Annotated in this window: 102 protein-coding genes and 3 pseudogenes (1 of these 105 running past the window's edge); 55 read left to right on the top strand and 50 right to left on the bottom strand. The window is 62.3% G+C overall.

Annotated features, from left to right (window positions below; translation table 11 throughout):
• Positions 1-66, bottom strand: partial view of a molybdenum cofactor guanylyltransferase MobA gene (gene mobA, locus AC0Z2B_RS18995; RefSeq protein ID WP_476298690.1) — the 5' portion only. 519 nt of this gene lie to the left of the window's left edge; only the first 66 of its 585 coding nucleotides appear in the window; it begins with the start codon at positions 64-66; the stop codon falls past the left edge of the window.
• A gap of 76 nt (positions 67-142) precedes the next feature.
• On the opposite strand from mobA, the gene moaB reads away from it, so the two are divergent.
• The 3 genes from moaB (at position 143) to AC0Z2B_RS18980 (ending at position 2,960) form a co-directional block, all read left to right on the top strand.
• On the top strand, positions 143-682 hold the full coding sequence (gene moaB / locus AC0Z2B_RS18990; RefSeq protein ID WP_027978453.1) for a molybdenum cofactor biosynthesis protein B: 540 nt from the start codon (positions 143-145) through the stop codon (positions 680-682).
• Positions 683-704: 22 nt separating this feature from the next.
• On the top strand, positions 705-1,892 hold the full coding sequence (locus AC0Z2B_RS18985) for a molybdopterin molybdotransferase MoeA (protein WP_476298710.1): 1,188 nt from the start codon (positions 705-707) through the stop codon (positions 1,890-1,892).
• A 141-nt stretch (positions 1,893-2,033) separates the two neighbouring features.
• Entirely contained in the window at positions 2,034-2,960 is a 927-nt protein-coding gene (locus AC0Z2B_RS18980; protein WP_476298688.1) for a glycosyltransferase family 2 protein, read from the top strand.
• A gap of 65 nt (positions 2,961-3,025) precedes the next feature.
• On the opposite strand, the gene AC0Z2B_RS18975 is transcribed toward AC0Z2B_RS18980, so the two are convergent.
• From AC0Z2B_RS18975 to AC0Z2B_RS18925, 11 genes are all read right to left on the bottom strand, one after another.
• Positions 3,026-4,435, bottom strand: coding sequence for a lipid II flippase MurJ (locus AC0Z2B_RS18975; protein ID WP_416423402.1), 1,410 nt, complete (start codon positions 4,433-4,435; stop codon positions 3,026-3,028).
• A gap of 8 nt (positions 4,436-4,443) precedes the next feature.
• Positions 4,444-5,265 carry an acyltransferase gene (locus tag AC0Z2B_RS18970; RefSeq protein ID WP_416423403.1) on the bottom strand — a complete coding sequence of 274 codons (822 nt, stop codon included), beginning with the start codon at positions 5,263-5,265 and terminating at the stop codon, positions 4,444-4,446.
• Complete coding sequence (locus AC0Z2B_RS18965) at positions 5,262-6,659, bottom strand: O-antigen ligase family protein (protein WP_476298686.1); 1,398 nt, start codon at positions 6,657-6,659, stop codon at positions 5,262-5,264. The genes AC0Z2B_RS18970 and AC0Z2B_RS18965 overlap by 4 nt, the downstream gene beginning before the upstream one ends.
• Entirely contained in the window at positions 6,659-7,759 is a 1,101-nt protein-coding gene (locus AC0Z2B_RS18960) for a glycosyltransferase family 4 protein (RefSeq protein WP_476298684.1), read from the bottom strand. The genes AC0Z2B_RS18965 and AC0Z2B_RS18960 overlap by 1 nt, the downstream gene beginning before the upstream one ends.
• Complete coding sequence (locus AC0Z2B_RS18955; protein WP_476298682.1) at positions 7,750-8,967, bottom strand: glycosyltransferase family 4 protein; 1,218 nt, start codon at positions 8,965-8,967, stop codon at positions 7,750-7,752. Before AC0Z2B_RS18955 ends, AC0Z2B_RS18960 begins: the two co-directional genes overlap by 10 nt.
• Before the next feature lie 13 nt (positions 8,968-8,980).
• The gene (locus AC0Z2B_RS18950; RefSeq protein WP_416423407.1) at positions 8,981-10,300 is read right to left on the bottom strand and encodes a beta-xylosidase; all 1,320 of its coding nucleotides are present in this window, start codon (positions 10,298-10,300) and stop codon (positions 8,981-8,983) included.
• 2 nt (positions 10,301-10,302) lie between these two features.
• Positions 10,303-11,481, bottom strand: coding sequence for a glycosyltransferase (locus tag AC0Z2B_RS18945; RefSeq protein WP_476298680.1), 1,179 nt, complete (start codon positions 11,479-11,481; stop codon positions 10,303-10,305).
• Complete coding sequence (locus AC0Z2B_RS18940) at positions 11,481-13,469, bottom strand: GumC family protein (RefSeq protein WP_476298678.1); 1,989 nt, start codon at positions 13,467-13,469, stop codon at positions 11,481-11,483. The genes AC0Z2B_RS18945 and AC0Z2B_RS18940 overlap by 1 nt, the downstream gene beginning before the upstream one ends.
• A 24-nt stretch (positions 13,470-13,493) precedes the next feature.
• Positions 13,494-14,270 (bottom strand): polysaccharide biosynthesis/export family protein, encoded by a 777-nt coding sequence (locus AC0Z2B_RS18935; RefSeq protein ID WP_476298676.1) that lies wholly within the window; start codon positions 14,268-14,270, stop codon positions 13,494-13,496.
• A gap of 75 nt (positions 14,271-14,345) precedes the next feature.
• On the bottom strand, positions 14,346-15,800 hold the full coding sequence (locus tag AC0Z2B_RS18930) for a mannose-1-phosphate guanylyltransferase/mannose-6-phosphate isomerase (RefSeq protein WP_476298674.1): 1,455 nt from the start codon (positions 15,798-15,800) through the stop codon (positions 14,346-14,348).
• A 1-nt stretch (position 15,801) separates the two neighbouring features.
• The gene (locus tag AC0Z2B_RS18925; RefSeq protein WP_416423412.1) at positions 15,802-17,238 is read right to left on the bottom strand and encodes an undecaprenyl-phosphate glucose phosphotransferase; all 1,437 of its coding nucleotides are present in this window, start codon (positions 17,236-17,238) and stop codon (positions 15,802-15,804) included.
• Between the two features lie 237 nt (positions 17,239-17,475).
• On the opposite strand from AC0Z2B_RS18925, the gene AC0Z2B_RS18920 reads away from it, so the two are divergent.
• Entirely contained in the window at positions 17,476-17,634 is a 159-nt protein-coding gene (locus AC0Z2B_RS18920; RefSeq protein ID WP_476298672.1) for a hypothetical protein, read from the top strand.
• On the top strand, positions 17,610-18,512 hold the full coding sequence (gene yegS / locus AC0Z2B_RS18915; protein ID WP_476298670.1) for a lipid kinase YegS: 903 nt from the start codon (positions 17,610-17,612) through the stop codon (positions 18,510-18,512). Before AC0Z2B_RS18920 ends, yegS begins: the two co-directional genes overlap by 25 nt.
• An 85-nt stretch (positions 18,513-18,597) precedes the next feature.
• On the opposite strand, the gene AC0Z2B_RS18910 is transcribed toward yegS, so the two are convergent.
• The 3 genes from AC0Z2B_RS18910 to AC0Z2B_RS18900 form a co-directional block, all read right to left on the bottom strand.
• Complete coding sequence (locus AC0Z2B_RS18910) at positions 18,598-19,257, bottom strand: response regulator (RefSeq protein WP_416423415.1); 660 nt, start codon at positions 19,255-19,257, stop codon at positions 18,598-18,600.
• A complete protein-coding gene (locus tag AC0Z2B_RS18905) occupies positions 19,254-20,144 on the bottom strand; it encodes a sensor histidine kinase (RefSeq protein WP_476298668.1) in 891 nt (296 codons plus the stop codon). Before AC0Z2B_RS18905 ends, AC0Z2B_RS18910 begins: the two co-directional genes overlap by 4 nt.
• Before the next feature lie 581 nt (positions 20,145-20,725).
• The gene (locus AC0Z2B_RS18900; RefSeq protein WP_476298666.1) at positions 20,726-21,190 is read right to left on the bottom strand and encodes a hypothetical protein; all 465 of its coding nucleotides are present in this window, start codon (positions 21,188-21,190) and stop codon (positions 20,726-20,728) included.
• Positions 21,191-21,710: 520 nt separating this feature from the next.
• Here AC0Z2B_RS18900 and AC0Z2B_RS18895 point away from each other — a divergent pair.
• On the top strand, positions 21,711-22,637 hold the full coding sequence (locus tag AC0Z2B_RS18895; protein ID WP_473006030.1) for a chemotaxis protein CheW: 927 nt from the start codon (positions 21,711-21,713) through the stop codon (positions 22,635-22,637).
• A gap of 96 nt (positions 22,638-22,733) precedes the next feature.
• A complete protein-coding gene (locus AC0Z2B_RS18890) occupies positions 22,734-23,537 on the top strand; it encodes an MOSC domain-containing protein (RefSeq protein WP_476298664.1) in 804 nt (267 codons plus the stop codon).
• A 64-nt stretch (positions 23,538-23,601) separates the two neighbouring features.
• On the opposite strand, the gene AC0Z2B_RS18885 is transcribed toward AC0Z2B_RS18890, so the two are convergent.
• A complete protein-coding gene (locus AC0Z2B_RS18885; RefSeq protein ID WP_476298662.1) occupies positions 23,602-25,530 on the bottom strand; it encodes a transglycosylase SLT domain-containing protein in 1,929 nt (642 codons plus the stop codon).
• A 201-nt stretch (positions 25,531-25,731) separates the two neighbouring features.
• Between AC0Z2B_RS18885 and AC0Z2B_RS18880 the strand changes: the two genes are divergently transcribed.
• Positions 25,732-27,654, top strand: coding sequence for an ATP-binding cassette domain-containing protein (locus AC0Z2B_RS18880; protein ID WP_476298660.1), 1,923 nt, complete (start codon positions 25,732-25,734; stop codon positions 27,652-27,654).
• Positions 27,655-27,730: 76 nt separating this feature from the next.
• Here AC0Z2B_RS18880 and AC0Z2B_RS18875 read toward each other — a convergent pair whose 3' ends face one another.
• The gene (locus AC0Z2B_RS18875) at positions 27,731-28,171 is read right to left on the bottom strand and encodes a universal stress protein (protein ID WP_416423421.1); all 441 of its coding nucleotides are present in this window, start codon (positions 28,169-28,171) and stop codon (positions 27,731-27,733) included.
• A 111-nt stretch (positions 28,172-28,282) separates the two neighbouring features.
• On the opposite strand from AC0Z2B_RS18875, the gene AC0Z2B_RS18870 reads away from it, so the two are divergent.
• Complete coding sequence (locus AC0Z2B_RS18870; RefSeq protein ID WP_475505984.1) at positions 28,283-28,720, top strand: hypothetical protein; 438 nt, start codon at positions 28,283-28,285, stop codon at positions 28,718-28,720.
• Positions 28,721-28,908: 188 nt separating this feature from the next.
• On the opposite strand, the gene AC0Z2B_RS18865 is transcribed toward AC0Z2B_RS18870, so the two are convergent.
• A complete protein-coding gene (locus AC0Z2B_RS18865) occupies positions 28,909-29,295 on the bottom strand; it encodes a hypothetical protein (protein ID WP_476298658.1) in 387 nt (128 codons plus the stop codon).
• 17 nt (positions 29,296-29,312) lie between these two features.
• Between AC0Z2B_RS18865 and fadB the strand changes: the two genes are divergently transcribed.
• The 6 genes from fadB to AC0Z2B_RS18835 all read left to right on the top strand — a co-directional run bounded on the left by fadB (position 29,313) and on the right by AC0Z2B_RS18835 (position 36,662).
• Positions 29,313-31,460 (top strand): fatty acid oxidation complex subunit alpha FadB, encoded by a 2,148-nt coding sequence (fadB, locus tag AC0Z2B_RS18860; RefSeq protein ID WP_476298656.1) that lies wholly within the window; start codon positions 29,313-29,315, stop codon positions 31,458-31,460.
• Between the two features lie 30 nt (positions 31,461-31,490).
• Complete coding sequence (gene fadA / locus AC0Z2B_RS18855; RefSeq protein ID WP_416423424.1) at positions 31,491-32,666, top strand: acetyl-CoA C-acyltransferase FadA; 1,176 nt, start codon at positions 31,491-31,493, stop codon at positions 32,664-32,666.
• A gap of 77 nt (positions 32,667-32,743) precedes the next feature.
• Positions 32,744-32,995 (top strand): DUF1653 domain-containing protein, encoded by a 252-nt coding sequence (locus tag AC0Z2B_RS18850; RefSeq protein WP_416423425.1) that lies wholly within the window; start codon positions 32,744-32,746, stop codon positions 32,993-32,995.
• Positions 32,996-33,092: 97 nt separating this feature from the next.
• On the top strand, positions 33,093-35,723 hold the full coding sequence (topA, locus tag AC0Z2B_RS18845) for a type I DNA topoisomerase (RefSeq protein ID WP_476298654.1): 2,631 nt from the start codon (positions 33,093-33,095) through the stop codon (positions 35,721-35,723).
• Between the two features lie 130 nt (positions 35,724-35,853).
• Complete coding sequence (locus AC0Z2B_RS18840) at positions 35,854-36,378, top strand: DUF6586 family protein (protein WP_416423427.1); 525 nt, start codon at positions 35,854-35,856, stop codon at positions 36,376-36,378.
• 50 nt (positions 36,379-36,428) lie between these two features.
• A complete protein-coding gene (locus tag AC0Z2B_RS18835) occupies positions 36,429-36,662 on the top strand; it encodes a hypothetical protein (RefSeq protein ID WP_416423428.1) in 234 nt (77 codons plus the stop codon).
• A gap of 107 nt (positions 36,663-36,769) precedes the next feature.
• On the opposite strand, the gene sulA is transcribed toward AC0Z2B_RS18835, so the two are convergent.
• Both sulA and lexA read right to left on the bottom strand, forming a co-directional pair.
• Entirely contained in the window at positions 36,770-37,246 is a 477-nt protein-coding gene (sulA, locus tag AC0Z2B_RS18830) for an SOS-induced cell division inhibitor SulA (RefSeq protein WP_416423429.1), read from the bottom strand.
• Positions 37,247-37,256: 10 nt separating this feature from the next.
• A complete protein-coding gene (gene lexA / locus AC0Z2B_RS18825) occupies positions 37,257-37,865 on the bottom strand; it encodes a transcriptional repressor LexA (RefSeq protein ID WP_027978423.1) in 609 nt (202 codons plus the stop codon).
• 265 nt (positions 37,866-38,130) lie between these two features.
• Here lexA and AC0Z2B_RS18820 point away from each other — a divergent pair, with 265 nt between their 5' ends.
• The 3 genes from AC0Z2B_RS18820 to AC0Z2B_RS18810 all read left to right on the top strand — a co-directional run bounded on the left by AC0Z2B_RS18820 (position 38,131) and on the right by AC0Z2B_RS18810 (position 40,782).
• Positions 38,131-38,838, top strand: coding sequence for a TetR/AcrR family transcriptional regulator (locus tag AC0Z2B_RS18820; protein WP_476298652.1), 708 nt, complete (start codon positions 38,131-38,133; stop codon positions 38,836-38,838).
• Between the two features lie 171 nt (positions 38,839-39,009).
• Positions 39,010-40,020 (top strand): beta-N-acetylhexosaminidase, encoded by a 1,011-nt coding sequence (gene nagZ, locus AC0Z2B_RS18815; RefSeq protein ID WP_476298650.1) that lies wholly within the window; start codon positions 39,010-39,012, stop codon positions 40,018-40,020.
• Between the two features lie 9 nt (positions 40,021-40,029).
• Entirely contained in the window at positions 40,030-40,782 is a 753-nt protein-coding gene (locus AC0Z2B_RS18810) for an S-methyl-5'-thioinosine phosphorylase (protein ID WP_476298648.1), read from the top strand.
• Between the two features lie 247 nt (positions 40,783-41,029).
• On the opposite strand, the gene AC0Z2B_RS18805 is transcribed toward AC0Z2B_RS18810, so the two are convergent.
• Both AC0Z2B_RS18805 and mfd read right to left on the bottom strand, forming a co-directional pair.
• Positions 41,030-43,327 (bottom strand): SNF2-related protein, encoded by a 2,298-nt coding sequence (locus AC0Z2B_RS18805; protein WP_473006038.1) that lies wholly within the window; start codon positions 43,325-43,327, stop codon positions 41,030-41,032.
• A 38-nt stretch (positions 43,328-43,365) separates the two neighbouring features.
• Positions 43,366-46,815, bottom strand: a complete 3,450-nt coding sequence (gene mfd / locus AC0Z2B_RS18800; RefSeq protein WP_416423434.1) for a transcription-repair coupling factor — start codon at positions 46,813-46,815, stop codon at positions 43,366-43,368.
• Between the two features lie 188 nt (positions 46,816-47,003).
• Between mfd and AC0Z2B_RS18795 the strand changes: the two genes are divergently transcribed.
• Positions 47,004-48,467 carry a glyceraldehyde-3-phosphate dehydrogenase gene (locus AC0Z2B_RS18795; protein WP_476298646.1) on the top strand — a complete coding sequence of 488 codons (1,464 nt, stop codon included), beginning with the start codon at positions 47,004-47,006 and terminating at the stop codon, positions 48,465-48,467.
• Between the two features lie 795 nt (positions 48,468-49,262).
• On the opposite strand, the gene tcuC is transcribed toward AC0Z2B_RS18795, so the two are convergent.
• A complete protein-coding gene (gene tcuC, locus AC0Z2B_RS18790) occupies positions 49,263-50,552 on the bottom strand; it encodes a tricarballylate/proton symporter TcuC (protein WP_476298645.1) in 1,290 nt (429 codons plus the stop codon).
• 159 nt (positions 50,553-50,711) lie between these two features.
• Positions 50,712-51,335, bottom strand: coding sequence for a chalcone isomerase family protein (locus AC0Z2B_RS18785; RefSeq protein ID WP_476298643.1), 624 nt, complete (start codon positions 51,333-51,335; stop codon positions 50,712-50,714).
• A gap of 90 nt (positions 51,336-51,425) precedes the next feature.
• Between AC0Z2B_RS18785 and AC0Z2B_RS18780 the strand changes: the two genes are divergently transcribed.
• Positions 51,426-52,352: an FAD:protein FMN transferase gene (locus AC0Z2B_RS18780; protein ID WP_476298641.1), complete on the top strand. Its 927-nt coding sequence runs from the start codon at positions 51,426-51,428 to the stop codon at positions 52,350-52,352.
• A 153-nt stretch (positions 52,353-52,505) separates the two neighbouring features.
• Positions 52,506-53,900 carry a Si-specific NAD(P)(+) transhydrogenase gene (gene sthA, locus AC0Z2B_RS18775; RefSeq protein WP_416423439.1) on the top strand — a complete coding sequence of 465 codons (1,395 nt, stop codon included), beginning with the start codon at positions 52,506-52,508 and terminating at the stop codon, positions 53,898-53,900.
• A 42-nt stretch (positions 53,901-53,942) separates the two neighbouring features.
• Here the strand turns inward: sthA and AC0Z2B_RS18770 are convergent, their stop codons facing one another.
• Together AC0Z2B_RS18770 and AC0Z2B_RS18765 are read right to left on the bottom strand one after the other, a co-directional pair.
• Positions 53,943-54,665, bottom strand: a complete 723-nt coding sequence (locus AC0Z2B_RS18770; protein WP_416423440.1) for a glycerophosphodiester phosphodiesterase — start codon at positions 54,663-54,665, stop codon at positions 53,943-53,945.
• 44 nt (positions 54,666-54,709) lie between these two features.
• Positions 54,710-55,297 carry a PilZ domain-containing protein gene (locus AC0Z2B_RS18765; protein ID WP_416423441.1) on the bottom strand — a complete coding sequence of 196 codons (588 nt, stop codon included), beginning with the start codon at positions 55,295-55,297 and terminating at the stop codon, positions 54,710-54,712.
• A 94-nt stretch (positions 55,298-55,391) separates the two neighbouring features.
• Here AC0Z2B_RS18765 and AC0Z2B_RS18760 point away from each other — a divergent pair, with 94 nt between their 5' ends.
• The 4 genes from AC0Z2B_RS18760 (at position 55,392) to queF (ending at position 59,672) form a co-directional block, all read left to right on the top strand.
• Positions 55,392-56,639: a lipoprotein-releasing ABC transporter permease subunit gene (locus tag AC0Z2B_RS18760; RefSeq protein WP_416423442.1), complete on the top strand. Its 1,248-nt coding sequence runs from the start codon at positions 55,392-55,394 to the stop codon at positions 56,637-56,639.
• A 7-nt stretch (positions 56,640-56,646) separates the two neighbouring features.
• Positions 56,647-57,330: a lipoprotein-releasing ABC transporter ATP-binding protein LolD gene (gene lolD, locus AC0Z2B_RS18755; RefSeq protein WP_416423443.1), complete on the top strand. Its 684-nt coding sequence runs from the start codon at positions 56,647-56,649 to the stop codon at positions 57,328-57,330.
• Positions 57,331-57,390: 60 nt separating this feature from the next.
• Positions 57,391-58,635: a lipoprotein-releasing ABC transporter permease subunit gene (locus tag AC0Z2B_RS18750; protein WP_473006044.1), complete on the top strand. Its 1,245-nt coding sequence runs from the start codon at positions 57,391-57,393 to the stop codon at positions 58,633-58,635.
• Between the two features lie 206 nt (positions 58,636-58,841).
• The gene (gene queF, locus AC0Z2B_RS18745) at positions 58,842-59,672 is read left to right on the top strand and encodes an NADPH-dependent 7-cyano-7-deazaguanine reductase QueF (RefSeq protein ID WP_476298638.1); all 831 of its coding nucleotides are present in this window, start codon (positions 58,842-58,844) and stop codon (positions 59,670-59,672) included.
• 108 nt (positions 59,673-59,780) lie between these two features.
• On the opposite strand, the gene AC0Z2B_RS18740 is transcribed toward queF, so the two are convergent.
• Together AC0Z2B_RS18740 and AC0Z2B_RS18735 are read right to left on the bottom strand one after the other, a co-directional pair.
• Positions 59,781-60,044: a DUF4404 family protein gene (locus AC0Z2B_RS18740; RefSeq protein ID WP_416423446.1), complete on the bottom strand. Its 264-nt coding sequence runs from the start codon at positions 60,042-60,044 to the stop codon at positions 59,781-59,783.
• Positions 60,045-60,166: 122 nt separating this feature from the next.
• On the bottom strand, positions 60,167-60,754 hold the full coding sequence (locus AC0Z2B_RS18735) for a phosphonoacetaldehyde phosphonohydrolase-related protein (protein ID WP_476298636.1): 588 nt from the start codon (positions 60,752-60,754) through the stop codon (positions 60,167-60,169).
• A gap of 193 nt (positions 60,755-60,947) precedes the next feature.
• Here AC0Z2B_RS18735 and AC0Z2B_RS18730 point away from each other — a divergent pair, with 193 nt between their 5' ends.
• Positions 60,948-61,649: an MlaA family lipoprotein gene (locus AC0Z2B_RS18730; RefSeq protein WP_416423448.1), complete on the top strand. Its 702-nt coding sequence runs from the start codon at positions 60,948-60,950 to the stop codon at positions 61,647-61,649.
• A 50-nt stretch (positions 61,650-61,699) separates the two neighbouring features.
• Here AC0Z2B_RS18730 and AC0Z2B_RS18725 read toward each other — a convergent pair whose 3' ends face one another.
• Positions 61,700-61,999, bottom strand: coding sequence for a PilZ domain-containing protein (locus tag AC0Z2B_RS18725; RefSeq protein ID WP_476298634.1), 300 nt, complete (start codon positions 61,997-61,999; stop codon positions 61,700-61,702).
• Between the two features lie 269 nt (positions 62,000-62,268).
• Here AC0Z2B_RS18725 and rssB point away from each other — a divergent pair, with 269 nt between their 5' ends.
• The gene (gene rssB, locus AC0Z2B_RS18720; protein ID WP_416423450.1) at positions 62,269-63,453 is read left to right on the top strand and encodes a two-component system response regulator RssB; all 1,185 of its coding nucleotides are present in this window, start codon (positions 62,269-62,271) and stop codon (positions 63,451-63,453) included.
• Positions 63,450-63,932, top strand: a complete 483-nt coding sequence (gene rssC / locus AC0Z2B_RS18715) for an anti-sigma factor antagonist RssC (protein ID WP_416423451.1) — start codon at positions 63,450-63,452, stop codon at positions 63,930-63,932. Before rssB ends, rssC begins: the two co-directional genes overlap by 4 nt.
• Positions 63,933-64,056: 124 nt before the next feature.
• Here rssC and tal read toward each other — a convergent pair whose 3' ends face one another.
• Positions 64,057-64,983 (bottom strand): transaldolase, encoded by a 927-nt coding sequence (tal, locus tag AC0Z2B_RS18710; RefSeq protein WP_416423452.1) that lies wholly within the window; start codon positions 64,981-64,983, stop codon positions 64,057-64,059.
• A 195-nt stretch (positions 64,984-65,178) separates the two neighbouring features.
• Entirely contained in the window at positions 65,179-66,189 is a 1,011-nt protein-coding gene (gene dusA, locus AC0Z2B_RS18705) for a tRNA dihydrouridine(20/20a) synthase DusA (RefSeq protein ID WP_476298632.1), read from the bottom strand.
• 102 nt (positions 66,190-66,291) lie between these two features.
• On the opposite strand from dusA, the pseudogene AC0Z2B_RS18700 reads away from it, so the two are divergent.
• Positions 66,292-67,443: pseudogene (locus AC0Z2B_RS18700) on the top strand (tyrosine-type recombinase/integrase).
• On the opposite strand, the gene AC0Z2B_RS18695 reads toward AC0Z2B_RS18700, so the two are convergent.
• Entirely contained in the window at positions 67,412-67,693 is a 282-nt protein-coding gene (locus tag AC0Z2B_RS18695) for a pyocin activator PrtN family protein (RefSeq protein ID WP_476298630.1), read from the bottom strand. The pseudogene AC0Z2B_RS18700 and the gene AC0Z2B_RS18695 overlap by 32 nt on opposite strands.
• A 629-nt stretch (positions 67,694-68,322) precedes the next feature.
• Between AC0Z2B_RS18695 and AC0Z2B_RS18690 the strand changes: the two are divergent.
• Positions 68,323-68,577: pseudogene (locus AC0Z2B_RS18690) on the top strand (DUF3841 domain-containing protein); the annotation flags it as partial.
• A gap of 804 nt (positions 68,578-69,381) precedes the next feature.
• On the opposite strand, the gene AC0Z2B_RS18685 reads toward AC0Z2B_RS18690, so the two are convergent.
• From AC0Z2B_RS18685 to AC0Z2B_RS18640, 10 genes are all read right to left on the bottom strand, one after another.
• Entirely contained in the window at positions 69,382-70,653 is a 1,272-nt protein-coding gene (locus tag AC0Z2B_RS18685) for an MFS transporter (RefSeq protein ID WP_476298628.1), read from the bottom strand.
• A complete protein-coding gene (locus AC0Z2B_RS18680; RefSeq protein WP_476298626.1) occupies positions 70,643-73,093 on the bottom strand; it encodes a lantibiotic dehydratase in 2,451 nt (816 codons plus the stop codon). Before AC0Z2B_RS18680 ends, AC0Z2B_RS18685 begins: the two co-directional genes overlap by 11 nt.
• A gap of 3 nt (positions 73,094-73,096) precedes the next feature.
• On the bottom strand, positions 73,097-73,903 hold the full coding sequence (locus AC0Z2B_RS18675; RefSeq protein WP_476298624.1) for a hypothetical protein: 807 nt from the start codon (positions 73,901-73,903) through the stop codon (positions 73,097-73,099).
• Positions 73,893-74,807 (bottom strand): MbnB/TglH/ChrH family RiPP precursor modification enzyme, encoded by a 915-nt coding sequence (locus AC0Z2B_RS18670; RefSeq protein WP_476298622.1) that lies wholly within the window; start codon positions 74,805-74,807, stop codon positions 73,893-73,895. The genes AC0Z2B_RS18675 and AC0Z2B_RS18670 overlap by 11 nt, the downstream gene beginning before the upstream one ends.
• A gap of 67 nt (positions 74,808-74,874) precedes the next feature.
• Positions 74,875-75,030 (bottom strand): 3-thiaglutamate biosynthesis pearlin carrier peptide TglA, encoded by a 156-nt coding sequence (gene tglA, locus AC0Z2B_RS18665; protein WP_476298620.1) that lies wholly within the window; start codon positions 75,028-75,030, stop codon positions 74,875-74,877.
• A 10-nt stretch (positions 75,031-75,040) separates the two neighbouring features.
• Positions 75,041-76,186 carry a M50 family metallopeptidase gene (locus AC0Z2B_RS18660; RefSeq protein WP_476298618.1) on the bottom strand — a complete coding sequence of 382 codons (1,146 nt, stop codon included), beginning with the start codon at positions 76,184-76,186 and terminating at the stop codon, positions 75,041-75,043.
• Complete coding sequence (locus AC0Z2B_RS18655; RefSeq protein WP_476298616.1) at positions 76,183-77,100, bottom strand: class I SAM-dependent methyltransferase; 918 nt, start codon at positions 77,098-77,100, stop codon at positions 76,183-76,185. The genes AC0Z2B_RS18660 and AC0Z2B_RS18655 overlap by 4 nt, the downstream gene beginning before the upstream one ends.
• A 13-nt stretch (positions 77,101-77,113) precedes the next feature.
• A complete protein-coding gene (locus AC0Z2B_RS18650) occupies positions 77,114-77,860 on the bottom strand; it encodes a methyltransferase domain-containing protein (protein WP_476298615.1) in 747 nt (248 codons plus the stop codon).
• A gap of 152 nt (positions 77,861-78,012) precedes the next feature.
• Positions 78,013-79,224 carry an MFS transporter gene (locus AC0Z2B_RS18645; RefSeq protein ID WP_476298613.1) on the bottom strand — a complete coding sequence of 404 codons (1,212 nt, stop codon included), beginning with the start codon at positions 79,222-79,224 and terminating at the stop codon, positions 78,013-78,015.
• Between the two features lie 33 nt (positions 79,225-79,257).
• Complete coding sequence (locus AC0Z2B_RS18640) at positions 79,258-80,676, bottom strand: pyridoxal phosphate-dependent decarboxylase family protein (RefSeq protein WP_476298612.1); 1,419 nt, start codon at positions 80,674-80,676, stop codon at positions 79,258-79,260.
• Here AC0Z2B_RS18640 and AC0Z2B_RS18635 point away from each other — a divergent pair.
• The 18 genes and pseudogenes from AC0Z2B_RS18635 to AC0Z2B_RS18550 all read left to right on the top strand — a co-directional run.
• Entirely contained in the window at positions 80,675-80,848 is a 174-nt protein-coding gene (locus AC0Z2B_RS18635; RefSeq protein WP_476298610.1) for a hypothetical protein, read from the top strand. The genes AC0Z2B_RS18640 and AC0Z2B_RS18635 overlap by 2 nt on opposite strands.
• A gap of 502 nt (positions 80,849-81,350) precedes the next feature.
• Positions 81,351-82,874 carry a methionine--tRNA ligase gene (locus AC0Z2B_RS18630; RefSeq protein ID WP_476298609.1) on the top strand — a complete coding sequence of 508 codons (1,524 nt, stop codon included), beginning with the start codon at positions 81,351-81,353 and terminating at the stop codon, positions 82,872-82,874.
• Positions 82,871-83,359 (top strand): hypothetical protein, encoded by a 489-nt coding sequence (locus tag AC0Z2B_RS18625; protein WP_476298607.1) that lies wholly within the window; start codon positions 82,871-82,873, stop codon positions 83,357-83,359. Before AC0Z2B_RS18630 ends, AC0Z2B_RS18625 begins: the two co-directional genes overlap by 4 nt.
• A gap of 2 nt (positions 83,360-83,361) precedes the next feature.
• Complete coding sequence (locus AC0Z2B_RS18620; RefSeq protein ID WP_476298605.1) at positions 83,362-83,829, top strand: N-acetyltransferase family protein; 468 nt, start codon at positions 83,362-83,364, stop codon at positions 83,827-83,829.
• Positions 83,830-84,074: 245 nt separating this feature from the next.
• Positions 84,075-85,712 (top strand): amino acid adenylation domain-containing protein, encoded by a 1,638-nt coding sequence (locus tag AC0Z2B_RS18615; protein WP_476298604.1) that lies wholly within the window; start codon positions 84,075-84,077, stop codon positions 85,710-85,712.
• Positions 85,713-85,944: 232 nt separating this feature from the next.
• Complete coding sequence (locus AC0Z2B_RS18610) at positions 85,945-86,322, top strand: cupin domain-containing protein (protein ID WP_476298602.1); 378 nt, start codon at positions 85,945-85,947, stop codon at positions 86,320-86,322.
• Positions 86,323-86,350: 28 nt separating this feature from the next.
• On the top strand, positions 86,351-87,412 hold the full coding sequence (locus AC0Z2B_RS18605) for an NAD(P)/FAD-dependent oxidoreductase (protein ID WP_476298600.1): 1,062 nt from the start codon (positions 86,351-86,353) through the stop codon (positions 87,410-87,412).
• A complete protein-coding gene (locus AC0Z2B_RS18600; RefSeq protein ID WP_476298598.1) occupies positions 87,409-88,326 on the top strand; it encodes a type 1 periplasmic-binding domain-containing protein in 918 nt (305 codons plus the stop codon). The genes AC0Z2B_RS18605 and AC0Z2B_RS18600 overlap by 4 nt, the downstream gene beginning before the upstream one ends.
• Complete coding sequence (locus AC0Z2B_RS18595) at positions 88,323-89,237, top strand: alpha/beta hydrolase fold domain-containing protein (protein WP_476298596.1); 915 nt, start codon at positions 88,323-88,325, stop codon at positions 89,235-89,237. The genes AC0Z2B_RS18600 and AC0Z2B_RS18595 overlap by 4 nt, the downstream gene beginning before the upstream one ends.
• A complete protein-coding gene (locus tag AC0Z2B_RS18590; RefSeq protein WP_476298595.1) occupies positions 89,230-89,613 on the top strand; it encodes a nuclear transport factor 2 family protein in 384 nt (127 codons plus the stop codon). Before AC0Z2B_RS18595 ends, AC0Z2B_RS18590 begins: the two co-directional genes overlap by 8 nt.
• 33 nt (positions 89,614-89,646) lie before the next feature.
• Positions 89,647-91,041, top strand: a complete 1,395-nt coding sequence (locus tag AC0Z2B_RS18585; protein WP_476298594.1) for a SidA/IucD/PvdA family monooxygenase — start codon at positions 89,647-89,649, stop codon at positions 91,039-91,041.
• On the top strand, positions 91,038-92,360 hold the full coding sequence (ectB, locus tag AC0Z2B_RS18580; protein ID WP_476298592.1) for a diaminobutyrate--2-oxoglutarate transaminase: 1,323 nt from the start codon (positions 91,038-91,040) through the stop codon (positions 92,358-92,360). Before AC0Z2B_RS18585 ends, ectB begins: the two co-directional genes overlap by 4 nt.
• 172 nt (positions 92,361-92,532) lie before the next feature.
• Entirely contained in the window at positions 92,533-94,185 is a 1,653-nt protein-coding gene (locus AC0Z2B_RS18575) for an AMP-binding protein (RefSeq protein ID WP_476298590.1), read from the top strand.
• Complete coding sequence (locus AC0Z2B_RS18570; RefSeq protein WP_476298588.1) at positions 94,176-94,889, top strand: rhodanese-like domain-containing protein; 714 nt, start codon at positions 94,176-94,178, stop codon at positions 94,887-94,889. The genes AC0Z2B_RS18575 and AC0Z2B_RS18570 overlap by 10 nt, the downstream gene beginning before the upstream one ends.
• Positions 94,890-94,916: 27 nt before the next feature.
• Positions 94,917-96,236, top strand: coding sequence for an NAD(P)/FAD-dependent oxidoreductase (locus tag AC0Z2B_RS18565; protein ID WP_476298586.1), 1,320 nt, complete (start codon positions 94,917-94,919; stop codon positions 96,234-96,236).
• A gap of 12 nt (positions 96,237-96,248) precedes the next feature.
• A complete protein-coding gene (locus AC0Z2B_RS18560) occupies positions 96,249-97,250 on the top strand; it encodes a DMT family transporter (protein ID WP_476298585.1) in 1,002 nt (333 codons plus the stop codon).
• Between the two features lie 326 nt (positions 97,251-97,576).
• The gene (locus AC0Z2B_RS18555) at positions 97,577-98,212 is read left to right on the top strand and encodes a hypothetical protein (RefSeq protein WP_476298584.1); all 636 of its coding nucleotides are present in this window, start codon (positions 97,577-97,579) and stop codon (positions 98,210-98,212) included.
• A 194-nt stretch (positions 98,213-98,406) separates the two neighbouring features.
• Positions 98,407-98,613 (top strand): annotated as a pseudogene (locus AC0Z2B_RS18550) (ATP-binding protein); the annotation flags it as partial.
• 37 nt (positions 98,614-98,650) lie between these two features.
• Here the strand turns inward: AC0Z2B_RS18550 and AC0Z2B_RS18545 are convergent.
• From AC0Z2B_RS18545 to AC0Z2B_RS18520, 6 genes are all read right to left on the bottom strand, one after another.
• Positions 98,651-99,412 carry a PFL_4669 family integrating conjugative element protein gene (locus AC0Z2B_RS18545; RefSeq protein WP_476298582.1) on the bottom strand — a complete coding sequence of 254 codons (762 nt, stop codon included), beginning with the start codon at positions 99,410-99,412 and terminating at the stop codon, positions 98,651-98,653.
• A gap of 174 nt (positions 99,413-99,586) precedes the next feature.
• The gene (locus tag AC0Z2B_RS18540) at positions 99,587-99,898 is read right to left on the bottom strand and encodes a type II toxin-antitoxin system RelE/ParE family toxin (RefSeq protein WP_476298580.1); all 312 of its coding nucleotides are present in this window, start codon (positions 99,896-99,898) and stop codon (positions 99,587-99,589) included.
• Positions 99,888-100,130, bottom strand: a complete 243-nt coding sequence (locus AC0Z2B_RS18535) for a CopG family ribbon-helix-helix protein (protein ID WP_476298578.1) — start codon at positions 100,128-100,130, stop codon at positions 99,888-99,890. The genes AC0Z2B_RS18540 and AC0Z2B_RS18535 overlap by 11 nt, the downstream gene beginning before the upstream one ends.
• 195 nt (positions 100,131-100,325) lie before the next feature.
• A complete protein-coding gene (locus AC0Z2B_RS18530; RefSeq protein ID WP_476298576.1) occupies positions 100,326-100,754 on the bottom strand; it encodes a hypothetical protein in 429 nt (142 codons plus the stop codon).
• Complete coding sequence (locus AC0Z2B_RS18525; protein WP_476298708.1) at positions 100,751-101,614, bottom strand: endonuclease/exonuclease/phosphatase family protein; 864 nt, start codon at positions 101,612-101,614, stop codon at positions 100,751-100,753. Before AC0Z2B_RS18525 ends, AC0Z2B_RS18530 begins: the two co-directional genes overlap by 4 nt.
• Before the next feature lie 150 nt (positions 101,615-101,764).
• Positions 101,765-102,187 carry an NUDIX hydrolase gene (locus tag AC0Z2B_RS18520; protein WP_476298575.1) on the bottom strand — a complete coding sequence of 141 codons (423 nt, stop codon included), beginning with the start codon at positions 102,185-102,187 and terminating at the stop codon, positions 101,765-101,767.
• Between the two features lie 104 nt (positions 102,188-102,291).
• Here AC0Z2B_RS18520 and AC0Z2B_RS18515 point away from each other — a divergent pair, with 104 nt between their 5' ends.
• The 5 genes from AC0Z2B_RS18515 (at position 102,292) to AC0Z2B_RS18495 (ending at position 107,074) form a co-directional block, all read left to right on the top strand.
• A complete protein-coding gene (locus AC0Z2B_RS18515; RefSeq protein ID WP_476298573.1) occupies positions 102,292-103,197 on the top strand; it encodes a LysR family transcriptional regulator in 906 nt (301 codons plus the stop codon).
• Positions 103,198-103,282: 85 nt separating this feature from the next.
• Entirely contained in the window at positions 103,283-104,257 is a 975-nt protein-coding gene (locus tag AC0Z2B_RS18510; protein WP_476298571.1) for a hydroxyacid dehydrogenase, read from the top strand.
• 14 nt (positions 104,258-104,271) lie between these two features.
• Positions 104,272-104,961 carry an RraA family protein gene (locus tag AC0Z2B_RS18505; protein ID WP_473006058.1) on the top strand — a complete coding sequence of 230 codons (690 nt, stop codon included), beginning with the start codon at positions 104,272-104,274 and terminating at the stop codon, positions 104,959-104,961.
• Positions 104,962-105,043: 82 nt separating this feature from the next.
• Positions 105,044-106,333: a CitMHS family transporter gene (locus AC0Z2B_RS18500; protein WP_476298570.1), complete on the top strand. Its 1,290-nt coding sequence runs from the start codon at positions 105,044-105,046 to the stop codon at positions 106,331-106,333.
• 18 nt (positions 106,334-106,351) lie between these two features.
• Positions 106,352-107,074: a TerC family protein gene (locus AC0Z2B_RS18495; RefSeq protein ID WP_476298568.1), complete on the top strand. Its 723-nt coding sequence runs from the start codon at positions 106,352-106,354 to the stop codon at positions 107,072-107,074.
• A gap of 29 nt (positions 107,075-107,103) precedes the next feature.
• Here AC0Z2B_RS18495 and AC0Z2B_RS18490 read toward each other — a convergent pair whose 3' ends face one another.
• On the bottom strand, positions 107,104-108,522 hold the full coding sequence (locus AC0Z2B_RS18490) for a YncE family protein (protein WP_476298566.1): 1,419 nt from the start codon (positions 108,520-108,522) through the stop codon (positions 107,104-107,106).
• Positions 108,523-108,637: 115 nt separating this feature from the next.
• Positions 108,638-110,896: a TonB-dependent siderophore receptor gene (locus AC0Z2B_RS18485; RefSeq protein ID WP_476298564.1), complete on the bottom strand. Its 2,259-nt coding sequence runs from the start codon at positions 110,894-110,896 to the stop codon at positions 108,638-108,640.
• 186 nt (positions 110,897-111,082) lie between these two features.
• Here AC0Z2B_RS18485 and AC0Z2B_RS18480 point away from each other — a divergent pair, with 186 nt between their 5' ends.
• Together AC0Z2B_RS18480 and AC0Z2B_RS18475 are read left to right on the top strand one after the other, a co-directional pair.
• Positions 111,083-111,796 carry a response regulator transcription factor gene (locus AC0Z2B_RS18480; RefSeq protein ID WP_476298562.1) on the top strand — a complete coding sequence of 238 codons (714 nt, stop codon included), beginning with the start codon at positions 111,083-111,085 and terminating at the stop codon, positions 111,794-111,796.
• A complete protein-coding gene (locus AC0Z2B_RS18475) occupies positions 111,793-113,136 on the top strand; it encodes a HAMP domain-containing sensor histidine kinase (RefSeq protein WP_476298560.1) in 1,344 nt (447 codons plus the stop codon). The genes AC0Z2B_RS18480 and AC0Z2B_RS18475 overlap by 4 nt, the downstream gene beginning before the upstream one ends.
• Positions 113,137-113,390: the final 254 nt, after the last annotated feature.

The raw sequence follows: 113,390 nt of genomic DNA, 5'->3' as shown, positions 1-113,390 counted from the left end.
CATGCGCTGGCCACGGCCACCGGCCAGCAACAGGACGGAACAGGCGGGCAGGGCAGTGTCGGGCATCGCAGGTCTCGGTCTTCAGATGAGGGCTGCTGTGATATAACACTGCCTATTCCTACACACAACCGGACGAGCCCTGATGAAAGCCAAGGCTGATGTACCTTTTGTGCCGCTCAATATTGCGGTGCTGACTGTCAGTGACACCCGTACCCTGGAAACCGACACCTCCGGGCAAATGTTCGTCGACCGCCTGACCGCCGCCGGCCACCTGCTGGCCGAGCGCGTGCTGCTCAAGGACGACCTGTACAAGATTCGCGCGAAAGTCGCCCACTGGATCGCCGAGGACGTGGTGCAGGTGGTGCTGATCACCGGCGGCACCGGCTTCACCGGCCGCGACAGCACCCCCGAGGCCGTGGCCTGCCTGCTGGACAAGCAGGTGGACGGTTTTGGCGAGCTGTTCCGCCAGATCAGCGTGCCGGACATCGGCACCTCCACCGTGCAGTCGCGCGCCCTGGCGGGCCTGGCCAACGGCACCCTGGTGTGCTGCCTGCCGGGCTCCACCAACGCCGTGCGCACCGGTTGGGACGGTATCCTCGCCGAGCAGCTGGACGTGCGCCACCGCCCGTGCAACTTCGTTCCTCACCTCAAGCAGGCCGAGCCCTGCCAGTCCCGTGGCTGAGCTGGGCGCGGCCAAGCCGCTGATGCCGCTGGAGCAGGCGCTGGAGCGCCTGCTGGCCATGGCTGACCAGGCGCCCTTGCGCGAGACCGAGCGCGTGGCCCTGGCCGACGCCGATGGCCGGGTGCTGGCCACCGAGCTGGTGTCGACCCTGGACATGCCGCCCTGGTCCAACAGCGCCATGGACGGCTACGCCCTGCGCCTGGCCGACTGGAGCGGCGAGCCGCTGCCGGTGAGCCAGCGCATCCAGGCCGGGCAGATGCCCACGCCGCTGGCGGCGGGCACCTGCGCGCGCATCTTCACCGGCGCGCCCGTGCCGGCAGGTGCCGACTGCGTGGAAATGCAGGAAAACGCCGAGGTGCTGGACGACGGCCGCGTGCGCTTCACCGAAGCGCTCAGCGTGAACCAGAACATCCGTCCCCAAGGCCAGGAAACCCGTGTCGGCGAGCAGGTACTGCCCGCCGGCACGCGCCTGGGCCCGATCGAACTGGGCCTGGCGGCGTCCCTGGGCCACGCCCAGCTGGACGTGGTGCGCCGCGTGCGCGTGGCGGTGCTGTCCACCGGCGATGAGCTGGTCGACCCCGGCCAACCGCTGGCGCCGGGGCAGATCTACAACAGCAACCGGCGCCTGCTGGTGAGTTGGTTGCAGCGCCTGGGCTGCGAGGTGATCGACGCCGGCATCCTGCCCGACGACCTGGCCCGCACCCGCGCGCGCCTGGCCGAGCTGGGCCAGGCCGAGCTGATCCTGTCCACCGGCGGTGTGTCGGTGGGCGAGGCGGATTTCCTCGGCGTGGCGTTGCGCGAAGAGGGTGAGCTGGCGCTGTGGAAGCTGGCGATCAAGCCCGGCAAGCCGCTGACCTTCGGGCATTTCCGTGGCGTGCCGGTGATTGGCCTGCCGGGCAACCCGGCCTCCACCCTGGTGACCTTCGCGCTGCTGGCGCGGCCGTACCTGTTGCGGCGCATGGGCGTGGCCGACGTCGCGCCGCTGGCGTTCGACGTGCCGGTGGGCTTTACCTGGGCCAAGCCGGGCAACCGCCGCGAGTACCTGCGCGGGCGCCTGGAGAACGGCCGCGCGGTCATCTACCCCAACCAGAGCTCCGGGGTGCTGCGCAGCGCCGCCTGGGCCGAGGGCCTGGTGGAGGTGTTGGAAGGCCGCACCCTGGCCGAAGGCGACCGCGTGCGCTTCATTCCCCTGAGCGAAGTGCTGGCCTGAATTTATTGTTACCGGCCTCGGCCCCGTGTGCGCTAATCTTCAACACGCTGTACCGCACATCGGGTGCCGTTGTCGGCAGGCTTGGCCTGCACCGCCAATGGCCGCAACAAATGGACTTGGCAATCACGTGGGGATATGGCCATGACGACTTTGAAAGTAGCGTGCGTGGTCCCAACCTACAATGGTCACAGGGATCTGCAACGTCTGTTGGACTCGCTGGGCAGCCAGACGATTGATTTCGATACCCTGATCGTCGATTCCTCCTCCAGCGACGGCACCACCGAGCTTGGGCGCGAGTGCGCCGATCATTTCCTGCTGATTCCCAGCCGCGAATTCAACCACGGCGGCACGCGCCAGCGCATGGTCGAGGAGTTTCCCGGCTATGACGTGTACGTGTTCATGACCCAGGATGCCTACCTCGAAGACCCCCAGGCACTGGCACGCATCGTCGCGCCCTTTGCCGATGACAGCGTGGGCGCGGTGTGCGGGCGGCAGCTGGCGCACAAGGACGCCAACCTGTTGTCGGCCCACGCGCGGGCGTTCAACTACCCGGCCACCTCGCAGCTCAAGAGCATGGCCGACGTCGACCGCCTGGGCATCAAGACCTGCTTCATGTCCAACTCGTTCGCCGCCTACCGCCGCAAGGCGCTGATGCAGGTGGGCGGCTTTCCGTTGCACGTCATTCTTTCCGAAGACATGTACGTGGCCGCGCGCATGCTGGTGGCCGGTTGGAAAACCGCCTATGCCGGGGACGCCTGCTGCCGGCATTCGCACAACTACACCCTGGCCGAGGAGTTCCGCCGCTACTTCGACATCGGCGTGTTCCAGGCCCGCGAGCCCTGGATTCGCGAGCAGTTCGGCGGGGCAGGGGGCGAGGGCTTGCGCTACGTGAAGTCAGAGCTCAAGTACCTGGGAGTGCGCCGGTGCTGGCTGTGGCCAGGCTCGTTCCTGCGCAACGGTTTGAAGCTGCTGGCGTACAAGTTCAGCCAGCAGGAAGCGCGCTTGCCGGTGAAGTGGAAGAAACGCCTGGGGATGCACAAGCGGTATTGGGACAGCCCTTACGCCTGAGCGAGCGCCGTTGGCACGGCGCGACCCGGCCTGCGGCCGGTGCTACCGGGCGCGCCGTGGGTGCTTCAGGCGCGCGCCCAGGGCCGCAGCCACATCCCCAGCCCCACCAGCAGCACCAGCCCGCACACGCAGCTCACGCCCAGTTGCACCCACATGCCCGGCAACGGGTGCACCAGCAGCGCCGCCAGCAGCATCGCCACCGCGCCCAGCAGCCAATGGCTGCGCCACGGCAATTGCCCCAGCAAGGCCTGGCGGCGCATCAGCAGCATCCCGGTCAGCAGCACGCCGCACAGCGCCGCCATGGCAATGCCGATCAGGCCGAAGGCCCACGGCAGCACGCCCAGCAGCACGGCGTTGAGCAGGCTGCCGAGCAGTTCGCAATTGAGCGGCATGCGCGTGTCGCCCGCCGCGTAGGCATAGCGCGCCAGCAGGGCGTTCCAGGCGCCGAACATCAGCGGTGCGCAGAACCAGGCCAGCAGTTCGGGCAGCGGGCTGCCAGCCGACTGGTTGGGCAGCAGCAGTGCCACCAGCGCCGCCGAGGCGCCGATCAGGCCGGTCACCGCCGGCACGGTCAGCAGGGTGGCGCTGCTCAGGCCCTTGCGCAGCAGGGTCAGGCGTTGCTCGCCGGCGCTGCCGCTCATCAGGCCCAGCAGTACCTGGTTGAGGCTCATCAGGGCAATCAGCGGCAGGTTGATCAGCTTGCGCGCCAGGTTGATCCAGGTCACCGAACCCTCGCCCAGCAGCGACGCCACCATGCGCTCCAACAGGGCCAGGCCCTGGCTGGCGAGGTTGCTGCTCAGCAGCGGGCCGATGCGTTGCAGCAGCTCCTTCACCGCCCCTGGCGCCTGTTCACGCTGCCACGGCCGCCAGCCGTTGCGCAGCAGCGACGGCGTGAGCACTGCCGGCATCAGCCAACTGCCCAGCACGCAGGCGCAGGCCATGCCGGTGGTGGTGGCGTCGTGGCGCAGGATGGCCAGGTACAGCACCGGCGGCAGGTTGAACAGCAGCGACCCCAGGCCGGCCAGCACGAAGCGCGAGCGCGCCTGCAGCGGCACGCAGAACAGCGCATGCAGCAGGAACCCCGGCGCGCACCAGGCCAGCCAGTGCAGGGAACCCGCGGCGCGGGCATAGCCGTCGCTGTCCAGGCCCGGGCCGATGGCGCGCACCAGCAGCGGCGCGGCCAGGCTCAGCAGCAGCGCCAGCAGCAGGCCCAGCAATAGAATGCGTGGCACCAGCGCGCCCAGCCAGGCGCGCTGGCCGTCACTGTCGCGCTGCTGGAACAGCGGCAGCGCAGCGGCGCTCAGCAGCCCGGCCGCCAGCGCCATGCGCAGGGCTTCGGGCAGGAACAGCGAAACCAGGAAGGCGTCACTCTGCCCGCCCGCGCCCCAGGACGCCACCAGCAGCCATTCGCGGGCAAAGCCCGCGGCCAGGCCGGTCAGCGTCGCCAGGGTCAGCCACAGCGTCGATCCGAACATGGCAGGCCTCAGTGGAACAGGGTGAACAGGCCTTTGCCGCCCACCTTGTAGTTGAGGTTGCGGCAGCGCTCGCCCTTCACCTCGGCGTTGGGCCCGCCAACGATGGCGTACGGCGGCACCGGCTTGCTGACCACGGTGTTGCCACCGACGATGGCGCCTTCGCCGACGTGCGCGCCGAACGACAGCAGCGCGCGGGTGGCGATCCAGGCGTAGTCCTCGATGTACACCGGCCCGCCCACGGCCCAGAACTCGGGCGCCTGGGTGTCATGGCCGCCGGCGATGATCAGCACGTGGGAGGCGATGGTCACGTGGTCGCCGATGATCAGCCCGCCGCGGGCGTCGAGCTGGCAGTGCCAGCCCACGGTGGTGTCATCGCCGATGCGCAGGCTGTCGACGCCCAGCACCTCGGTGTTGCGCCACACCGAGGAACCCTTGCCGATCTTCGCCCCGCCCAGGCGCAGCCAGGCCAGGCGCAGGGTGTGGCTGGGGATCTTGCAGATGAGGATGTTGTAGGCCTGCTCCCAGGCCCGCAGCCAGCGGTCGCGCAGGGTCGCCCAGTTCTTGCCGTACAAGGGTATCAGCGCGCCTTTCAGCTCGCGGCCCAGCAAGGCGTAGAAGCGTCGCGCCAGGGGGTGTTCGATGCGCGGTTCGATGTTCACGTAGCTGATGAAGGTGAGGATGTTGCCCTTGAGTGGTTGTTCGAAGATCACTTCGTTGGCCAGCATCCATTCGTAGGCGCTTTCCAGTTCTTCCAGGCTCACACCCATCTTGATGGCGTATTCGGGCAGTGCCTGCCGCAGATTATGGGAATGAAGCAGACGATGTCTCATAGGCGGTTTCCAACAGGGACTGAAGTAGTGGCAGGTGCGGCGCGCAGCCGCTGGGCCTCGTGCAGGTTGAGACCCAACAACAGCCAGAACAGTGCGACCAGCACCATGGTGAAACTGAAATAGTGGTCGAACAGGCCGCTGACCAGCGCCGCCAGCAGGCCCACCAGGGTGCCCAGCCAGATGGCGTTGTCATGGGTCAGCACCAGGGTCTTGGTGGTGGGGCCGCTGGCGCGCCACCAGCTGCGCACCACCACCAGGAACATCACCAGGCCGATGACCCCCACCTTGTAGATGTAGTTGAGGTACAGGTTGGAGATACCCCACAGGGTGGTGCCCGGCACCGGCGGGTCGACCTTGAAGCCGATGCCCAGCGGGTACATGGCCATGGCGCGGGGGAAGTTCGAGTATTCGTCGAAGCGCACCGAGGTACTGGCGTCATTGCTGGAGAACAGGTCCAGCACGCGGTCCTGCAACGGCGGGTAGAACATCAGCAGCAGTGCCGCACCCACCAGGCCCACCATCAAGGCGCGGCCGGTATAGGGCAGGCGCTTGCGCGCCAGCCACATCAGCACCAGCACCAGGCTCACCAGGGCGCCCCGCGAACCGGTCAGCAGCAGGCCGAACATGCCCAGCAGGGTCACCGCAATGCCCAGGGCGCGCGGCCAGCCCTTGCGGGTCAGGCCGAAGCAGGCGGCCAGCGGCACCAGCAGGGCCATGGCGCCACCGGTGATGTTGGGGTGGGTCCAGCCCGAGGCCATGCGGCTGCTGAGGCCGGCCAGGCCTTCGCTCAGCTGGTCGATGGAACCATAGCCCAGCTTGCCGAGAATGTCGGTGAGGGTGGCCGGGGTGCTGTCCTTGAGGTACACCGGGATCGCCAGCAGCAACAGGAACAGGGTGCCCAGCAGCAGGCCGATGACCAGTTGCTCACGCTTTTCCCGGGTGTCCAGCAGCCGCGGCACCAGGAACAGCGTCGACAGGTTGAACAGCCAGCGCACCCAGTTCACCGGGCCGTTGCCGGCGGCATCGATGACGATCTGGCCGACCACGAACGGCAGGGCAGTGAACAGCATGAACGCCACCACCATGCGCTCGGTGTGCAGCAGCTTCGGCGCCCGGTGCATCTGGCCGAACAGGTGCTGGGCCATGACGCTGGCCCACACCAGCATGATCAGTGCTTCCGACACCGTGGTGCGAATGCCGACGTTGACCGTGGTATAGGGCAGGAAGGTGGCGATCACGGCAAACAGCAGCAGGCCCCACAGGGGCTTGCGGATAACGGTGACGATGGCGGCGATGCCAATCATCACCGCCAGCACCTTGGGCGCGGGCAACAGCCAGGCCAGCACGCCGAAGGTAATGCTGGTGATCAGCGCGAGCGGAAAGGCCAGTGGCATCAGCGCAGCTCCCCGAGCAATTCATCGAAGCGTTGGCGGTAGGCCCGCTCGCCGTAGCCGTCGGCCCAGGCCTTGAGCGGGGCGCTGTCGACCGGATGGTCCAGGGCCAGTTCCTTCATCAGTTCCACCAGCGCGCCGGTGTCGGTGGGCGAGAAACGCGGGCTGTCGGGCGGGGTGATCTCATCCAGCGCCGAGCCGTTGGCCACGGCCACGGGCGTGCCCTGGGCCAGCGCCTCGATCACCGGCAGGCCGAAGCCTTCGGCGTAGGACGGTTGCCACAGCCGCGACGCGCCAGCGTACAGGGCGTGCAGTTGGGCGTCGCTGATGCCGCTGACAAAGTGCATGCCGTGCAAATGTTGCTGGGCCACCGGCAGGTGCTCGCGGGCGCCTACCAGCACCAGCTCGGGCACCTCGGGGTTCTGCTGGCGCGCCTGCTGCCAGGCGGCCACGAACCAGGGAATGTTCTTGCGCGGCTCGCGCGTGCCCACCACCAGCCAATAGCGCGGCGGCAGCTGCAGGTCGCTGATGTCGGCCAGGGCGTCGGTGTAGGGCAGCACCAGGTTGGGCAGCACGCGGGTCTTGTCGCGGGCCTGGGGGAACAGCTTTGCCACCTCGTCGGCGGTGTACTGCGACGGCACCCAGATGCGGTCGGCGACCTTCACCGACCAGCCGATCGACAGCTTGTCGGTGTAGCCATAGACCCGCGCCTTGAGCTGCGAGCCGTGGGCGTTGGTCAGGGTCAGCTGGAACAGGTCGTGCAACTGCAGGATGTACTTCATGCCCTCGGGCTTGCGCGCCAACGGCAGGCCCATGTTGAAGTTGGCAATGTAGGTGTCCACCCCGGCTTCGCGCAGGGAGCCGGGCAGGAAGCCAGCCTCGAACTTGAGCCGCAGCGGCAACCGGTGCACCCCGGCCAGCGGGGCGCCCCAGCGCGGGCAGTGGGCCTTGCGACGGATGACGTGGTTCTCGGGGGCTACGCTGAACAACTGCAACTGCACGTCCGGGTTGGCCCGCAGCGCCTGCTCCAGGGCCAGGGTCTGGCGGCCGATGCCGCTGTTGGGGTAACTGGTGGCCGGGCGATAATCCAGTCCTATGCGCATACGCTGGTGTCTTCCATAGGTTGCAAAAGCCGTGAATAGACGTCTTCAAGCTGGGCCGCGGCGACGGCCCAGTCGTGATGGCCGCGCACGTAGCGGCGCGCAGCTTCTGAGAGTTGTTGCAGGCGGGCCGGGTCGCGCACGGCGTCGGCCAGCAGCTGGGCCAGGCCTTCGGCGGTTTCGCTGCCCAGGTAGTCCTGGCCATTGCTGACCGCCAGGCCCGACACGCCCTGGCCGGTGGTCACCACCGGCAGGCCGGCGGCCATGGCCTCCAGCACCTTGAGCTTGGAGCCGCCGCCTTGGCGCAGGGGCGCGAAGAACACTGCGGTCTGCTCCTGCAGCGCGCGCAGGTCGGGCACGAAGCCCTGGAACTCCACCCGCGGGTCGGGCCAGCGCTGGCGCCACTGGGCGGGCAGGGCGAAGCCGCACACCGACAGGCGCACCTCGGGGTTCAGCGCCCACACCTTGGGCATGATTTCATCCAGCGCCCACTCCACCGCGTCCAGGTTGGGGCTGTATTCGTAGTTGCCGATGAACAGCAGGCGCTGGCTGTCGAACGCCGGGCGTACCGTGGCGTAATGCGGGCAGTCCACGCCGTTGACCACCACCGACGCCTGGCGCTGGAACAGCACCTGCATCTGCCGGGCATCCGCCTCGGTCACCGCCACCAGCTGCGCGGCCTGGCTGAACACGCGTTTCTCCCAGCGGCGGTAGCGCCACTGGTCGTAGGCGGTGAACGGCTTCATCCAGCCGGGCAGGCGGTCGTAGCTGGCCGCGCCCAGGGCCGACTCGATGTTGTGCTCGGTGAGCAGGAACGGCTGGCCGTGGCGTTGCAGCGCCCGTTCGTAGGGCTGGAAGCTGTAGCTGTGCTCGATCTGCACCACGTCCCACGGGGTGGCCAGCAACTGGTCGAAATAGCGTTCCAGCTCCGGCGCCAGGCCGTTGATGCTGGCCAGCATCGGGTAGGGCGCCGCCAGCACTCCCAGCAGGGTCTTGAGGCTGCGCAGGGGCCGGCGCGGCAACACGATCAACTGCTCCAGGAACGGCTCCAGAGCGTTGCGCGTGGCCTGGTCGACCTCGGTCTTGGATTGCACCAGCAGCGTGATGCGGTGCCCCCGCGCCGCCAGGCTGCGCAACAGGTGGTACTGACGGGTCTTGCCGCCGCTGGTGGTAGGCCAGGGCAAATACGGCAGTGTCCATAAAATGCGCATTCAATCGTCCTTGTTACCAGACCAGCATTTGCAGGCTGGTCTTGAGCGGAACACTGATGCCCTGGGCGTTGGCCAGGGTGGTGCTGGTGCCCTGCAGCGGGTCGAACAGCGTCGCCGAGGTCACCGAAGGCAGGCTGACCGAGGTGCCCGAGGCGCTCCAGAACAGCCATAGATGAGTGCCGTCGGCGCGGGTCCAGGCCACGTTGAACAGGTCCCCCGGGCCGTTGGTGTAGGCGGGTGGGTCCGCCGGTTCCAGGCGCGCGCCGGTCACCCCCAGGAAATTCTTCAGGGCGGTGTACACCGGCTTGGGGTTGCCGTTCAGGTCAACCAGGCCGTAGTACTGGTCGCGGGCCGAGGCGCGCGCGTCCAGGTCATTGAGATTGAACAGGAAGATGCGCTGGTAGTCCATGGCGCTCATCAAGGCCAGGCGGCGCAGGGTGTAGTCGGCCTGGCCGTCGACGCCGATCACCGCCTGCATTTCCACCGGGCCTGCGTAGCTGGACCAGCCCCACTCGGTGGCCCACACCTGGGTCACGCCCTTGGCGTGCAGGGCGCTGTTGATGTAGTTGCCGCGCTGGATGAAGTCCTTGGCGGTGGTGTCGTCGCCCTCGGGGTATTCGGAGTAGGGGTGGTAGGCGGCGACGATGTTGCTGGTGGGCAGGCCCTGGGTCAGCAGGTCGGCCAGCATCAGGCCGTCGGTGCTGCGCATCTGGCTGTAGTAGGCCATGCCGGCGGTGGCCACCGGCTTGTCGGGGATGGCCTTGCGAATGGCGGTGGCGGTGCTGAACAGCAGGTTGCCGTAGGCGGTGGGGTCTTCCTTGGGCAACCAGACGATATTGGGCTCGTTCCACACCTGCCAGGTGTTCACCTGCGGGTAGCGCTTGGCGAGCATGGTCATGCGGTCGGCGAAGATGCTGTAGTCGGTGGGCGGGTACTGGTCGGTGCTGGCGGCGCCGCTGGGGGCACTGCTGTCGAACGTTGCCGAGCCCACCATGTAGGCGAGGATGTTGTACTTGTGCTGGGCCATGGCAGTCATGGCACCGTCCAAAGCGGTGAGGTCGAAGTTGCCCTGGGTGGGCTCGATGATCGGCCAATGGATGGTCAGGCGCACCCAGGTCAGGCCCAGGGCGTCGAGGGCGGCCATCTGCTTCTGGTAGACCGAGGGGTCAAAATATTCGAACTGGGCGTTGACGCCCAGGAAGTCACTCCATGTGACCGCTCGCGGACCCTTGAGGCTGATGTCAGCCTCGGCCTTGTCGCTCCAGGGCAGGGTGCTGAACGCCACGGCGGCGCACAGCAGGACGGGTATCCATACGATTGGCTTCTTCCACATGATCAGCGGCCTCCACAGGCGTCCTCGAACATTTGCACAAAACGCCCGGCCGTGAGTGGCCAGGTACGTTGGCTGCCGATCAGACTGGCGTGCTCGGCCCAGCGAATGGCCAGCTCGGGAGCAGCGCACAGGTGACTCAATTCTGCGGCCAGGGCCGGTACATTGCCCTGGGGGAAGATGACGCCGTTGTCGTGGGCCACTTCCTCGGCGAACGAGCGGGCGTCGGAGGTGATTGCCCCGCGCCCGCACGCGACCGCCCAGGACAGCGCGCCACTGGTGCCGCGCAGGTTGCCCAGCAGCTTGAGCTTGCTGGACTCGCGGTAGGGCAGCACCATCACGTGATGGGCCTGGATCACCGCCGGGATATCCGCGGCGGGCAGGTCCAGGCCCCACTCGATGTTGTCGTTGAGTTGCAGCTGGCTGATGCGCTGGCGCAGCTGGTCCAGGTAGCTGCCCGACGGCCCGAAGGCCATTTCCGGTTCGCTGCCACCGGCCAGGGTCAGGCGGATGCGCTCGCGCAGCGCCGGTTGCTGGCTGAACGTCAGGGCCAGGGCGTCGAGCAGGTCCTCGATGCCCTTGCCACGGTAAATGAAGCCGAAGTACAGCAGGCGCAGGGGCTCCAGCGGTGGCAGCGGCGCCGGTGGAATGACCAGGTTGCCGTGGGGGATAACCACCATCTGTTCGCTGGCAAGGCCCATGCGTTGTTTCAGGCACTGGCTGCCCGACTGGGTCAGGGTCACCAGGCGCGTGAGGCTGCGCGCCAGCAGGCGTTCCTCGCGCAGGCACAAGGGGTCGGCCAGCACCGTGGCCACCTGCGGCAACGGGTTGGGCATGCCCGCCACCATCGACAGCGGCCAGGGCAGCTGTTCGCGGCGCCACACCAGGCGTTCGGGGTCGTGCACGGTGGCGGTCAGCGGCAGGCGCGGGAAGCGCTGGCGCAGGGTACGCAGGCCGTTGAACTCGGCCAGGCGGCCACCACCGATCTCGGCGTGCACCAGGTCGATGCCCTTCCAGTCAAATGCCTGCAGCGCCTCCTGGGTGCGCTGCACGTCGTTGCCCAGGCCCGCCAGCGGCGTGCTGACGGTCACGCCCCGTTGCTCCAGGGCGTGCTTGAGGTGCCCGGCGTAGTCGGCGATGCCGTTCTGTTCCGGTGGCAGGGGAGCCAGCAGGGCAATATGCATCAGGCATGGCTCCGGATGCGGGTCATGAAGTTCAGCACCTTGGCCGGGATCTCGAAGCGGCGGCGGTTGATGATGATGCCGTCCACGTGCTTGAACGCGGTGGTGAGGATCGACACGGCGTTCTCCAGCACCGGCACGGTGGTCTTCTCGGCTTCCACGATCAGCGCGATCAGGTCGGCTTCACGCAGCGTCACGAAGGCTTCCTGGTTGGAGAAGAACCCGGCGGCGTCCAGCAGCACGATTTCGCCCGGTTGCGCGCTGGCCTCGCCGTTGACACGGACCTTGTGGCCGCGGTCTTCCAGCAGCTTGCGCAGGTGCTCGATGACGAAGCTCACGCCTTCGCCCTTGCGCGCCGAGGTCAGGCCAATGCTCAGGCCGCTGAGCGCCACCTGCTTGAGCGGCAGCACGCCGTACAGGCGGTACATGCTGGCGGTGAAGGCGCTGATGCGCTGGGCGTCCTGGCCGCTGATGTCCTGCAGGCTGGTCCACACCTTGATGCCGAAGCGTTCCTCGATCTTGTCGCCGTCGTGGATGCGCTGGTCCAGCAGGTAGAAGAAGTACAGCGCCAGCAGGCCCACGGCCAGGCTGATCGGGATGGCGAACAGCAGCATCAGCAGGCTTTTCGGGAACACGCGGCTAGGGTTGAGGGTGGCCTGCTCGATCACCGCGATGTTGCTGATCTGGCTGGCGTCCAGCTCACGGTCGATGCGGGCTTTTTCCAGGCTGTCGCTGTACAGCGCGAAGCTCTTCTCGGCGGCGTCCAGTTCAAGTTGCAACTGCGACAGCTCCGGCTCCAGGCCCACGGCCTGGGTGCGGTCGGCTTCCAGCTTGGCCAGTTGGGTCTCCTGCTGGGCGGCCTGGGATTTCAGGCGGCTGAGGCTGGCGGCCTGGTCGGCGTAGCTGTTCTGCAGGCGGGTGTAGATGGGGTTGGGTGCCATGTTCTGCGAGCGCTGCACGGTGGCGTTCTCGCCGTTCATCAGCGCTTGCAGGTTGGCGATGGCAGTGTTGATCGCACGGACCGGCGGGGCGTCGTCCTTGAAGGTGCGCAGCAGTTCCTGTTTCTCGATCTGCTTGGTGTTGATGCGCTGGCTCAGGTCTTCGCGGTCGGGGTTGCGGGCGATCTCGCGGGCAATGCTGATTTCCTTGGGAATGCCGTTCATCTGTTGCTTCAGCACATCCAGCCCCGCTTGGGTGGAGGCAATGGAGCGCAGGGTGTTCAGGCGTTCGCCCTTGAGGTCGTTGAGGTTGCGCGACACATCGTTCAGGCGCTCGGTGATGCTCACCGCGCCCAGTTTGTCGAGCAGGGTCTGGATGCGTTTCTTGGTGTCCAGGATGCGCTGCTGGGTAGCCTTGCTCTCGCCTTCATAGAAGGAATAGAGGCTCTTGCGGCCCAGGGTGCGGGTGCGTTCTTCCTGGTACTTGTCGAGCCAGTTCTTCACCACGGTCTGCGCCACTTGCGGGTCGCTCCAGGTGAAGCTGACCTCCATCACCGAGGAACCGGTGGCGTGGGTCACGGTGAAGTTCTTCTCCAGCTGGGTCGCCAGGCGCTCCACGGGGGTCTGCTTCTCTACCAGGCCCAGGGCCTGGAGGAACCCGCGGCCGATGTCGGCCAGGCTTTGCACCGCGCCTTTCACGGCGTACTTGATGCTGGCTACCACGCCTTCCTGGTGCGGCTGGCGCGCCTGGTCATCCAGGTACTGCTCGGCCACCAGGCGGGTGATCGGGCGGCCGGTGAGCATGCGCTCCTCGTCGGCCACCGGGTCGCGCTGCAGCGGGATCACGGCGGTCTGGCGGTCGCTCATCTCGATGGGCAGGGTGCTGTCGCGGCCAGGTTTGACCAGCAGCAGCGCGGTGGATTCATAGCGGTTGGGAAGCAGGAAGGCACCCAGCAGGATGACCACGAAGGTCACTGCCACGGTGATTTTCACTTCCCGCTTGAAGATAAAGAACAGCCGCAGCAAATCGCGGAAGGAACGGATATTGATCATGTCTGTTGTCCTTGGCGATTAGCTTCAGTTGGAGGAGTTGTAGTTGCGCAGGTCATACGTCACGCCAAGGCCGATGGACTTGGTGAACGGGATGAGCTGGTTCAAATACAGGTCCACCCACTCGATGCCGTTGCCCACGTGGGACTTGGGCACGAACACCACGTCGCCGCGCTGCAGCCATACGGGCGGGCGATCGTTGTTGGCATACAGGGAACTGGCGTAGTCGAAGAAGTACGTCTTGTACTTGCCGTCGGGCTCCTGGCGCATCAGCGCGACGTTGCCGCTGTCGGCCACCGACAGCACACCACCGGCGCCGACGATGGCCTGGTCGAGGGTGGTGGCGACGTTCACCGACAGGTTGGCCGGGTTGCGCACCGCGCCCCCGACGAACACCGTATTGCCCGGCGCAGCGTTGATGTTGATGGTCAGCGAGGTCTCGCGGTAGATGTTCTCCAGCTTGACCTCCAGCACCTTGGTCAGCTCTTCGGTGGACAGGCCGACGGCCTTGACCTGGCCCACGTAGGGGTAGGCGAAGGTGCCGTCGTTCTGCACGGTGAACAGCGTCAGTTCATAGATGGTGTTGGCGGTGAACGCCGAAATCGACGGCGCCTCGCCAGTGTTGCGCACAATCCTCAAGGTGTCGCCCGGGCGGATGCGCTGGGGTGGCAGGGGTTTGCCGGCCAGTGCGTCGCCGGCCTGGTGAGCTGCTTTCAGCACGTCGTTACTGGGCAATGAAACCTTAGCCTGATTGCTGCATGCGGCGAGCATGACAACGCTTAATATGAGCAACACTTTTTTCATTGGTCAGTCTTCCTGTGGTGCATGAAATACAGCTCCCTGGCGAATCCGGGTCGGTGCAGCGTTAGAGGTCAAGGGTCAGGCTTTGGGTGCTTCCGGCACGCGGCCGTAGATGTCGGTGAAGCGCACGATGTCGTCCTCGCCCAGGTACTCGCCGCTTTGTACTTCAATCATCACCAGGTCGATGACCCCGGGGTTGACCAGGCGGTGGGTGTGGCCAGGCTTGATAAACGTCGATTCGTTGGTGTCGAGCAGGAACTCGCGCTCGCCATTGGTCACGCGGGCCATGCCACTGACCACGATCCAGTGCTCGCTACGGTGGTGGTGCATCTGCAGTGACAGCGAGGCGTTGGGGCGCACCACGATGCGCTTGATCTTGAAGCGCTTGCCTTCCTCCAGCACCGTGTAGGTGCCCCACGGGCGGGTGACGGTGCGGTGCAGGCGGTAGGCGTCGTGACCCTGGCGCTTGAGCTCCTGGGCGATGAACTTGACCTCCTGGCTGCGCGCGGCGTCGGCAATCAGCAGGGCGTCGGGGGTGTCGATGACAATCAGGTTGTCCAGGCCCACGCCGCCCACCAGGCGCTTGGGCGAGTCGATGTAGCAGTTGTGCACGTCGTGCAGCACGGTCTCGCCGTTGCACTGGTTGCCGTTGGTGTCGGCCGGGCTCAATTCGCGCACCGCTTCCCACGAGCCGATGTCGCTCCAGCCCAGGTTGCAGGGGATGACCGCGACCTTCTGCGAGCGCTCCATGATGGCGTAGTCCACGGAAATGTCCGGGGCGTTGGCGAAGGCGCCGCTGTCCAGTTCCACCTGCAGTTCGCGGTTGCCGTCCTTGCGGTGGCTGGCGGCCAGGCAGGTGTTGACCGCCTCCAGCACGTCCGGGGCGTGGGCCTGGAACTCGCGCAGAATGGCGTCGACGCGCATGCAGAACATGCCGGCGTTCCACAGGTGCAGGCCGCCCTTGAGGTATTCCTGGGCGGTGGCGGCGTTGGGTTTCTCGACGAAGCGCGCCACCTGGAAGCCACCTTCGGTCAAGGCCTGGCCTTTCTCGATGTAGCCGAAGCCGGTTTCGGCGCGGGTGGGGATGATGCCGAAGGTCACCAGCCAGCCTTGGTCGGCCAGGCTGCGCGCGGCCTCCACGGCCTGGGTGAACGCCGCTACGTCGGTGATCAATTGGTCTGCGGGCAGCACCAGCAGCTGCGCGTCCTCGCCGTACAGGCGCGCGGTGTGCAGGGCCGCCGCGGCAATGGCCGGGGCAGTATTGCGACCGAACGGTTCAAGAATGAAATCCAGCCCTGCGCCACCCTTGTTCAGCAGGCGGTAGTCGTCCACGGTGCGGAAGAACACCTCGCGGTTGGTCACCGTCAGCAGGCGGTCGACGCCGGGCAGGCCGGCGGCGCGCAGGAAGGTTTTCTGCAGCAGGCTCTCGCCATCCGGCAGGCGCATGAAGGGCTTGGGCATCGCTTCGCGGGATACCGGCCACAGGCGGGTGCCAGCACCGCCGGCGATAATGCAGGGAATGAGCGTGCCCATTTCAATAAACCTCGCGCGTCAGGAGCACTGCCGGGACAGTGCGGAAGAGGATGTAAAGGTCGAACCACACGGACCAGTTCTCGATGTACTCGAGGTCGAACTCCACGCGTTTCTCGATCTTTTCCAGGGTGTCGGTCTCGCCCCGGTAGCCGTTGATCTGCGCAAGGCCGGTGATGCCCGGCTTGACCCGATGGCGGGAGGTGTATTCCTTCACCGCCTCTTCGAAAAGGATGCCGGCGGCCTTGGTGGCCGTGGCGTGGGGACGCGGGCCGACCATCGACATGCTGCCGCCGAACACGTTGAACAGCTGGGGCAGCTCATCCAGGCTGGTCTTGCGGATAAAACGGCCTACCCGGGTAATGCGCGAGTCACCCCGCACGGTCTGCTTCTCGGCGTTGGCATCGGCCTGGTGCTGGTGCATGGAGCGGAACTTGTACACCTCGATCAGGCGGTTGTTGTAGCCGTAGCGCTTTTGCTTGAACAGCACCGGGCCTGGGGAGTCGAGCTTGATGGCCAGCGCCACCAGCAGCATGATCGGCGACAGCGCCACCAGCGCCAGGCTGGAGATGAGCATGTCTTCCAGGCGCTTGAAGAACGGCGACCAGCCGCGCAGCGGCACTTCGGAGGCGTTGAACATTGGCAGGTTGGCGACTTCGGTGATGCGGTTGTGCGAGTGGCGGAAGGCGACCATGTCCGGCACCAGCAGCACGTTCACCGGCAGCCGGCGCAGTTCGCGAATGATGTAGTCCATGCGGTTTTCCGCCGACCAGGGGATGGCCACCAGCACCTGGGTGACCTTCTCGTCGCGGATCAGTTGCTCCAGCTCCTGGCTGTTGCCCAGCAGGGGCAGGTTGACCAGGGTCTTGGGCAGGCGGGCGATGCGGTCGTCGATGAAGCCCACCACGCCGGAGCGGATGTCCTGGTGCTGCAGCAGGTACTCGGCCAGGCGCTGGCCGTTTTCGGTGGCGCCCAGGATCACCGCGTTCTGCAGGAACACCCCGCGCACCATCAGTTGCTGGAACAGGGTGAGGATGATCATCCGTTCAATGCCGAACAGGATGAAGGTGCCGATGAACCAGATTGCCAGCTGCAGGTTGCTGATGAAATCGAACAGCGACAGCGCCCGGTGCATGAACAGCAGCAGGCAGAACGCCGACGCCCAGGCGTAGAAGGTGGTCTGGAAGCGCAGGCGGTTGCTGAAGATCGATTCGGCGTACACCCCCAGCGCCTGGAAGATCAGCACGCTGAGAAAACCGAAGAACACCAGCACGGCCAGGTCGTCCTTCACGGCGCCGGGCTTGATGTTCGAATCGATCATCAAGATCAGCAAGCCAGGGGCGATGGCGGTAAGCCCGTGGACCAGGCGGATAGCGAACAGGAAATACTCGACCATACTGGGCCGAGTCATCAGCAGACTGTCCACGGGTTGCAAGCGCATAAATCCCTTCCCTCCAGACCATTGGTGATCCAAGGCCGACAACAAGAATTGCGGCAGTTCCATTGTGTACGTTGGGTGTTACCGTTTGTTGCTGACTCCATCCCTGGTGGCAATTTTTTGTCGTTTTATTATTGGCGGGGGTTTTTGCGTCAGTTTTCCGTTACAAATATTAATTTACGATTGAATGGCCCTGGAAGGCAATCTTTCCGATGGCACTTTGAAACCTGAGTAAAGTCCATGAAACACCGCCTTGCGAATGAAAAACGCGCAAAGCGCCAAAAAAATATGCAACCGCCGATGATCTGTATGGCTTTTTTTGACGGTGGTGTGGTCGAAACGCTTCAGTGGGCGGTTCTAGACGGGGAAACGGCATGGCAGCGCGCAAGGCATTTTTGATTCTGCACGGCAAGCAGGCCCTCAACGAGGATGTACGGCGCGCCGTTGAAGCCCAGCGGGCGGCGGGTGTGGAGCTGGCGGTGCGGCTGACCTGGGAGGCAGGGGATGCCCAGCGCCTGGTGGCGGAAGCGCTGGCGGCCGGTTACCCGCACATCATCGCCGGGGGCGGCGACGGTACCCTGCGTGATATCGCCGAGGCCATCGCCCTGGCGGGTACTGACGCCAGCCTGGTGCTGATGCCGCTGGGCACCGCCAACGATTTTGCCCGGGCCGCCGGCGTGCCGATGGACTGCGCCGGGGCCCTGGCGCTGCTGGATGCACCGGCCAGGCCGGTGGACCTGGGCGAGGTGGGCGGGCAGTTGTTCCTGAACATGGCCACCGGAGGGTTCGGCAGCCAGGTGACGGCCAACACCTCCGACGACCTGAAAAAAGTGCTGGGCGGTGCGGCCTACCTGTTCACCGGCTTGTCGCGCTTCGCCGAGCTGCGCCCGGCCTACGGCTGCCTGCGCGGGCCAGACTTCGAGTGGGAAGGGCAGTTGCTGGCGCTGGGCATCGGCAATGGCCGGCAGGCGGGTGGTGGCCACGTGCTGTGCCCCGAGGCGGTGGCGGATGACGGGCTGCTGGACATCAGCATCCTGCCGGCGCCCACCGAAGTGTTCAGCACCTTGAAAGACCTGCTGGCGGGCGGCCTGGGGGTGGACAACCTGTTCGTCCGGGTGCGCCTGCCGTGGGTGGAGATCCACAGTGCCGAGGGCCTGGACATCAACCTCGACGGCGAGCCGTTGACGGGTGACAGCCTGCGTTTCAGCGCCCGGCCGGGTGCCCTGAAGGTGCACCTGCCGGCGAATTCACCGCTGTTGTCGCGCGGGGGGGCGTGACGCGGCCTGCGGCCGCTGCTACACCACTCCCTGCGTAGCAGCTGCCGCAGGCTGCGTCAGGATTTCCGCAATGCCGGCGCAATCATCAATCGTCGAGGCTGATGATGCGCTCACGCACGGCGAACAGCACCAGGCCGGCCACGTCGAAGATCTGCAGGCGCTTCATGATCTGCGAGCGGTGGGTTTCCACGGTCTTCACGCTCAGCCCCAGGCCGGTGGCGATCTCGCGGGTGGACTTGCCGCGCACGATCAGCCGCAGGATCTCCAGCTGGCGTGGGGTGAGGTTGTGGTTGTCGGCCTGTTCCGGGCGGCTGCTCTGGGCGCGGATCAGCGCCTGGTTGATCACCGTATGGGCGATGGCCGGGCTCAGGTAACGCTCGTTGCTGCGCAGGGCGTCCAGCGCCTGGCCCAGCTCGACGGCCGTGGTGTCCTTGAGCAGGTAGCCATGGGCGCCCATCTCCAGCGCCTGCATGATCATTTCCGGGTCGGTGTGCATGGACAGGATCAGCACCTTGCTGCGGGCCCGGGTGGCCTGCAGCCGGCCAAGGGCTTCCAGCCCGCCGGTGTCACGCATGGACAGGTCGAGCAGGACGATGTCCGGGTCCAGGCGCCGCACCATGTCCACCAGCTGCGCACCATCGCTGGCCTCGCCCACCACCGCGTAACCGGGAATATCCGACACCAGGGCGCGCACGCCCGCCCTGATCAGGGAATGATCGTCCACCAGCAATAATTTGCAGATCATAGGCCTTTGCCGAGTTTGGCTCGTTGCAGGGCGCGCGGCGCCCAGGGGAAGAGTGCTTCAAGTTGGGTGCCCTGGCCGGGCTGGCTATTGACCTTCAGCCAACCGCCAATCAGCGTGGCGCGCTCCTGCATGCCCGACATGCCCCGCAGGCCATGGCTGGCCGGGTCGCTGACGGGGGTGAAGCCCACGCCGTCATCGCTCACATACAGGTGCAGGCCTTCGGGGGTGCGTTGCAGGCGCACCAGCAGGTTGGTCGCCCGGGCATGGCGCAGCAGGTTGGTCACCGCTTCCTGGGTAATGCGGAAGGCCGCCACCGCCATCTCTTCGGGGATGCCGGTCATGGCCTGGTGGCATTCCAGGGTCCAGTTCACCTGGGTGTTCTCCAGGGTGCGCAGCAGGTGTGCGCGCAGGCTGGCTTCCAGGCCCAGGCTGGTGAGCTGGCGCGGGTTGAGGATGGCGGACACGTCGCGGACCTTGGTCAGGGTCTCGTCGATGGTCTCGCGCAGCGTCGCGAAGCCTTCTTCCAGGTCGTTGGGCAGGCGTCGTTGCAGCCAGTCCGATTGCATCTTGGCTGCTGTCAGCAACTGGCCGATGTCATCGTGCAGTTCCCGGCTCAGGCGGTGGCGTTCGTTTTCCTGCACCTGCAACAGGTGGTCGGCCAGTTCCTGGGGCTTGAAGGCGATGGACTTCTGCGCGTTGCGATGCTGCAGCCAGACGCTGAGCATGGCGGCGATGTTGATGGCCAGCAGCCCCGCGGGAACAGTGCCTTGAGTGGCGAATATCCAGGCGTTGCCCACCAGCGAGCCCAGGCACAGCAATACGGTCAACCAGCGCATGTGTTGCACGCCCATTGGCCACGATGTGTATTTTCTGAAACTGGCGTACATAGAAAACGGAGCCGAGAAAAAGTCGCTGCTGAGAACCGGTTAAGGCGTTGTTGAAAGCCGTTTCCAAGGCTCCATGCTCTAGATGTAGCGCCGTGGGCGAAAGATGCAAATGAATAGAACATATCGCCCGATTCCCCATGACACCTTGCAAGTGTCAGGTGGTCAGGGCATCCGGTCCGTGGGGGAAATTGGTCTGCCATGGTATCACTTCATCAACAGTTGGTCGCCTGTTCAGCAATATATGCCTGAACGGTCAGGTTTATTTTCGGCGTTAACGGTTATCTCGCGGGCGCAATCACATTGCCATCATTGAGGGCGGCTGGAGTACGGTTGTCATCACATTGCAACTCAGGCCCCTGATCAACTTCAGTCAACGGACAAAAACGCACAATCATGGGGCAAGAACGCACTCCTGGTAACTTCGAGTGTAATGCCAAAGTTACAGAAAGCCGGGGGTAGTTGTACCTAGGGGAATAGCTGAGGGTGGCCTAGGAGAATGACTGGTCATTTCATGAACGCACAGTTATACCGCGCCCTGGCGCGGTGTATGGAAATGGCAACAAAGTGGATGCAGTCGGGGGTCACATGACCCGTCGGTCCAATTGCCCGTTGGCCTTGCCAGCGGTGGGAGGAACAGGGGCGAGGCCCGAATCGATGGTGACCGCCAAGGCCTCCACCAACGCAACCTGTTCATCACAATCCAGGCTCAACTGGCCGGTGCGCGGGTCGATCAGCTCCAGTTGCCAGGCCAGCAGGGTGAGGCATTCGTTGAGCGCCTTGAGTGTGGCCCCCTCCAAACGATTGCGCGGTTTTGCCAGGTGCAGCAGTTGGCGCAGCTGCTGGCAAAATGCTGCCACTTGCTCAAGTGACAGGCCCTGGGCCCGTAAACCAAGGCTTTCCAGGGTGTACAGCAGGCAGTCGGCGGCGTCCTGATCGTTGCGGATCAGTTCGAGGTGGCTGATGCATTCCTGCAATTTGTTCAGCATGGCCTGGGCCTCGACGAGGAAGTCAGGCAGGGCACATGACCATTGGGTGTCATTGAGCATGTTGATCTCCACAACTCCGTGCGGACGCGTCCATTGCGTGCGGTCCGTGCGTTGGTTCCATCTGGCCACTCAAGCTTAGCTGCATCCGCGCACGGATGGCTGGCATTTGCGCTGTCATTTTCAATGTGTCCTGCGAGCCACAAGCCAGACACATTGTCTTGGCGGGAAAAGATGAAATCAGGCCCTTGCTGCCGCTCCGAAGGCTGCGATCGGGGGATAAAAAGCGAGCGAACAAAAGCCTGACTCCGTTCATGCATTGAGAATGGCGTCACATTAATGGCTATTGGATATTGCGAATATCAGGTTTCGCCCGATTGCCTATAGGGGAATCCCTGATAAGAAGGGAGGGTTCTTAGCAGTTTTGTATCTAAATGTTCAGCTGCGGCAATGCGATCAGTTAAGCATGATGTTAATGTGACATCAATGCTCGCCAGCGTGTATTTCGTCGGGCTTCAAGATCGGCTGCGCGCTGCCGATAACCCTAATCAGTTCACCTTAGCATCGTCCCCAGGAGTCATCGATGGCCGGCATTCTCGACACAGTAGACCAACGTACCCAGCTTGTGGGTGAGAACCGCCTTGAAATTCTGATGTTTCGCCTGGCGGGCCGGCAATTGTTCGCCATCAACGTGTTCAAGGTGCAGGAAGTGCTGCAACTGCCCAAGCTGACGCTGATGCCCCAGCGCCATGCGTTCGTGTGCGGCGTGGTCAACCTGCGCGGGCAAACCCTGCCGGTCATCGACCTGTCCCAGGCCATCGGCATGCGCCCGCTGCAGCCGGGCCCCAATAGCACCATCATCGTCACCGAGTACAACCGCTCGGTGCAGGCGTTCCTGGTGGGCGGTGTGGACCGCATCGTCAACATGAACTGGGAAGCCATCCTGCCGCCGCCTACCAGCGCTGGCCGCCAGCACTACCTCACCGCCATCAGCAAGGTCGATGACCAGCTGGTGGAAATCATCGATGTGGAAAAAGTGCTGGCCGAGATCGTGCCCTACAGCGCCAAGGTGTCCCGCGAGAAGCTTGAAGACCCCGTGCTGGCCCGTGCCCGGGGCAGGGAAGTGCTGCTGGTGGACGACTCCACCGTGGCGCTGGCGCAGCTGCGCGATACCCTGTCCCAGCTGGGGGTGAAGATGCACGTGGCCAGCGATGGCCTCAAGGCGCTGAAGATGCTCAAGGCCTGGGCGGATGCCGGCGAGAACCTCACGGACAAGCTGCTGATGGTGTTCACCGACGCCGAAATGCCCGAGATGGACGGCTACCGCCTGACCACCGAGATTCGCAACGACCCGCGGCTGCGCGGCTTGTACGTAGTGCTGCACACCTCGCTATCGGGCAGCTTCAACGAATCCATGGTCAAGAAGGTCGGCTGCGACAACTTCCTGTCCAAGTTCCAGCCAGACAAGTTGGTGGACGTGGTGCGCCAACGCCTGATGCTGGATAACTGAAGCCCCCCGTAGCAGCTGCCGCAGGCGGCGTCCGGGGCGCCGCCCAGGTAGGTATTGCGATAAACTGCCGGTCTAAATTGACCGCAGGAAGCCGCCATGCACCTCAGCGCCCTCTACCGCTACCCCCTCAAATCCGCCATCGGCGAACCCCTGCAAGCGTCCGCCCTGGACAGCCTGGGCCTGGCCGGTGACCGCCGCTGGATGCTGGTGGACGAAGCCAGCGGGCGCTTCCTGACCCAGCGCGCCGAGGCGCACATGAGCCAGCTGGGCGCCGCCCACCAGGGCGATGCCGGGCTGCAGCTGTCGGCACCGGGCCTTGCGCCGCTGTTCGTGCCTATCCCTGGCGCCGACGCGCCGTTGCGCGGCGTGACCATCTGGCGGGACACCCTGCGCGTGCCTGATGCGGGCGATGAGGCAGCCCAGTGGGTCTCTTCTTTTATAGGCAAGCCGACGCGCCTGGTGCAGGTGCCGGTCGAGCGTGCGCGCAGCACCCAGGCCGGCTACGGCCTGGACAGCGACCGCGTGGGCTTCGCCGATGGTTTCCCGTTGCTGCTGATTGGCCAGGCGTCGCTGGATGACCTGTCGAGCCGCGTGGGCCGTGAACTGGAGATGCTGCGGTTCCGCCCCAACCTGGTGGTCACCGGCAGCGAAGCGTTCGCCGAGGATGGCTGGAAGCGCATTCGCATTGGCGAGGTGGAGTTCCGGGTGGTGAAGCCGTGCTCGCGCTGCATCCTCACCACCATTGACCCCGCGACCGGAGTACGCAGTGACGATCGCGAGCCATTGGCGACGCTCAAGACCTATCGCCAGGTGGATGGCGACGTAATGTTCGGGCAGAACCTGGTCAACGACGGGGTAGGGCAACTGCAGGTCGGCATGCCCGTCACCATCCTCGAATAACCCGTAGCAGCGGCCAAAGGCCGCGTCCGGGCGCAGGACGCGGCCTTTGGCCGCTGCTACGGGGTTATTGGTCGTCGAAGAAGCGTTCGTTCCAGTCGGCGATCGGCTGCGGGATGTTCAGCTTCTGGCCGTAGATCACCGCGTAGGACAGCACGTTCTGCACGTACTGGCGGGTCTCGTCGAACGGGATCGACTCCACCCACACGTCGAAGCTCAGGTGGTTGGCGCCGCGCAGCCACTGTTTCACGCGGCCGGGGCCGGCGTTGTAGGCGGCGGAGGCGAGCACGCGGTTGCCGTTGAACTGCGCGTGCACCTGGCTCAGGTAGGCGGCGCCCAGCTGGATGTTCTTGTCCGGGTCGATGGCCTGCTGCGGCGAGGCCAGGGGGATGCTGAACTTGCGCGCGGTTTCCTTGGCGGTGCCGGGCATCAGCTGCATCAGGCCCATGGCGCCCACGCCTGAACGAGCGTCGTCCATGAACGCGCTTTCCTGGCGGGTGATGGCGAACGCCCAGCTGGCATGGATGCCGCGGTTGTTGGCTTCGCGCACCAGGGCCTCGCGGTGGGCCATGGGGAAGCGGATGTCCAGGTCATCCCAGTACTGCGCCTGGGCAATGGTGCGGATGGCCGGGAAGTACCAGTGCATGTCGTAGGCCAGCTTGGCCTGGGCGACCATTTCGTCGCGGCTGAACAGGTTGCTCACGTAGTACCACTCGCGGCGTGCGTCCACCACCTGGCCACGGTCCAGCAGCTCCATGGCGCGACGGATGCCCGGGGTGTTGCGCACCTTGTTCATCAGCGCCTGGCTGATCACCAGTGGGCGGTTGGCCAGGGAGTAGGGCGCCTGGGTGCGGTCGGCGGCGAGGAAGCCGTAGAAATCACGCTCCTTGGACACGTTGCGGTACAGCAGCGGCACCTGCGGGTTCTGCGGTTGCGCCAGCTCCAGGCTGCGCGCCTGCCAGTATTTCCAGCGGCTGGTGGCCGCCAGGTCCTGGGGCAGGCGGCGGGTCAGGTCGTAGGCGTCCTGCCAGCGGCCCAGGCGCAGCAGCAGGCGCAGGCGCCACTCGGTGACGGTGTTGTCGCGCAGCTCGGGGTCGTACTGGGTCATCAGGTCGAGGGCGCGCGGGTCGTAGTTGCGCGCCAGGGTCAGGCCGATTTCCCGGGCGATGGCCACCTTTTCGTCACGAGAAAAGTGCATGCTGCTGGCGTAGCCGTCGAGCATCTGCATGGCCCGGTCCGGGTCCTGCTTGGCCAGGCGCCGCAGGCCCAGGCCGACCACGTCGGACATGGCCTCGGTGGCCGGCTGGAAACGCGACGGGTCGGTGAGCAGCTCGGGGTTCTGCGCCACGCTGATCAGCAGGCGGCCCTGGTTGCCCAGGGTCGGCAGGGTGGCGACCAGGGCGTTGGCCAGGGCGTAGTTGCGGGTGTGGGCGGCCAGTTTCAGGCGCTGCCAGCGCTTGTCTTCGGTCAGTTGGCCGTCGGCCGCCCACAGGCCGAACAGCGCGGCGCAGGCGTCGGGCTGGGTCTTGCCGGTCAGCCACAGCTTCTGCGCGCTGGCGTAGCCCTCGGCCTTCTGGTTGTGGCCCAGCTGGTACTGGCCGTTGAGGCAGTCAAGCTCGGTGAAGTTGAGCTTGGCGTCATAATATTTGGCAAAGGTGTCCCAGTCGCCGCGTTCCGCCAGCCAGCGCAACCAGCGCAGCTTCATCCAGTTGGCCTGGGGCAGGTCGCCGTGGGCGGCGAGGAATTTCTCGATCTCGTCGTTGCTGGCGGTCTTCAGGCGGGCGGTGAGCTCGTCATAGGCCAGGTACGGCTCCAGCGGGTAGTCGCTGAGCATCGGCGCGTAACGGTAGTAGGGGCCGCTGTCGCCCTTGGCCAGGGCGCGCTTGGCCTCGTCGTAATACTGGCGCTGGGTGGTCAGGTCCACTGCGTGGGCGCAGGAGACGGCGGTGGCAGAGAGCAGCAGGCAGGACAAGAGGCTAGACAGGCGACCGCGCATGAGACATCCGTGCAGATAAGGCATGACAAGTGCGGCGTTGCCTGCACTGATTTCCCATTAGCTTAGCCGGTTGCGGGTGGCCGATGAAAGCATTGTGCTTGTAACAACAGATGAATTCAGACCGTCCGGCCCATATGGCGGCATTTACTGTGCTGGGCGCTCAAGTCAGGTAGAATGCGCGCCCGGTTTTTGGAGAAACACATGACCCTGCTCAAATTAAGCGATGTGTCCCTCGCTTTCGGCGCGATGCCGTTGTTGGACAAAGTGTCCTGGCAGATCGCCCGTGGAGAGCGGGTCTGCATCATCGGTCGCAACGGCACTGGCAAGTCCAGCATGTTGCGCCTGGTCAAGGGCGATCAGAAGCCTGACGAAGGCGAGGTCTGGCGTGCGCCGGGCCTGAAGATCGGCGAGCTGCCGCAGGAACTGCCGGTGGCCGACGATCGCACCGTGTTCGACGTGGTTGCCGAAGGCCTCGATGGTGTGGGCGCGTTGCTGGCCGAATATCACCACCTGAGCCAGAACATCGTCACCGATGAAGACCTGACCAAGCTCATGCACGTCCAGTCGGACCTCGAGGCCCGCGACGGCTGGCGCCTGCAGCAATTGGTGGACAGCACCCTGAGCCGCCTGCAACTGCCGGCCGACAAGACCCTGGCGCAGCTGTCCGGTGGCTGGCGCCGCCGCGTGCTGCTGGCCCAGGCGCTGGTGTCCGAGCCCGACCTGCTGCTGCTCGACGAGCCTACCAACCACCTGGACATCGGTGCGATTGCCTGGCTGGAAGAGGCCCTGAGCGGTTTCGGCGGCGCCGTGCTGTTCATCACGCACGACCGTTCCTTCCTGCAGAACCTGGCCACGCGCATCCTGGAACTGGACCGCGGCGGCCTGATCGACTGGAACGGCGACTACGCCAGCTTCCTGGTGCACAAGGAAGCCATGCTGGCGGCCGAAGAGACTGCCAACGCGCTGTTCGATAAGCGCCTGGCCCAGGAAGAAGTGTGGATTCGCCAGGGCATCAAGGCCCGTCGTACCCGCAACGAAGGCCGCGTGCGCGCCCTGAAAGAGCTGCGCGTGGAGCGCAGCGAGCGTCGCGAGCGCCAGGGCAAGGCCAACATCCAGCTTGATACCGCAGAGAAATCCGGCAAGCAGGTGATGGTGGTCGAGAACGTCAGCTTTGCCCACCCGGGCGGCCCGTTCCTGGTCAAGGACTTCTCCATGGTGCTGCAGCGCCAGGACCGCATTGGCCTGCTGGGCGCCAACGGCACCGGCAAGACCACGCTGCTCAAGCTGATGCTGGGCGACCTGGAAGCCACCAGCGGCACCGTGGCGGCCGGTACGCGCCTGGAAGTGGCCTACTTCGACCAGCTGCGCCACCAGCTGAACCTGGAAAAGACCGTGATCGACAACCTGGCCGAAGGCCGGGACTTCATCGAGATCGACGGCCAGAACCGTCACGTGCTCAGCTACCTGGGCGACTTCCTGTTCAGCCCGCAGCGTGCCCGCACGCCGGTCAAGGCGCTGTCGGGTGGCGAGCGTGCGCGCCTGCTGCTGGCCAAGCTGTTCAGCAAGCCGGCCAACCTGCTGGTGCTCGACGAACCGACCAACGACCTCGACGTGGAAACCCTGGAACTGCTGGAAGAAGTGCTGTCCAGCTTCAAGGGCACCGTGCTGATGGTCAGCCACGACCGGGCCTTCCTCGACAACGTGGTGACCAGCACCCTGGTCTTCGAAGGCGAGGGCAAGGTGCGCGAGTACGTGGGCGGCTACCAGGACTGGATTCGCCAGGGTGGTTCGCCGAAGCTGCTGGGCGTCACCGAGAACAAGTCGGGCAAGGCCGAGCTCAACAGCGCCGTGGTGACTGCTCCGGCAGCCGTCGTGGCACCGGCAGCGGAAGCTGCTGCCCCTGCGAAGAAGAAACTCAGCTACAAGCTGCAGCGCGAGCTGGAAGCCTTGCCCGGTGAGATCGACGCCCAGGAGCAGAAGATTGCCGCGCTGGAAGCGACCATGGCGGATGCGGGTTTCTACCAGAAGCCGGCGGCCGAGACGGCCAAGGTGATCGCCGAGCTGGAACAGGCCCAGGCCAAGCTGGACGAGATGGTCGAGCGCTGGGCTGAGCTCGACGCCTGATCCGTGTTGCTCCATCGCGGCCAAGGCCGGCTCCTACAGGTAGGAGCCGGCCTTGGCCGCGATGGGGGCGCCGCGATTACTCAGGTTTCTTCAGGCGTACCGCCAGCACATCACACGGCGCGCCATGCAGCACGTCATTGGACGTGGAGCCCAGCAACAGCGCCAGGCCGTGGCGGGCATGGCTGCCCACCACCACCAGGTCGCAACCCTTTTCCTTGGCCAGGCCATGGATTTCCTGCTTGGGCTGGCCATAGGTCAGGTGGCAGTTCTCTTTCGTCAGTTCCGGGTACTTGGTGATCAGGCGCTCCAGGCGCTCCTTGGCCTGGTCGAACTGCTGCTGTTGCAGCTGCGACAGGTCCATGGGCACGTCGCCGCCGAAGGCCATGGCCATGGGTTCGACGATGTGCACCAGGGACAGCTTGGCGTCCTGGCTGGAAGACAGCTCGCGGGCCCGGTGGATCACCGGATCGCACTCTTCGGTCAGGTCGACGGCGACCAGAATATGTTGGTAGGGCATGGGAAGCTCTCCTGACGTGGCGATAGGCTAAGTATGGCCGGTTTCAAGTCGGTCTGTTTGCGCGTGTCCTAACCAACTCATTTCTAAAAGTTTTACAGGGTGCACAGTCATATGACGGTATGGATAGTGGTGTCAATCCTTGCGCTGGTTTTAAGCCCCCTGGTGTGGCTGCGTCCCTCGCGCAAGCAGAGCGGCCAGATGGCCCTGCGCATGGAAGCGCGCCGCCTGGGCCTGGCCATGCAGCTGATGCCCCAGGAATGGCCGCACTGGCTGCCCCAGCAGCCGCCAAGCCCCTGCGCGCAGTACTGCCGGCCGCGGCGGTCGGCCACGGCCGCGCGCTTCTGCTACTGGCAGACCGAGCCGGGGACCTGGCTCAACCAATGGCGCGAACCTTGTGAAGACCCGATCTTACTCGCCCAGTTCGCCACGTTGCCGGGTAATGTCTACAAGGTTGACGCAGGTCAACAGCTGATCGCCCTGTACTGGGGCGAGCGCGGGGAGGCGAGTGTGCTGGTGGCAATCGACCAGGTGCTCAAGGCGCTGGCATGACCCGTAGCAGCTGCCGAAGGCTGCGTCCGGGGGCATGCGGACGCGGCCGGCGGCCGCTGCTACAGGATGGAGGCAATAAAAAGCCCGATAATGTGCGTCGGGCTGGGGTTGGCCAGGCAGGCCGGTAAGACATTTTCTGCATGTGTGGTCGACAGTGTAGTCGCGAAGCGATCTTACGCCGGCCTCTTTCAAAATTCCTTTCTTTTTATTTCCCCGCGACGTTTGGTTTGCCCCAGGCCCCGGTGTATCTGGCTGTCATGGGCATGTGCCATGCTGTTGCTGAATGTTGCGTCATCAGTCCCGGCGCGGCGTGCGCTGTTATGACGCACGCGTGACCGCAAAGTCGCGTTTTTGCCGCCTTCCAGCGCATTTGACAATTGCCGGTTTTTCCCTGAATGTGTGCATACCCAAATCAAACGGGCGTATGAATTGAGCGTTTGTCTTGTAGGAACGCTCTTATCCAGAATCCCGAATATCGCGCTGACGGGTGTGTCTGGCAGCGAGGGAGCGGCAACCGGCGTCAAGGCGCCTGCCGGCCTCGCACCAGCGTTTGGCGTGTACAGTTCAGCTTCCATATCGTGGAGATCAGTTGATGATTTACGAAGGTAAAGCCATCACGGTTAAGGCTCTTGAAAGTGGCATCGTCGAATTGAAGTTCGACCTCAAGGGTGAGTCCGTCAACAAATTCAACCGTCTGACCCTGGGCGAATTGCGCCAGGCGGTGGACACCATCAAGGCCGACGCCAGCATCAAGGGCGTGATTGTCAGCAGTGGCAAGGACGTCTTCATCGTCGGCGCGGACATCACCGAATTTGTCGACAACTTCAAGCTGCCCGAGGCCGAACTGGTCGCTGGTAACCTGGAAGCCAACCGCATTTTCAGCGACTTCGAAGACCTGGGCGTGCCCACCGTGGCCGCCATCAACGGCATCGCCCTGGGCGGCGGCCTGGAAATGTGCCTGGCCGCGGACTTCCGCGTCATGTCCGCCACCGCCAAGATCGGCCTGCCGGAAGTGAAGCTGGGCATCTACCCAGGCTTCGGCGGCACCGTGCGCCTGCCGCGCATCATCGGTGCCGACAACGCCATCGAGTGGATTGCCTCGGGCAAGGAAAACCGTGCCGATGACGCCCTGAAAGCCGGCGCCGTCGATGCCGTGGTGGCGCCCGAGCAGCTGCATGCTGCCGCCCTGGACCTGGTCAAGCGCGCCATCAGCGGCGAGTTCGACCACAAGGCCCGTCGCCAGCCCAAGCTGGACAAGCTCAAGCTCAACGCCATCGAGCAGATGATGGCCTTCGAGACCGCCAAGGGCTTCGTCGCCGGCCAGGCCGGCCCGAACTACCCGGCCCCGGTCGAAGCCATCAAGACCATCCAGAAAGCCGCCAACTTCGGTCGCGAGAAGGCCCTGGAAATCGAAGCCGCCGGTTTCGTGAAAATGGCCAAGACCCCGGCTGCGCAAAGCCTGGTGGGCCTGTTCCTGAATGACCAGGAGCTGAAGCGCAAGGCCAAGGCCTACGACGAACTGGCCCACGACGTGAAGCAGGCCGCCGTGCTCGGCGCCGGCATCATGGGCGGTGGCATTGCCTACCAGTCCGCCGTCAAGGGCACCCCGATCCTGATGAAGGACATCAACGAGAAGGGCATCGAGCAAGGCCTGGCCGAAGCCTCGAAGCTGCTGGGCAAGCGCGTCGAGAAAGGCCGCCTGACCGCCGCGCAGATGGCCGAGTCGCTCAACGCCATTCGCCCGACCCTGTCGTACGGTGATTTCGGCCACGTCGACATCGTCGTCGAAGCCGTGGTCGAGAACCCCAAGGTCAAGCAGGCCGTGCTGGCCGAAGTCGAAGCCCAGGTCAAGGAGGACACCATCCTGGCGTCCAACACCTCGACCATTTCCATCAGCCTGCTGGCCAAAGCCCTCAAGCGTCCGGAAAACTTCGTCGGCATGCACTTCTTCAACCCGGTGCACATGATGCCGCTGGTGGAAGTCATCCGTGGCGAGAAGTCCAGCGAAGTGGCCGTCGCCACCACCGTGGCCTACGCCAAGAAGATGGGCAAGAACCCGATCGTGGTCAACGACTGCCCGGGCTTCCTGGTCAACCGCGTGCTGTTCCCGTACTTCGGCGGCTTCGCCAAGCTGGTCAGCGCCGGCATCGACTTCGTGCGCGTCGACAAGATCATGGAGAAATTCGGCTGGCCAATGGGCCCGGCCTACCTGATGGACGTGGTCGGCATCGACACCGGCCACCACGGCCGCGACGTGATGGCCGAAGGCTTCCCGGACCGCATGAAGGATGACCGCCGTTCGGCCATCGACGTGCTGTACGAGGCCAACCGCCTGGGCCAGAAGAACGGCAAGGGCTTCTACGCCTACGAGACCGACAAGAAGGGCAAGCCGAAGAAAGTCGCTGACGCCTCGGTGCTCGAAGTGCTCAAGCCGATCGTCTACGAGCAGCGCGAGCTGACCGACGACGACATCCTCAACTGGATGATGATCCCGCTGTGCCTGGAAACCGTGCGTTGCCTGGAAGACGGCATCGTCGAAACCGCGGCCGAGGCCGACATGGGCCTGGTCTACGGCATCGGTTTCCCTCCGTTCCGTGGCGGCGCGCTGCGCTACATCGATTCGCTGGGCGTGGCCAACTTCGTCGCCCTGGCAGACCAGTACGCCGACCTGGGCCCGCTGTACCACCCCACCGCGAAGCTGCGTGAGATGGCCAAGAACGGCCAGAGCTTCTTCGGTTAAGCGCCCAACGACTAGAGCGAGAACGTATTTATGAGCTTGAATCCGAGAGATGTGGTGATCGTCGACTTCGGTCGCACGCCAATGGGCCGCTCCAAGGGTGGCATGCACCGCAACACCCGCGCCGAAGACATGTCGGCGCACCTGATCAGCAAACTGCTGGAACGCAACGTCAAGGTCGACCCGAGTGAAGTCGAGGACGTGATCTGGGGCTGTGTGAACCAGACCCTGGAGCAGGGCTGGAACATCGCGCGCATGGCGTCGCTGATGACCCAGATCCCGCACACCGCGGCCGGCCAGACCGTCAGCCGCCTGTGTGGCTCGTCCATGAGCGCGCTGCACACCGCCGCCCAGGCGATCATGACCGGCAACGGCGACGTGTTCGTCGTCGGTGGCGTGGAGCACATGGGCCACGTGAGCATGATGCACGGCGTCGACCCCAACCCGCACATGTCCCTGTACGCCGCCAAGGCCTCGGGCATGATGGGCCTGACTGCGGAAATGCTCGGCAAGATGCACGGCATCACCCGCGAAGCCCAGGACGCCTTCGGCCTGCGCTCCCACCAGCTGGCCCACAAGGCCACCGTGGAAGGCAAGTTCAAGGACGAGATCATCCCGATGCAAGGGTATGACGAGAACGGCTTCCTGAAGATGTTCGACTACGACGAGACCATTCGTCCGGACACCACCCTGGAGAGCCTGGCCGCGCTGCGTCCTGCGTTCAACCCCAAAGGTGGCACCGTGACGGCGGGCACTTCGTCGCAAATTACCGACGGCGCCTCTTGCATGATCGTCATGTCGGCCCAACGTGCCCAAGACCTGGGCATTCAGCCGATGGCGGTGATCCGCTCCATGGCCGTTGCCGGCGTCGACCCTGCAATCATGGGCTACGGCCCGGTGCCGGCGACTCAGAAAGCGCTGAAACGCGCAGGCCTTTCGATCAACGATATCGACTTCTTCGAGCTCAACGAAGCCTTCGCCGCACAGGCCCTGCCGGTGCTGAAGGATCTGAAAGTGCTCGACAAGATGAACGAGAAGGTTAACCTGCACGGCGGCGCCATCGCCCTGGGTCACCCATTCGGTTGCTCTGGTGCACGTATTTCGGGCACCCTGTTGAATGTCATGAAGCAGAACAACGGCACCTTCGGGGTGTCCACCATGTGTGTAGGTCTGGGTCAGGGCATCACCACCGTCTTCGAACGCGTCTAAGCGCTCGCGAGTCGGCGAACCGGGGCCAGGTGCCCCGGTTTTTGTTTTTCAGGATATTTTGTTCAAGCGAGGCAAACATGCAGCTACAGCCAGGGCTCTATCGTCACTACAAAGGGCCTCACTACCGCGTATTCGGTGTTGCGCGCCATTCCGAAAGCGAGGAAGAGGTGGTCTGCTACCAGGCGCTGTACGGCGAATTTGGCCTGTGGGTACGGCCGCTGAGCATGTTCCTGGAGTCGGTCGAAGTTGACGGCGAGCGCGTACCGCGCTTTGCTTTGGTCGAGGCCGAACCGAGCCTGTTCGAGCAGCCCGGCGACGAGATCGCTTGATCATCCGCGCTTGACCTCGTTTCGTCGCCACTATATATAGCGGTGCCTCGAAGGCACCAATCGCTTTCATTTCTAGTATTCAGGAATTTTCCGATCCATGGGCAAATCGCTGGTCATTGTGGAATCCCCGGCTAAGGCCAAGACCATCAACAAGTATCTGGGCAACCAATACGTGGTGAAGTCGAGTATCGGCCATATCCGAGACCTGCCCACCAGCGGTTCGGCTAGCGCCACGAAAGAACCGGTGAAGCGTGGCAAGGCCGCGGCCGCCGAGGCGCCTGCCTTGTCGCCCAAGGAAAAGGCGCGCAAGCAGCTGGTGGCGCGCATGGGCGTCGACCCCGAGCACGGCTGGAAAGCCCACTACGAGATCCTTCCCGGCAAGGAGAAGGTGATCGAGGAGCTGCGCCGTCTCGCCAAGGATGCCGACACCATCTATCTCGCAACCGACTTGGACCGCGAGGGGGAAGCCATTGCCTGGCACCTGCGCGAAGCCATCGGTGGTGATGACACCCGCTACAAGCGCGTGGTGTTCAACGAAATTACCAAGAAGGCCATCCAGGAGGCCTTCTCCACGCCGGGCGAGCTGGACATCGACCGCGTCAACGCCCAACAGGCTCGCCGTTTCCTCGACCGCGTGGTGGGCTACATGGTCTCGCCGCTGCTGTGGTCGAAGATCGCCCGTGGCCTATCGGCTGGCCGCGTGCAGTCGGTGGCCGTGAAGCTGGTAGTGGAGCGCGAGCGCGAAATTCGTGCGTTCATCCCTGAAGAATACTGGGAGATCCACGCCGACCTGGGCACCGCCAAGAACGCCAAGGTGCGTTTCGAAGTGGCGCGCGAGAACGGCGAGGCCTTCAAGCCGCTGAACGAAGCCACGGCCATGGCCGCCCTGGCCAAGCTCAAGGCGTCCACCTACAGCATCGTCAAGCGTGAAGACAAGCCGACCAGCAGCAAGCCGTCGGCGCCGTTCATCACCTCGACCCTGCAGCAGGCTGCCAGCAACCGCCTGGGCTTCGGCGTGAAGAAGACCATGATGATGGCCCAGCGTCTGTACGAAGCCGGCTACATCACCTACATGCGTACCGACTCCACCAACCTGTCGGCCGATGCGGTGGAAATGGCGCGCAGCTACATCGAGAGCGAATTCGGCAAGCAGTACCTGCCGGCCGCGCCCATGGTGTACAGCAGCAAGGAAGGCGCCCAGGAGGCGCACGAAGCGATTCGTCCGTCCGACGTCAACACCCACCCCACCAAGCTGGCGGGCATGGAGCGTGACGCCGAGCGCCTGTACGAGCTGATCTGGCGCCAGTTCCTGGCCTGCCAGATGCCGCCTGCGCAGTACCTGTCCACCACCGTCACCGTGGCCGCCGGCGAGTTCGAGCTGCGTGCCAAGGGCCGTATCCTCAAGTTCGACGGTTACACCCGCGTGATGCCGCAGATGGCCAAGCCGGGCGACGACGACGTGCTGCCGGAAATGGACCAGGGCGAAACCCTGAAGCTGATCGAGCTGGACCCGACCCAGCACTTCACCAAGCCGCCGGCGCGCTACTCCGAAGCCAGCCTGGTGAAAGAGATGGAAAAACGCGGTATCGGTCGCCCGTCGACCTACGCCGCCATCATCTCCACCATCCAGGACCGCGGCTACGTGGCGCTGCATAACCGCCGCTTCTACTCCGAGAAGATGGGCGACATCGTCACCGAGCGTCTGTCGGAGAGCTTCTCCAACCTGATGGACTACGGCTTCACCGCCGGCATGGAAGAGAACCTCGACGACGTGGCCCAGGGCGAGCGCGACTGGAAGAACGTGCTGGACGAGTTCTACGGCGACTTCAAGAACAAGCTTGAAGTGGCAGGTTCCGCCGACAGCGGCATGCGTGCCAACCAGCCGACGCCGACCGACATCACCTGCCGCGAGTGCGGCCGGCACATGATGATCCGTACCGCGTCCACCGGCGTGTTCCTGGGTTGCTCGGGCTACAGCCTGCCGCCGAAAGAACGTTGCAAGGCCACCATCAACCTGGTGCCGGGCGACGAGATCGCCGCCGACGACGAGGGTGAATCCGAGTCGCTGGTGCTGCGTGGCAAGCACCGCTGCCCGATCTGCGCCACCGCCATGGATGCCTACCTGCTGGATGAGAAGCGCAAGCTGCACATCTGCGGTAACAACCCGGACTGCGTGGGCTACGAGATCGAGGAAGGCAACTACCGCATCAAGGGCTACGAAGGCCCGAGCCTGGAATGCGACAAGTGCGGCAGCGAGATGCAGCTCAAGACCGGCCGTTTCGGCAAGTTCTTCGGTTGCACCAACCCCGAGTGCAAGAACACCCGCAAGCTGCTGAAGAGCGGCGAGGCGGCGCCGCCGAAGATGGACGCGGTGAAGATGCCGGAACTCAAGTGCGAGAAGGTCAACGACACCTACGTGCTGCGTGACGGCGCCTCGGGCCTGTTCCTGGCGGCCAGCCAGTTCCCGAAAAACCGCGAGACCCGTGCCCCGCTGGTCATCGAGATCATCCCGCACAAGGACGAGATTGATCCCAAGTACCACTTCCTCTGCGAAGCGCCGAAGAAGGACCCCGATGGCCGCCCATCGGTGATCCGCTACAGCCGCAAGACCAAGGAGCAGTACGTGCAGACCGAAGTGGACGGCAAGCCGACTGGCTGGCGCGCGTTCTACGAAGGCGACAGCTGGAAGGTGGAAGACAAGCGGGCGAAAGAGAAAGAGCCGGCTTGATTCAGCCCTGAGAAAAAACCGCGCCCCGGCGCGGTTTTTTTATGGCCCGATATTTATCTTGCGACGGCGGGCGTCCATCGCTGAAACTGTTCGTCTGCCCGAACCCCGTCGTTACTGGAGGGTGCCCGCCATGGCCCACGAACTCTACACCCGCACCAATCAGAAAATTTACTTCGCCGGCCTCTCCCTGGAAGCCATGGGCAAGGCCGAGCAGGGCCAGGCCATGAACGCCCTGGCGCGCATCCAGGCCGAGCGCGAGTCGTCGCTGTTTCACCTGTACGGCGCCTTGCTGGGCCTGTGCCATGAAATTGCCGGTTTCTACCGCTTGCCCCAGGCCGCTACGCCGCGCGCCGAAGAGCTGCTGACCCCGCAGATCCTGGCGCAGATCGCCATCCCGGAAATGGCCGAGCTGGTCGAGCTGGCCCAGGCCCCAGGCAGCTGGGTGTACGAGTTGCTGGCCGCCCACGCGGCGCTGCATCGCCCGCCCCAGGCGCCGAAGGTAGCCAAGGGTGATGTCACCCAGCCACTGATCGTGGCGGTCAACCTGGATGCGCCTGAGGAGCCTGAGGAACTGACCCGCGAGGTGTTGGAGGGCTGGCGCCAGCAGCTCAAGAGTCTGGCCATTCGTTACCGCGATGGCCTCAGTGAGTGCTGATTGCGTCAGCGGCTGCTACAATAGCGCCCTCACGTGGAGAACCCCCCTTTATGCCAACGTCCTTTCTTGAAATTGTCGAGCTGCCCGACGGCCGAATTGAACTGCGCCGCGCCGAGGATGAAGGCTCGCTCGTGACCTTGGACTTCTCGGAAGACGCCAAGGCTTTCCTGCAAGGACAGCATGTTGAAGTCGCCAAGGCCATGCTCAGCGTGGGCGTGCAGATGGCGGGCAAGATGGTGGAAGGCGAGCTGGAGAAAGAAGAAGGCCCGCGCGTCCTGCATTGATTTTCGCGCGCGCCTTCGTTCTCGCGTAGGAGCCGACCTTGGTCGCGATGCGGGCACTGCGGTAAACCTGCAGACCGCAATCGCGAGCAAGCTCAGCTCCTACAGTTTTACCCCATGCGAATATTCAGGCTCTGGGCGTCGCCCAGGCGTGCGGCGGCAATCAACTGCTGGCGCGCGCTGCTGGCCAGCGGGTGCAGCCAGCTCACCACCGTGTGGCTGCGGCCCAGGCGCAGCGCCTCGCAGGTCAGCTGCAGGGCGCTCTGGTTGCCGCCGGTTTGCAGGATCAGGATGCGTTCGCGGTTCAGGCCGGCGTCGCGCAGCCAGGCCTGGGTCAGGCTGGCGGGCGGGGCGATCAGGGTCAGCCAGCGGGCGTCCTGGTCCTCGCTGAGCTCGCGCAGCATCGGGGCCAGCAGGTTCAGGCAGTTCCCGGCAGCGCCACGCAATGACACTTCACTGAAGACCTCGGGCTGCGGCGCCGTCCAGGGCACTTCGGTGGCGTGGGTGAACAGCGGCGCCACGGGTTGAGCCATGAAGGCCTCGAACAGGGACAGTTGGGCCGGTTGCATCGAGTGTGGGAACTGCATGGAGCCTCCTTTATCGGCGTATGACGCCGACGCTCAAGCCTTCGATGACCAGGTCCTGATCCTTGAGGTTGACTTCGATGGGTGCGAACTCGGGGTTTTCCGCCAGCAGCCAGACCTTGCTGCCTTCGCGCTTGAAGCGCTTGACGGTGACTTCGTCGCCGATGCGCGCCACCACGATCTGGCCGTTGCGGGCCTCGCGGCAGGTGTGCACGGCCAGCAGGTCGCCGTCGAAGATGCCGACGTCCTTCATGCTCATGCCGTGCACACGCAGCAGGTAGTCGGCGCGGGGGTGGAAGAAGGTGGGGTTGATGTTGCAGGATTCCTCGATGTGCTGCTGGGCCAGTATCGGCGCACCGGCAGCGACCCGGCCAATGATGGGCAGGGTGGATTCGTCGGCCTTGGCCTCGAAACCGGGAATGCGGATGCCGCGGGACGCGCCCGGGGTCATTTCGATGGCCCCCTTGCGCGCCAGCGCCTTCAGGTGTTCTTCAGCGGCGTTCGGCGACTTGAAACCCAGTTCCTGGGCGATTTCCGCACGGGTGGGCGGGAAGCCGTTGTCGTCGAGGCAGCGCTTGATGAAAGCCAGGATCTCGGCTTGGCGTGGCGTCAGTTTCAGCATGTCGATCGCTCTGTCTTTTTATACAGTGACTGGGATTATATACAGTATACAGGGCTTGGCAATCCTGCCGTGCCCACCGCTCGTCCCTCGAGGCCGCCATGCCGCCTGGCGGTTGCTTCGGGGCGAAACCCCGGCAATGGGGGCGAAACCCCCACTGGCTGTGGTTAAATACGTGACCGACCAGACACAAAACGCCTGCCCGGACTTGACAGGGGAGGGGTATGAAACGTATGTTTCAAACAAGTGTTTGTCAGGTGGAATTAGCATGGCCCAGTCGGAAACCGTTGAACGCATACTCGACGCTGCCGAGCAGTTGTTCGCGGAAAAAGGTTTTGCCGAAACCTCGTTGCGGCTGATCACCAGCAAGGCCGGGGTCAACCTGGCGGCGGTGAATTATCATTTCGGCTCCAAGAAAGCCCTGATCCAGGCGGTGTTCTCGCGCTTCCTGGGGCCTTTCTGCGTCAGCCTCGAGCGTGAGCTGGACCGCCGCCAAGCGCGCCCCGAGCACAAGGCCAACCTGGAGGAGCTGCTGGAAATCCTGGTGGAGCAGGCCATGGTGGTGCAGCCGCGCAGCGGCGACGACCTGTCGATCTTCATGCGCCTGCTGGGCCTGGCGTTCAGCCAGAGCCAGGGCCACCTGCGCCGGTACCTGGAAGACATGTACGGCAAGGTGTTCCGCCGCTACATGCTGCTGGTCAACGAAGCCGCGCCGCGTATCCCGCCGCTGGAGCTGTTCTGGCGCGTGCACTTCATGCTTGGTGCCGCGGCGTTCAGCATGTCCGGCATCAAGGCCCTGCGCGCCATCGCCGAGACCAATTTCGGCCTCGATACCTCCATCGAGCAGGTGATGCGCCTGATGGTGCCGTTCCTGGCCGCCGGCATGCGCGCCGACAGCGGCGTCACCGACGAAGCCATGGCCACCGCGCAGCTGCGCCCGCGCAGCAAGTCCACGCCGGCCCTGGCCAAGGCCTGAAACAATTGACGGTGGGCGTGGCCGGCAGCTTCCGCTAAGCTAGCCGCCCATGCCTATTCTGAACCTGCGGCGTCGTCCAGGCGCCGTGTTTTCCCCCTTGCTGATCGACCCCTGCGCGGCCCCAGGCTGTGTGGGGCGGCACGCATGCACCCGCGAATCAAGGACTACCCCATGACTTCCCGCCTCCAAGGCTCGTTGATGGTCGATATCGCCGGCACCTGGCTGACCGCCGAAGACCGGCACCTGCTGCGCCAGCCCGAAGTGGCCGGCCTGATCATCTTCGCCCGCAACATCGAGCACGCCCGCCAGGTGCGCGAGCTGACCGCGTCCATTCGCGCCATCCGCCCGGACCTGATTCTCGCCGTGGACCAGGAAGGCGGCCGCGTGCAGCGCCTGCGCCAGGGCTTCGTGCGCCTGCCGGCCATGCGTGCGCTGGCCGACAACCCCAATGCCGAGTACCTGGCCGAGCAGTGCGGCTGGATCATGGCCACCGAGGTGCTGGCCGTGGGCCTGGACCTGAGCTTCGCCCCGGTGCTGGACCTGGACCACCAGCGCAGCGCCGTGGTCGGCAGCCGCGCCTTCGAGGGCAACCCCGAGCGCGCCACCGCCCTGGCCGGTGCCTTTATCAAGGGCATGAACGCCGCCGGCATGGCCGCGTGCGGCAAGCACTTCCCCGGCCATGGCTGGGCCGAGGCCGACTCCCACGTGGCCATTCCCACCGATGAGCGCAGCCTGGAGCAGATCCGTGCGCTGGACCTGGTGCCGTTCGCGCGCCTGAGCCAGCAGCTGGCGGCGGTGATGCCGGCCCACGTCATCTATCCGCAGGTCGACAACCAGCCGGCCGGTTTCTCGCGCCGCTGGCTGCAGGACATCCTGCGCGGCGAGCTCAAGTTCGACGGCGTGATCTTCAGCGACGACCTGTCCATGGCCGGCGCCCACGTGGTCGGCGACGCCGCCAGTCGCATCGAGGCAGCCTTGAGCGCCGGTTGCGACATGGGCCTGGTGTGCAACGACCGCGCCGCTGCCGAACTGGCCCTCAGCGCTGCCCAGCGCCTGCAGGTGCAGCCGTCGCCGCGCATCGCCGGCATGCGTGGCCAGGCGTTCAGCAACGTCGAATACCGCCAGGATCCACGCTGGCTCACCGCCGTCGGAGCGCTGCGCGACGCCCAACTGATCGACTGAGGGTAATGCATGACTGTCTACGCGATTATCGGCGGCACCGGCCTGACCCAGCTCGACGGGCTGACCATCACCCGCAGCCTGGCCCTGGACACGCCTTACGGGGCGCCCTCGGCGGATATCCTCCAGGGCGAGTACGCCGGCCACGAGGTGCTGTTCCTGGCGCGCCACGGCCACCCGCACCGGGTGCCGCCGCACAAGGTCAACTACCGCGCCAATATCTGGGCGCTGAAGCAGGCCGGCGCCCAGGCGATCCTGGCAGTCAACGCGGTGGGTGGCATTCACCCGGCCATGGGCACTGGGCACCTGTGCGTGCCGCACCAGTTGGTGGACTACACCAGTGGGCGCGAGCACACTTTTTTCGCCGATGACCTGGAGCAGGTCACCCACATCGACTTCAGCTACCCCTACACCGAAGCGCTGCGCACCCAGCTGATCGCCGCGTTGGCGGCGCAGGGGCTGGCTTACAGCGATTTCGGCGTGTACGCCTGCACCCAGGGCCCGCGCCTGGAAACCGCGGCGGAGGTCGTGCGGCTGGAGCGCGATGGCTGCGACATCGTCGGCATGACCGGCATGCCGGAAGCGGCCCTGGCCCGCGAGCTGGACCTGGATTACGCCTGTCTGGCGCTGGTGGTGAACCCGGCGGCGGGCAAGTCGACGGCAGTGATCACCATGGCCGAGATCGAACAGGCGCTGCACGACGGCATGGGCAAGGTAAAAGCCACCCTGGCCCACGTCCTGGCAACCCCGGCCACCCGCCCGTAACGCGGGTGCGCGGCGCCCCCGGACGCGGCCTTGCGGCCCCGACGCAATCTTCCCGGGAATACGCGGCGCATCCGGACGCGGCCTTGCGGCCGCTGCTACGGGGGCGGCGTAGCAGCTGCCGCAGGCTGCGTCCGGCCCCGACGCAATCTTCCCGGGAATACGCGGCGCATCCGGACGCGGCCTTGCGGCCGCTGCTACGGGGGGGGGGGCGTCCGGGCGCGACGCGATTTTCCAGAAAATATGTGGGTTATTTCGGTTTGCGTGGCTTGCGGCCGGGCAGGGGTTCGAACAGGGCGTCGATGTCTTCGGGTGCCAGCTTCCAGTCGCCGGTCTCGCGGCCTTCGAGGATGCCGGCGGCCAGCGCCGATTTCTCCGATTGCAGGTGCTGGATCTTCTCCTCCACCGTGCCGCGGGTGATCAGCTTGTAGACGAACACTGGCTTCTCTTGGCCGATGCGGTACGCGCGGTCGGTGGCCTGGTGCTCGGCGGCCGGGTTCCACCACGGGTCGTAATGGATCACCGTGTCGGCCGCGGTCAGGTTCAGGCCCACGCCACCGGCCTTCAGGCTGATGAGGAAGATCTGCACCTTGCCTTTCTGGAAGTCCTGCACCGGGATGCGGCGGTTCTTGGTGGAGCCGGTCAGCAGCGCGTACTCGATGCCGCGGTGCTGCAGTTCCTGCTCGATCAGCCCCAGCATCGAGGTGAACTGCGAGAACAGCAAGATGCGCCGGTTCTCCAGCAGCAGTTCCTCGAGCATTTCCATCAGGCTGGCCAGCTTGCCGGAGCTGTGGCCGGGGCGCGGCGGCGTGACGCTGTTGACCAGGCGCAGGTCGCAGCACACCTGGCGCAGCTTGAGCAGCGCCTCGAGGATGATGATCTGGCTGCGTGCCACGCCCTTGCGGTTGATTTCCTCGCGCACCTTGCGGTCCATGGCCAGGCGCACGGTCTCGTACACGTCGCGCTGGGCCTCGTTGAGCTCCACCCAGTGGGTGATCTCGGTCTTGGCCGGCAGCTCGGTGGCCACCTGCTCCTTGGTGCGGCGCAGCAGGAACGGCTTGATGCGCGCGTTGAGGTGCTGCAGGCGTTCCTGGTCGCCGTGTTTCTCGATCGGCACGCGGTAGTCGCGGTTGAACGCCTTGGCGTCGCCCAGCCAGCCCGGCAGCAGGAAGTGGAACAGCGACCACAGCTCGCCCAGGTGGTTTTCCAGCGGCGTGCCGCTCAGGCACAGGCGCTGGCGCGCGCGCAGCTGGCGTGCGGCCTGGGCGGCCTTGCTGCCCGGGGTCTTGATGTACTGCGCCTCGTCGAGGATCAGCACGTGCAGCGGCACCTTGCTCAGCACCTCCAGGTCCTTGGGCAGCAGGGCGTAGGTGGTCAGCAGCACGTCGTAGTCGAACAGGTGGTCGAAATGCTTCTTGCGCCCGGCGCCGTGCAACGCGGCCACGCGCAGGGTAGGGGCGAAGCGCTGGGCCTCGTCCTGCCAGTTGGGGATCAGGCTGGTGGGCATCACCACCATGGCCGGCCGGTCCAGGCGCCCGGCGTTTTTCTCGCTCAGCAGGTGCGCCAGGGTCTGCAGGGTCTTGCCCAGGCCCATGTCGTCGGCCAGGATGCCGCCCACTTCCAGCTCGCGCAGGGCCTGCATCCAGCTCAGCCCTTCATGCTGGTAGGGGCGTAGCGTGGCCTTGAGGTCGGCGGGCGGCACGGCGGGTTGGGTGCGAATGTCACGCAGGCGTTCGGCAAAGCCGCGCAGGCGCTCGCCGCCTTCCCAGCTCAGCGGCAGCTCCTTGAGCGCGTTGAGCCGCGTGGCGTCGGGCGTGGACAGGCGCAGGCGGGTCTCGCCCGGCTCGCGCAGGTAGAAGTCGCCCAGGGTCGCCAGCACCGGCTTCAGGCGGCCATAGGGCAGGGCTACCTGGATCAGCTTGGCCTTGTTGCCCTGCGGGCTGTGCACCGGCACCAGGATCTGCTCGTCGTCGCGGCGCCGTGCCAGTTGCGCCGGGTTCAGCAGTTCGGGGTGGGTGCGCAGCAGGTTGATCAGGATCGGCAGCAGGCTCAGGCGTTCGCCGTTGACCACGATGCCCAGCTCCAGGTCGAACCAGTCGCGGTCGCCGGCCTCGTCGATCACCGCGTACCAGTCGTCCACCGGGGTCAGGTCGAAGGCGAAGTCGTCCGAATATTCAATTTCCCAGCCCTGGTCGCGTAGCACCGGCAGGTCGTTGAGCACGAAGCGCAGCCAGGCACTGTCGCTGGGCAGCTCGAAGATATCGCCGGCGCTTTCGGGCAGCGCCTTGCTTTGCCGGGTGGCGATGCGAAAGCCCAGGTTCTGCAGGGTCTCGCGCAGCAGTTTTTCGCTCAGGGGTTGGCGCGCAACGCTTGGTTCGTGAGGCAGGCGGTTGCTGGACACATAGTGCCCGGCGTAGCCGAACGCCAGCGCGGCGCGGTGCTGGATATGCCGCTGCATGCGGCCGTTGCGCGGTTCGAAGGCGCTGAACTCGACACTCCCCAGCCACAAGCGTGGCCGGGGTTCGAGGGTGGTCAGGTGTTCGGACATTTAGCTGGCAGACACCTTGTTCAAAACGACAATCATGTTCATGCGGACTTCGGCGTCAGGCGCTCGAACAGCGCCTCCAGGGTGTTGAAGCGTTCATCGGCGCGCTCCATGGGCACCATGAACTTGAACAGCGTGGCGCCTTCGAACTTGTAGCGGTTGGGCTGGCCCTGGATCAGCTTGATCAGCACCAGCGGGTCCACCGGTGTCTCGGCCGCGAACTCGATGCGGCCGCCTTGCGGGCCGGCGTCGACCTTCTTGATACCCAGGGTTTCCGCCTGCAGCTTGAGCAGGGTAAGGCGCACCAGGTTCTTGGTCGGCTCGGGCAGCAGGCCGAAGCGGTCGATCATCTCCACCTGCAGGTCCTTGAGGCCGTCCTCGTCCACCGCCGAGGCGATGCGCTTGTACAGGATCAGGCGCGCGTGCACGTCGGGCAGGTAGTCCTCGGGGATCAGCGCCGGCAGGCGCAGGTTGATCTCCGGGCCGCCGCCCAAGGGCTGGTCGAGGTTGGGCTGCTCGCCCTTGCGGATGGCCTTCACCGCGCGTTCGAGCATTTCCATGTACAGGGTGAAGCCCACGGCCTGGATCTGGCCGCTCTGGCCTTCGCCCAGCAGCTCGCCGGCGCCGCGGATTTCCAGGTCGTTGGTGGCCAGCACGAAGCCGGCGCCCAGGTCCTGGGTGTTGGCGATGGCCTCCAGGCGCTTCTCGGCGTCCGGGGTGATCTGTTGCCGGGGTGGCGTCAGCAGGTAGGCGTAGGCCTGGTGGTGGCTACGGCCCACGCGGCCACGCAGCTGGTGCAGCTGGGCCAGGCCGAACTTGTCGGCGCGCTCGATGATGATGGTGTTGGCGCTGGGCACGTCGATGCCGGTCTCGATGATGGTCGAGGCAATCAACACGTTGAAGCGCTTGTGGTAGAAGTCGCTCATCACCTGTTCGAGTTCGCGCTCGCGCATCTGCCCGTGGCCGATGCCGATGCGTGCCTCGGGCACCAGTTCGGCGAGGTCGGCGGCGCACTTTTCGATGGTCTTCACGTCGTTGTGCAAGTAGTACACCTGGCCGCCACGCAGCAGCTCACGCAGCAGCGCCTCTTTCACGGTGCTCTTGTTCTGCTCCATGACGAAGGTGCGCACCGACAGCCGCCGCGCGGGCGGGGTGGCGATGATCGACAGGTCGCGCATGCCCGACACCGCCATGTTCAGCGTGCGCGGGATGGGCGTGGCGGTCAGGGTGAGGATGTCCACTTCGCTGCGCAGGGCTTTGAGCTGCTCTTTCTGGCGCACGCCGAAACGGTGTTCCTCGTCGATGATCACCAGGCCCAGGTTCTTGATCTTGACGTCGTCCTGCAGCAGCTTGTGGGTGCCGATGACGATGTCGATCTTGCCTTCGGCCAGCTCTGCCACGGCGGCGCTGACTTCCTTGGCGGACTTGAAGCGGCTCATCACCTCGACGCGCACCGGCCAGTCGGCGAAGCGGTCGCGGAAGCTGTTGTAGTGCTGCTGGGCGAGCAGGGTGGTGGGCACCAGGATGGCCACCTGGCGGCCGCCGTGCACGGCGATGAACGCCGCGCGCATGGCCACCTCGGTCTTGCCGAAGCCGACGTCGCCGCACACCAGGCGGTCCATGGGCTTGGGCGCGAGCATGTCCTCGCGCACCGCCTCGATGGCCGACTGCTGGTCGGGAGTTTCCTCGAAGGGGAAGCCGGCGCTGAAGGTGGCGTAGTCCAGCGATGGGTCGGCGAAGGCGTAGCCCTTGCGTGCCGCCCGGCGGGCGTAGATGTCGAGCAGCTCGGCGGCCACGTCGCGCACCTGCTCGGCGGCCTTGCGCTTGGCCTTCTGCCAGGTTTCCGAGCCCAGCCGGTGCAGCGGCGCCAGGGCGTCATCGCTGCCGGTGTAGCGGGCAATCAGGTGCAGGTTGGCCACCGGCACGTAGAGCTTGGCGTTCTCGGCGTATTCCAGGGTGAGGAATTCGGCCATCTGGTTTTCGATTTCCAGGGTTGCCAGGCCCAGGTAGCGGCCGACGCCGTGGTCGATGTGCACCACCGGCGCGCCTTCGCGCAGCTCGGCGAGGTTCTTGATGACCGCGTCGTTGTTGCCGTCGGTGCGTTTTTCGCGGCGGCGGCGCTGCATCACGCGCTGGCCGAACAGCGGGCTCTCGGCGACCAGCGCCAGGGCCGGGTCGTCCAGCACCAGGCCTTCGTCCAGCGGCGCGATGGTGATGGCCAGGCGGTCCTTGCCGCCGGCGAAATCGGCCCAGCCGTCGACGGTTTTCGGTTTCAGCTTGAGGCGGTCCAGCAGCTCCAGCAGCACTTCGCGGCGGCCTGCCGATTCGGCGGTGAACAGCACGCGGCCGGGGAACTGGTCGAGGAAGTTCGACAGCGCCGCCAACGGCTGGTTGGCCTTGGCCTCGATGGCAAGGTTGGGCAGCACCTGCGCCGGGAAGCGGTCGCGGCCCACGCCAGGCTCGATGTCGGCCTGGCTGACGACTACGCGCGGCCAGCCCTTGAGGCGGGCGAAGCAGTCTTCCACCGGCAGGAACAGCTCGGCCGGCGGCAGCAGCGGCCGCTGCTTGTCGATCTTGCGTTCCTCGTAGCGGTTGCGCACGTCGTTCCAGAAGTTCTCCGCGGCCTGCTCGATGCCCGGCAGCGAGAACACCTGGGTGTCCTGGGGCAGGTAGTCGAACAGCGTCGAGGTGTCTTCGAAGAACAGCGGCAGGTAGTACTCGATGCCGGCCGGGGTGATGCCGCTGCTCAGGTCCTGGAAGATCGGCGTGCGCCGGAAGTCGACGTCGAAGCGCTCGCGGAAGCGCGCCTTGAAGCGCGTCACGGCTTCCTTCTGCAGCGGGAACTCGCGGGCCGGTAGCAGGCGCACCGAGTCCACCTTGTCGATGGAACGCTGGGTTTCCGGGTCGAAGGTGCGCAGGGTCTCGATCTCGTCATCGAACAGGTCGATGCGGTAGGGCAGCTTGCTGCCCATGGGGAACAGGTCGATCAGCGCGCCGCGCACGGTGAACTCGCCGTGCTCGTACACCGTGTCCACGTAGCGGTAGCCGCTGGCCTCCAGGCGCGTGCGCATCTGCTCCACGTCCAGCTTCTGGCCGACGTCCAGCACCAGGCTGCTGCCGAGCAGGAATTGCGTGGGCGCCAGCCGATGTAGGGCAGTGGTCACCGGCACTACCAAAACCCCGTGGTCGAGCTCCGGCAGGCGGTACAGGCTGGCAATTCGCTGGGAAATGATGTCCTGGTGCGGCGAGAACAGGTCGTACGGCAGGGTTTCCCAGTCAGGGAAATGCAGCACGGGCAGGCCGGGGGCGAAGAAGCGCAGCTCCTGCTCCAGCCGGTCGGCGCTCTGGCTGTCGGCCGTCAGCAGCAGGGTAAAGCGCTTGGCGGCGCTGGCGGCTTCGGCAATGGCCAGGCTCAGGGCGGCCCCTGGCAGGTTGCCCCAGGTGTGTTTCCCCGCGGTGGAGGACAGTAGCGGTAGACGCAGGACAGGCACGGGCGGTCAGGCTCCAGGCGTTGCGACAAAGACAACGATTGTACCGACCCTTGGCCGGGCTGTCAGTTTCGACCGCTCGAAAACGAAACCTTCGCCGCAAAGCCCGGTCTATGAGCCTGTGTCGACAGGCGCTCATTGCTCCGGCGTGCGCGCGAAGTCATAATGTAGCCCCTTTTTTCTGTCCCTACATGTGGAAGGTTCCCGTGACTCAGAAGCCCGACCAGTGTCTTGGTGAATGGATCGATCGTGAAGCGCTCGCCGAGGCGATGATTCCGCTGATCGGTCAGCTCTACCGCAATAACAACGTGGTGAGCTCGATCTATGGCCGCAGCCTGATCAACCGTTCCGTCATTCAGATCCTCAAGGCCCACCGCTTTGCGCGTCACCGCCAGGCCGGCGAAGTTGAATTGTCTGTCCACGAGACATTCCCCCTGCTCAAGGCCATGAGCGAGCTGAAACTGGGCGCCGCCTCGGTGGACCTGGGCCGCCTGGCCAACAAGTTCAAGGAACAGGGCAACGGCCGTACTGCCGAGCAGTTCGTTCGTGAAGAAATGGCCGACATCGTCGGTCAGCAGAACGCTTCCCCACGCAAGGGCAAGGACGTCGTGCTGTACGGCTTCGGTCGCATCGGCCGCCTGCTGGCACGCATCCTGATCGAGAAGACCGGTGGCGGCGACGGCCTGCGCCTGCGGGCCATCGTGGTGCGCAAGGGCGCCGAGAACGACCTGGTCAAGCGCGCCAGCCTGCTGCGTCGCGACTCGGTACACGGCCCGTTCGACGGCACCATCACCATCGACGAAGCCAACAGCACCATCACCGCCAACGGCAACCTGATCCAGGTTATCTACGCGAAGAACCCGGCCGAAGTCGACTACACCCAGTACGGCATCAGCGACGCGCTGCTGGTGGACAACACCGGCGTATGGCGTGACGCCGACGGCCTGGGCCAGCACCTGGCCTGCCCGGGTATCGACCGCGTGGTGCTGACCGCACCGGGCAAGGGCAAGCTGAAGAACATCGTCCACGGCATCAACCATGGCGAAATCACCGCTGACGACAAGATCGTTTCCGCGGCGTCCTGCACCACCAACGCCATCGTGCCGGTGCTCAAGGCCGTCAACGACAAGTTCGGCATCGTCAACGGCCACGTCGAGACCGTTCACTCGTACACCAACGACCAGAACCTGATCGACAACTTCCACAAGGGTTCGCGCCGTGGCCGCAGCGCCGCGCTGAACATGGTAATCACCGAGACCGGCGCCGCCACCGCTGCTGCCAAGGCCCTGCCTGAGCTGGCCGGCAAGCTGACCGGCAACGCCATTCGCGTGCCAACGCCGAACGTCTCGATGGCCATCCTGAACCTGAACCTGGAAAAGGCCACCACTCGCGAAGAGATCAACGAGTACCTGCGCCAGATGGCCATGCACTCGGACCTGCACAAGCAGATCGACTTCGTGAACTCCCAGGAAGTGGTGTCCACCGACTTCGTCGGTTCGCGCCACGCCGGTGTGGTGGATGCCGAGGCGACCATCGCCAACGACAACCGCGTTGTGCTGTACGTCTGGTACGACAACGAGTTTGGCTACAGCTGCCAGGTAGTGCGGGTGATGGAAGACATGGCGGGTGTGAATCCGCCAGCGTTTCCACGCTAAGCGCTAGCGTGAAATGAAAAAGCCCCGGCAGTGATGCCGGGGTTTTTTTATTTTCGAAACACCGCGAACCGCTCTTGATCTTGATCCCGTGCGGCCGTTGATCTTGATTGTGTGCCCCGTAAAGCGCCAGGGCCGACTGGAGGCGTTGACCGAGCGGTCCACGGCGTAGCCGGGGAAGACGGAACCGGAGGCGCTTCTATTCCGGGCCGTCGGCCGCTTGGGCGACGCCGGAAGGAGGGGACCCGCAGCGAAGCGGAGGGACCAAGCAGGGGCAAGCCTTTTTTGGTTACTTTTTGAGGCGTTTGTCAAAAAGTGACTCGGCGTAAGGCCGAAAAGGTGATTGTGCATCACCCTGAATGCTGGATACGCATAGGGCTTTCGAATCCCGCTTCGGGGATTTCAAACATATCCATTTTCGCGGGGATGCCACCGACCGTTTCGCCCTTACGGCGACTCACTTTTTGGCAGTCGCCCCAAAAAGTAAGCAAAAAGGGCTTGCCCCTGCTTGGGCCCTACGCTTCGCTACGGGTCCCCTCCTTCCGGCGCCGCTCAACGGGCAGACGGCACCCGCTATAGAAGCCTGCGGGTTACCGTCTCTTCGGCCTGCGGCCTGCGGCCTCGGCCCTTCGGGCAGCCCGTTGATCGACGCCTCCAGTCGGCCCTGGCGCTTAACGGGGCCAAGATCAAAAGCCAGATCAAGATCAAGATCACAAGCCAGATCAAGATCAAAAGCCAAATCACAAGCAGATCAACAGCAGATCAACAGCAGATCAGCGGCGGATCCTATGGCTGTATTTACGCCCCCGCAGCCTCGGCTGTCCGCAGTGCATGCTTGTTCCCATGGAACAGCACCAACGTCGCCACCAACCCCAACACCGCCGCACCACTCAACCAGATCCCCGGCGCCGCCTTGTTGTCCAGCACATGGATCAAGTAGGTGCAGGCCGCTGGGGTGAAGCCGCCGAAGGTGGCGGTGGCCAGGCTGTAGGCCAGCGAGAACCCGGTGGTCCGCACCTCTACTGGCATGATCTCGGTCAGCGCCACCACCATGGCGCCGTTGTAGCTGCCGTACAGGAACGACAACCACAGCTCTACCATCAGCAGGCGCTCAAAACTGGGCGCCTGCACCATCCAGTTCAGCGCCGGGTAGGCCGTGAGGATCGCCAGGATGGTCGCCGCCAGCAGCAGCGGCTTGCGGCCGATGCGGTCGGACACCGCGCCCATCACCGGCAGCCAGAAGAAATTCGACAGGCCGATCAGCACGGTGACCAGCAGGGCGTCGAAGTCGGACAGGTGCAGCTCGGCCTTGCCGAAAGTGGGGGTGTAGGCGGTAATCAGGTAGAACGACACGGTGGTCATCACCACCAGCGCCATGCCGGCCAGCACCAGGCCGAAGTTCTGGCCGATGGAGCGCACGACTTCCTTCAGGCTGGGGCGGTGTTTGCGGGCCTGGAACTCCGGGGTTTCCTCCAGCGAGCGACGGATCATGAAGATGGCCGGCACAATCATGCAGCCCACCAGGAATGGCACCCGCCAGCCCCAGTCGCCCATCTGCTCGGGGCTCAGCCAGTGGTTCAGGGCCACGCCCAGCAGGCCGGCGAACACCACGGCTGCCTGCTGGCTGGCGGACTGCCAACTGACGAAGAAGCCCTTGCGGCCGGGCGTGGCGATTTCCGCCAGGTACACCGACACGCCGCCCAGTTCCACGCCGGCGGAGAAGCCTTGCAGCAAGCGGCCCAGCAGCACCAGCAGCGGCGCCGCCACGCCCAGGGTGGCGTAGCCGGGGACGCAGGCGATCAGCACGGTGCCCATGGCCATCATTGCCAGGGTAACGATCAGCCCTTGGCGGCGGCCATGGCGGTCGATGTAGGCGCCGAGGAATATCGCCCCCAGCGGGCGCATCAGGAAGCCGGCACCGAACGTCGCCAACGACAGCATCAGCGAGGCGAAGGCGCTGTCGGAGGGGAAGAAGGTCTTGGCGATGGCGGTGGCGTAAAAGCCATACACCATGAAGTCGAACATCTCGAGGAAGTTGCCGCTGACAACGCGAAAAATCGCCTTGCCCTTGCCTGTGGTCGAGGCCATGGAAGTGCACTCACTGCAAATTGTTGTAGTTGGTGGCCGCAGCGCACGGCCTTTCGCAGGCCTTGGGGCCGTTTTGCGAAAAATAATTTGTAACAATATGTATAAGTGTAGGACTTGGCAACGATTCTGCCTGAAAGGTGTAACGTTTCAGCCGATCGTTCAAGACGCCCGAGGCTGCAAAAGTGCCTCGCGCAAGTTGTCAGAAAGGCCCCTGGGGGCCAGCCAGATGTTCAGGTATAAACGTGCCAAGTCCTTGTCTTTGCTGATAAAAATGACCTGGCCGTTGCGCTCCAGGGTGAGCCCCGATGCGCTGTTGTAGGTGAGGGCATAACGGTCACCGGCATGGATGTCGATAAAACTCTGGTGCAGGCGGTCGATTTCCGGGCGGGCCGCCCGCAGCTGGTTGGGGCTGGCCTGGCGTTGCAGGGTCTGATTGGCGGCTTTGATCACGTCGTCGCGGCCGATGTCGTGGAAGTAGAACAGCTCCAGGCGCTGGTCGCGCAGGCTGTCCACGGCCTGCTGCGGGCTGACGTCGGCTTCGGTATAGAAAGCGGCGGCGTAGACGTCGACGAATAGGTAATTGAGCAGCGCCTGGTTTTTGCGCTGCAATGTCGGCGACTGTCCCCATTGCGTGGCGAAATTCGCCTCGTTGAGACGGTCGGCGCTGTTGCCCCAGGCCAGGGCGCAGAAGAAGAGCAGAAGCAACAGCGGCTTGTGGCGCATAATGGCGTCTTCCTCGAATGTCTGCCTCAAGGTTAAGTCAAAATTCGCCTGTCCACGCACCTTGCCCGTCCTTTTCTCCTGCTCAACCTGCTGACGGCCCTGGCGGGTTGCAGCGCTGGCGACCCGGTGGAGTCCTTCAGCGGGCCCACCATGGGCAGTCGCTACACCATTCAATACGTGCCCACCGCCCAGACGCCACGGCCCGGCCAGGTGCAGGCGGAGGTGGAGCGCATCCTCGGCGACCTTGACCAGCAGCTGTCGCTGTACCGCGACGACTCCGAGCTGGTGCGCTTCAACGCCTTGCCGGCCGACAGCTGCCGGGTGATGCCGCCGGCGGTGCTGGAACTGGTGCAGTACGGCCAGTCGCTGTCCAGTGCCAGCGATGGCGCCTATGACCAGACCGTGGGGCCGCTGATGAACCTCTGGGGCTTCGGTCCGCACAGCCGCCTGCAACAGGTGCCGCGCCCGGCCGTGCTGGCCCTGACCCGCCAGCGCGTGGGCTACCGTCACCTGAGTATCAGCGGCAACCAGTTGTGCAAGGACGCCGCCGTGCAGGTCGACCTCAACAGCGTCGCCGCCGGCTACGCGGTGGAGCGTATCGGCGCGCGGCTGCAGGCCCTGGGCATCGGCAGCTACCTGGCCGAGGCCACGGGCGAGCTGAAAGCGGCGGGGCGCAAGCCCGATGGCAGCGCCTGGCAGGCCAGCGTGCCCACCCCGCGCGCCGACGACCAGCAGGCCAGCCAGGTGCTGGGCGTCGACGGTTACGGAGTGTCCACTTCGGCCGAGCACCGCCACTACTTCGTGCAGGAGCACCGGCGTTATTCGCACCTGCTCGACGCGCGCACCGGCGCGCCCATCAGCCACGCCCTGGCCTCGGTCACGGTGATTCATCCTTCGGCGTTGTCGGCCGATGGCCTGTCGACCCTGTTGATGATTCTGGGGCCGGAGCAGGGCTGGGACTACGCCAGTGGCCACGACATCGCCGCGCTGTTCGTGCGCCGCGATGGCGAGGTGCTGTCCAGCCGGCCGACGCCTGCATTCGAACGGATGGCGGCAGCAGGAAAAGTTGATCATTGACGTGCAGGTGATAGCCTTTGACGCGACCAAGGGTTAATGTTCGCGGCGATTCCGCTTCTATAGACTGCATCCCCGAGTTTTCGATGCCGCGCTGGCGGCATGTTGAGCCGGAGGTACCAGAGTGGTGCCTCGGCCTGTTCTGAAGGAGTACGCATGGCTGTCTACAACTATGATGTAGTGGTGCTGGGTTCCGGGCCCGCGGGTGAAGGCGCGGCAATGAACGCCGCCAAGGCGGGGCGCAAGGTGGCGATGGTCGACAGCCGCCGCCAGGTCGGCGGCAACTGCACCCACTTGGGCACCATCCCGTCCAAGGCCCTGCGTCACTCGGTCAAGCAGATCATCCAGTTCAACACCAACCCCATGTTCCGGGCCATTGGCGAGCCGCGCTGGTTCTCGTTCCCGGACGTGCTGAAAAGCGCCGAGCAGGTCATCGCCAAGCAGGTCGCCTCGCGCACCACCTACTATTCGCGCAACCGCGTCGACGTGTTCTTCGGCACCGGCAGCTTCTCCGACGAGCAGACCGTGGAAGTGATCTGTGCCAATGGCGCCCAGGAAAAACTGGTGGCCAAGCAGATCATCATCGCCACCGGCTCGCGCCCGTATCGCCCGGCCGACATCGACTTCCACCACTCGCGCATCTACGACAGCGACACCATCCTGAGCCTCACCCACACCCCGCGCAAACTGATCATCTACGGCGCCGGGGTCATCGGCTGCGAATACGCGTCGATCTTCAGCGGCCTGGGCGTGCTGGTGGAGCTGGTGGACAACCGCGAGCAGCTGCTGAGCTTCCTGGACTCGGAAATTTCCCAGGGCCTGAGCTACCACTTCAGCAACAACAACGTCATGGTCCGCCATAACGAAGAGTACGAGCGCGTCGAAGGCCTGGACAACGGCGTGGTGCTGCACCTCAAGTCCGGCAAGAAAATCAAGGCCGACGCCTTGCTGTGGTGCAACGGCCGTACCGGCAACACCGACAAGCTGGGCCTGGAGAACATCGGCATCAAGGTCAACGGCCGTGGCCAGATCACCGTCGACGAAGCCTACCGCACCAGCGTGCCGACCATTTATGGCGCCGGCGACGTGATCGGCTGGCCGAGCCTGGCCAGTGCCGCCTATGACCAGGGCCGTTCGGCCGCCGGCAGCGTGGTGGACAACGGCAGCTGGCGCTACGTCAACGACGTGCCGACCGGCATCTACACCATTCCCGAGATCAGCTCCATCGGCAAGACCGAGGCCGAGCTGACCCAGGCCAAGGTGCCGTACGAGGTGGGCAAGGCGTTCTTCAAGGGCATGGCCCGCGCGCAGATCTCCGGCGAGCCGGTGGGCATGCTGAAGATCCTGTTCCACCGCGAGTCGCTGGAGATCCTCGGCGTGCATTGCTTCGGCGACCAGGCGTCGGAGATCGTGCACATCGGCCAGGCCATCATGAACCAGCCGGGCGAACTCAATACCCTGAAGTATTTCGTCAACACCACCTTCAACTACCCGACCATGGCCGAAGCCTATCGGGTAGCGGCCTATGACGGCCTGAACCGGCTTTTTTGAGCGGCTCCGGCCGGTGGCCTGAGCCGGCCGGGGATACCGATTTCAGCGATTCCCGAGCGTGGCGGTGGCCAAACCGGGAAAGTCTGTAATCAGGCTGTCAACGCCGAAGTCGGCGAGCCGGCGCATCAGTGCCGGCTCGTTGACCGTCCACACCGACACATGCAACCCCTGGCGCTGGGCCTTGATCAGTCGCTCGGGGGTGCAGTGGGTCCAGTTCAGCGCCAATAGATTGCAGCCGTAGTTCTGGGCCACCTTCAGCGGGTCCAGCCAGGCGTATTCGGCCACCAGGCCACGGGCCAGGTCCGGGGTCAGCTCGGCAGCGGCGCGCAGCACTTCCCGGGAGCTCGAGGTGATGGTCACCTTGTCCAGCATCCCGTATTCCTGGGCCAGTTCGCGAATCGCCAGCACCGTGGTGGCGGCGCGGGTGCGCGAGGCACTCTTGACCTCCAGCTGCCAGTGTTCGAAATCGCAGGCCTTGAACAGGTCTTCCAAGCGCGGGATGGGGCAGGGCTGCACCCAGCCCGGGCCGCCCTTGCGCGCGTCGTAGGTCACCAGCTCCGCAGCGTCGTGCTCCACCACCTTGCCGCGGCGGTCGGTGGTGCGCTTCAGGGTCGGGTCGTGGATGACCATCAACTCGCCGTCGCGAGACAGGTGCAGGTCCAGTTCGCAACGGCGCACGCCGTGCTTGAGGCATTCCTGGAAACTGGTGAGGGTGTTTTCCGGTGCTTCGCCTTTGGCGCCGCGGTGGCCATAAATAAGGGTCACGTCTGTTCCTTCAAAAAATGCAGAAGTCGGAGGAGGGCTGAAACTCAGGCACCCGGGGAATCGTTTTGTTCACGTTCGCGGCGCCGTTCGGCCGCTTGTTTTTGCAGGATGTAACGGGCCAGCAGCTGGCGCTGGGCGTCACTGATGTCATCGAACTCGGTGCCAATCTCGAACTGGCCGTCAGGCTTGGCGTCGCAGTGGGTGACCTTGGCACGCAGCAGCAGGCCCAGGGCCTGGGGCATCAGCGCCATTTTCACCGACACGCGGCTGCCCGGGGCAATGGCCTCGGCCTGGCGAAATTCCACGCCACCCTCGGACAACACCACCGGCCGTGGCTCGCCGATGTGCCCCAGGATGGTCTGCGCCACCACCTGGCTGAGCAGGTCGATGCGCTTGTTCTGGGCCTTGAGGAAATTGCCCAGGGTGCGGTCGCTGTCGCTGAGCTGGCGCAGCAGGTGCTGGGACTCGAATTCGCTGAGGTGCAGTTCGCTGAGCAGGTTGAACAGCGGTGAAGCATCTTGCAACAAGTCCGTGCCAGCGGCGTCGGCAGCTGAAAGTGGTTGAATTTCCAGTGCGATCCTATCGTCGATACGGTAGTATTCGCGGCGATCTTCTTCATCTAATGTCGACATGGCGAACCCATGGTAGCGGCGGTGGTCTGAGTGTAAAGCTGCTCGTCAAGCCCCGCCACAAGGACGTTCCTCTTTCATTCGAACAAGCCCCGACATGTTCAGACCTCTCTTCGTTTTCATCGGCGCGCGTTACACCCGCGCCAAGCGTCGCAATCATTTTGTGTCATTCATTTCCCTGACCTCGATGATCGGACTCGCCCTTGGCGTGATCGTGATGATCGTGGTGCTCTCGGTGATGAACGGCTTCGATCATGAAATGCGCACCCGCGTGCTCGGCATGGTGCCCCACGCGACCATCGAGTCCAGCAAGCCCATCGATGACTGGCAGGCCCTTGCCAGTAAAGTAAAGCAGAATCCCGCGGTGCTGGAGGTAGCCCCCTACACCCAGATGCAGGGCCTTATGACGAATGACGGCAAGGTCCAGAAGATGCTGCTCAACGGCGTCGACCCGGCGGAGGAACGCAAGGTCACCATCCTTGACCAGTTCATCAAGCAGGGCAGCCTCGACGACCTGAAGGCCGGCGAATTCGGCATCATGCTGGGCGACAACGCGGCCAACAAGCTGGGCGTGAAGGTGGGCGACAAGGTCACGTTCGTCACCCCGGAAGTCAGCATCACCCCGGCGGGCATGTTCCCGCGCATGAAGCGCTTCACTGTCACCGGCACCTTCCACGTGGGCGCCGGCGAGATCGACGGCTACCTGGGCCTGACCAACCTCGACGACCTGGCGCGCCTGCACCGCTGGCAGCCGGGCCAGGTGCAGGGCGTGCGGCTGAAGTTCGCCGACCTGTTCCAGGCGCCGCGCATTTCCTGGCAGATTGCCCAGGGCCTGGGCGACGAGTACTACGCCCGCGACTGGACGCGCACCCACGGCAACTTGTACCAGGCCATCGGCATGGAGAAATCCATGATCGGCCTGCTGCTGTTGCTGATCGTTGCGGTGGCGGCGTTCAACATCATCTCCACCCTGGTGATGGTGGTGAACGACAAGCGCGGCGACATTGCCATCCTGCGCACCCTGGGCTCCACGCCCGGTCAGATCATGCGTATCTTCATGGTGCAGGGCACCGTCATCGGCGTCGTCGGCACCCTGATCGGTGCCGGGCTGGGCATGCTCGCGGCCGTCAACGTCAGCGGCGCCATCGCGCTGCTGGAAAAGGTCATCGGGCACAAGTTCCTCAACCCCGACGTCTATTTCATCGATTACCTGCCGTCGCAACTGATGGCCAATGACGTGTTCATGGTCTGCGGTGCGGCACTGGTCCTGAGTTTCCTCGCGACCCTGTACCCGGCGTGGCGCGCGGCGCGCACCCAGCCGGCAGAGGCGCTACGTTATGAGTGAGTTGGGCATGAGTGATAAAGCAGTGCTGAGTTGCCGCAACCTGGGCAAATCCTACGAGGAAGGCCCGGAGTCGGTGGTGGTGTTGTCGAACCTGCAGCTGGAGCTGTTCGCCGGCGAGCGCGTGGCCATCGTCGGCCAGTCGGGCTCGGGCAAGAGCACCCTGCTGAACATGCTTGGCGGCCTCGACACGCCCAGCACCGGCAGCGTCTGGCTGGCCGGCGAGCAGCTGTCGGCGCTGAACGAGAAGGCCCGCGGCCTGCTGCGCAACCGCGCGCTGGGCTTCGTCTACCAGTTCCACCACCTGCTGCCCGAGTTCACCGCACTGGAGAACGTGTGCATGCCCCTGCTGATCGGCAAGACGCCGATCCCCGAGGCCAAGCAACGTGCCACGGCGCTGCTGGAGCGCGTAGGCCTGGGCCATCGGTTGTCGCACAAGCCGGCCGAGCTGTCGGGCGGCGAGCGCCAGCGCGTGGCCATCGCCCGTGCGCTGGTGAACAAGCCGGGGCTGGTGATGCTCGACGAACCCACCGGCAACCTCGACCAGCACACCGCCCAGGGCATCCAGGACCTGATGCTGGAGTTGAGCGTATCGCTGCGCACCGCCTTCCTGGTGGTGACCCACGACCTCAACCTGGCCCGGCAGATGGACCGCGTGCTGCGCCTGGAAGAGGGCCGTCTGGTTCCGATCTAAGCCCTTGCGCCCGGGTTCGCCCGGGCGTTGCTCCAACCCTTTTTCCAGGTGCCTTGACGTATGTTCAGACCCTTATCCATCTTCGTCGGCGCGCGCTACACCCGGGCCAAGCGCCGCAACCATTTCATCTCGTTCATCTCCATGACCTCGATGATCGGCCTGGCCCTCGGCGTGCTGGCGATGATCGTGGTGCTGTCGGTGATGAACGGTTTCCAGAAGGAAATGAGTTCGCGCATCCTCGGCATGGTGCCCCACGCCACGGTCCTGGGCGCCAAGCCCCTGGACGACTGGCAGCCGGTGGCCGCCGCCGCGTTGAAGAACCCCGAGGTGCTGGCCGCGGTGCCGTTCACCGACATGGACGGCATGCTGTCCTACAAGGGCTACATGCAGCCGATCCAGGTCAGCGGTGTCGACCCGGCCCAGGAAGGCAAGGTCTCGATCGTTGCCGACCACATCACCAAGGGTGCGCTGCAGGACCTCAAGCCGGGCGAGTTCGGCGTGGTCATCGGCGACATCACCGCGCGCCGCTTCGGCCTCAACGTGGGTGACAAGATCACCCTGATCGTGCCGGAGCTCAGCGGCGAACCGGGTGGCATCACCCCACGCCTGCAGCGCCTGAACGTGGTGGGCGTGTTCAAGGTGGGCGCCGAGCTGGATGGCTCCATGGCCCTGATCCACATGGCCGACGCCGCGCAGATCCAGCACTGGCAGCCCAACCAGGTGCAGAGCGTGCGGCTCAAGCTCAAGGACCTGTACATGGCGCCCCAGGTGTCCAAGGCCATCGCCGCCAGCCTGGGTGAGGGCTACAAGGCCGACGACTGGACCCACACCCAGGGCAGCCTGTTCAGCGCCATGAAGATGGAAAAGACCATGATCGGCCTGTTGCTGCTGATGATCGTCGCGGTCGCCGCGTTCAATATCATCGCCACGCTGATCATGGTGGTGAACGACAAGGGCGCCGATATCGCCATCCTGCGCACCATCGGCGCCACGCCGCGGCAGATCATGGGGATCTTCATGGTCCAGGGCACGGTGATCGGCGTGGTTGGCACCCTGATCGGCGGCGTGCTGGGCGTCATCGCCGCCATCAACGTCAGCGCCGTGGTGGGCTGGCTGGAGCGCACCACCGGCCAGCACATCTTCACCTCGGACGTGTACTTCATCAGCAACCTGCCGTCGGACCTGCAGGCGGGCGACGTGATCATGATCTGCAGTGCCGGCCTGATCCTCAGCTTCCTGGCCACCGTGTACCCGGCCTGGCGCGCCGCGCAGATCGAACCGGCCTACGCGTTGCGTTACGAGTGACCCCCTGACGCGGCCTGCGGCCGCTGCTACGACTGGCCCCCCTGACGCGGCCTGTGGCCGCTGCTACGACTGGCCCCCTGACGCGGCCTGCGGCCGCTGCTACGGAGGGCCCTGTAGCAGCGGCCAGGGGCCGCGTCGAATGCAACCACTGGGCACGCAAAGTGCGTGGTAAACTGGGCGGGTTTACTCACGTCCAGGTTTCCAACATGCATCCCGCAGCCGAACATTCGCCGTTGGGCAAGTCCAGCGAATACATCTCCACCTACACGCCATCCCTGCTGTTCCCCATCCCGCGCGCGGCCAAATGGGCCGAGCTGGGCCTGAGCGCCGAGACCCTGCCGTACCAGGGCGTCGACTTCTGGAACTGCTTCGAACTGTCGTGGCTGCTGCCATCGGGCAAGCCGGTGGTAGCCATCGGTGAATTCAGCATCCCGGCCGACTCGCCGAACATCATCGAGTCTAAGTCGTTCAAGCTCTACCTCAACTCCCTGAACCAGACCCCGTTCGACAGCGTGCAGGCGCTGGAAGCCTGCCTGGTCAAGGACCTGTCCGCCGCTGCCGGCAAGCCGGTAGGCGTGCGCGTGCGTTCGCTGGCCGACGTGCAGGCCGAAGGCGTGGTGGCCTTGCCGGGCGTGTGTGTCGACGACCTGGACGTGAGCATTTCCAGTTATGAGCACCCGCAGCCCGAACTGCTGCGCTGCGACCCGTCGCGCGTGGTGGAGGAGAGCCTGCACAGCCATCTGCTGAAATCCAACTGCCCGGTCACCAGCCAGCCCGACTGGGGCAGCGTCGCCGTGCACTACCGCGGCCCGGCCCTGGACCACGCCAGCTTCCTGGCGTACCTGGTGAGCTTCCGCCAGCACTCGGACTTCCACGAGCAGTGTGTGGAACGCATCTTCATGGACTTGAAGCGCCTGCTGGACCCGCAGGAGCTGACGGTATACGCGCGCTACGTACGCCGCGGCGGGCTGGACATCAACCCGTACCGCAGCACCTCGGCGGTCACCCTGGAAAACGCACGGTTGGTGCGCCAGTAACGGATTCTGTAGCCGCTGCCGTAGGCTGCGCTGGCCGGTGTGGACCCTGAAGTTCTTCAGCGAGGCATCGGGCCAGCGCAGCCTGGCGGCAGCGGCTACGGGGCTGGGTCAGATCCCCATGCCACCCAGGGTCTGGACGATGTTGCGCAGCGTCCCGGCAAGCCCTGGGTGCTCCACTTCGAAGCGCTCCACGGCCAGGTTCACGCCGTCGGCGAGGTTGGGGTTGTTGGTGGCGGTTTCCAGTTGCAGCTCGGCCTCGATCTGGGCCATCAGGTCGTGCAGGTTGGCACGCTCCTCTTCGTTAAGCGGCGGGTTCTGCTCCAATTGCTCGCGCAATGTGTTCAATTGCTCTTGCAGTTCGCGGGCAGGCATGGCGATCTCCCTTCAATGATAGGCACAGCCATTGACCGCGGCGCGGTGCCAAAGGTCCATGACTGACCTTTAGATTAATCCACCGCCGCGTTCCCTGCATGATCCTGATCAATGCAGTCGTATCAGGGTTTTTCACCCTTGTAGCGACGCAGGGCGATGTCGGCCAGGCAGGCCTCCAGCTCTTCCAGGTGATCGATCACCGAATGCACCCCCAGGGCGAACAGCTTCAGCGTGGCTTTGCCGCGCAGCAGGTCGCGCTCGCGCGCTTCCAGTTCGCCCCATTGCTCGGCGGACAGCCCGCACAGCGGCCCGCACGACGCCAGGCCCACGGTCCACAGCCCGGCGTTGAGCCCCGACTGCAACAAACGCGGGTTGCCACTGACCAGCACGCAGCCGTCCAGGCGCGAGACGTTCAAGTGCATCAGCGCCTGCCAGCAGGCATCGGGGGCGGGCCAGGGGTTGCCATCGGGCACGCCGACGGCTTTTACCCAGCGCGGCAGCGGCGCGGCCAGGGGCAGGGCGAGGGTGTCGTCCAGTTCATCCAGCCACGCACAGGGCACGCCCTGGTGACGCAGCAGTTTCAACGCTTGCAGGGCCCCGGGGGTAGGGCCGGCGTCGGGTTCGGTGCGTGCGCCGAAATCCACCAGGCAGCCGCTCAGGCCGAACAGCAGTGCGGTGAAAGTGGGGACGCAGGGTGCGGTGTCAGGCATGTCGGCTTCCCTGTTTGGACCGATGAAGGCTACGGGGAATGCGTGACAGTTGTATGAATGCGGCGTGACGCTACTTTGGTCGGAGAAGGAACACTTTGCGACTAAACTGACGGATTCGGCGCAGAAGCTTTATACTGGGTCACTCTGTAATGCGCCCCCGGGGGCGTGAATCGAATTCCAAGGAGTAACATCTATGCGCTTGATCGGTACGGGTGTGATCGATCGTCTGGCCAAGGCCTGCCTGATCGCCGGCGTCGTCCTGGCCCCGGTTGTGGCCCAGGCCGCCGATGAAGACCCATGGGAAGGGGCCAACCGCGTCATTTTCCGCTTCAACGACACATTGGATACCTACGCGCTCAAGCCGATCGCCAAGGGCTACCAGTGGATCACGCCGCAGTTCATGCAGGATGGCGTGCACAACTTCTTCAACAACATCGGTGACGTCGGCAACTTCGCCAACGACGTGCTGCAGGCCAACCCCCAGGCCGCCGGCGTCGACACCGCGCGCCTGCTGCTCAACACCACCCTGGGCGTCGCCGGCCTGTTCGACGTGGGTACCCGCATGGGCCTGCAGCGCAACGACCAGGACTTCGGCATCACCCTGGGCAAGTGGGGCGTGCCGAGCGGCCCGTACGTGATGATCCCGCTGCTGGGCCCGAGCACCGTACGTGACGGCATCGCCAAGTACCCGGACAGCTTCACCCAGCCGTACCGCTACATGGACGACATGTCGCTGCGCAACAGCCTGTTCGCCCTGAGCATCGTCGACACCCGCGCCCAGCTGCTGCAGGCCGAGAAGATGATCAACGGCGACAAGTACATCTTCATCCGCAACGCCTACCTGCAGACGCGCGAATACAAGATCAAGGACGGCCACGTCGTCGACGATTTCTGATTCACCGCTGCATGAAAAAAAGGCGACCCCTGTGGTCGCCTTTTTGCTGCTCAGCGCATCTCCACGATGCTCAGGCCGATGGTCTGCAAGCCGGCGCCCAGTTCCTCGATGCGTACCACTTCCGCTTGGGCGTCGAGGTCGCGCAGCGCCGCGTGCTCGGAGGGCAGGTGCACGCCCACCACGTCACCCACCCGCAACGCGCTGCGCGCCTCGATCTGCATGCCGGTGCTGGAGAGGTCGCGGCACACGCCCAGCACGCGCTGGCCGTCGACGATGAGAAACACCTTGGCGTTGACCGTCATGCGGATGAAATCACGTTTTTCGGCGAAGTCGCGCTCGGCTTGGGACATGGGCTGCATCCTTCCATTAGGTTGCTTGCGGATAGGTTTTTATAACCCCCGGTGATTTGCGCTGTAAAGACAGCAAGCGACCATCGGCACACGCTTGAAACACCCGGCGGATGGGAGTACCGTCTGCGCCTTAGAGGGCACCTCTGGTTCAGTGTGGCAGGCTTTGGCCTTGCAACCACTGCCAAGAGAGGCTAGAAGTGAATCCAGTAAGCGAGCTCAGGCCCGGCCGAGTACCTTACGCCAACCAATTTCTGGCGCCGTTTGCCCACATGCAGAAAACCAGTGCCACGCTGCTGATAATCGATGATGACGACGTAGTGCGTGCGAGTCTCGCCGCCTACCTGGAAGACAGTGGTTTCAGCGTCCTGCAGGCCTGTAACGGCCTGGAGGGACTTCAGGTATTCGAGCAGGAACAGCCCGATCTCGTGATCTGCGACTTGCGCATGCCGCAGGTTGGCGGCCTTGAGCTGATCCGCCAGGTCACCGAGCGCGCGCCGGACATGCCGGTGATCGTGCTGTCCGGTGCCGGGGTCATGAACGATGCCGTCGAGGCCTTGCGCCTGGGTGCGTCCGACTACCTGATCAAGCCCCTCGAAGACCTGGCGGTGCTCGAGCACTCGGTGCGCCGGGCGCTCGACCGTGCCTGGCTGCTGAAGGAAAACCAGCGTTATCGCGAAAAGCTGGAAACCGCCAACCGCGAACTGGAAGCCAGCCTGCACCTGTTGCAGGAGGACCAGAACGCCGGGCGCCAGGTGCAGATGAACATGCTGCCCGAGAGCCCCTGGGTGGTCGACGGCTTCACCTTCGAGCACCAGATAATCCCCTCTTTGTACCTTTCAGGTGATTTCGTCGACTGTTTTCGCGTTGATGAGCGTAGAGTGGCATTCTATCTGGCTGACGTTTCCGGGCATGGTGCCTCCTCGGCCTTCGTGACCGTGCTGTTGAAATTCATGACCACGCGCCTGATGTTCGAATTCAAGCGCAATGGCACGCTGCCGGAGTTCAAGCCGTCGGAAGTGCTGGGCCATATCAACCGCGGGCTGATCAACTGCAAGCTGGGCAAGCATGTGACCATGGTGGGCGGGGTGATCGACGAAGACACGGGGCTGCTGACCTACAGCATCGGCGGGCACTTGCCGCTGCCGGTGTTCTTCAGCCAGGGCCAGGTGCGTTACCTGGAAGGGCGTGGCTTGCCAGTGGGGCTGTTCAACGAAGCCACCTACACTGACCACGTGCTGGAATTGCCGGAGAGCTTCAGCTTGACCTTGTTCTCTGATGGCATTCTGGACCTTTTGCCCGGCGAAACACTCAAAGATAAAGAGGCTGCCTTGCCGGAAATCGTCAAGGAAGTCGGCGGCGGCCTGGATGGCCTGCGGCGCAAGTTTGGATTGGCCACGCTTGGGGAGATGCCGGATGATATCGCCCTGATGGTGCTAAGCAGGAACCTAGAATGAGTACTGGTAGAATCCAGTTCGCTGAACAAAATGGCACCTTCGTGCTGAAATTTGTTGGTGAAGTGCGCCTGACCCTGTGTTCGGCGCTGGATGCGACTATTGAGAAGATCTTCACTGCCCTGAACTTCTCGGCGATCGTTATCGATCTCACCGAGACGCGCAGCATTGACAGCACCACGCTGGGCCTGTTGGCCAAGCTGTCGATCCTGTCGCGGCAGAAGGTTGGCTTGCTGCCCACCGTGGTCACGACCCACGAGGACATCACGCGCCTGCTGCAATCCATGGGCTTCGACCAGGTGTTCAACATCGTCGGCCGGCCTATCCCGTGCCCCGAGTGCCTGACCGACCTGCCGTCCCAGGACCAGTCCGAAGACATCGTGCGCACCAAGGTGCTGGAGGCGCACAAGATCCTCATGGGCCTGAACGACTCCAATCGCGAGGCGTTCCACGACCTGGTCAGCGCCCTCGAACGCAGCTGACCCGGCTCGCTTTTGTAGGAGCCGAGCTTGCTCGCGATGCGGCCACCGCAACTCTTCCGCCAGGCCAGGCACAAAAAAGGGCGACTCCCATGGGAGTCGCCCTTTTTCGTTGCCGCGCCGCGAATCAGATCTTGGCTTTGAGCAGCGCTTCCAGTTTTTCCTGGTCGCGGGCGAACTGGCGAATGCCTTCGGCCAGCTTCTCGGTGGCCATGGCGTCTTCGTTGGACTCCCAGCGGAACTGCGCTTCGGTCAGCGGGTGCTTGGCTTCGCCGCCATTGCCTGGCTTGAGCTTGTGCGCCAGGGTGCCGGTGTCATCCGACAGCTTCTGCAGCAGCTCAGGGCTGATGGTCAGGCGGTCGCAACCGGCCAGCTCTTCGATCTGGCTGATGTTGCGGAAGCTGGCGCCCATCACCACGGTGTCGTAGCCGTTGGCCTTGTAGTAGTTGTAGATGCGGGTGACCGACTGTACGCCTGGGTCTTCGGCACCGGTGTATTCCTGGCCGGTGGACTTCTTGTACCAGTCGTAGATGCGGCCCACGAACGGCGAGATCAGGAACACCCCGGCGTCGGCGCAGGCGGCGGCCTGGGCGAAGGAGAACAGCAGGGTCAGGTTGGTCTGGATGCCTTCCTTCTCCAGCTTCTCGGCGGCGCGGATGCCTTCCCAGGTGGACGCCAGCTTGATCAGTACGCGGTCGCGGCCAACGCCGGCCTTGTCGTACAGGTCGATCAACTGGTGGGCCTTGCCCAGCAGGGCCGGTTCGTCGAACGACAGGCGGGCGTCCACTTCAGTGGAGATGCGGCCCGGGATCACCTTGAGGATGCCGCTGCCCACCGACACCGCAAAACGGTCGCAGGCCAGGCCGATATCGCCCTTCACGTCGCGCACGGCGTCGTTCAGCAGCTCGGCGTAGCCGGGCATGGACGCGGCCTTGAGCAGCAGCGAAGGGTTGGTGGTGGCGTCGACGGGCTTGAGGCGGCTGATCGCATCGATGTCGCCGGTGTCGGCAACCACAGTGGTAAATTGCTTGAGTTGTTCCAGCTTGGAAGTCATGAGCGTGCTCTGTCCTGTGCGATTGAGTGACATTACCCGACCGCCGCCAAGCGCTCAAGCGCCGCGGCCACCGGGTGGAAGAAGACTGCCGTTTAGAGCCCCAAAAGGCCGCAACGGTTCCCCGTAGCAGCTGCCGAAGGCTGCGTCACGTGCGCAACGTCCATGACGCGGCCTGGCGGCCGCTGCTACAGGGCATCAGCGACCTTCGAGCAACATACCCGCCTGGTCCAGCAACCCCAGCGAATCCTTGGTCTTGTGAATATCCACCGACAACAACTGGCGGAACTTGCGCGCCCCCGGGAAGCCCTGGCCCAGGCCGAGGATATGCCGGGTCACGTGGTGCATCGCGCCACCTTCCTCGATATGCCGGGCGATATAGGGGCGCATCTTCGCCAGCGTTTCGGCACGGGAAATCACCGGCGCCGTGCTGCCGAACAGCTCCTGGTCCACTGTCGCCAGCAGGTACGGGTTGTGATACGCCTCGCGGCCCAGCATTACCCCGTCGAACGTATTCAGATGCGCCTGGCACTCGGCCATGGTCTTGATGCCGCCGTTCAGCACGATTTCCAGATCCGGAAAATCAGCCTTCAGCTGCGCCGCCACGTCATAGCGCAGCGGCGGAATATCACGGTTCTCCTTGGGCGACAGGCCCTCCAGGATCGCGATGCGCGCATGCACGGTAAAACTGCGGCACCCGGCCTCACGCACCTGGCCAACGAAATCGCACAGCTCGGCATAACTGTCGCGGCCATTGATACCGATGCGGTGCTTCACCGTCACTGGAATCGACACCGCATCGCGCATCGCCTTCACGCAATCGGCCACCAACGCCGGGTGCCCCATCAGGCACGCGCCGATCATGTTGTTCTGCACGCGGTCACTGGGGCACCCGACGTTCAGGTTCACCTCGTCATACCCGGCCTCCTGCGCCAGGCGCGCGCACGCCGCCAGGTCTGCCGGCGTGCTGCCACCCAGTTGCAGCGCCAGCGGATGCTCGGTGTCGTCGTGGCGCAGGAAACGCGCGGCGTCGCCGTTGAGCAGGGCGCCGGTGGTGACCATCTCGGTGTAGAGCAGGGCGTTGGCGGAGAGCAGGCGCAGGAAGAAGCGGCAGTGGCGGTCTGTCCAGTCCATCATGGGTGCAACGCTGAAGCGTCTTGAGGGCTCAGGCCCTGTGTTTGCTGGGGTTGAGTCTGTTTTTAATGACATTTTGGTCTGCGTATTCTTTACCATTTTCGGGCGTTTTCGGGCGTTTTTTCGAGGTCGGTGGTAAGATTTACCACTTCGACATCGACTCTTACCACTTTTGCCATGGCTACTATTCGAGTGAGAAAATTGGCGGACGGTACCGTTCGCTACACAGCTCAGATCCGCATCAAGCGTGATGGGGCGCAAGTCTACCAAGAGACCCAGTCGTTCGTATGAAAACAGGCCGCACAAGCCTGGATTCGACGACGTGAGGCAGAGCTCTACGAGCCTGACGCGATCGAAAAGGCAAACAGGGTCGGTATCCCGCTGGCCGAGATTATCGATCGCTACTTGCAAGAGGTCGAAAAGGCCCGCCCATTAGGGAAGACTAAGCGCGCAACTCTGAAAGCGATCTCGCTGACCACTCTGGGTCAGGTAGTTGATTCGCAGATCAATTGTCAGCGTCTGGTCGAGTACGCGCTTTGGCGGATGAGCAAGGCTGGCGGAGATGTCCAACCGCAGACCGCAGCGAACGATATGGCTCATCTTGGGGCTGTGCTCTCGGTTGCGAAGCCTGCCTGGGGCTATCAAGTTGACCAGCACGCAATGGCTGACGCCAGAAAGGTCCTGAAAAAGCTCGGCTATGACATGAAAAGTCAGGAGCGCGCGCGCCGACCGACCAAGGATGAGTTGCAGAAACTACTCCAGCATTTCAGCGCTGGTCAGAAAATAAGACCTACTTCGATCAACATGATCGAGGTGTTGGGATTCGCCATGTTCTCAACCCGCCGCCAGGATGAAATCACGCGTATCCGGTGGGCGGATCTGGATGAGGAGGAGCACCGGATACTCGTCCGAGACATGAAGAACCCAGGGCAGAAAATTGGCAATAATGTTTGGTGCCACATTCCATATCCTGCGTGGGAAATCCTACAAAGCATGCCGAGGAAATGCGCGGAAATATTCCCGTACAACCCGGATTCCATCTCCGCCTCCTGGACACGAGCATGCAAATTCCTAGGCATTGCAGACCTGCACTTCCATGACTTGAGGCATGAAGGTGTCAGCCGGCTCTTTGAAATGGAGTGGGACATCCCGCGGGTAGCTTCGGTCTCTGGACACCGCGATTGGAACTCGATGCGACGTTACACGCACCTCAAGCGTTGCGGTGATGTTTGGCTGGAGTGGGAATGGATCGAGAGGATGATCAAGTCGCCTGTAGAGCTAGGTTCGAGGGGCGCGGTCAACGTCGCGCCAAGACGAAAACACCGTTGAGTTGACGGCACTCCTTGAGCGCGGCTTCTCTTTGCTCATCCAAGTAATTGGCCAGATCTGTAATATGGATGCCTTTGGCGCTCTTCTGGCTTGGCTCGAGGCGGGTGATGGGGATCTTGATCTGCCCTGCCAGTACCTTGCGTTGAAAGATCTCTATCGTGAGATGGGTGAGGTAGTCAGCGCAGACGGCGCTGAGCGGAATGATAGCTTTGCCTTCGTATTGGGCCATCAGCAGGAAAACGGTGTTCATCCTTGGTCTCCTAATGTGGGGCGCTAGGGCTGGGACGCGATTCATATTGGTCTTTTTGCCTGCTGGGAAACCCTAAAATACGAAGCTTGCTTGCCCGAATTTTGGGTGCAGAGCGCTATGGAATACATTGGCGTTAGGTGGATGACGCCCTGCTGCGGAGGATGGCGTTCACCTCTCGGCTGTAGATAAAACTCGCTACCCCTAGTATTGGGTGCTAGGGGTCGAGTGTTCGAATCACTTCGTCCCGACCATATTTCTTAAGAAAATCCAGTTACTTAGCGGTGACTGGATTTTTTTATGCCTAGCCGTTTGACCTATCATCAGAACTTTGCCTCCACTTTTTGCCCCACCTGCACTTTCTCGGTGTCAATCACTCATTCAGGCAGCCCAAAGCCGGCTTGCGATCAGGGGCGAGATTACGTGCTGGATCGTCATGGAGCGCCTGGTTTGGCAGCGCCTCCAAACCACGGGTACTCTGACCTGTCCGCGCGATAAGGCTGATAGCGATCCGCTATTTCAGCGGGCCTATGCATGGATGAGGAGCGGTGTGACGGGCGCCGGCATTGAACCGCCCGCACCGGGCTTTGTCGCCCTGGAGGAGTTGGATTCGGCGCGAGCCGGAGCGTGGCATGCCGCATGCAGAGGACTTGGAGGGGCTTGATGATACGATTGTGTTGCAATTGGCCGTGTCCGCCGGGGACCTGGTACCGTACCGTTTCGACCTGTGGCATTACGTCCTGAATCGCTGGTATGTGGCTGACTCGGAGGAGGACGCGCTTGACTTTGAAGCGCTACAGGCGGTGTATGGGGAGGCTCAGTTGCAGGCGCGATTGTGGGCGTCTTGGTGTGCGGTGTTTGATCTGGACTGGTCTGTGGCGGGCATGGGGTCCTTCGGGGAGAAGAGCATTCAGGCGTGCTTTTGGACGCTGCGGTGTGATCAGGTCACGGCGGTGCTGGAGCGTAATGATCTCTGCGGTTCAGATTACATCCGCGCTACCAAGTGCATTTCACACCTACTTCGCCATCCTGGTTACATCTGGTGGAGCGCTTCTTCCAGTTAGCATGTGCCTGGTGGCTTTAGTCGGCGACAGGGTAGTAGTCCACGCGATATTCGCCCGGCTGAGGATTTACCAGCAGTTTCCACACCAGCTCGACCGGTACCAGCGTGCCCGTGGTGGCACGGGTTTACAGCTTAAGGCCGTTGTCGTTTTTCAGGTTGGATGGGTTGACGTTGGACGCGCCGCTGCACATACAATTTGTTGTTGAGGAGGTAACGCAGGCGCGCACCCCATTGGCTGATGGGGCCGTTACAGATGCTGTCCAAATAGTTCCCACGGCGCGAATAGCAGAAGGTCAGGTTCTGAAGCACGCAATCTTCTACGGCAAGTTCATCGGTGACTGAAAACGGCCCACCTTGAGGTCGAAGGTTTGTCCAGCCAGTTTTTGCTCAATCATAGCTCGCCAATGCGGATGACACTGCCCCGGTCGTGCACTTCTTGCGCCGAGCCTAAGTTGTTGGCGCGTGGGTCGCCGGTGATTTAGACGATTTTGCTTTCGTTATGGTTGCTCAGAGCTTCCGGTGTCCTAAAGTCTGCCCCGATATTTGGTCGTTTAAATGATGCCAGACTTGCATATCTGGCCAATCATTAGCCGCCCCATTTGCGGATGAGTGTTCAGAATCTGGTTTATTAGCCTCGTTTCAATTTCCAAGGTTTGAAACAGAGCCATAGCAATATGCCAGGTATTTGCAGGGCGATCATGCAACCCAGTGTCCATTGGTAAGCGATTGCCGGGTGCCCCAGATCAGTACTGGGCCACGCGTTCAGGATTTCACCCATTAGCCACTGAAGCGCAAAGGCGAGCACAAACACCACCAGATTGAAAGAGGAACTGACGCGACCTGCCAACTCGGGGGGGACGGACTGAGCAACGATGGCGTAGTTCATGGTGGTAGAGGTGCCGAAAAAGCTGAAGCCCACGGCAATTACCAGGGGGGAAACCGGCAGCCCGCTGATCATCAGGATCTGAAAGCCAATGAAGATTGCCACGCCCGTCCCGCATACCATGATCGGCTGTACCCCAAACCGCCGAAGGTAGTCAGTGATCGTACCGAACGCCAGGGAGCCCGCCACCATGGCCACCGTTCCCCATAGTAGGGTGCTCGCCATGCCGGCTTCACCCACCTGGCCCACATCCTTAAGCCAGGGCCCCATCCACAATGAAAGTACCGACATATAGATGGCATGGGCGAACACGGAGTACAACGCCAGGCGCCAGAACACCCAGGAGGAATATAGCGCTCCGACGGCTGCCGACATTTCGGCCAGCGTCGTGGGTTTGGGCTTGTAGGTGCGGGGCACGCTGATGTGGATGATCAAGCACACGGTCAAGGTCAGTAAAGCCAGGATGAGGAAGGCTTCACGCCAGGTAGTCCACTTCATCAGCTCATGCAGAGGGGTGGTGGACGCCATGGCACCCAGCCCGCCAACTGACAGCAGGCAGGCCGTTGTGAGAGGCAGCCGCTCCACCGGCAGCCATATGGTGCAAGCCTTGATCGCGCTCATCAATGACCCGGCAACGCCCAGCCCGATCAACCCGCGTCCAATTATCAAGCCCATTTCGGAATGGGCAAAGCTGAAGATCAGTGACCCCAGCACGGCAAACAGCAACATGGGGGCCTGTACGCTGCGAGGCCCATAGCGATCAAGCATCACCCCCAGTGGAATCTGCGCCGCCGCGAAGGTCAGGAAGTACACGCCTGTCAGCAGCCCCAGACTACTGGCAGGCAGGTGTAGTTCATTCCCCAGGTCGACGTAGATTAGCGCATTGACGGTTCGAAACAGGTAGGAAACAAAATGGCCCAACCCGAAGGGCACGAATATGGTGAGGAACAGATAGAGGAAGGACTGTTTTGCACTTTGGGGGTCTCCTGCGAGCGTCCCGGCATTTTCATTTCCCATCGGCGATAGTCCCGTTGCAGGTGAAGGTGGTGCGCAATTCTGCGCAGAATGCCCCACGGTTTTCCGCCAGCCACAATTCGTCGGGGCCTGGCCGCATTTCCGAGAATTTGACTTGGCCGGCCTTATTCAGCGCATTCGTTATCCCGTCCAGCGACAGCGGATTTTCAAAGTCGATGAATTGCGGTTTGGGTTCAGTGTCTATCTTGATGAAGGCGTAGCGGGGCAGGCCCTGTTCTTCAGCCCAGGCGCGCCATTGCAGCACATGGTCCAGTTCGTCGATGGAGGCAGTGGGTTTAGGCAACTGATCGGAGCTGAACAACCACGAGGCGCGTTTGTACAGTGTACGGCCCAGCCAGATGCGTCGTTTATCGGTCTTGGCCACAGTGCTACCCGCCAGCGCGAAGGCCAACTGATGCAGTGGTGTTGCGTAGACGCACATCAGGTCTTCCTCAAATTGGCCTGACACATCGACCACCTGCAGACGGCCGGCGATACGCCGTATTTTCGCTCGCCCAGCTGCGAATTGCTGTGTAGCGGGCACGCACCCCCCCCCTGAAGGCAACACCAACTGCAGGTAGTAGGGCTGTAACGGCCAGTCGATATGGGAGCGCTGATAGCTGTCCGGGGAATCGGCGAGCATCAGGCGAGGCCGCTGGAACAGCGCCGCCACCTGTTCATTGATCTGAGCGTTGAAAGGACTGAACGGTGCAGCCACCGGCTGGCTCAAGGTGTGCACGGCTGGATGTACTTCTCCGATGATGATTTCGTATCGCCCTTGGTTTATCGCTTCCACCGAGGCACTGGAGAGCAGGAAGTCGGGGGAGTGGTATTCGCTGCCGAATACTTCGAAACCAGTTACGTCCTGCGCTTTATGAAGTTCGTTCAACAGGCTGTCGACATGGGCCGGGGACAGGCGTACCTCGCGCTGGCCCGAGAATGGCTCCAGTACCTTGTCCCATGCCTGTTCCAGGCGTTGCTCAAGGCTGGCGATGATGCGAGTTTGTACCAGGGGCAGCTGCGGGGAAAACATGTGCAGCCAGTGCAGGAAGTCGACTGGGTTACCCGGGGCCGCCTCTTCAAGTTGTTCCCATGTCTGGGTGAACGCGGCATGAAGTTGCTGCGCGATGGCCTTGACCAGCCATTGGTGGATGCGCATCAGCGGCGCCAGTTGCTCATTGATCTGGTCGAGCATGTCCTTGCCCAGGGTCAACTGAACATTCCTGGCGCAGTCTTCATAGACAGGATAACGTCCGACATACATGGCCCCTGCTTCACGGCTCACATCTACCCCGGCCTCGCGCAGCAATGCGTTCATGGTTTCCAGGGCATCGACACGCTGCATCAGGGCGCCCTGCGAGTAAGCCTGGCGTGCGGCCTCAAGCGCTTGCAGCCTGGCGTTCCATGGACGCGCGAACGATTCATCCATGCCTGGCACTGCCACGCAGCGCTGTAGCGCTTCAATGGGGCGGCTTTCGCGCGGGGATACATGCCAGCCACGGCGCAGGATACGCTGCTTCACCAGATGCTCGATCAAATGTGCCAGGGTTGCAGGATCTGCCTCGGGCATGGCCCTCAACAGGCCTGAAAAAGTCGGCAGGTTAGGCTGGGGATTGCTTACATAAGCCAGAACGTTTGCAGTGAGCGCATCGACCGAACGTTTTTTTTCAATCGGCAGGTACAGAGTCTGGGCTTGCAGGTAGCACCCTTGGTTGAGTTTGAGCGGCATCAGCTCGGTGTGGGGGCATTGCAGATTGACCTGCTCCAGCAAACGTTGCACTGCCCAACTTTCAAACCAGGTCTGGCGGTCCTTGATCCAGGAGCCCTCGCCTTGGGTGAGGCGGATGTTTTCTTCTTGCGCGTTGTCGAACTGGCCCCAGGCCAACGGACCAAAAAAGCTTGAAGTGTCGTTCTTGGCGCAGAAGCGCTGGGTGTAGCTCCAGCCCAGGCGCAGTTTCTGCTTCTTGCGGCTGTCGGTCTTGCCGTGACGGTCCCTGATCAACTCGCGGATCCGGGTATGGGCTGCCGGGTTGGAAATGAACAGGGCCTCGGAAATGGCATCGTCGTCCAGAAAGGTGATCAGGTCCTGGCGGGCACTCTCCAGGTAGTCCTGGTATTGCCGTTGGGCTGGCTCACGCGCCTCGACGCGCGCCAGTAATTCATTCCAGCGGGATAGCTGATCAGCCATCGGTCCTCGTAGCGCATCCGGCAAGTCCGAGGTTTGAATGGGGTGGTTTTCAGTCAACTTGCGAATGAGCTTGCGGCACGCTTGGGGCGAAAAATCACCAGCTCTCTGCAGCAGATGCTTTTGCACTGCGCACAGGGCCCGGTAGTCCTGTTCAGCGTGGCTGCACAGCGGCAACGCGCTGAAGCGACCCAGCTGTGTCAGTGGGTGGATCGGGAAACCTGTCGAGCGCAGCCAGAAGTACTGTGAACTTTCCATGTTCTAACCCGGGATCCTTATCGCATTGAATTGGTGCAGCTTTCCCAACAGTGCCAGATCGGTTTGGCCGGGTTGAAGGCCATCGTTGCCGGCTGGTTGTTGGGCGAAAGTGAAAGGCAGCCTTGGGCACTCCAGCCATTGGTACAGCTCTGCCGCCCGGGGGCTCAGTAGCGTGAACTTGTGGCGAGCATGGGGTTGCGGTAGGTAAATCAGAATATGCTCACAGGCCGCTGGCAGGCTGCCGCGGCCCAGCTGGCTCTTGTCTCGCAACCAATCGGAAAGGGCGTGGCTGCTTCGGTACAGGCGTGCGCTCGGCGCGCGCTGGTAATGACCTGGCTCGATCGGCCCGGGCGTGACCAGCCCCCTGTAGAGCGCTACGCACTCGCGTTCCAACCTGACCAGGTCCTGTACCTGTGGCAGCCCCTGCAATTCCGGGTGCTTGAGCAGGAACTCCAGCGCCGCATCGCAATAGGTATAAACTCGCGGCCCGTAGTCAAACCATGCCTGTTCGCGCAGGAATGCCCTGGACAGCTGCGCAATGTCCAATTCCAGGTTGAGTAGGGCGCGCAACGTCAGTGGCGCCCCGGTTTCCAGTGCGTTGATGAACGAGTTGACCAGGCGGAACTGGTAGTTCTCGACAAACCATTTCACCCGTTCGAATTCATTGGCGTAGGCGGCCAGGATCACACGTTCGTGCTCTGGGAAACCTTGTAGCCACTCAGTGGCGCGTTGGGCCTGGAATAGTTGCTGTTGTAGCCCTTCGTCGCGTAGCAAGCGCCGCCAGAGTGTCCAGACCTGTTCAGCGTCCATGTGCCAGCTCCTGTACGGACGGGGTGTAGTGCTTCCAGATTTTTTGCGCGCGGCGTACATCCGCGACGATCATGTGCTCGTCTTCGGCGTTCATCACCCGGGTCATGGCGTGGTGGGCCTGGCCCTGGTATTCCAGGATGATTGCCGAGGGGGTCGCCCGGGATAGCAAGTCTTCGTACAGGTCCCACACCGGTTCGGGGACGCTGGAGTCGTGCCAGTCGTGGTAAAGCCCGTCATGCCAACTACCGCCGGCAAGGTGAACCGAGATGACCCGGTCCAACGGCAAGGTGTCCATATAGTCGCGCAGGTCGAAATGCTTCAGGTTCAGGTGGTTGGTGTAGATATTGTGCAAATCCAGATGAATGAAGGTGCCCGACCGCTCGACCAGGCGCGCAAGAAACTCGGCCTCGCGCATCTCCGCGCCCGGGCACTGCAGATAGTAGGCAGCATTCTCATGCGCCAGGGGCATGCCGTAGCAATCCTGCAATTCGCTTGCGCGCTGCGCGCAGCGCACCGCTTCAGCCTGTGAAAACTGCAGCGGACTACTCCAGATATCCAGCCAGGAGTTGTCGCCATAAAAGCAATGGTTGGCTACCCATGGGCTATTGATCATCTTGGCCAGTGGAACATGACGCTGCACGGCAGCGGTTTGTGCCAGTGGGCTGAAGCCGAAGTCACAGCCGTAGTTGGAATGGGCCAGCAAGGTGAATTTGCGCGACAGACGCTCAATGATTTCCTGGGCAGCAGGCTTGATGATCTGCGGGCCATCCATGGGCGCCATGATATTGTCCAGCAGGATTTCCAATACATCGACTTCGATGTCCTCGAATGGAAACCAGTCGAGGATTTCGGGGTTGTATTGGATGCCCACGCCAATGGGGCTGGGCTTGGTGAATCGAGCCATGTAGGTTCTCATCGCTAAGAGGCGGACAGTACGCCCGGCCTCATGCCGGGCGCAGCGCTATCGAGGATCAGGCAAAAACCTTGCTCTCGATGATTTCGATGTCGTCTAGATCGAACTCCTCGAACATGGCGTGCTCCTGGCTATCCATGGTGCTGTCGGTTGTCGGGGATTGAACATCATCACGGGATTGGTCGGCTTCGGGTTTCAAGGTGGCTTGTGTCATGGCATTTTCCTCAGGGGTGGTTGAAAAGACGGATCAAGGTGTTGGCAGTGAAACTCCAGGCTATGAGCCAGCCCAGGCACGTGAGAAGCACAGTTGCCCAGTACAGTCGGCGCACCGCCGGTGACACTTGCTCGGCCTCGGTCGTTCGCCTGCGGCTTCTGACATAGTTGAAGGCACGTTGGCGAAGGCGTGGCTGGCTTAGCAGTTCTGTGATCGCCAGGTAGGTATCGCCATTGAAGATTGGCAACAGCGTCGGTACCAGTGAGATGAACGAAGCCACGATCATCACAATGGGAAGCGCTACGGCAGTAGGATGTTCACTGCGCAGCAGCACCCAGAGCAGCACCCCCACACCGGCGTATAACAAGCTGAGCAGCGGCCCGGCCAGTATGGTGATGACCCGGTGCTTGAGTGGTAACCGTGACCATTGGTTTTGCACGGGTCTTACCCAGCCCGTCGCCAGCAGCAGGTAGATACCGATTCCGAAATCATTGACCTTGACGCCATAGTGTCGGCACGCCATGGCGTGCCCCAGTTCATGCAGGGCGATGGAGGTCAATATCACTGGGAAATGCCAGATCAGCCACTTATAGCTATGGATATAGGTCGCCGCGGCGTCTGTCATGAACGACGCGCTGTGCAGGCCCAGGTAGACGAAACTACCCAGGGCGATCAACAGCAGCGGCATCAGGAACAGGGCGCTGCAGCACCATGGCGCCAGGCGGTAGAGTTGATCAAGGAGCGGCTGGGGGTTGGCTTTTACCAGGTTGATCAGCAGGTACTCTTTGAGCGGACCATAGGTAATCCCCGTGGCGGGATCGCGCAATGCCTTGGCTTGGGGCGTGCGCTCGCGATGCAGCAGATTAAGGTGCAGCAGTTTGCGTTCAAATTGCTGCAGCTTTTCGATGCAGACCTTGATTCGATGCTGCGTCAATGCTGCCTGCGCAATATCCTCGTGGCTGCGCCGGCCATCAAAAAGCGCCGCGAGGGCATATTCGGCCTTGCCCAGTTCAAAACCAAGATCCGAAGCAGGGTCATAGACCGTATAGCGCCCGCTGGGGGCCTCAGGGTGCGGCGCAGTAATCACTAGGTCCTCCCTCAACAAGGGGAAAACAGCTGTGCAGGATGCGGCGGCTGGTAAGGTTGAGCTGCTCATGGCCGGACCTGCTGCGCATGCAAGGCTGGCTGATAATGCTCGTGCAATGCGGCGCGCCCTTGGGCCTTAATGCGTTCCAGCAAGCCAGGGTCAGGTGCGGCGCAGGCCCGCCCCAGGACGAAGACCGCGCCGGGGCGGGTCGGCCCGCAGACGGGGCTGTGGGTGGTGTGGACAGGTTCCCAGCCATGACGGCACATGAGGTACTCGATGCTCGTGGCACTCAAGTAACGGCGGTGGTTATGGGTCAGGAACCCTTGTTCCAGGCCGTATCCCAGGGCCCGACCTTCTATCAGCAGCAATCCGTCGTCCGCGCTTGCCAGGCGACAGCGCTGCATCACCCGATTGACATCATGCACATGTTCCAGCGACCCATTGATGATGATCAGATCGTAATCGCCGTGCTCGTCCATGTGCTCAGCGCCCACCAGGTCGATCGTGAGCCCAACTTTTTTCCCGTATTCCACGTAGGCGCGGTCAGGGTCATTGCCCCGTACCGACCAGCCACGTTTGGCGAAGGGAATCATCAGGCCCCCGGCCGAACAGCCGACATCCAGGAGCTTTCCCTGGGCAGGTAGCCAGTCGTGCAGGTACTGATACAGGTGTTCGCCGCGTCGAACCTGGTCGACGAAGAAAGCACGTTCCGGTTCGGTATCACCGAACAGGGTGAGGCGGTAGAACTTGTCGTAGTACGCCTGGTAAAACGCTTCGTCAAAACGGTACTGCTGAAAAATATGCCCGCATTCCTGGCAGCCGAGTACCGGTAACTCAACGGGTTGGTCACCAGGCCCGTGAATGTTGGAGAGCATGACCGAATTGTCAGTGGAGTCACACAGCTCGCAATCCATTGGCTGCGCGCGAAAGTGGGCGGGCATGTTCAGCAGCCGCAGGTAATGTTCTTCAATAGCGTTGTGCATGCTGACGTTCCTGTCATTTGATACAGAAAAAGCCTTCAAAACAGATGTACTTGAAGATGCTGGTAACGTCCTTGAAACCGGCACGGGCCAGCATCTCCAGGTTGCCCGCAGAGGAGAAGGGTTCAAGTACTCCTTTCAGGCTACGTGTCTTGGCAAGGATTTCGTCAGCGCTGTAACCCTGCTCCCGCTTGTAGTCAACGTACAAGCTGCTGAGAATGTCCTGGAACCGAGCGTCAGGCCCGCGAACTTTTTCGAACATGATGAATGCACCGCCCCAATTGAGGGATTGGTAAATGCGGTCGAATAACGCTTGACGTACACGCGGGTGAACAAACTGCACGGTGTAATAGGCAACAATGAAATCGCTTTTTTCATAGTCAAAGGTCAATATGTCATCCGTCATGAAGGTGACATTGGCAAGCGGCGCCGCGCTGAGTTGCAACTCGGCTTGGCGAGTCATGGCCGCTTCGACATCAATACCAACCCATTTGCCCGAAGCGCCGTGGCGTTGCGCCAGTTGCCGGGTCAACGCGCCGGTGGAGCTGCCCAGTTCATAGCAGACACTGTCGTTTTTTACGAAGAAGTCACTAAGTGAAAGAACGATATCGTGACCGTCCCGGTACTTGGGGACCGACTTGGACACATGCGAGTCGAAGTGTTGTGGGGTCGAACCACCGAAACTCCAGGCGGCATTACTGGCCTCTACGCCATCACCCACGGTTTCGTAAACGGCTGCTGTTGAATTAATTACGGTCGACATAATACTCACATCCTTGAGGTTATGCGGGGAGGCACGTCTGTGCCAACAGTAGCTGTCTGCGCTGGGCAATGAGCCCGGCGGTTAACAGTAACTTCTCTTGATCAGTTAGGTATGCTGCGGTCCTTACTAAACTGCCGTTATCATCAGCCTGGTCACGCCACGACGCCGGCTGCCGCGCGCCGCCATACCAGGCGTGCGAGGGTAATTAACCAATTGACCAAGGCCACGAACAAGACTGTCGATAGCAAGGCTGGCATTCCCTCACTAACAATTATCTTGCCGGCCAGCAGTGGAAAGCCGAAAACACCGACAAAATAGGAAAGGCTAAATAGCAGCAGGGATTGAGATGTTTGTCCGGTGGGTGCTTCGTTGGCCGCCAGTCCGTTGATGACTGAATAGGTCAGGCCATAGCCCACGCCCAATATGACTGCCGCCAGCAAATAAGTGCCAGGTGAACGGACCGAGAACATGAACATCAATACTGAAATTACCATCAATGCCGTCAGCACGCAGGCCATCAGGTAAGGGTCAAGTTTGGTGATTATCCCCGCGATCAGCAAGCGGCAGGAGATGGCTGCGCACATGAAACCGAGGAAAAACAGCGAGTAATCCAGGTGATGCAGGGCAGCATAGGAGGTCTGGAAGCTGGACAGCCCGCCGAATATGGCGCCCCCAAGGCCGACCATGATTATCGCGAATACCGCCTTGGAGCGTAATACCGAGCTTGCCGCCTGCGCGGTGATTTTGCACACCGATACAGGGCCCAGCGTAGCCTGTTGGCGCTTGATTCCGGGGGCAATTAGGAAGAATAGGACGCCGCCGAGCAGGCTGGCCGCGGCCGCGACCAAGAATGCTGATTCAACGGCATGGCCGGCCGCCATTGCTGCTCTGCCCACCAGCGGGCCCGTACCGATCCCGCTCATCATGCTGCCCGAGAGCAGGGCGAAGTATTTCACCCGACGTGTAGGCTCGATGATCATGGCAACGATGATCGGCCCAAGGGTGTAGAAAATTCCCCAGCCAAACCCCAGCACCAGGCCAAATACCCGCAATGTTGTGCCGAACGAGCTTACGCAAGCAAAGCCGGTACACGCCACCGCCAACAGCAACGCCCCGCCGGCAATGGCCTTGGACGCGCCAATGAGGTCGGTCAGGTGTCCGGAGAAAATCACCGCGATAAAGGTGCTGATCATTGCGACGGAAATGACGGTTCCGGCATCCGATTCGCTGCCGCCGTGGGCTTTGAGCATCATTGCCAACAGGAACGTCATGCCATAGGACATGGACAGCAAATAACTGGCAAGACAAAAGAGGCCGAACAACCCGGTCGCCGGGGCACGTTCCGTTACTGAAAGTGTGGGCATAAGACTATCCTTGTGAGGGTGATCAAGAAGCGACTAAACGGTGGCAAGAATTTCAGCGCAGCTCTCCAGCGCTACCGTTATCCGCTCAATGTCATGCGTATCGGTCATCCAATTACTGATACAGAGCCGTAGCGCGAAGGTACCGTTGTAAACCGTTGGCGTGATATACAATTCGCCGCTGTTATTAAGACGTCGCAACACTCTTCTATTGAGTTGTTCGCATTCTTGAGGTTTGTCTTCACTGCAATGGCGAAACACCAGCAGGTTAAGCCGCACCTCACATAGCAATTCATAATGGCGACTGGCGTTGATCCATCGGGCAATACGCTGGATGTAGTCGCAGTGGCGCGTGATCATGTCGCGGTAGCCGCTCCTTCCATACGCCATCAGTGTCATCCACACGGGAAGGGCACGATAGCGTCGCGACTGTTCAATGCCGCGATTCATGAATGCGGGTAAATCGCCCTCCATCGGAACATAGGGGGCGTCAGCGCCGAAGGCACGTTCTTGCAGCGCGATGTGGCGGCTTAATGCAATACCGCAGTCGTAGGGTACATTGAGCCATTTATGCGCATCCGCCGTAATGGAGTCAGCCAGTTCCAAACCCCCGGCCCAATGTGCATACGTAGGGGAGCAGCGTGCGAACGCGCCGAAAGCTGCGTCGACGTGCAACCAGGCGCCATGCTGCTGGCACAGCTGCGAAATGGCGATCAAGTTGTCAAAGTCGCCGGTGTTGACGGTACCAGCGCTGGCGACAACCACTCGGCCCTGGGTCGGGCACATCTCCAGGGCTTGCTGTAGCGCTTGCAAGTCGTACACTTCGCGTTCTGGCAGACAAGTAACCTTGACGATGTTGCGCTGCCCCAGTCCCAGTACGCCCAAGCCTTTGATGATGCTCGAATGGGGGGCGGCAGTGAACACTGTAATAGGACCTGCGGCGTGTAAACCCTCTTGGGCGATGCTGACGCCTTCACGTTCGCCGCACCATTCCCGGGCTGTCGCGAGGCCGACGAGGTTGGCGGCCGTTGCCCCGGTCGTCAGCAGCCCTTGGAACAGACCGGCGGGGAGATCCAGCAGGTCAGTGATGAAGGCCAGGGCTTGCGCCTCTATATAGGCGGCAATGGAGTGCCGCTCTGTCGCCACGTTCTGGTCCAATATCGATACAAGCCAGTCACCAGCCAATGCTGCGGGGGTTGTTCCCCCAGTCACGAACCCCAAGTAGCGCGGTCCGGTGCTACGCGCGTGGCAGGCCCCATAGTGCTCCCAATAGAAGGTCAGGGCTGCCAGGCTGCCAATGCCAGTCTCGGGAAGTTGTGGATGAGTCGATCGAACCCTTGTGCGGGTATCGACGACTTTGGCGCTATGGGTATCAGCAATAAACTGAAGCGAGAGACGGCACACTTCCGCCAGCAGATCGGCGGACAGCACGTCACTGTGCAAGACGTCGCGCATGGTGAAAATCCTTTTCCGGCAAGTCGGTAATGCCGAGCTGGCTGGAATATCCTTATTACGTTTAGGTATTACGTGGGCAGCAATCTACACCACCTTTTACAACACAGCAATATTGGATCCTGGTCTTTTTTACACGGTTGGAATGCAGAAGCTGTTGCCGGACGCGGATTGAAAAGAGTCGTGCGATATAAAGAGGCGCGCCGTATCGGAAATGCATCATTTTAGTGCGTTAACGAGTGGATGCATAAGCGCTATTGGCCGTTCGCTCGCGCCATTCAATGCCTAATTGTGTTTTTTGTGATACATCTATATTAGGTGACGCTTGGATATGAATCAGCTAAACAATCGAGTCGTGCGAGTGAATGAAGGTTGGTCGCGTTTGTCTTAGTGGTTCCTGCTTCTCCGGGAGCTCAGGGTGTTGGTTGCACAGGGGGCTTCGTACAAACGCTTACACCGTTAAGAGCGAATGTCTTACAAAAAATGACGACATTTGACCATTGTGTGATTGCTTCGAACATTTCTAAATTCTTGCGGCTATTACAGCGCCAGATGCGCTTAGAATCACGACGTTCTTGCGAGGCTGTATTGGAAACTGCAAAAGGAAACTTGGTGTGCATCAGTAAAGGCCGTTAAGATGGCTGCGGTACAGAAGTGCCATTCCATGTTGGATAAGTTTGGCGAGTGTTCGATTACATCAGCTGAAGCGAGATAAAATGAAAAGGAAATTCATTGTCACGATTACCCCGCCGACTCCCAACGGCGACTTGCATCTGGGCCACCTCTCTGGCCCCTTCCTCGCCGCCGATGTCTGCGCCAGGATGTTGAAACAACAAGGGCATGATGTACTGCTGCTGTGCTACTCCGACGACTACCAAAGTTATATGTTGCGAAAAGCACGTCAGCTACGGCGCGATCGATTTGTGCTCGGAAAGCTCAATAGCAAACAAATCCAACTTTCCCTCGAAATGATCAACATTGAATGCGATCGTTTTCTGCAGGCCGCCGAAAGTAATGCATTCGCAGAAAGCGCGAATCACTACTATCAGCTCGTCAAGCAGGCCGGGCAGTTGCAGAAGAAAGCGACCAAAGTCTTCCACTGCAGTTCCTGCTGCGTCTATGGCTACGAAGGCCTCGGTCGCACGCACTGCAATTGGTGCGGCGCCTCTTCCGATGCAAGCCAGTGCGAGGAATGCGCGCGCGCGCCGGATATCGATTGTATTGACCACATGACCTGCATGATTTGCCAGCGTCAAATGGAGCCGAGTACGGTCGAACGCTGGGTTTGGCAGCTTGGGAAGAATTTCCCGAATTTGCGTGAGCACTACCAGCATGCTCCTATGCGCCCGGCATTGCGCACCTACCTCGATGAAATGCTGGTCGACGAAAACACGACTTGGGGCATTACACGTCCAGGCGACGCCGGCCTTCAGCTTGACAACGTTGAGGAGTTGCTTGGACAGCCTATCCACACCTGGTTCATGGGGTTATCAGGTTATCGGGCAACGTTGAAGGAATACCTTGAAGGTCAGTCCGATTGCGGACAATTTTCCGACTGGTGGAACAAGGATACGCAATTGGTTCACTTCCTGGGGTTTGACTGCTCTTATAGTCACGCGCTCGGTTACGCGGCCTTGCAGTGTATAGACCAGGAGGCGCCTAAGCCAGGCGTCTGTCTGACCAACCAGTTTCTGAAGCTGGACGGCGAAGATTTTTCGACCAGTCGCGGCCATGCAGTATGGATCAGAGAGCTTGTTGGTCAGCATCCTGCCGACTCGATTCGACTGTTCACCGCCATCTGCGCACCAGAAAATGCGACCGAAAATTTTGATCGCGCCGAGTTCGAGCAGTGGCGCTGCGAGGTGTATGACCGCATCGTCGATTCCTATCACTGCGATTTCTCGCAAGCTTTCGTCAGCAGTGGCGATCTTGTCGAATATCAAGCTCCCGACATCGAAGCTGCTCATCAAAAATGGCAGGCCGCTGCATCGCTCGAGGAGTTTTCGATCTCGAACATGGCAATCAACGCCTTGGGCGTATTCGAAACACTCGCCTCTAATGACAGCTTGGCACTAAGGCGGTGCTACTGGGCTCTGTTCGCTGACATGATAGGCCCGTTGTGCCCCGATATGATGCTCGAACTCAAGACGCTGCTTCACGCACCAGTTGTGCAGGCGGATCGTCAGTTGGAGCCTGCATGAACACGATGAAGTATGTGCCGCGGCTTGTCCAATCGTATCCGGTTGTGTCAGCCAATGAGCGGAAATACAAGGTCTATGGCGTATTTTCGGACTCCAATAAAGTTGCCTGGTTTCCTACTCAGGATGAATTGGTATCTCGCATCGCCGAGGTGACTGAAGCTCCGGCAGAACCTGCCGATCATGGGCTCGGTTTTGCGATCGTCCATTTTGCCCTCGACGGAGACTATCTCTTGCTGAGTCAGTGGATCGACGCAAACATGCTGCAGCACCGGGTCTATAAGTGCGTTGTCGACAGTCGCAAGTTCACGAATGTCGAGTCGCTCGCGGAAACCGGAATCATCGCCTGTGTGTGGGAACTTGAAATCATGAAGTTTGAACGCGATTCTTGGGTGCGAACGATGTTGAACGACCCCCGTGGGGAAGTTCGGCAGCCAGCCGGCGATCCTGAAGCCTATCTGCAAAGCACTTATAAGGGTTGGGTGTAAGCATGGATGTCGACGTCAGATCGATAAGTAAGGCTGATCTTCCTCAGTTGCTGCGCCTATGTCGTCGTCACGCTGAATACGAGGGGGCCATTTGGCTGGAGGATGACCAGTTAGAACGCTGGGCCGAGGCATTGTTCTCCACATCCCCTGAGCTGTTCGGCTGGGTGGCAGAAGCCAACGGACGCGTGTGCGGTTTCATGACAGTCACAATAGATTATTCGACGTGGGATGCCGCGCGATTTTCTCACATGGACTGCCTGTACATTGAAGATGAATACCGAGGTTATGGTATCGGGCGGCGCTTCTTTAGCTGTCTGGACGTATTTTGCCGCAAGCGAAATATTGGCCAAGTTCAATGGCAAACTCCTCCAGACAACCAACTGGGCATCGGTTTCTACCAGCGCATGGGGGCGACCCAAAAGCCTAAGCTACGATTCTTTCGCACGGTTTCATCGAGAGATGAAGCATGATTGTCGAGCACGAATTTTTCCGGGCGGCGAAATAGATGAAAAATTTAATCACCTTTGATTGGTGGGTTGGTTGGTTGTCATTTTTCACGTTAAATCGAATAAACTATCGGTTGCTGATCAATCGATCCCCGGCCCGCAGTATCGCTATATAACGTATTTTTTATTGGGCAACCAATGACTGGGCTTTGGATAAAAGACCATCCGTGTCCATCGAGTCAATGAGACAACAAGGAAGTCCTGTACTTATGAACGTGCTTTTGCCACCCTGGTCTATTGATCCCGCATTCAAGTCGACGAAGGCGCCCGCATTGGGCGACTTGTTTTGCATGCCTGCGGGAAATTCCCCTGCCAAACCTGCGGTTTCCGACGGTACGGATGGTTACACATTTTCCGAACTCGAGCAGCACGCGCAAACGATTGCTAAGTGGCTGCAGGACCATGGCGTCGTTGCAGGCTCCCGCGTCGCCGTGCTGGCGGAGAAATCTGCGCTGATGCCAATCTTGGCCTCGGCAATCTGGAAGTGCGGCGCGGTCTATGTGCCGCTTGACGGCGCGCAACCCCAAGCTCGCCTAAGCAAGCTGCTTGAGCGACTTCAGCCGAGCATGATTATAGCGCTCCTAGAACAGCCAGCGTTGGCGCCGCAGGAGATGTGGCTCGACCGCACTTGTTTGAGGAAGCTGCTTGCCGGGCCTGCAATGCAGTTTCGTACGGTTGCACACACTGCCGGCGACCCGGCCTATATAATCTTCACGTCGGGATCGACAGGCGAGCCGAAGGGCGTAGAGATCACGGCTGATAGCTTGACGGCCTATTTCGGGAATCACAATCAGGTATTGCGGTTTACGCCGGATTCGCGTGTATTCAGCTTATCGCCCTTCCACTTCGACGTCTCCATCGAAGATACGCTGCTGCCCCTATCGCTAGGCGCATTCGTTTACCAGTTCAGGCAAATGCACGCCGGCACGATCATGCGATCGATACTGATCCGGGAAAAAATCACGCACTTGATCGCTGTATCGACGTTGCTTACCTTGATTACCGAAGAAGGCAAGCACATTACGCCGGAAAATTTCGCGCATATTGAAATGGTCATGACCGGAGCCGAGGTTTGCGATCCAGGGGTGATTAATCTTTGGAAGTCGCGTTTGCCGAACATCCGCATCATCAATGCCTATGGCCCGACTGAGGCAACCATTGTTTGCCTGACACATCAGATTGACGTCATCGACAACGAACGAAAGACGGCCTACCCGATTGGCAAGCCGTTGCGCGGCGTGGTCATCAAGATCATGTCGGCGGGCAAGGAAGTGCATGAGCCGGGCGAAAACGGCGAGTTGTGGGTCGGTGGTAAGCAGGTAATGCGTGGTTATTTTGATCAACCGGACGAAAACGAACGTGTTATCGTGGCGGTGGACGGCATTCGTTATTACCGGACTGGCGACATCTGCTGTTTTGATGAGCACGGCAATGTCGTGTTTCAAGGGCGGAATGATGACGAGGTCAAAATCAACGGGCGTCGCATTCATTTAGGAGAAATCCGGCAGTTAGCATTGACTTATCCAGGCATCGAACGTGCAGCGGTCTCCGTCATCCATAAAAATAACCGCGACTGCATCGCCCTGGTCGTAATGACGGCGAGCTTACAGATAGCCTTGGATGCAGAGCGGTATCTTCATCAGCAACTTCCAAATTACATGCACCCAAATTTGTTCGCGTGGTCACCAACGCTGTCGATAAGTTCGTCTGGAAAGACTGACGAACGTGTCCTCATTAGTCGTTTAAAAGAGGCGGCAAAACTGTCAGGTTCGACCCATTTTGCTCTTTCCAATCGTAGTGTATTCGAACCCATTATGCAGGCGCAGCAGCGCGCAGAATTGACTTAACTCTTCAAAAAGTACACCTGTTCGAGATGATAGTGCGTCTGATGAGTTTCGGTCAAAATTGGTTCATCAATCAAAGTGGAAAGCTCGGTGTGAGGGGGGAGTCGAGTCGTGCCTGTCAAGTTCGGCGGCATGGGCTTCTAATTAAGCGAATTTACCAACTAGCGTGTGTCACCGTGGGTTGCATAATTTTCAATTTTACTCACATTGGTGTTTCAGAGGGATAGTTATGTTAGTGAAACGATTTTCGGATCAGACATTGATGCACGAGTACGGTTTGGCCGGTGTGCGGACATTTCCATGGATTAACGTGAACGCGCCGTTCGGATCTGGGTATTGCATTGTAGCGCCGCATAGTTCGTCGCTCGACCACGTTAACCAACCGGCCGACGAGGACGAACTCTTCATCGGCATCGAGGGCAAGGCTGTCGTCATCATCGGCGATGACGAGTTCGAAATCACACAGGGCGACCAGGTCTTTATTCCGCAAGGGCAGCGTCATTTCGTGCGCAATGACAGTGACAACCCGTTTCACTTCTACACGATCTGGTGGAATGAGGGGGGCGTTGAGTCGTTCAGCGCCGCACGCAAGTCCTCGACAGTCCATGACTAAAGTCACTCCAACCTGCGGAATACACCAGATGAAGGATGTCATTGTTGTAGGCGCAGGACTGATGGGGGCTGCATTGGCTTATCAATGCGCTCGCCTGGGTCTCGATACGATGCTGATCGAAGCTAGCTCGGCAGGTGGTGCCGGCGCCACGGCGCATTCCCGCGGTATTGTTCGCGTGTATGATCCCCATCCCAGGCTTATGGAATGGGGGGTGCGCGGCGCGCGTGAGTGGAACAATTGGACTTTGCCAGGTCCTTCGCCGTTTGTGTCTTGTGGCTTGTATTACTTCGTCAAACGGACCAACCGCGAGGCGGCGCTTGTCACGCTTTCTAAGTACGACCACGCGGACTTGCCGATTGAAGTACTTTCCGCGTCCTCGCCTGCGCTACCGGACAAGGTCAGACATCTTGTCGAGAGCGACGGCATCGTGCTGCATGAACCTCGTGCTGGATATGCTGATACTCGCCTGGCGGCTCGCATGTTCGTGCAGTCGGCCAAGGAGCACGGCGCGACGGTACTTGAAGGCAGCACGGTGTTGAAAGTGGGCTGCAACGAGGAGTCGGCAGAGGTAATGCTCGCGCATGGGGTTTTGAAGGGGCGCCGGATCGTTTTGGCAACCGGTGCTGCAACCTCATCGCTGGCGCAGGTGCCCGAATTGTTCTGCCGCTCGATTCCGCTCAGCAGTGTGCGTAGTCCCGTAGAGGCCGTTCCGCCGTATTGCATCATCGACGAATTGTCGGGCGGGTACGTACGGCCGGATGGTTCGGAGTTCCTCTTTGCTGGTGGAGCACCTCAGCATGACGCAACTCGGCACGACCAATTGTTGTTCGATTTGCCCGGTGCCGGACTATGCAATGCGGAGCTTGCACGCCATTTGACCGGTACGCGAAATACCGAATTGATGGATACGCGGCCCGGTTACGACGGCTATACCCCTGACTTCATGCCGCGTATCGGTCCGAGCCCGGATGCCGAACGGATCATTTTTGCCGCTGGCTTTTCCGGCCGCGGCGCAAAGTACATCCCGGCTGTGGCGGTTGAACTGGCACGTCAGTTGGCAGCATCGCAGGAAGCGGGAGTGCCGTCATGAGTATTCGCCTCGCCATGGTGGCCTGTCTCGATGAACAACGCTCCGTCCATACCGTCACTTTCAAGCGCGCGGTAGCGTTGTTTCAGCAGTTCTGGAATCAGGGCCGGAATGAAGGAAGCGAAGTATTGATCGAGATGTTCAATGACAACGCAGACGCAGAAACGGCCGCTCAAGTCGCTGCCGACATTGTCGCGTGGAGTCCGCGTGCGGTCATCGGTCATTTTGCTTCGGCGGCGGCAGCAGCAGCAGGGCCTATCTATTCAGCAGTAGATATACCGCTGCTTTTACCGGCAGCAACTGCTCGGCAGCTCACGCGAAGCGCCACGACATTTCGCATTTGCGATCATGACGACACCTACGTGGAAGCGATCAGCCGTTTCTGCCGGCTTCATGGCTTGCGGCTTGACGATATCAGACACGACGGGACCGTTCATGGGCAAAGCGTAGCCAATGCGTTGCGGTGCCAGGCACCAGTATCAGAGGAAGGGCGGAGTTGCATTCTGTTCAGCGGCAGCTTCAAGCGCTCAATCGAATTCATGGCCGAGTCCGGCAGCAACAAGCGGACCTTGCTGTTGACCGACGATGCCCTGGCGCCGGAGATCCTCGCTCCAGCACAGGCTTATGGCAGCGACGTGTTCATCATTGGTCTGGTTCCCAACCCTCAGGGCCGGGATGCTGAACAACTGCGCAAGGCTTATCAAGCGGCATACGGTGCTGAACCAGGATGCTATTTCTGGGAAACTATTGCAGCGATGCAGATCGCGGTAGAAGCATGCGGGGAAAGCCTTCAACAGAAGACCTGGAACACTGTGCTTGGCGTACTGCGTTTCGATGAAGAGCGAGAGTGCTCACCGGCCAATTGTGTGGCTTATCGGGTAACTCCTGCCGGCGGCTTCGAGGAGTGCAGATTTTGAATCGTTTGCATCCTGAGTTCCGAGCGCTCGCGGCAGCGCGCATGATTATCGGCGGTGGGCGACCTGCCATCAGCATCATGGAAGACCGTGCCAATGCGCAACGGTGGATTAAGCGATTCGCCAGCGGGGAAATAGAAGCTGGCGCGCAAATCGTCCATGGCGAGCATGCGACAGTCATCCACCCTGTATCTGTTGACGGCCCGTCGCAAAAAGCAAACATCCGGGTATTCTATATCCACGGCGGCGGTATGGTCTATTACAACACCGCCGTTTTCACCCCGCTGCTGCAATTCTGGGCCAACACGCTGGGAACGCCGATTGAAGCATTCGATTATCAAAAGGCGCCCGAGCATACGATGGAACAATCCATCTCAGGCTTGATCAGGTGTATAGACGCCCAGTTGGACGACGACGGTCGACCGATTGTACTGGCCGGCGACAGCGTCGGAGCTCTACTTGCCTTATACATTGCGATACGTCATCGTCCCGGCCGCTTCGCCAAGCTGTTACTGATTTATCCAGTGCTGGAGTTGCAGTCGGAACATCCTTCCTACGAGGAGTTCGGCAAAGGATATTTCCTCGATGCGAGCGCGATGCGACGCTTCAGAGAATTCCTACTGCCTTATTTCCAGGCGCATGAGTTTAATCCGTTCAAACTCAGCGCGCAGGAGCGTCATGCGCTCGCGCCCTGCACGTTGATCACTTCCGGCTGCGATGTACTGCGCGACGAAGGATTGTATTGGAAGGTCACGATGGAGAACAACGATGTTGCTGTCCGACATTGCCACTTCGACGACCTACCCCATGACTTCTGTCTCTACGCTGGCAAACTCGAGGCCGCTAGAAGCGCAGTCAGGCACATTCTGTCGACCCTTTATGCCACTGAGACTATCGAGGAAAAAAATGAATAGGGCGCTTGAGGTAGACTTGGAAAAATATTATCGATCCATTCTGGAGGATATCGTCGACGTATTTAACAAAATGGAGTTGTCGTCGATTATGTCCTGTTTTACAGATGATGTCGTTGTTCGATATAACGAGCATGTCATCACTGGTGCAGATAATTTATACGCGTTTCTGCTGGAGCGTTACGCAGACTTAGCTGAGTATAAGCTTGAAAAAACGCTGCGAGTATTTTCGGCAGATGTGGCGGGTGTAGAGGTCGTTGCCCGGTACACCAAGAAATCGAGCGGTGAACGAGTGATAGTTAGAATCCATGAATTCCTTGAGTTCGAAGGCCGCAAGATAAAGCGCTGGGATTATGTCGGGCACGTCGCCGTCGCATGAAAGAACCATCAACACAGGGATGTAGAGAAGCTTATGCAAATTTACGATATTGTTGGGGTCGGCTTTGGGCCAGCAAACATCGCTTTGGCGATTGCTCTTGAAGAGTATCAATTCTCCGGTTCGAGGCTGTTTCTAGAGCGGCGCGCAGGTCCGACTTGGCAACCAGAAATGCTATTGCCTGGATCTGATATTCAGAACCACCCTTGCCGCGACCTTGTGACACCACGCAACCCGCGTAGCCGCTACACTTTCATGAATTTTCTAGTAGAAAACGATCGTTTGTTCGACCACCTCAATCTGGGCCTGGAGTTTCCACTACGCTATGAATATGCCCAGTACGTTTCGTGGGTTGCAGATTTCTTCTCCAAGGATGTGCGCTACGGTACAGCAGTTGAATCACTTCGGTTGGATCCGTACGATCCCAACCTGTTTCTCGTAACGACGGAAGCTGGCGAATCGATTAGGGCGCGCAGCGTGATCGTCGCGCCAGGCCGCACACCCCTGGTCCCGGCTCTATTCGTCGGTTTCGATCCAGCCAAGGTATTTCACCTTACCGAATTCAATCATCGCCTGGAGACATTGGGGAAGGTTGCTCCTCTGCAGCATATCGCCGTCATCGGCGGAAGCCAAAGCGCGGCGGAGCTCGTTCTGCATCTGCGCGACCGGTGCCCGGATGCACAGATAAGCAACGTGATGCGTGCCTATGGCTACCGCTTGAAGGACACTAGCCAATTCAGCGAGCACGTGTATTTTCCGGAGTTTGTTGACTATTACTACAACCTGCCGGGCGATGGAAAGAAGCGTATCAACCAACATCTGCATTACACCAACTACTCGTCGGTCGACAAGGATGTGATCACCAGCCTGTACGCCAGGATCTATGAAGACCGGTTGCGCCATGCTGAACGCATTCGCATGGCCTCCTCAAGCGAAATCCTGTCCTGCGACCTCCAGGATGGAGCGGAGGGGCTTTTGCAGCTTGAAGTCAAAGAGCTAAACACAGGCGCCGTACAGAAAATCGAAAACATTGATGCCATCGTGCTCGCCACTGGTTTTCGCAATTTGGGCGTTGACGAGGGTGAGGAGAGTTGCCCGCCGATCCTGAAAGATTTGCATGAGTATTTGACTGTCACCCAGGACGGAATACTGCATATCCAGCGAGACTACAGTTTGTCGGCACGCGACGGCCATGCGATCCCGCCGCTCTATTTGAATGGTCTGTGCGAATCTTCACACGGCTATGGCGATGCCGGCTCGTTCAGCCTGCTGGCATTGAGGGCGCGTGACATTTATGAGTCACTGTCGAAAAAACTTGGAAATTTAACCGCATCGTCACAGCTGGGCGCCCGGACGGCAGCCCAGGGACAGCGACAACCAGTGTGTCATAACGATCATGTAGCTAAGTTCACAGGAGCCGAAATGCAATGAGTATTAGCAAGGATGATAATTCGATTTTCGCTCAGCATGAATCGACAGTGCGGTCATACTGCCGCCGTTTCCCGATGGTGATCGAACGGGCATGTGCAAGCTTTTTATATGACACTAATGGTACACGGTACATCGACTTTCTGAGTTGCGCTGGTTCGGTGAACTACGGTCATAACCCGCCTGAATTGAAGGCGGATCTGCTCAAGTATCTGATGTCGGATGGTGTCCAGGCCGCGCTCGATATGCACACGGTGGCCAAGCGCGAATTTATCGATACCTTTTCCCAAACTATACTCACGCCGAGACACATGGACTACCGGCTTCAGTTCACCGGGCCGACGGGTACCAGCGTTATCGAATCGGCCGTCAAGTTGTCGCGTAAGGTCACAGGGCGGCACAATGTAGTTGCGTTCACCAATGGCTTTCATGGTATGTCCGGAACGTCGCTCGGCCTGACCGGCAATCGCTACCATCGACAGCAGGTCCAAGACCCCCACGTGACGAGAATTCCCTATGATGGATATCTTCCGGGCGATGGTGACAGTATTGCCTACCTGCGCAAACTACTTCTGGATAATGGCTCGGGTATCGACATACCTGCAGCGGTGGTGCTGGAAACGGTCCAAGGCGAGGGGGGGATCAATGTTGCCTCGGCGCAGTGGTTACGAGACTTGCGCGCGTTGACCAGCGAGTATGGCATTTTGCTGATCATCGACGATATCCAGGCAGGTTGCGGACGTACTGGTCAATTCTTCAGTTTCGAATTCGCCGACATACAGCCCGATTTGGTATGTCTATCGAAGTCGTTGAGCGGTTTCGGGTTGCCGTTTTCCCTGTTGCTGATTGCACCGCAGCACGATAAATGGCAACCGGCAGAAGACAATGGCACGTTCCGCGGCAACAACCTTGCGTTTGTGTCCGCGACCGCCGCGCTGAGGCTTTTCTGGTCCGATCAAAACTTGCAGCGGGATATCCAGCGGCGTGAAAAGATGGTGCGAGCTGTTTTGCACCGGTTGGCTGAGCAATTCCCACACGTCATCGAAGACGTGCGCGGACGAGGCTTGTTCTACGGCATCGAATTTGTCGACCCCAATATGGCCGATAGCATTGCGCAAGAATGCCTGCGCCAGCATTTGATCATCGAACGGTGCGGCGGCGAAGACCAGGTGCTCAAGCTAATGCCAGCGCTGACCATTGATGACGTCATATTGTCAGCGGGGCTGGAGATCATCGCGAATGCCGTTGCCACCTGCGTCAAGCGGGGGGAAGGATCGATCGAAGTTCAACGTCGCGATACCGCAGTTTTGGCGACGACGTAGCACTACCGTGAACCCGTGATCATTGGGGTTCCGACTTAGCGCCCAGTTCACAGTTTACCCAACGTGCGCGACATTTCTCGAGATGCCCGAAATTAGATTCTTAATTCGCATCAACGTTCTGGCGCGATGGATAAACGTGAGTTGGGTTTTACTCAAGGAAGGGAATAATTGAATGGATATTGCAGTCGACACTCAATCAATCTCTATGCCGCCATGGTCGGTTGATCATGAGAGTAGGTCCGGTGCGGCACCCGCCATCGGGGATTTGCTGGTGGCCGCAGCGCTCAAGTGGCCGGAGCGCACGGGGGTGAACGATGGCGAGAGCAGCTTTACCTTTGCCGAGCTGGAGCGGGGTGCCAGGACTGTCGCGGACTGGTTGGCTCGGCACGGGGTAAGAGCCGGGGATCGGGTAGTGGTGCTGGCCGAGAAACGAGCGGTGATGCCCCTCCTTGCTGCGGCAGTTTGGAAGTGCGGTGCCGTCTACGTCCCGCTTGATGCAACTGAGCCGGCGGCTCGTCTGCGCCAATTGGTCACCCGCCTAGACCCGGTGGCTGTGATTACCTTGGGTGATCAGGATCCAGGGATCTCAGTTGCCCGCCTCTTGAACGCAGATGATCTGGCTTCGCTTTTGGCCGGACCAGCGGTGGACCACGTAACCGTGGCCCATCAGCCGGACGAGGTTGCGTACATCATCTTCGCCTCCAGCTCAAGCGGCGAGCCTCAAGGCATTGAGGTAGATGTAGCCTCTCTGTTTACTTACTTCTGCAACCACAATCAGGTGCTTCGCTTTACTTCGAAGTCCCGTGTACTGAGCCTGTCACCTTTCAACGTTGACGTCTCGCTTCAGGACACCTTGCTGCCCTTGTCATTGGGCGGTTACGTCTTCCAGTTCCGAAACCTGGCCGCCGGGGCCGTTATACGTGCCGTGCTCGGCCGCGAACGGATCACTCATTTGGTCGCTGTATCGATGCTCCTTGCCATGATCACCGGGGATGGGCAGCAGCTGACCCGGGCCAAACTCCCAGACTTGGAGACGGTGATGACGGGTGCCCAAGCTTGCAACCCAGCGGTTGTTCGAATCTGGCGGGATCAGTTGCCGCAGATCCGGCTCCTGCACGCCTATGGTCCTCCAGAGACGACGATTTTCAGCGTGATCAGGGAGATTGGGCAGGTGGGCGAAGGTTCTGAAACTGCCTACTTGATAGGCCGTCCGCTGCCTGGCACGACCGTGAAAATAATGAAGGACGGGAATGAGCAGTGCCAACCTGGTACTGAGGGCGAGCTGTGGATCGGTGGTAAGCAAGTGATGCGCAGCTACTTTGATCGGCCAACCGAGACTGCGCGCCACGTCGTCAGCCTAGGGGGAACTCGTTACTTCCGTACGGGGGATATTTTCAGTTACGCCGCGGATGGCGAACTTGTGTTTCATCGCCACGACGACGGCGAGATCGTGTGGCTTGCCGGCCGACGCACTCACCTGAGTGAGGTCCGACGTGCCGCTCTGGACTGTTCTGATGTGGAGGGGGCGGTCGCCGGCGTTGTCAGGCGCGCGGCCCGGGATCTTGTCGTTCTTGTAGTCCTGTCCCAGCAGCCTCGGGTGGTAGCCGAAGTAGAGAAATATCTTCACGCCGTACTGCCAGGCTATATGCGCCCGACAGTCTTCGCCTGGGGGCCCGTCGGATCGGTTGCAGGCCTGCTTCCCTTCGAGGGGCGTGATTTGATCAAGCAGGTCAGTGCTGCGGTGCAGCAGTCTAACGTTAACCATTTTGTATTGTTGGCAGACGGGACCGTCGAGCCGTTTGAAGAGGTGCAACCATGTCAGTAGCAGTCAAGCAAAGCGTTACCAAATACCTGGAGGAAGCACTTGGTAGGCCGGTGGACATCCACCAGTACACTGATGACACCTCACTCAATACACTGGGATTGGATTCTCTCCTTACGGTTGGCGTGATGGTCTCGCTGCTGGAAGATAGTAGCGTTGACATAGGCGAATACGCGGACTCCTTGGTAGCTCCGAGCACTCTGGGCGACCTGTTCGATATCGCCAAGCGATTTATGCCGGACGGAGAGCCTGCAGAGCACGGAGAGGAGATGTCGCGAGAACGGCGTAGCCAGTTGGAATTCTACCAAGAAAAACTGGCATACGAGATCGACTCGGCTGATCTAGAGGCGGCCCTCGCGAGCGGCCAGGATCTGGTCGTGGTAGATGGTCGCAGCAGTGAAGCCTACGAGGTGGAGCACATCCCCGGCGCGATCAGCATCCCGCACCGGTCGATCTCCCAGGACTCGCTATCCGGCCTGAGCAAGTCACCCTTGTACGTAGCTTACTGCGATGGCATCGGCTGTAACGCTTCGACAAAGGCGGCGATCAAGTTGGCGTCCGCCGGCTTCCGGGTCAAGGAGCTGATTGGAGGATTGGATTGGTGGAAGCGGGACGGGCACGCCACTGATGGCACCGCAGGCCAAACCCATAGTCAACACGTCGACTGCGGATGCGCCGACGGAGCTCAGGGTTCTGAACAACTTTAATTTTGGCAGAAGAAGGGAAGCAAATTAATGAGCATTCTGCGTTCTGACCGCACAGAGCTCGATGTCGCAGTGGTTGGCGGCAGCATCGCTGGCATGGCCACGGCGATTCGGTTTAGCAAGATGGGTTACCGAGTCGCCGTCCTCGATAAAAAGAAACTGGCCAGCCAGCCGCACAAGCAGCTGTGCACGCACTTCATGCAGCCTCACGCGGCGCCGCTATTGAACGAGCTTGGGCTGGCGCACCTGCGCGAGGCGAATTGGTCGGTACCCACCAAGGCGGTTTTCGTCACTCCCGGCGGCTTGATCGAAGGGCCTGGGGGCTACCTGCCTGAGGTGCCGGATTCGTTCGCCCTCAATTTGGAGCGGCGTGTTCTCGATCCGGCCATGCGGGCGGCTGCGCGTGAAGAAGGTGTGCAATATCTAGACGCCACTAGCGTAGAGGGTATTGAGGAGGACGAGGAGGGGTGGACTCTCGACACGACCACTGAGGTAGGGCCCCAGCGTATCAATGCGCGGCTGGTGGTAGCTGCTGATGGGCGTCAATCGCGGTTGGCCAGGCTACTGAATAGCGAGGTCGCGCTCTACCCGAACGAGCGTGCCTGCCTATTCGGCTATTTCTCGGGGATCGAGACCCGAGAGGACAATCGCTCGGTTTTCGTTATGCACGAGCGCGACCTGGCTTGCACTTATCCGCTTGTCGAGGGTAGGACCCTGCTCGTTTTGTTCGCTGACAAGGCGCGTCTAGAGAGCTGGCACGGCACTGAAGAACGAATGCAGCGCTTTCTTGAGTACTTCAACGCTCTACCGGATGCTCCCTCGACTGCTTCCGCGGTCCCGCTGTCGAAGCTGCTGGGATACAGCGATTATCCCAGCCAGGTTCGTCAACCTGTGGTGGGCGCAGTCGCGTTTGTTGGAGACGCTGCTTTGTCTCTAGACCCAATGAGCGGGGTCGGGTGCGGCTTCGCACTGTCCTCGGCCGACTTGCTGGCCAGCTCCTTCGTTGGCCGCTCACTGGATAAAGCCGGAATCGCGAAGGGCTTGGCCGAGTATCGGCAGAAGTTCTCCGACACCATTCTCCCTCACGTGGAGGGCATCTGCGCGGACTCTCTGGTCGGACGCAACGATGCGTTCCGGCTGAAGATGTTCCAAGCCATCAGTGCCGACCCGGACCTGAGCCGCAAGTACTTGGCAATCACCGGACGAATGCTGCTGCCGTCTGAATTCCACCCAGACCTAATGCGTGGACTGACGAAGCGGGCCTTGGCTGGCCGGAGTGCAAGCGCCAGTGGCGACGTGACTTCAGTTAGATCGAAACGGCCCAGTCCAGCCCATGCAATCGATAAATAGGGAACTCTTGAAATGCGTTTGCAATTTTCGCCGATGTCCATCGGCATCCTTTGCGGTTTTAGTGCCAACCTGATTTGGGGATTGGCGTTCTTGATCCCGCTACTGTTGCCCAACTCGGACTCAGTGGCGCTTTCCTTGGGCCGATACTTGGTCTTTGGCGTGTTGTCCGCCGGAATATTAATAGTCCGGCGGAGCACGGATGTACGAGGACTGAATTGGCGGGTGTGGGGTACTGCGTTGTTGTTCGCATTCTCCGGGCACCTGGGATACTACTTCTTCCTGGTTCAGGCAATAACTCATGCTGGAGCCCCTATTGCCACGTCTATTATTGGCACACTACCGGTGACGATAGCGCTGACCGGCAACTGGATACGCAAAGAGTTCCCGTTCTCCCGACTGCTGATACCAGTCAGCTTTATTATTATTGGTTTAATTTTGGTCAACGTCATGGAGGGGCGCTGGGACAGCTCGATAAACGGCCGCTTGGATTCAGACCTGTTGATCGGTATTGCTTCGGCGCTTGTGGCACTTGCCTTGTGGACTGCGTACGCGGTGGCCAACGCAGGCTTCCTACGAAGGCACCCGGAGTTATCTTCGCGCACTTGGTCCACGCTTATGGGGGTTGGAGCGTTAGCTCTGTCCCTCCTCGCCCTACCGGTTGCCATCGGCACCGGTGCGGTGCACCTGCACCAGGGCGAGGCCGACAAATTCCTCCCCTTGCTTCTGGGCGCACTGGTGATGGGAGTACTTGTCTCCTGGGTCGGCACGTTGCTTTGGAATCGCGCCTCCGGGTTGGTGCCGATCTCGATCGCGGGGCAACTCGCAGTAATACAGACAATATCTGGGTTGGTCTATGGACTCATCTGGACGCAACGCATGCCACCGCCGCTGGAATTGCTGGGGATTCTTCTGTTGATCGGCGGTGTGCTATTGGCTATTGGGCGTACGCGCAATGTCCCTGGCACCCGCACAAGCAGAAGGCCAGATTTAAAGCCGCTGACAAAATCTATCTAGGCTCTCTCCAAAAGCGGTGAGTCAAGCTATTTCCCAACGCTGTAGTTCGAGTGATTGCATTCGTATACCCGCAAGCCGATAGTGCAGTGAATTCAGATCACCGGGCGATGAAGCCCGGTCGATCGTAAGCGAATTATGAACCCCATCTGATCAGATGGACTAAGCGCTTTACTACCGCGGGGGGGGGGCTGCGTAGCGCAGTTACGGATCGAGCTCACTAGGGGCTGTATGAAAAGCAGGTGACGGCGGGTTTTGGTGTGGGAGCTGGCTTGCCAGCGAGCTTTTGAGGCCCGAAAAGCTTTCGAACACAGCATGCTTGAGTCGGGATGCATTTCGTACAGAGCTTAGAGTGCCTTGCCAATATGCACCATATCGTGATCCAGCCTACCGAAGGAGTGACGGTTCATATGCATCCAATCATCGCGGTTGTTGTGGCCTCAGGCGCAATTGGTGCGACGGGTTACAAGCTCGTACGCCAATGCACAATTTGTCGAATGCGTCTGAAGTGGACAAGCAGTTGCCTTAGCTGCAATGCAGTGATCTGCAGCCGATGCGCGAATATGATTGAGCCAGTCGCGAGAAGCCGGACCAAGCTGCAGGCCGGTGGATACGCGTGCCCTGGATCATGTACAACCAATATAGAGGCCGTCGGCGCTGGCTTGGTAGCAAAATATGAGGCGGAGCAGGAACACTTGCGGGCGCGCCGTGATCGTATCTCAAAGGTCCGGCTCGTAAGCGTGAACTACGGAAGTGAGCAGAATCCTGAGCGGGATATCAAGCTGGTAACCGATTGGTTTACAAAGAAATCTGATGCAGAGAAATCTGCCCGCATCATTGCTGTCGAAAGCTACGACGTCGATGTTGTGTGGTACGTCAATTTCGTTTCACGGCATGGTTACGGTTTGAGTCAAAGTGGTCCAACGTACTTTTACCAAGAGTGGAGGGTGGAGGGAGAGGTCTGATCATATAAGTTCGTGCGTTACGACAAGGTTGCAGGCAGGCGGATGACGACAGATCAAGTAATGACGGATATTCCGTAGGCAATCCCTTTGAGCAATTGAACCTCGCTCGGGCCAATTTCGGCGTTCCGTTTGAGCCGCAGTATTGCGCTATGGATGATGGTATCGACTGCCCTAGCGGCCGCTGGCATTAGGGTCTGTATGAAAAAGCATGTGACGCTTGGGAGGAATTGGCTGCTCAGGGGAAGCATCGACAGCATCCTCAAAACGGCTGCTTGAGCATCTGCTCCAGCAGGTGCAGGCAGATCGCGCCGTGCGCTCCGTGAATCATCAGATGAGCATGGCCAAGCCGAGATTTGGCAGGCTTTGACTTTAGCGCTTCCAGCGCTGATGCCCGACTGGTCAGAGTTGACAGGCGCCGGGCGATCGCCTCGGCGAGGGTCATGCCACACCGCCTTCGGGCTGGACAGTTAGTTCAGGCACCCACTGCTCGCTTGCCGGCTCATCCCCGAGCGCTTCCTCCTGACGGACAGCTGGATGGCGAACCGTCGGCGGGGCGAACTGCGAGCGCCGCAGGCCTTCGAGAACGTCCTTTGGTGGCAGGCCGAACTTGTCCACGACGTCGCGGGCGCGGGCGTTGTTCGCCGCCATGTCATCGCGGCTGACGCCGGCCAGGCGGTAGCGCTGCGCCAGGCCAAACAGGCTACGCAGTAGGTGCGCACCGCGGTCGATCCAGATTTCCATGTCGCTGCGGCCGATCAGCGCCGTGTGATGGGCCAACAGCACCCGCCGCACCAGCGTGTCGTAGTCGGTGAGCAGGTAGACCGCGAGAAACCCCAGCTGGCTGCCGATAAACAGCGGCAAGGTCACCGGGTGGATGTTGAGGTTGTCGCCGATGTCGACCTGGCTCGGCAGGTCGCGCTCCAGGCGGCCCACTTGCTCGGACAGGGCGAGCATTTCGGCCTTGGCCAGCAGCAGCTTTTCTTCCAGCTGCAGCATGTACCAGTCGGCGAAGGGGTCATCCTGGCTGCTGGCCTGCTTGAGCAGGTTGGTGACGCTGATGTAGCCGGCCATGCCCATGATCGCATGCACGCCTTCACGCGCGAGGCGCCCCTGCCACAGGCGGGCGGCGTGATGGGTGTGCAGCGTAAGGGTGATGCTGCTGCGCAATGAACCCAGGTTGAGTTGGTAGTGGTCGACCATCGCCGGTTCCTCGCCGTGGAGATGGCGCTACCTTGGTTGGTCTGGCAACGGTCGACAGCCATCAATGCGAAGGTGCTGGGCTCACATTGGGAGAGCCTGCGGAACTATCTGGAATCGATTTCGTGAGCATAGTGCCCAGTGAGTACCAGGCAGCTGGTCGTGGGTATCGACTCCTTATAACCATGCTACTGAAATATCAATGATCGATTTGGAACGAGGTCTCTGCCTTGTGTGAAAGCCCCCCAGGATCTGCAGGCAGTCACCACGAACCCGATACGGAATCAGATACGACCAATTTGGCACCGCCCACTCCCGTGTATTTTTTACCCGCCCTTCACGGCCCATAGTGGGAAACTGTGCAAGATTATCGACGCTTGCAAAGATTGCATCAGAAAAATCATCTGCAGCCTGCGGGTTTTCCAGCGCGATATAACTAGCTTCGTCTTCCAGATTTTTGAGGGCTTTTTCCAGCCACTCAACCCGCATTCCGGCCCCAGCGCCGTGCACGCATTGCCGCGACTTGCTCTTCGCTGGCGAACTTACCTTCGTCGGCTTCTTTCACCGCTTGTTCGATCTGCGCAGTCAACGACTTTTCGTGCTCGATGTAATCACGAAGAACGTCCATAGCCAGGTAGCTGGCGCTCTGGCCATTGGTCTTGGCGAGGTCGGCGAGAGAGTTGGAAAGGTCTTCCGGAAGGTTTAGCGATATACCGGTCATGGCAACCTCGACGTCGGGCGGTGAAGGGGTATGTTACACCGTCAAACCTCATAGGAAACCGGCAGGTTGTCGCGAGGTGTATCTGATGGGCTCAAAGCGGCTAGCCATCAGCGGATGGTGCTGCCGAGGGCCCATGGGTGATGGGCGGATCTAGGCCGCTATTCTACCAGACCCGCCCGCAGCTCGGGTTTCCGCTTATTCCAATGACGCCACCAGCGCCCGGCCAAAGCTGGCCGTGCTGAACAGCTCCGAGAAAGCGGCGCGCAGGTCGTCGCCCGTTGTGCAGGTGAACTCTTCCCCTTCAAAGGACAGCACGCAAGGGAAGCCATCGGTGTGCTGGCGCCACTTCGCGATGACCGACGTGGTCGAAGCGCCCTGTGTTGTCACGGTGATTTGGATGACATCTTCGGGGGCATATTCGCTGGTGACTTCGGTGAAGAAGCTGGTCACTGATTTTATTGAGGCGACGGTGGATACCGTTCGTGCAAGCTTGAGGGTTACCGATTCGTCGAATCGCGCCAGGTCCAGGTTGATGGCCTCGAATATCGTGTTGACTTCACACGTGGCAGCATCGGCCTCGCGCGCCTTGCACATTCCCTGTTTTACGGCGTCTAGAAAGTTCATGGGGTGGCGCTCTTGAGAGTCAGGAAGATAGGGTAGTGGTCTGATACTTTTTTCCATTCCTTGGCGGGTATCTCATTGAGCACCGCTCTATCCGCCACTTTCCAGCAGCGCAAGGCCGCCGAGCACAGCATCATGTGGTCGAACATCAGCAGCGAGGACACGCCCTTGCCACTGGTGAGGAACGTGCCGGGAGGCAGTTCGCTGCAACTGGGGGACCCCATCAGGGGCCAGAATGGGTTGAACAGGGCGTTTTTTCGGGTCTTGAGCAGCGATACATCGCGGGTGGCGCCCAGCGCATGTACCACGGAGGGGTCGAAGGGCTCGTCGTTGTAGTCACCGCACAGAATGATGGGCGCGCCTGGGTTTTCACGCCGAATTTTCGTCACCGTCGCATTTAGCGCCACACCCAGCTTGAAACGCGAGGGTGAGCCCTCTGGCAGGGTGTTACGGCTTTGCCAGTGAGATAGCCCGATGAATACAGGCCCAAGGCCGTGCAACTCAAGGCATATGAAAACACCTGCTTTCAGCCACGTGTCGTAAGTGGTATCACGAGCGTTGGCGTACTGCGGCGTACCCCTCGGAGCAAGCCGGGTTGTGTTGTAGATCAGGCACAAGTCGTCAATGGAGCGGCCTTTTTTGTAAAGGCTGATGACCTTGAAGTGGGAGAGGGCGGGGCGTTGTAGCAATTGCTCTATATGTTCGATATCCGTGTCATCAACTTCGCATAGTCCAACGATGTCCGAATTCCGGTCCTGCAGCAGCGACCTGATGATTTCATCGAAGGCCGGGGTGATGGGGTATCGCGAGGCGCCTGCCGCCGGTGGTGCAAGTCGACAGTTCCACCATGTCATGTTCAGCATCACGATAGCCAACCTTCAGGTCATTGCCGCGTTGCAATTGATCGCTGCTCACTCCTTTATCGTCTTGAAGTTGCCGCAGAGTCTGGAGGTCGGAATTGTATCGTGGCGGCCGCTTCGGACAATCCTTGAACTGTTACCCTTTGAGACCCGTCACTGTGCCGAAAGGTACTCGCGCAGCCGCGCCTGCAACCGGTCGATGCCGTCGGAACGGGCCAGGAAAGCTTCCACGCCAGTCACCTCCCAGCGCTGGCCTTCATCACCAAACACCACCTGCTCGAAGGTGCCCACCGGCACCTGGGCGACGAAGAACCAGGTGTCCAGCCCGTTCATGCCCTGGCCAGGGTAGACCCGGATCCAGACGATCCAGCTCTCATCCAGGGTCAAGCCGAACTCTTCCCAGGTCTCGCGGGCGGCGCACTGTACAGGCGTTTCATCGCCTTCGCGGCCACCGCCGGGCAAGTCCCACAACCCCGGCCAGGGGATGCTCGGTTTGTCGTCGCGCTGGTAGGTGAGGATCTGGCCTTCGCACAGCAGGGCGATCTTGGCGCCGGAAAAGGGCGGGTGGGGCGGCATGGCGAATCCTCGGCAGGGCTTGGCGCCACTCTACAGGGCGGCGCGGGCGGTGCATAAGGTATCCTCGCCGCACACCCACAAGGATTGCCGGGAGCACCGCCTCGATGAGCATCAACCTGCAGATTCGCGACCTGGTCTACTTCATCAAGGTCGCCGAACTGGGCCACCTGGGGCGGGCGTCCGAGGCGCTGCATATTTCCCAGTCGGCGTTGTCCAAGTGCATCGACCGGCTGGAAAGCGCCTACGACGCCGAGCTGTTCGAGCGCATTGGCCGCGGCATCCGCCTCACTGATGCCGGGCAGCTGCTGCGTGACCGCTCGTTGCTGATCGAGCGCATGCTTGACGAAACCCACCGGCAGACCTCGTCGCTGGGCAAGGGCCTGGCCGGCACCATCCGCGTCGGCGCGGCAGCCACCACCGCTGAATACCTGATGCCGCGTGCCTGCCGCCTGCTGCAGGACGAGGCGCCGGCAGTGGTGCTGGACCTGCAGATCGGCATGAACGACGTGCTGCACGACTCCCTGCGCAAGGACCTGCTGGACCTGGTCGTCGGGCCTTTGGGCACCCGCAACGATGACCTGGTGGAGCTGCCTATCGCCAGCGACGAAGTGGTGGTGGCCGCCAGCGCCCACCACCCGTTGGCCGGGCGCCAGGTGCCGCTGGAAGCGTTGTGCGAGTACCGCTGGATTCTCTCCGCGCCGTCGGTGGCCACGCGCCAGTGGCTGGACCAGGCCTTCCTGGCCCAGGGGCTGCCGGCGCCGCGGGTCGCCATTGCCACCAGCTCCATCGCTGCGGTGCCCAACCTGATCACCGAGACCGGGCTGCTGAGTTTTCTCTCGCGCCGCAACCTGGCCGACAGCCGCCACGGCGGTGGCCTGGTGGAAATTCCCAACCCGCTGACCACCATGGCCCGGCGCTTCGGCGTGCTCCACCGGGCCGATGGCTACCTGTCGCCGGCCACGCGGCGCTTCATTGAAATTCTGCGGTTAAATCATTCCTGCGAAGAATGATTTGTTGAAAATACGCTAATAGAAATAAAGGATAACGGCAGGGATACTTTCGGCAGCGAACAATAACAAGCCAGAGATCCTGCCCATGCCTCATACCATTCTTGTGACCGCCCCACGCCTGGCGCCCGCTGGCTTGGAGCTGCTGCGGGCCCAGGGTTGCCGGGTGCTGTACGTGACACCCGAGCAAGGCCCCGCTGACATCGAACGCATTCTCGCTCGCGAGCCGGTGGACGCCGTTATCTCCCGCACCCTGGACCTGACCGCCGCCGCCATCGACGGCTGTCCCACCTTGAAAGTCATCTCCAAGCACGGCGTTGGCGTCAGCAATATCGCCGTGGCTGCTGCCACTGGCCGGGGCATTCCAGTGTACGTGACGCCCGGTGCGAACGCGCAATCGGTCACCGAAATGACCCTGGGCCTGATGTTCGCCGCCGCCCGCCGGATCAGCTGGATGGACCGCGAAATCCGCCAGGGCCGTTGGTCCCGGGCCCAGGACGGCCTGGAGCTGAGCGGCCGGACCTTGGGCCTGATCGGCTTTGGCCAGGTGGCGCGGCGCGTGGCCCGGGCTTGCCAGGCCATCGGCATGCAGGTGCTGGTGCACGACCCGCTGCTGCCCGCCGACGCCACGCTGGATGGCGCCGAGCGCATCGACGACTTGAGCGTGTTGCTCGGCCGCAGCCAGGTGCTCAGCCTGCACGTGCCGCTCACCGCCCAGACCCGCAACCTGATCGGCGCCGAACAGCTGGCGCTGCTGCCCGAAGGCACGCTGCTGATCAACACTGCCCGTGGCGAAGTGGTGGACGAAGCCGCGCTGGTGCAGGCGCTGGCCAGCGGCCAACTGTACGCCGCCGGCCTCGACACCATGGCCGTGGAGCCGCTGCCGGCCAACAGCCCGCTGCTGCGCCTGGACAACGTGGTGCTGACCCCGCACGTCGGTGGTTCCACCCCGGCGGCGCTGGCCGCCATGGCCGCGGGCGCCGCGCGCAACGTGCTGGGCTTCCTTGACGGCACGCCGCCTGCGGCCAGCGCCTGCGTCAACCCACAGGTTCTTCAACACTGATCAGGAGTATTGCCATGACTGCTCAACAATGGCCTGCGGGCTACCGCATCAACCCACGCGTCGCCAGCCTGCCGGCAGACCTGGTGCACGCCTTCCGCGAAATTCCCGTGGCGGTGGCCGGCGACTGCATGGGCCGCAGCATCGGCGCCCGCGGCCTGCGCGCCTACCACGGCGACCTGTCGCTGAAGCTCTGCGGCCCGGCCTTCACCGTGCGCGTGCGCCCCGGTGACAACTTGATGGTGCACAAGGCGCTGATGATGGTGCAGGCCGGCGACGTGCTGGTCATCGACGGCGGCGGCGACGTCAGCCAGGCGGTCATCGGCGGTCTGGTGCGCACCACCGCGCTGCGGGTGAAGCTGGGCGGCATCGTCATCGACGGCGCCGTGCGCGACCTGGAAGAACTGGCCGAGGGCATCGTCCCGGTGTTCGCTGCCGGCCACACCCACCGCGGCCCGAGCAAGGACGGCCCGGGCGAGATCAACGTGCCCATCGCCTGCGCCGGCCTGTGCGTGCTGCCCGGCGACCTGGTGCTGGGCGACGCCGACGGCGTCATCGCCATCCCGGCCCAGGACGCCGCGGCGCTGCTGCCCAGGACCTTGGCGCACCTGGATCGCGAGGCGGGCATCCGCGAGACCAACCGCGCCGGCACCGCCGACCCAGAGCGCTTCGATTCATTGCTGCGCAGCAAGGGCCTGCCCGTCTGACTGGCTAGAATGTCGGCATCATCGGTTGCGGTGATGCCGCTCGCGGCACCCCCTGTACAACTATAAAAAACAGGAAAACGCCATGCTCATGATGCTCAGTTTTATCATGTTGGCCTGTTTCATCTTCTTGCTGATGAGCAAGAAACTCTCGGCGTTGACCGCGCTGATCCTGATCCCCACGGTGTTCGCGCTGATCGGCGGCTTCCACGCCGACGTCGGCAAGTTCATCCTCGACGGCGTGCGCGTGGTTGCGCCCAACGGCGTGATGATGGTCTTCGCCATGCTGTTCTTCCTGACCATGACCGAGGCGGGCATGTTCGACCCGCTGGTGACGCGCATCGTCAACGCGGTGCGCGGCGACCCGGTGAAAATCTTCGTCGGCACCGTGGCCCTGGCGTTCATCGTCGCCCTGGACGGTGACGGCGCCACCATCTACATGATTGTGCTGTCGGCGTTCCTGCCCATCTACAAGCGCCTGGGCCTGTCGCTGCCGATGGTTTGCTGCCTGCTGCTGCAAGTGGCGGGGCTAGGCAACATGGTGCCCTGGGGTGGGCCGACCGCGCGGGCGGCCACGGCGCTGCACGTGGACGTGGGCGAGATGTTCGTGCCCATGCTGCCGGGCCTGCTGGCGTGCATGCTGTGGACCTTTGCCCTGGCCTGGCTGTTTGGCCGCCGCGAGCGGGCGCGCTTGGGCGGTGCTATCGACCTCAACGGCCATTTTGCCGACCACAAGGAACACCGTGGCGACAGCGGCTGGCGCTTCGTTTTCAATTGGTGCCTGACGGTGCTGCTGATCCTGGCGCTGTGCCTGGAACTGCTGCCGCTGAGCTACCTGTTCATGATTGCCGCGTGCCTGGCGCTGGTGGTCAACTTCCCGCGGCTCAAGGATCAGCAGGCGCAGCTGGAGCTGCATGCGCCGCCGATCCTGGCGGTGTCCAGCCTGATCTTCGCCGCTGGTGTGTTCACCGGCGTGCTGACTGGCACCGGCATGGCCGATTCAGTGGCCCAGGGCCTGCTGAAGGTGATACCGGAAGCGTTCGGGCCGTTCATGGCGGTGATCACCGCGCTGGTGAGCATCCCGGTGACCTGGCTGGTGTCCAACGACGTGTTCTATTTCGGCATCATGCCCATCCTTGCGCAGACCGCCCAGGCCCATGGCATCAGCGCCATCGAGATGGCCCGTGCCTCGCTGATCGGCCAGCCGGTGCACATCCTCAGCCCGTTGGTGGCGTCGACTTACCTGGTGGTCAGCATGCTCAAGCTCGACTACGCCGAGAGCCAGCGCTACACCCTGCGCTGGTCGCTGGTGAGCTGCCTGATTCTGCTGGCGGTGTCGCTGCTGACCGGCATCTTCCCGCTCTTCGTTCATTGAGGTGCCCGCGTGAACTGGATGACCGACCCTTTCCTGTGGACCGCCCTGGCGCAGATCATCGCCATCGACCTGCTGCTGGGTGGCGACAACGCCGTGGTCATCGCCATGGCCTGCCGGCGTCTGCCCAAGGCGCTGCAGCGCAAGGCCATCTACGGCGGCATGGCCGGGGCCATTGGCGTGCGGGTGGTGATGCTGGGCTTTGCCATGCAACTGCTGGCGGTGCCGTGGTTGAAGCTGGTGGGGGCACTGTTGCTGTTGTGGATCGGCATCAAGCTGGCCGCCAACCGTGAAGATGACGCCGAGGAAATCGATGGCGGCACGCGGCTGTGGGGCGCCATCAAGACCATCATCGTCGCCGACGTGGTGATGTCCCTGGACAACGTGCTGGCGGTGGCCGGGGCAGGGCGGGGCAACGTCTACCTGGTGGCGGCGGGGGTGCTGATCAGCATTCCCATCATCGTCCTGGGCAGCCGCATCGTGCTGGCGGCGATGCAGCGCTGGCCGTGGCTGGTGCAAGCGGGCGCGGGGTTGATTGGCTGGATCGCGGGGGGCATGGCGGGGGACAGCGCACGGCTGGTGCCGGGGCTGGTCGAGGTGACGTGGCTGCATTGGCCGGCGAGTGCGGCGGGGGCGGTGCTGGTAGTGGCCTTGGGCGCCTGGTTGGGCAGCCACCAGCCGGCCGCCCCGGCTTCGCGGCGCCTGGGACGCGGCCTGCGGCCGCTGCTACAGGTCAACCCGTAGCAGCGGCCGCAGGCCGCGTCAGGGGGCTATCAGCGTACCTGGGTGATGCGCGTGATGCGGTCGCCGTCCTGGTCATCAGGCCCCTTGGACTTGTTCACCGCAAACACGTTGCCCTGGCCGTCGGTGGCGACGTGGTTGGGGAAGGTGCCGTCGTCCAGGTTGGCCACCAGCTTGCCGTCCGGGTCGACCACGGTGACGGTGCCGGCGCCGCGGTTGCTGACGTAGGCCAGGCGCTTGACCGGGTCGAAGGTGACCTTCAGCGGGCCGGCGCCGGTGGGCACCAGGTGCAGGGTCTTGCCGCTGGCGACGTCGACGATGGCCAGGTTGTCGCTGTTCTGCGCGGCCACGAACAGGCGGTTGGTCTTGGCGTCGTAGGCCACGCCCATGGCCATTTTCACGCCTTCGATGGGGAACACTTTTTCCACGTTGCCGGTCTTGGCGTCGATCACCGCCGCTTCGTTGGTGCTCAGGCTCACGGTGTAGAGTTTGTGGTTCTGGGCGTCCAGGTGCAGGCTGGCGACGGTGAACGGCGCGGCGCGCTCGCCGCGCTGGTTGGACTTGATCTCGATGGTGCGTTCGACGGTCTGCTTGCCGGCGTCGAACATGACGATGGTCGAGGTGCCGGTGGCGCCGGCGAAGGCCTTGTCCAGGCCGGCGTCGACCACCACGTCACGGGCATGGGCCACGGTGTCGGGGGCGAACTGCTTGACCAGGCCCAGGTCTGACTGGCGGTACACGGCCACGCTGTTCTGGCGGGTGTTGGTGACCCAGACGTTGCCGTTGCGGTCGTCGACGCCCACGCCGTACACCGCGTAGACGTTGCCCGGCTCGCGGCCCGGGGCGGCGGCCGGGGTGACGCGGGCTTCGACGGCCAGGGTTTTGGGGTTGAGCTTGAGCAGCTGCGATTCCTTCACCGGCGGGCGGCCCACGGCGGCGGTCACGAACACCGCGCCGCTCTTGGCGCTGACCGCCGACTGGTACAGGCCCGGCACCAGCTTGGTGCTGGTCTGCTTGAAGCGCTCGGTGCCCGACAGCGGCACCACCGGCGAAATCTTCAGCGGTAGCACGGCGGCGGCCGCCGGGTTGCTGACGGTGACCACGATTGGCTGCTGGCCCACGGCGGCGTCGGCCGGCACTTTCAGCTCGCCTTTGAAGCCGCCCTGGGCGTCCGCCACGTAGGCTTCGGCGTTGAGCACGGTGGTGCCGCGAGTCAGGGTGATGTGCTGGCCCGGCTTGAAGCCGCGACCCATCAGGTGCACGTCGCTGCCTGCGGTGATGGCGCCGCCTTCGGCCGGCATGGCCATGATCTGGCCCTGGTAGTCCGGGTCCGGGGTGTCGAACGCCGACTGCGCCATGGCGGCCTGCATGCCCAGGCTCATCAGGCCGATCAGCGAGGCCAGCTTGCACAGTTGGCTGGCGGGGGACAGCGCGCGATTGCGAGGTTTCATCGAAGACTCCATGTTTAAAGGGGGGCATGCCCCGCGGTGGTCCGCGGGGCAGCGATCATATCAATAAGCAATGATTCGCATTCTGATTTTTACACTTTGGTACATTTGTAAAGCATCAGAACGAAGTGGCCACGCTGGCGTAGACGGCCTGGCCGTGCTGGTTGTAGGTGGCGGCGCCGGCGCTGTTGGAGTTGCCTTCGCGGTACAGCTTCTTGTCGAAAAGGTTGTTCACGCCGGCGCCCAGGCGCACGTTCTTGGTCACCTGGTAGCCGACGTTGAGGTTCACCAGGCTGTAGGCGCCCACCTCGTCGGTGTTCACGCCGGCGGCGTCGACCTTGGTGGTGCCCACGGTCGGTGGCTTCTGGCGGCCGAAGCTGGTGATGCTCAGCTGGGTGGAAAACTTGTCGTTCACCTGCCAGTCCAGCATCGAGTTGACCGTGTACTTGGGAATCATCGACAGCACGTTGCCGGTGTCCAAGTCCTTGTTTTCCTGCATGTAAGTGCCGTTGGTGGTCCAGGTCAGGTTGTCGGCCAGCGGTACCGTCAGGTTGGCTTCCAGGCCCTGGGTCACGGCCTTCTTGGCGTTCTCCCACTTGAGGATCATGTTGCCGCCCGAGGAGTAGCCCAGCACGTCGGTGCCGGCCACTACCTTGTTGTGGTAGTCGTTGCGGAAGAAGGTCAGGCCCGCCACCCAGCCGTCGCGCTTGAACTGCAGGCCGATTTCCTTGTTGACGCTGGTCTCGGCCTTGAGGTCGTCGTTGCCCTGGATATAGCAGCTGCCGGTGCTGCCGATGGGGCAGCCGTTGCCCGAGCTCAGTAGCAGGTAGTTGGGGTCCAGCTGGTACAGGTTCGGCGCCTTGAACGCGCGGGCGATACCGGCCTTCAGGGTGAAGTCCTGGTTGAGCTTCTGCGACATGTTCAAGCTGGGCGACCAGTTCACGCCGAAGTTGGTGTGGTCGTCCATGCGCACGCCCGGGGTCAGGGTGGCGCCTTCCCACGGCTCGATGTTGTCCTCGGCAAACAGCGAGCCGATGTTGGCCGCCGCCTTGCTGCTGCGCGTGCCCGAGGCCAAGCCGGCGATGCTGTCGGCGCTGGTGCTGCCGTTGTAGTAGCTGCCCGAGGACAGCGCCTGGCTGGTGGAGGCCGGGTCATCGAGCTCCTGGCGGTTGAACTCGCCGCCCAGGGTCAGCACCTGGGGCAGGCGGGTGGCCAGCGGCAGGTTGAATTCGCCGTGGGCCAGGTAGCTTTTCAGGCCGCTGGTGGAAAAGTCGGTGGAGTCGATGGTGCCTTCCACGCCACCGGTCAGGCCCTCGTCGAGGCGGCGGTTGCGGGTGTGCTCGTACTGCAGGAAGAACTTGCTGGTGCCGAAGTCCCAGTCGCCGTTGTGGGTGATGGCGAAGTTGTTGCGGTACATCACGTTGGTTTCGCGGCCCACCCACGGCGCGGCGCTGGCGGCCTTCTTGCTGGTCAGGCTCTGGTTGTACTGGTTGTCGCCGGCGTAGATGTTGCCCTGGCGGCTGTAGCTGGCGTCGAAGTCGAGGCTCTGGCGGTCGTCGAGTTTCCAGCTCAGGCGGCCATTGATGTCCTTGTTGCGCACGCCCTCGGCGCCCGAGGCGGCGGCTTCGCCGGCGGCTTCGTGGCCCACGTTGATGTCACTGCTGTCGCGGTCGGTCTTGCTCAGGTTGCCGTATACCCGGTAGGTCAGGTTGTCGGTCAGCGGGCCGCTGAGGCCGAAGGTGGCGCGCTTGGTGGCGCCCTCGTCCTTGTCCTTGGGCATGTCGGTGTAGACGCTGAAGTTGCCGTGGGTTGCCTGGGTGGGCTGCTTGGTGATGATGTTCACCACGCCGCCCGCCGCGCCGTTGCCGTAGCGGGCGGCGGCGGGGCCGCGCAGCACTTCGATGCGCTGCACCTCATCGGCTGGCACCCAGTTGGTGTCGCCACGGGTGTCACGGTCGCCGGTGCGGCCGTAGCGCACCGAGTTGCGCGACTCCACCGGCAGGCCGTCGATCAGGATCAGGGTGTTCTCCGGGCCCATGCCGCGAATGTCGATCTGGCGGTTGTTGCCGCGCACGCCGCTGGCGCTGTTGCCGGTGAGGTTGACGCCGGGCATCTTGCGGATGATGTCGGACAGGTCGTTCACCGGCGGGGCTTTCTGGATATCGTCGGCGGTGATCACGGACACGCCCGGCGCCTGCTTGAGTTCTTTCTCGGCGGTGACCAGGGTGTTGTCCAGGGTGATGGCAGCGTCTTCGGCCAGCAGTGCGGGTGAGACGGAGGCCGCCAGGATGGCCAGCGTGAGACGACTGAGTGAGGCATGAAAAAGCACGACGATAACTCCCCTTGAGTGATTGAGGCCCCAGCCGCGGCAGTCCATGTCGCAGGGCGGGGCAGTCGTCCAGACGGGGGGCGATGATAGGGTGTCGTAATTGAGAGTAAATCGTATTTACAAAATTTACCTGAGCTGCGGGTTTGTAAATTTCGTAAAGGTGGTTCGGTTATATTTGATAACAATTATAATTTGCATCCGAGTTGCCCTGTAGTCCGCCGAGAGCTTGCCCCCGTGATTCCCAGTACCTGCCCACCTGTTGCCGCGCCGCGAATCCTCGCCGTGGAAGACGACCTGTTGCTTGCCGCCCACCTGGGCCAGCACCTGCGCAGGCGCGGCTTCGAGGTGACCGTGTGCAACGATGTGGCCGGCAGCGACGACCTGCACGACTGGCGCGGCTATGACCTGATCCTCATGGACATCATGCTGCCCAGCCGCGACGGCCTGAGCCTGCTGGGCCAGTTGCGGCGGCAGAACCGCGTGCCGGTGATTCTGATGTCGGCCCTGGGCGCCGAGCAGGACCGCATCGTCGGCTTCAGCCAGGGCGCCGACGACTACCTGCCCAAGCCGTTCAGCATGGGCGAGATGGACGTGCGCATCGACGCCGTGCTGCGCCGCGTGGCCTACGAGCGCACGCCGCCGGTGTGCCACGCGAGCGGGGCGCTGCGCCGCTGCGACGACGGCAGCCAGGACCTGGTGCTGGGCCACGCGCGCGCCGGGCTGACGCCGGTGGAGTTCCGGCTGATGGAAACCCTGTTGGCCAACCCCGAGGAAGTGCTGAGCAAGACCTTCCTCTACCAGCGCGTGCTGCACCGCCCCTATTCGCTGCAGGACCGGGTGCTGGACCTGCACGTCAGCCACGTGCGCCGCAAACTGGCGGCCATCGGTTTCGAGGGCCGGGTGGAGACGGTGTGGGGCAAGGGCTATGTGCTGAGGAGCCAGCCATGAAACTGCCCGGCCGTCATTCGCTGTTCTGGAGCCTGAGCGGGCTGCTGCTGGTGCTGATTTTGCTGATCATCTGCGTCAGCCGTTCCTGGGGTATGCATTTCGAGCGCGAGGGCTATCGCCTGTCGCCCACGGCGCAACACACCCTGCAGGGCTACGCCGCCGAAGCCGAGGCGGTGTGGCGCAATGGCGGCCCGGCGGAAATCGACCGCTGGCTGCTGCAGTTCAACGCCCGCGAACCGGGCTGGGCTGTGCTGCTGGGCCCCGACCTGCAACCCCTGGGCGAGCGCCGCCTGAGCGGCGTGGAGCGCCACCGCCTGGGCTTCGCCCGCGAGCTGGACTGGGCCATGAGCGACCGCGCTCGCGAGCGGCCGATCATCAAGATCGCCTTCCCGGTCGACCCTGGCAGCGGCCAACTGGTGATGCGCTTGCCCGAACGTTTCGTGCCCACCACCTCGGTGGGCTGGCAGGTGGTGGCCCACTGGCTGGTGCCCGGCGCCCTGGCGCTGCTGCTGGGCGCCTTGCTCTACCGGCTGCTGATCGGCCCGCTGGCGCACCTGCATGCCTACGCCAATGCCCTGCGCGAAGGCCAGCTGGGCGCGCGCCTGGACCCGGCCATCAGCCGCCGTGGCGACGAGCTGGGCGACCTGGGCCGCGCCTTTCATCACATGGCCGACCGCCTGCAACGCACCGTGGCGCTGCAACGGCGGCTGCTGCGCGACATGTCCCACGAGCTGCGCACGCCCCTGAGCCGCCTGCAGGTGGCGGTGGAGAGCGACGCCGACGCCGAGGCCCTGCGCCAGCGCCTGGCGCGCGAGGTGCAGGGCATGCGCCAACTGGTCGACGACACCCTGGAGCTGGTGTGGCTGGACACCGAGCGCCCGCAGCTGGCGCTGGACGCCGTGGACGTCGGCACCCTGTGGGAGATGCTGAGGGAGGATGCCTGCTTTGAATCTGGCTGGCAGCCCGAGCAGTTGCCCAACACCCTGGGCGACGCCTGCTGGGTGCGCTGCCACCTCAACGGCCTGGCCCAGGCCATGGAAAACATCCTGCGCAACGCCATCCGCCATTCCCCCCGCCACGGCCAGGTGCGCCTGGGCGGCCGGCGCGAGGCGGACCACTGGCACCTGTGGATCGACGACCAGGGCCCGGGCGTGGCGGAAGGTGCGTTGGAGGGCATCTTCGAGCCCTTCACGCGGCTCAGCGCCAGCCGCCCGGGGGGCGACGGTTTTGGCCTGGGCCTGACCATCGCCCGCTGCCGGGTGCAGTTGCAGGGCGGGGAGTTGTGGGCGCAGAACCTGAACCCGGGGTTGCGGTTGAACCTGCGGTTGCCGGTGGCATAAAGCCCCGGCAGCACCGCAACCCTGTAGCCGCTGCCGAAGGCTGCGCTGGCCGGCGTGCAACCCGAAGATCTGCAGCGAGGCACAGGGCCAGCGCAGCCTGGCGGCAGCGGCTACGGAGGGTGCTGCAACGCCGTAGCCGCTGCCGAAGGCTGCGCTGGCCGGTGTGAACCCCGAAGATCTCCAGCGAGCCGCAGAGCCAGCGCAGCCTGGCGGCAGCGGCTACGTAGGGTGTTGCAACGCTGTAGCCGCTGCCG

The organism is Pseudomonas sp. GYB4201 (assembly GCF_056312595.1).
Note: the sequence above shows the minus strand (reverse complement) of the source record. Positions and strands in the feature narration are given on the sequence as shown.

Coding starts and splice junctions, on each gene's coding strand:
- tglA (WP_476298620.1), bottom strand. CDS start 75,030: ATGACACAAGCCACCTTGAAACCCGAAGCCGACCAATCCCGTGATGAT.
- AC0Z2B_RS18750 (WP_473006044.1), top strand. CDS start 57,391: ATGTTCAGACCCTTATCCATCTTCGTCGGCGCGCGCTACACCCGGGCC.
- AC0Z2B_RS18760 (WP_416423442.1), top strand. CDS start 55,392: ATGTTCAGACCTCTCTTCGTTTTCATCGGCGCGCGTTACACCCGCGCC.
- AC0Z2B_RS18880 (WP_476298660.1), top strand. CDS start 25,732: ATGACCCTGCTCAAATTAAGCGATGTGTCCCTCGCTTTCGGCGCGATG.
- AC0Z2B_RS18975 (WP_416423402.1), bottom strand. CDS start 4,435: ATGTTCGGATCGACGCTGTGGCTGACCCTGGCGACGCTGACCGGCCTG.
- AC0Z2B_RS18940 (WP_476298678.1), bottom strand. CDS start 13,469: ATGATCAATATCCGTTCCTTCCGCGATTTGCTGCGGCTGTTCTTTATC.
- AC0Z2B_RS18655 (WP_476298616.1), bottom strand. CDS start 77,100: ATGCACAACGCTATTGAAGAACATTACCTGCGGCTGCTGAACATGCCC.
- AC0Z2B_RS18960 (WP_476298684.1), bottom strand. CDS start 7,759: ATGCGCATAGGACTGGATTATCGCCCGGCCACCAGTTACCCCAACAGC.
- tcuC (WP_476298645.1), bottom strand. CDS start 50,552: ATGGCCTCGACCACAGGCAAGGGCAAGGCGATTTTTCGCGTTGTCAGC.
- lexA (WP_027978423.1), bottom strand. CDS start 37,865: ATGCTGAAACTGACGCCACGCCAAGCCGAGATCCTGGCTTTCATCAAG.
- AC0Z2B_RS18495 (WP_476298568.1), top strand. CDS start 106,352: ATGACCGACCCTTTCCTGTGGACCGCCCTGGCGCAGATCATCGCCATC.
- nagZ (WP_476298650.1), top strand. CDS start 39,010: ATGACTTCCCGCCTCCAAGGCTCGTTGATGGTCGATATCGCCGGCACC.
- AC0Z2B_RS18905 (WP_476298668.1), bottom strand. CDS start 20,144: ATGTACGCCAGTTTCAGAAAATACACATCGTGGCCAATGGGCGTGCAA.
- AC0Z2B_RS18980 (WP_476298688.1), top strand. CDS start 2,034: ATGACGACTTTGAAAGTAGCGTGCGTGGTCCCAACCTACAATGGTCAC.
- AC0Z2B_RS18955 (WP_476298682.1), bottom strand. CDS start 8,967: ATGCGCATTTTATGGACACTGCCGTATTTGCCCTGGCCTACCACCAGC.
- AC0Z2B_RS18780 (WP_476298641.1), top strand. CDS start 51,426: ATGGGCAGTCGCTACACCATTCAATACGTGCCCACCGCCCAGACGCCA.
- AC0Z2B_RS18930 (WP_476298674.1), bottom strand. CDS start 15,800: ATGGGCACGCTCATTCCCTGCATTATCGCCGGCGGTGCTGGCACCCGC.
- AC0Z2B_RS18925 (WP_416423412.1), bottom strand. CDS start 17,238: ATGCGCTTGCAACCCGTGGACAGTCTGCTGATGACTCGGCCCAGTATG.
- AC0Z2B_RS18810 (WP_476298648.1), top strand. CDS start 40,030: ATGACTGTCTACGCGATTATCGGCGGCACCGGCCTGACCCAGCTCGAC.
- AC0Z2B_RS18685 (WP_476298628.1), bottom strand. CDS start 70,653: ATGGGAAATGAAAATGCCGGGACGCTCGCAGGAGACCCCCAAAGTGCA.
- AC0Z2B_RS18680 (WP_476298626.1), bottom strand. CDS start 73,093: ATGGAAAGTTCACAGTACTTCTGGCTGCGCTCGACAGGTTTCCCGATC.
- sthA (WP_416423439.1), top strand. CDS start 52,506: ATGGCTGTCTACAACTATGATGTAGTGGTGCTGGGTTCCGGGCCCGCG.
- AC0Z2B_RS18885 (WP_476298662.1), bottom strand. CDS start 25,530: ATGCGCGGTCGCCTGTCTAGCCTCTTGTCCTGCCTGCTGCTCTCTGCC.
- AC0Z2B_RS18585 (WP_476298594.1), top strand. CDS start 89,647: ATGCAAATTTACGATATTGTTGGGGTCGGCTTTGGGCCAGCAAACATC.
- AC0Z2B_RS18590 (WP_476298595.1), top strand. CDS start 89,230: ATGAATAGGGCGCTTGAGGTAGACTTGGAAAAATATTATCGATCCATT.
- fadA (WP_416423424.1), top strand. CDS start 31,491: ATGAGCTTGAATCCGAGAGATGTGGTGATCGTCGACTTCGGTCGCACG.
- AC0Z2B_RS18485 (WP_476298564.1), bottom strand. CDS start 110,896: ATGGACTGCCGCGGCTGGGGCCTCAATCACTCAAGGGGAGTTATCGTC.
- AC0Z2B_RS18620 (WP_476298605.1), top strand. CDS start 83,362: ATGGATGTCGACGTCAGATCGATAAGTAAGGCTGATCTTCCTCAGTTG.
- AC0Z2B_RS18890 (WP_476298664.1), top strand. CDS start 22,734: ATGCACCTCAGCGCCCTCTACCGCTACCCCCTCAAATCCGCCATCGGC.
- AC0Z2B_RS18895 (WP_473006030.1), top strand. CDS start 21,711: ATGGCCGGCATTCTCGACACAGTAGACCAACGTACCCAGCTTGTGGGT.
- AC0Z2B_RS18510 (WP_476298571.1), top strand. CDS start 103,283: ATGCCTCATACCATTCTTGTGACCGCCCCACGCCTGGCGCCCGCTGGC.
- AC0Z2B_RS18535 (WP_476298578.1), bottom strand. CDS start 100,130: ATGACCGGTATATCGCTAAACCTTCCGGAAGACCTTTCCAACTCTCTC.
- AC0Z2B_RS18675 (WP_476298624.1), bottom strand. CDS start 73,903: ATGGACGCTGAACAGGTCTGGACACTCTGGCGGCGCTTGCTACGCGAC.
- AC0Z2B_RS18835 (WP_416423428.1), top strand. CDS start 36,429: ATGCCAACGTCCTTTCTTGAAATTGTCGAGCTGCCCGACGGCCGAATT.
- AC0Z2B_RS18900 (WP_476298666.1), bottom strand. CDS start 21,190: ATGCTCAATGACACCCAATGGTCATGTGCCCTGCCTGACTTCCTCGTC.
- AC0Z2B_RS18920 (WP_476298672.1), top strand. CDS start 17,476: ATGAAACACCGCCTTGCGAATGAAAAACGCGCAAAGCGCCAAAAAAAT.
- AC0Z2B_RS18500 (WP_476298570.1), top strand. CDS start 105,044: ATGCTCATGATGCTCAGTTTTATCATGTTGGCCTGTTTCATCTTCTTG.
- AC0Z2B_RS18475 (WP_476298560.1), top strand. CDS start 111,793: ATGAAACTGCCCGGCCGTCATTCGCTGTTCTGGAGCCTGAGCGGGCTG.
- AC0Z2B_RS18645 (WP_476298613.1), bottom strand. CDS start 79,224: ATGCCCACACTTTCAGTAACGGAACGTGCCCCGGCGACCGGGTTGTTC.
- AC0Z2B_RS18615 (WP_476298604.1), top strand. CDS start 84,075: ATGAACGTGCTTTTGCCACCCTGGTCTATTGATCCCGCATTCAAGTCG.
- AC0Z2B_RS18820 (WP_476298652.1), top strand. CDS start 38,131: ATGGCCCAGTCGGAAACCGTTGAACGCATACTCGACGCTGCCGAGCAG.
- AC0Z2B_RS18520 (WP_476298575.1), bottom strand. CDS start 102,187: ATGCCGCCCCACCCGCCCTTTTCCGGCGCCAAGATCGCCCTGCTGTGC.
- AC0Z2B_RS18600 (WP_476298598.1), top strand. CDS start 87,409: ATGAGTATTCGCCTCGCCATGGTGGCCTGTCTCGATGAACAACGCTCC.
- fadB (WP_476298656.1), top strand. CDS start 29,313: ATGATTTACGAAGGTAAAGCCATCACGGTTAAGGCTCTTGAAAGTGGC.
- lolD (WP_416423443.1), top strand. CDS start 56,647: ATGAGTGATAAAGCAGTGCTGAGTTGCCGCAACCTGGGCAAATCCTAC.
- sulA (WP_416423429.1), bottom strand. CDS start 37,246: ATGCAGTTCCCACACTCGATGCAACCGGCCCAACTGTCCCTGTTCGAG.
- AC0Z2B_RS18730 (WP_416423448.1), top strand. CDS start 60,948: ATGCGCTTGATCGGTACGGGTGTGATCGATCGTCTGGCCAAGGCCTGC.
- AC0Z2B_RS18525 (WP_476298708.1), bottom strand. CDS start 101,614: ATGCTGAACATGACATGGTGGAACTGTCGACTTGCACCACCGGCGGCA.
- AC0Z2B_RS18850 (WP_416423425.1), top strand. CDS start 32,744: ATGCAGCTACAGCCAGGGCTCTATCGTCACTACAAAGGGCCTCACTAC.
- AC0Z2B_RS18740 (WP_416423446.1), bottom strand. CDS start 60,044: ATGCCTGCCCGCGAACTGCAAGAGCAATTGAACACATTGCGCGAGCAA.
- AC0Z2B_RS18490 (WP_476298566.1), bottom strand. CDS start 108,522: ATGAAACCTCGCAATCGCGCGCTGTCCCCCGCCAGCCAACTGTGCAAG.
- AC0Z2B_RS18950 (WP_416423407.1), bottom strand. CDS start 10,300: ATGTGGAAGAAGCCAATCGTATGGATACCCGTCCTGCTGTGCGCCGCC.
- yegS (WP_476298670.1), top strand. CDS start 17,610: ATGGCAGCGCGCAAGGCATTTTTGATTCTGCACGGCAAGCAGGCCCTC.
- rssC (WP_416423451.1), top strand. CDS start 63,450: ATGAGTACTGGTAGAATCCAGTTCGCTGAACAAAATGGCACCTTCGTG.
- AC0Z2B_RS18515 (WP_476298573.1), top strand. CDS start 102,292: ATGAGCATCAACCTGCAGATTCGCGACCTGGTCTACTTCATCAAGGTC.
- AC0Z2B_RS18545 (WP_476298582.1), bottom strand. CDS start 99,412: ATGGTCGACCACTACCAACTCAACCTGGGTTCATTGCGCAGCAGCATC.
- topA (WP_476298654.1), top strand. CDS start 33,093: ATGGGCAAATCGCTGGTCATTGTGGAATCCCCGGCTAAGGCCAAGACC.
- moaB (WP_027978453.1), top strand. CDS start 143: ATGAAAGCCAAGGCTGATGTACCTTTTGTGCCGCTCAATATTGCGGTG.
- AC0Z2B_RS18560 (WP_476298585.1), top strand. CDS start 96,249: ATGCGTTTGCAATTTTCGCCGATGTCCATCGGCATCCTTTGCGGTTTT.
- AC0Z2B_RS18660 (WP_476298618.1), bottom strand. CDS start 76,186: ATGAGCAGCTCAACCTTACCAGCCGCCGCATCCTGCACAGCTGTTTTC.
- AC0Z2B_RS18570 (WP_476298588.1), top strand. CDS start 94,176: ATGTCAGTAGCAGTCAAGCAAAGCGTTACCAAATACCTGGAGGAAGCA.
- AC0Z2B_RS18635 (WP_476298610.1), top strand. CDS start 80,675: ATGGTGAAAATCCTTTTCCGGCAAGTCGGTAATGCCGAGCTGGCTGGA.
- AC0Z2B_RS18505 (WP_473006058.1), top strand. CDS start 104,272: ATGACTGCTCAACAATGGCCTGCGGGCTACCGCATCAACCCACGCGTC.
- AC0Z2B_RS18870 (WP_475505984.1), top strand. CDS start 28,283: ATGACGGTATGGATAGTGGTGTCAATCCTTGCGCTGGTTTTAAGCCCC.
- AC0Z2B_RS18640 (WP_476298612.1), bottom strand. CDS start 80,676: ATGCGCGACGTCTTGCACAGTGACGTGCTGTCCGCCGATCTGCTGGCG.
- AC0Z2B_RS18565 (WP_476298586.1), top strand. CDS start 94,917: ATGAGCATTCTGCGTTCTGACCGCACAGAGCTCGATGTCGCAGTGGTT.
- AC0Z2B_RS18575 (WP_476298590.1), top strand. CDS start 92,533: ATGGATATTGCAGTCGACACTCAATCAATCTCTATGCCGCCATGGTCG.
- AC0Z2B_RS18670 (WP_476298622.1), bottom strand. CDS start 74,807: ATGGCTCGATTCACCAAGCCCAGCCCCATTGGCGTGGGCATCCAATAC.
- AC0Z2B_RS18530 (WP_476298576.1), bottom strand. CDS start 100,754: ATGAACTTTCTAGACGCCGTAAAACAGGGAATGTGCAAGGCGCGCGAG.
- AC0Z2B_RS18865 (WP_476298658.1), bottom strand. CDS start 29,295: ATGGAAGCTGAACTGTACACGCCAAACGCTGGTGCGAGGCCGGCAGGC.
- AC0Z2B_RS18875 (WP_416423421.1), bottom strand. CDS start 28,171: ATGCCCTACCAACATATTCTGGTCGCCGTCGACCTGACCGAAGAGTGC.
- AC0Z2B_RS18965 (WP_476298686.1), bottom strand. CDS start 6,659: ATGCCACTGGCCTTTCCGCTCGCGCTGATCACCAGCATTACCTTCGGC.
- AC0Z2B_RS18805 (WP_473006038.1), bottom strand. CDS start 43,327: ATGTCCGAACACCTGACCACCCTCGAACCCCGGCCACGCTTGTGGCTG.
- AC0Z2B_RS18910 (WP_416423415.1), bottom strand. CDS start 19,257: ATGATCTGCAAATTATTGCTGGTGGACGATCATTCCCTGATCAGGGCG.
- AC0Z2B_RS18650 (WP_476298615.1), bottom strand. CDS start 77,860: ATGTCGACCGTAATTAATTCAACAGCAGCCGTTTACGAAACCGTGGGT.
- rssB (WP_416423450.1), top strand. CDS start 62,269: ATGCAGAAAACCAGTGCCACGCTGCTGATAATCGATGATGACGACGTA.
- dusA (WP_476298632.1), bottom strand. CDS start 66,189: ATGTCATTAAAAACAGACTCAACCCCAGCAAACACAGGGCCTGAGCCC.
- AC0Z2B_RS18945 (WP_476298680.1), bottom strand. CDS start 11,481: ATGCATATTGCCCTGCTGGCTCCCCTGCCACCGGAACAGAACGGCATC.
- AC0Z2B_RS18695 (WP_476298630.1), bottom strand. CDS start 67,693: ATGAACACCGTTTTCCTGCTGATGGCCCAATACGAAGGCAAAGCTATC.
- queF (WP_476298638.1), top strand. CDS start 58,842: ATGCATCCCGCAGCCGAACATTCGCCGTTGGGCAAGTCCAGCGAATAC.
- AC0Z2B_RS18795 (WP_476298646.1), top strand. CDS start 47,004: ATGTGGAAGGTTCCCGTGACTCAGAAGCCCGACCAGTGTCTTGGTGAA.
- AC0Z2B_RS18840 (WP_416423427.1), top strand. CDS start 35,854: ATGGCCCACGAACTCTACACCCGCACCAATCAGAAAATTTACTTCGCC.
- AC0Z2B_RS18555 (WP_476298584.1), top strand. CDS start 97,577: ATGCATTTCGTACAGAGCTTAGAGTGCCTTGCCAATATGCACCATATC.
- AC0Z2B_RS18605 (WP_476298600.1), top strand. CDS start 86,351: ATGAAGGATGTCATTGTTGTAGGCGCAGGACTGATGGGGGCTGCATTG.
- AC0Z2B_RS18540 (WP_476298580.1), bottom strand. CDS start 99,898: ATGCGGGTTGAGTGGCTGGAAAAAGCCCTCAAAAATCTGGAAGACGAA.
- AC0Z2B_RS18625 (WP_476298607.1), top strand. CDS start 82,871: ATGAACACGATGAAGTATGTGCCGCGGCTTGTCCAATCGTATCCGGTT.
- AC0Z2B_RS18935 (WP_476298676.1), bottom strand. CDS start 14,270: ATGAAAAAAGTGTTGCTCATATTAAGCGTTGTCATGCTCGCCGCATGC.
- ectB (WP_476298592.1), top strand. CDS start 91,038: ATGAGTATTAGCAAGGATGATAATTCGATTTTCGCTCAGCATGAATCG.
- AC0Z2B_RS18735 (WP_476298636.1), bottom strand. CDS start 60,754: ATGCCTGACACCGCACCCTGCGTCCCCACTTTCACCGCACTGCTGTTC.
- AC0Z2B_RS18970 (WP_416423403.1), bottom strand. CDS start 5,265: ATGAGACATCGTCTGCTTCATTCCCATAATCTGCGGCAGGCACTGCCC.
- AC0Z2B_RS18725 (WP_476298634.1), bottom strand. CDS start 61,999: ATGTCCCAAGCCGAGCGCGACTTCGCCGAAAAACGTGATTTCATCCGC.
- tal (WP_416423452.1), bottom strand. CDS start 64,983: ATGACTTCCAAGCTGGAACAACTCAAGCAATTTACCACTGTGGTTGCC.
- AC0Z2B_RS18765 (WP_416423441.1), bottom strand. CDS start 55,297: ATGTCGACATTAGATGAAGAAGATCGCCGCGAATACTACCGTATCGAC.
- AC0Z2B_RS18985 (WP_476298710.1), top strand. CDS start 705: ATGCCGCTGGAGCAGGCGCTGGAGCGCCTGCTGGCCATGGCTGACCAG.